General features: G+C 60.0%; 103 protein-coding genes, 1 pseudogene and 1 riboswitch. Of the genes and pseudogenes, 57 read left to right on the top strand and 47 right to left on the bottom strand.

What is annotated here, in order from left to right:
• The first annotated feature begins 276 nt into the window (after window positions 1-276).
• The 3 genes from N5D61_RS13360 (at window position 277) to N5D61_RS13350 (ending at window position 10352) form a co-directional block, all read left to right on the top strand.
• On the top strand, window positions 277-7815 hold the full coding sequence (locus N5D61_RS13360) for a Tc toxin subunit A (RefSeq protein ID WP_279893194.1): 7539 nt from the start codon (window positions 277-279) through the stop codon (window positions 7813-7815).
• 422 nt (window positions 7816-8237) lie between these two features.
• Entirely contained in the window at window positions 8238-9887 is a 1650-nt protein-coding gene (ligB, locus tag N5D61_RS13355; RefSeq protein ID WP_279893280.1) for an NAD-dependent DNA ligase LigB, read from the top strand.
• A 60-nt stretch (window positions 9888-9947) separates the two neighbouring features.
• Window positions 9948-10352, top strand: a complete 405-nt coding sequence (locus N5D61_RS13350; RefSeq protein WP_108237718.1) for a DUF1090 domain-containing protein — start codon at window positions 9948-9950, stop codon at window positions 10350-10352.
• 40 nt (window positions 10353-10392) lie between these two features.
• Here the strand turns inward: N5D61_RS13350 and N5D61_RS13345 are convergent, their stop codons facing one another.
• The 3 genes from N5D61_RS13345 to N5D61_RS13335 all read right to left on the bottom strand — a co-directional run bounded on the left by N5D61_RS13345 (window position 10393) and on the right by N5D61_RS13335 (window position 12196).
• Entirely contained in the window at window positions 10393-10815 is a 423-nt protein-coding gene (locus N5D61_RS13345) for a cytochrome c (RefSeq protein WP_108237807.1), read from the bottom strand.
• A 107-nt stretch (window positions 10816-10922) separates the two neighbouring features.
• Complete coding sequence (locus tag N5D61_RS13340) at window positions 10923-11321, bottom strand: MAPEG family protein (RefSeq protein ID WP_108237717.1); 399 nt, start codon at window positions 11319-11321, stop codon at window positions 10923-10925.
• Window positions 11322-11356: 35 nt separating this feature from the next.
• Window positions 11357-12196 (bottom strand): DMT family transporter, encoded by an 840-nt coding sequence (locus tag N5D61_RS13335; protein ID WP_279893192.1) that lies wholly within the window; start codon window positions 12194-12196, stop codon window positions 11357-11359.
• A gap of 233 nt (window positions 12197-12429) precedes the next feature.
• Between N5D61_RS13335 and N5D61_RS13330 the strand changes: the two genes are divergently transcribed.
• The gene (locus N5D61_RS13330; protein WP_279893189.1) at window positions 12430-13248 is read left to right on the top strand and encodes a DeoR/GlpR family DNA-binding transcription regulator; all 819 of its coding nucleotides are present in this window, start codon (window positions 12430-12432) and stop codon (window positions 13246-13248) included.
• Window positions 13249-13426: 178 nt separating this feature from the next.
• On the opposite strand, the gene N5D61_RS13325 is transcribed toward N5D61_RS13330, so the two are convergent.
• Window positions 13427-13951 (bottom strand): hypothetical protein, encoded by a 525-nt coding sequence (locus N5D61_RS13325; RefSeq protein ID WP_279893188.1) that lies wholly within the window; start codon window positions 13949-13951, stop codon window positions 13427-13429.
• 613 nt (window positions 13952-14564) lie between these two features.
• On the opposite strand from N5D61_RS13325, the gene ltnD reads away from it, so the two are divergent.
• The 5 genes from ltnD to otnI all read left to right on the top strand — a co-directional run bounded on the left by ltnD (window position 14565) and on the right by otnI (window position 19897).
• On the top strand, window positions 14565-15599 hold the full coding sequence (gene ltnD, locus N5D61_RS13320; protein WP_347881579.1) for an L-threonate dehydrogenase: 1035 nt from the start codon (window positions 14565-14567) through the stop codon (window positions 15597-15599).
• 10 nt (window positions 15600-15609) lie between these two features.
• Complete coding sequence (gene otnK, locus N5D61_RS13315; RefSeq protein WP_279893186.1) at window positions 15610-16902, top strand: 3-oxo-tetronate kinase; 1293 nt, start codon at window positions 15610-15612, stop codon at window positions 16900-16902.
• Entirely contained in the window at window positions 16899-17537 is a 639-nt protein-coding gene (locus N5D61_RS13310; protein ID WP_279893185.1) for an aldolase, read from the top strand. Before otnK ends, N5D61_RS13310 begins: the two co-directional genes overlap by 4 nt.
• Before the next feature lie 92 nt (window positions 17538-17629).
• Window positions 17630-19087 (top strand): SLC13 family permease, encoded by a 1458-nt coding sequence (locus N5D61_RS13305; protein ID WP_279893184.1) that lies wholly within the window; start codon window positions 17630-17632, stop codon window positions 19085-19087.
• A gap of 18 nt (window positions 19088-19105) precedes the next feature.
• Window positions 19106-19897, top strand: coding sequence for a 2-oxo-tetronate isomerase (otnI, locus tag N5D61_RS13300; protein WP_279893183.1), 792 nt, complete (start codon window positions 19106-19108; stop codon window positions 19895-19897).
• 159 nt (window positions 19898-20056) lie between these two features.
• Here the strand turns inward: otnI and N5D61_RS13295 are convergent, their stop codons facing one another.
• Entirely contained in the window at window positions 20057-20461 is a 405-nt protein-coding gene (locus N5D61_RS13295; protein ID WP_108237708.1) for a hotdog domain-containing protein, read from the bottom strand.
• Window positions 20462-20661: 200 nt separating this feature from the next.
• A riboswitch (S-adenosyl-L-homocysteine riboswitch) is annotated at window positions 20662-20763 on the top strand.
• A gap of 21 nt (window positions 20764-20784) precedes the next feature.
• Between N5D61_RS13295 and ahcY the strand changes: the two genes are divergently transcribed.
• The 5 genes from ahcY (at window position 20785) to N5D61_RS13270 (ending at window position 27419) form a co-directional block, all read left to right on the top strand.
• A complete protein-coding gene (gene ahcY / locus N5D61_RS13290) occupies window positions 20785-22194 on the top strand; it encodes an adenosylhomocysteinase (protein ID WP_279893181.1) in 1410 nt (469 codons plus the stop codon).
• A gap of 182 nt (window positions 22195-22376) precedes the next feature.
• Window positions 22377-23222, top strand: coding sequence for a methylenetetrahydrofolate reductase [NAD(P)H] (metF, locus tag N5D61_RS13285; RefSeq protein WP_108237706.1), 846 nt, complete (start codon window positions 22377-22379; stop codon window positions 23220-23222).
• Window positions 23223-23301: 79 nt separating this feature from the next.
• Window positions 23302-24417: a hypothetical protein gene (locus tag N5D61_RS13280; protein ID WP_279893180.1), complete on the top strand. Its 1116-nt coding sequence runs from the start codon at window positions 23302-23304 to the stop codon at window positions 24415-24417.
• A gap of 80 nt (window positions 24418-24497) precedes the next feature.
• Window positions 24498-25322 (top strand): transporter substrate-binding domain-containing protein, encoded by an 825-nt coding sequence (locus tag N5D61_RS13275; protein WP_279893277.1) that lies wholly within the window; start codon window positions 24498-24500, stop codon window positions 25320-25322.
• A 207-nt stretch (window positions 25323-25529) separates the two neighbouring features.
• Window positions 25530-27419: a DEAD/DEAH box helicase gene (locus tag N5D61_RS13270; protein WP_279893179.1), complete on the top strand. Its 1890-nt coding sequence runs from the start codon at window positions 25530-25532 to the stop codon at window positions 27417-27419.
• A gap of 57 nt (window positions 27420-27476) precedes the next feature.
• On the opposite strand, the gene N5D61_RS13265 is transcribed toward N5D61_RS13270, so the two are convergent.
• From N5D61_RS13265 to N5D61_RS13255, 3 genes are all read right to left on the bottom strand, one after another.
• On the bottom strand, window positions 27477-28073 hold the full coding sequence (locus N5D61_RS13265; protein ID WP_279893177.1) for a YceI family protein: 597 nt from the start codon (window positions 28071-28073) through the stop codon (window positions 27477-27479).
• 25 nt (window positions 28074-28098) lie between these two features.
• On the bottom strand, window positions 28099-28650 hold the full coding sequence (locus N5D61_RS13260) for a cytochrome b (protein WP_108237702.1): 552 nt from the start codon (window positions 28648-28650) through the stop codon (window positions 28099-28101).
• Window positions 28651-28970: 320 nt separating this feature from the next.
• Window positions 28971-30758 (bottom strand): flavin monoamine oxidase family protein, encoded by a 1788-nt coding sequence (locus N5D61_RS13255; protein ID WP_279893175.1) that lies wholly within the window; start codon window positions 30756-30758, stop codon window positions 28971-28973.
• Window positions 30759-30967: 209 nt separating this feature from the next.
• Here N5D61_RS13255 and N5D61_RS13250 point away from each other — a divergent pair, with 209 nt between their 5' ends.
• Both N5D61_RS13250 and N5D61_RS13245 read left to right on the top strand, forming a co-directional pair.
• A complete protein-coding gene (locus tag N5D61_RS13250; protein WP_279893173.1) occupies window positions 30968-32374 on the top strand; it encodes an adenosylmethionine--8-amino-7-oxononanoate transaminase in 1407 nt (468 codons plus the stop codon).
• A 157-nt stretch (window positions 32375-32531) separates the two neighbouring features.
• A complete protein-coding gene (locus tag N5D61_RS13245) occupies window positions 32532-33251 on the top strand; it encodes a 16S rRNA (uracil(1498)-N(3))-methyltransferase (RefSeq protein ID WP_279893171.1) in 720 nt (239 codons plus the stop codon).
• A 48-nt stretch (window positions 33252-33299) separates the two neighbouring features.
• On the opposite strand, the gene N5D61_RS13240 is transcribed toward N5D61_RS13245, so the two are convergent.
• Window positions 33300-33917 (bottom strand): hemolysin III family protein, encoded by a 618-nt coding sequence (locus tag N5D61_RS13240; RefSeq protein ID WP_279893169.1) that lies wholly within the window; start codon window positions 33915-33917, stop codon window positions 33300-33302.
• 167 nt (window positions 33918-34084) lie between these two features.
• Here N5D61_RS13240 and N5D61_RS13235 point away from each other — a divergent pair, with 167 nt between their 5' ends.
• Entirely contained in the window at window positions 34085-35005 is a 921-nt protein-coding gene (locus N5D61_RS13235) for a LysR substrate-binding domain-containing protein (protein WP_108237697.1), read from the top strand.
• Window positions 35006-35215: 210 nt separating this feature from the next.
• Here N5D61_RS13235 and madM read toward each other — a convergent pair whose 3' ends face one another.
• The 15 genes from madM to pilG form a co-directional block, all read right to left on the bottom strand.
• Window positions 35216-35980 (bottom strand): malonate transporter subunit MadM, encoded by a 765-nt coding sequence (gene madM / locus N5D61_RS13230; protein WP_108237696.1) that lies wholly within the window; start codon window positions 35978-35980, stop codon window positions 35216-35218.
• A 1-nt stretch (window position 35981) separates the two neighbouring features.
• Complete coding sequence (gene madL / locus N5D61_RS13225) at window positions 35982-36413, bottom strand: malonate transporter subunit MadL (RefSeq protein WP_108237695.1); 432 nt, start codon at window positions 36411-36413, stop codon at window positions 35982-35984.
• Window positions 36414-36473: 60 nt separating this feature from the next.
• The gene (mdcH, locus tag N5D61_RS13220; RefSeq protein ID WP_279893168.1) at window positions 36474-37421 is read right to left on the bottom strand and encodes a malonate decarboxylase subunit epsilon; all 948 of its coding nucleotides are present in this window, start codon (window positions 37419-37421) and stop codon (window positions 36474-36476) included.
• Entirely contained in the window at window positions 37418-38047 is a 630-nt protein-coding gene (locus N5D61_RS13215) for a malonate decarboxylase holo-ACP synthase (protein ID WP_279893167.1), read from the bottom strand. The genes mdcH and N5D61_RS13215 overlap by 4 nt, the downstream gene beginning before the upstream one ends.
• Window positions 38047-38847, bottom strand: a complete 801-nt coding sequence (mdcE, locus tag N5D61_RS13210; RefSeq protein WP_279893165.1) for a biotin-independent malonate decarboxylase subunit gamma — start codon at window positions 38845-38847, stop codon at window positions 38047-38049. The genes N5D61_RS13215 and mdcE overlap by 1 nt, the downstream gene beginning before the upstream one ends.
• Window positions 38844-39695: a biotin-independent malonate decarboxylase subunit beta gene (locus tag N5D61_RS13205; RefSeq protein WP_279893164.1), complete on the bottom strand. Its 852-nt coding sequence runs from the start codon at window positions 39693-39695 to the stop codon at window positions 38844-38846. The genes mdcE and N5D61_RS13205 overlap by 4 nt, the downstream gene beginning before the upstream one ends.
• Window positions 39688-39987, bottom strand: a complete 300-nt coding sequence (locus N5D61_RS13200) for a malonate decarboxylase subunit delta (RefSeq protein WP_279893162.1) — start codon at window positions 39985-39987, stop codon at window positions 39688-39690. Before N5D61_RS13200 ends, N5D61_RS13205 begins: the two co-directional genes overlap by 8 nt.
• Entirely contained in the window at window positions 39987-40874 is an 888-nt protein-coding gene (locus tag N5D61_RS13195; RefSeq protein WP_279893161.1) for a triphosphoribosyl-dephospho-CoA synthase, read from the bottom strand. The genes N5D61_RS13200 and N5D61_RS13195 overlap by 1 nt, the downstream gene beginning before the upstream one ends.
• Window positions 40874-42547, bottom strand: a complete 1674-nt coding sequence (mdcA, locus tag N5D61_RS13190; RefSeq protein WP_279893160.1) for a malonate decarboxylase subunit alpha — start codon at window positions 42545-42547, stop codon at window positions 40874-40876. Before mdcA ends, N5D61_RS13195 begins: the two co-directional genes overlap by 1 nt.
• A gap of 162 nt (window positions 42548-42709) precedes the next feature.
• A complete protein-coding gene (locus tag N5D61_RS13185) occupies window positions 42710-43201 on the bottom strand; it encodes a chemotaxis protein CheW (protein ID WP_279893159.1) in 492 nt (163 codons plus the stop codon).
• A complete protein-coding gene (locus tag N5D61_RS13180; RefSeq protein ID WP_279893158.1) occupies window positions 43194-49169 on the bottom strand; it encodes an Hpt domain-containing protein in 5976 nt (1991 codons plus the stop codon). Before N5D61_RS13180 ends, N5D61_RS13185 begins: the two co-directional genes overlap by 8 nt.
• 36 nt (window positions 49170-49205) lie before the next feature.
• Window positions 49206-51248 (bottom strand): methyl-accepting chemotaxis protein, encoded by a 2043-nt coding sequence (locus tag N5D61_RS13175; RefSeq protein ID WP_279893157.1) that lies wholly within the window; start codon window positions 51246-51248, stop codon window positions 49206-49208.
• Window positions 51249-51328: 80 nt separating this feature from the next.
• Window positions 51329-51868: a chemotaxis protein CheW gene (locus N5D61_RS13170; RefSeq protein ID WP_108237684.1), complete on the bottom strand. Its 540-nt coding sequence runs from the start codon at window positions 51866-51868 to the stop codon at window positions 51329-51331.
• 16 nt (window positions 51869-51884) lie between these two features.
• On the bottom strand, window positions 51885-52250 hold the full coding sequence (gene pilH / locus N5D61_RS13165; protein ID WP_108237805.1) for a twitching motility response regulator PilH: 366 nt from the start codon (window positions 52248-52250) through the stop codon (window positions 51885-51887).
• 44 nt (window positions 52251-52294) lie between these two features.
• Window positions 52295-52705: a twitching motility response regulator PilG gene (gene pilG / locus N5D61_RS13160; RefSeq protein WP_108237683.1), complete on the bottom strand. Its 411-nt coding sequence runs from the start codon at window positions 52703-52705 to the stop codon at window positions 52295-52297.
• 263 nt (window positions 52706-52968) lie between these two features.
• On the opposite strand from pilG, the gene gshB reads away from it, so the two are divergent.
• The 7 genes from gshB to N5D61_RS13125 all read left to right on the top strand — a co-directional run bounded on the left by gshB (window position 52969) and on the right by N5D61_RS13125 (window position 59235).
• Complete coding sequence (gshB, locus tag N5D61_RS13155; protein ID WP_108237682.1) at window positions 52969-53922, top strand: glutathione synthase; 954 nt, start codon at window positions 52969-52971, stop codon at window positions 53920-53922.
• Window positions 53923-54212: 290 nt separating this feature from the next.
• Window positions 54213-55115 (top strand): energy transducer TonB, encoded by a 903-nt coding sequence (locus N5D61_RS13150; RefSeq protein WP_108237681.1) that lies wholly within the window; start codon window positions 54213-54215, stop codon window positions 55113-55115.
• Between the two features lie 211 nt (window positions 55116-55326).
• Window positions 55327-55896, top strand: a complete 570-nt coding sequence (locus N5D61_RS13145; RefSeq protein WP_108237680.1) for a YqgE/AlgH family protein — start codon at window positions 55327-55329, stop codon at window positions 55894-55896.
• Complete coding sequence (ruvX, locus tag N5D61_RS13140; RefSeq protein ID WP_108237679.1) at window positions 55896-56336, top strand: Holliday junction resolvase RuvX; 441 nt, start codon at window positions 55896-55898, stop codon at window positions 56334-56336. The genes N5D61_RS13145 and ruvX overlap by 1 nt, the downstream gene beginning before the upstream one ends.
• Window positions 56337-56425: 89 nt before the next feature.
• Window positions 56426-56950, top strand: a complete 525-nt coding sequence (gene pyrR, locus N5D61_RS13135) for a bifunctional pyr operon transcriptional regulator/uracil phosphoribosyltransferase PyrR (RefSeq protein WP_108237678.1) — start codon at window positions 56426-56428, stop codon at window positions 56948-56950.
• Between the two features lie 12 nt (window positions 56951-56962).
• Window positions 56963-57967 (top strand): aspartate carbamoyltransferase catalytic subunit, encoded by a 1005-nt coding sequence (locus N5D61_RS13130; RefSeq protein WP_108237677.1) that lies wholly within the window; start codon window positions 56963-56965, stop codon window positions 57965-57967.
• Window positions 57964-59235 (top strand): dihydroorotase, encoded by a 1272-nt coding sequence (locus N5D61_RS13125; protein WP_108237676.1) that lies wholly within the window; start codon window positions 57964-57966, stop codon window positions 59233-59235. Before N5D61_RS13130 ends, N5D61_RS13125 begins: the two co-directional genes overlap by 4 nt.
• Before the next feature lie 176 nt (window positions 59236-59411).
• On the opposite strand, the gene N5D61_RS13120 is transcribed toward N5D61_RS13125, so the two are convergent.
• On the bottom strand, window positions 59412-59831 hold the full coding sequence (locus N5D61_RS13120; protein ID WP_108237675.1) for a TM2 domain-containing protein: 420 nt from the start codon (window positions 59829-59831) through the stop codon (window positions 59412-59414).
• Window positions 59832-60081: 250 nt separating this feature from the next.
• Here N5D61_RS13120 and N5D61_RS13115 point away from each other — a divergent pair, with 250 nt between their 5' ends.
• Entirely contained in the window at window positions 60082-60813 is a 732-nt protein-coding gene (locus N5D61_RS13115) for a C40 family peptidase (RefSeq protein ID WP_279893151.1), read from the top strand.
• 115 nt (window positions 60814-60928) lie between these two features.
• Here N5D61_RS13115 and N5D61_RS13110 read toward each other — a convergent pair whose 3' ends face one another.
• On the bottom strand, window positions 60929-61963 hold the full coding sequence (locus N5D61_RS13110; RefSeq protein ID WP_108237673.1) for a type IV pilus twitching motility protein PilT: 1035 nt from the start codon (window positions 61961-61963) through the stop codon (window positions 60929-60931).
• A 54-nt stretch (window positions 61964-62017) separates the two neighbouring features.
• Here N5D61_RS13110 and N5D61_RS13105 point away from each other — a divergent pair, with 54 nt between their 5' ends.
• The 9 genes from N5D61_RS13105 (at window position 62018) to N5D61_RS13065 (ending at window position 68782) form a co-directional block, all read left to right on the top strand.
• Window positions 62018-62704, top strand: a complete 687-nt coding sequence (locus N5D61_RS13105) for a YggS family pyridoxal phosphate-dependent enzyme (RefSeq protein ID WP_279893149.1) — start codon at window positions 62018-62020, stop codon at window positions 62702-62704.
• Window positions 62705-62728: 24 nt separating this feature from the next.
• Window positions 62729-63547 (top strand): pyrroline-5-carboxylate reductase, encoded by an 819-nt coding sequence (gene proC / locus N5D61_RS13100; RefSeq protein ID WP_279893148.1) that lies wholly within the window; start codon window positions 62729-62731, stop codon window positions 63545-63547.
• 10 nt (window positions 63548-63557) lie between these two features.
• Window positions 63558-64148, top strand: a complete 591-nt coding sequence (locus N5D61_RS13095; RefSeq protein WP_108237670.1) for a YggT family protein — start codon at window positions 63558-63560, stop codon at window positions 64146-64148.
• 220 nt (window positions 64149-64368) lie between these two features.
• Window positions 64369-65508 (top strand): homoserine O-acetyltransferase, encoded by a 1140-nt coding sequence (locus N5D61_RS13090; RefSeq protein ID WP_108237669.1) that lies wholly within the window; start codon window positions 64369-64371, stop codon window positions 65506-65508.
• A 7-nt stretch (window positions 65509-65515) separates the two neighbouring features.
• Window positions 65516-66136 (top strand): methionine biosynthesis protein MetW, encoded by a 621-nt coding sequence (gene metW, locus N5D61_RS13085; RefSeq protein ID WP_108237668.1) that lies wholly within the window; start codon window positions 65516-65518, stop codon window positions 66134-66136.
• A gap of 25 nt (window positions 66137-66161) precedes the next feature.
• Entirely contained in the window at window positions 66162-66620 is a 459-nt protein-coding gene (locus tag N5D61_RS13080; protein ID WP_256601246.1) for a DUF4426 domain-containing protein, read from the top strand.
• Entirely contained in the window at window positions 66617-67225 is a 609-nt protein-coding gene (gene rdgB / locus N5D61_RS13075; protein WP_108237667.1) for an RdgB/HAM1 family non-canonical purine NTP pyrophosphatase, read from the top strand. Before N5D61_RS13080 ends, rdgB begins: the two co-directional genes overlap by 4 nt.
• Window positions 67222-68436 (top strand): radical SAM family heme chaperone HemW, encoded by a 1215-nt coding sequence (gene hemW, locus N5D61_RS13070; RefSeq protein WP_279893147.1) that lies wholly within the window; start codon window positions 67222-67224, stop codon window positions 68434-68436. The genes rdgB and hemW overlap by 4 nt, the downstream gene beginning before the upstream one ends.
• 22 nt (window positions 68437-68458) lie before the next feature.
• Window positions 68459-68782: a DUF3392 domain-containing protein gene (locus N5D61_RS13065; RefSeq protein ID WP_108237665.1), complete on the top strand. Its 324-nt coding sequence runs from the start codon at window positions 68459-68461 to the stop codon at window positions 68780-68782.
• 66 nt (window positions 68783-68848) lie between these two features.
• Here N5D61_RS13065 and N5D61_RS13060 read toward each other — a convergent pair whose 3' ends face one another.
• From N5D61_RS13060 to N5D61_RS13040, 5 genes are all read right to left on the bottom strand, one after another.
• Entirely contained in the window at window positions 68849-69289 is a 441-nt protein-coding gene (locus N5D61_RS13060; RefSeq protein WP_108237664.1) for a hypothetical protein, read from the bottom strand.
• Window positions 69290-69576: 287 nt separating this feature from the next.
• Window positions 69577-70290: a tRNA (guanosine(46)-N7)-methyltransferase TrmB gene (trmB, locus tag N5D61_RS13055; protein WP_177411047.1), complete on the bottom strand. Its 714-nt coding sequence runs from the start codon at window positions 70288-70290 to the stop codon at window positions 69577-69579.
• 55 nt (window positions 70291-70345) lie between these two features.
• Window positions 70346-71140: a thiazole synthase gene (locus N5D61_RS13050; RefSeq protein ID WP_108237662.1), complete on the bottom strand. Its 795-nt coding sequence runs from the start codon at window positions 71138-71140 to the stop codon at window positions 70346-70348.
• 70 nt (window positions 71141-71210) lie between these two features.
• The gene (gene thiS, locus N5D61_RS13045) at window positions 71211-71411 is read right to left on the bottom strand and encodes a sulfur carrier protein ThiS (protein WP_108237661.1); all 201 of its coding nucleotides are present in this window, start codon (window positions 71409-71411) and stop codon (window positions 71211-71213) included.
• Between the two features lie 143 nt (window positions 71412-71554).
• Window positions 71555-71938, bottom strand: a complete 384-nt coding sequence (locus tag N5D61_RS13040) for a DUF423 domain-containing protein (RefSeq protein WP_279893145.1) — start codon at window positions 71936-71938, stop codon at window positions 71555-71557.
• A 71-nt stretch (window positions 71939-72009) separates the two neighbouring features.
• On the opposite strand from N5D61_RS13040, the gene mtgA reads away from it, so the two are divergent.
• A complete protein-coding gene (mtgA, locus tag N5D61_RS13035; protein WP_279893143.1) occupies window positions 72010-72720 on the top strand; it encodes a monofunctional biosynthetic peptidoglycan transglycosylase in 711 nt (236 codons plus the stop codon).
• Between the two features lie 73 nt (window positions 72721-72793).
• On the opposite strand, the gene rpoH is transcribed toward mtgA, so the two are convergent.
• The 4 genes from rpoH to ftsY form a co-directional block, all read right to left on the bottom strand.
• Window positions 72794-73648 carry an RNA polymerase sigma factor RpoH gene (rpoH, locus tag N5D61_RS13030; protein WP_108237659.1) on the bottom strand — a complete coding sequence of 285 codons (855 nt, stop codon included), beginning with the start codon at window positions 73646-73648 and terminating at the stop codon, window positions 72794-72796.
• 139 nt (window positions 73649-73787) lie between these two features.
• Entirely contained in the window at window positions 73788-74822 is a 1035-nt protein-coding gene (ftsX, locus tag N5D61_RS13025) for a permease-like cell division protein FtsX (RefSeq protein WP_279893142.1), read from the bottom strand.
• Complete coding sequence (gene ftsE, locus N5D61_RS13020) at window positions 74819-75490, bottom strand: cell division ATP-binding protein FtsE (protein WP_108237657.1); 672 nt, start codon at window positions 75488-75490, stop codon at window positions 74819-74821. Before ftsE ends, ftsX begins: the two co-directional genes overlap by 4 nt.
• Window positions 75487-77004 (bottom strand): signal recognition particle-docking protein FtsY, encoded by a 1518-nt coding sequence (ftsY, locus tag N5D61_RS13015; protein ID WP_279893141.1) that lies wholly within the window; start codon window positions 77002-77004, stop codon window positions 75487-75489. Before ftsY ends, ftsE begins: the two co-directional genes overlap by 4 nt.
• 513 nt (window positions 77005-77517) lie before the next feature.
• Here ftsY and N5D61_RS13010 point away from each other — a divergent pair.
• From N5D61_RS13010 to N5D61_RS12980, 7 genes are all read left to right on the top strand, one after another.
• Window positions 77518-78870 carry a pitrilysin family protein gene (locus N5D61_RS13010; RefSeq protein ID WP_279893140.1) on the top strand — a complete coding sequence of 451 codons (1353 nt, stop codon included), beginning with the start codon at window positions 77518-77520 and terminating at the stop codon, window positions 78868-78870.
• Window positions 78867-80360 carry a pitrilysin family protein gene (locus N5D61_RS13005; RefSeq protein ID WP_279893139.1) on the top strand — a complete coding sequence of 498 codons (1494 nt, stop codon included), beginning with the start codon at window positions 78867-78869 and terminating at the stop codon, window positions 80358-80360. The genes N5D61_RS13010 and N5D61_RS13005 overlap by 4 nt, the downstream gene beginning before the upstream one ends.
• Window positions 80360-80980, top strand: a complete 621-nt coding sequence (gene rsmD / locus N5D61_RS13000; RefSeq protein WP_108237653.1) for a 16S rRNA (guanine(966)-N(2))-methyltransferase RsmD — start codon at window positions 80360-80362, stop codon at window positions 80978-80980. The genes N5D61_RS13005 and rsmD overlap by 1 nt, the downstream gene beginning before the upstream one ends.
• Window positions 80964-81980: a hydrolase gene (locus N5D61_RS12995; protein WP_279893137.1), complete on the top strand. Its 1017-nt coding sequence runs from the start codon at window positions 80964-80966 to the stop codon at window positions 81978-81980. The genes rsmD and N5D61_RS12995 overlap by 17 nt, the downstream gene beginning before the upstream one ends.
• Window positions 81981-82064: 84 nt before the next feature.
• Entirely contained in the window at window positions 82065-82793 is a 729-nt protein-coding gene (locus tag N5D61_RS12990; protein ID WP_279893135.1) for an AzlC family ABC transporter permease, read from the top strand.
• On the top strand, window positions 82790-83113 hold the full coding sequence (locus tag N5D61_RS12985; RefSeq protein WP_279893133.1) for an AzlD domain-containing protein: 324 nt from the start codon (window positions 82790-82792) through the stop codon (window positions 83111-83113). The genes N5D61_RS12990 and N5D61_RS12985 overlap by 4 nt, the downstream gene beginning before the upstream one ends.
• Window positions 83114-83289: 176 nt before the next feature.
• Window positions 83290-83619 (top strand): MetQ/NlpA family ABC transporter substrate-binding protein, encoded by a 330-nt coding sequence (locus tag N5D61_RS12980; RefSeq protein WP_279893131.1) that lies wholly within the window; start codon window positions 83290-83292, stop codon window positions 83617-83619.
• A 52-nt stretch (window positions 83620-83671) separates the two neighbouring features.
• Here N5D61_RS12980 and N5D61_RS12975 read toward each other — a convergent pair whose 3' ends face one another.
• The 3 genes from N5D61_RS12975 to N5D61_RS12965 all read right to left on the bottom strand — a co-directional run bounded on the left by N5D61_RS12975 (window position 83672) and on the right by N5D61_RS12965 (window position 86551).
• On the bottom strand, window positions 83672-84526 hold the full coding sequence (locus N5D61_RS12975) for a sulfurtransferase (protein ID WP_279893129.1): 855 nt from the start codon (window positions 84524-84526) through the stop codon (window positions 83672-83674).
• A gap of 69 nt (window positions 84527-84595) precedes the next feature.
• Window positions 84596-85282 (bottom strand): TetR/AcrR family transcriptional regulator, encoded by a 687-nt coding sequence (locus tag N5D61_RS12970; RefSeq protein WP_279893126.1) that lies wholly within the window; start codon window positions 85280-85282, stop codon window positions 84596-84598.
• A 42-nt stretch (window positions 85283-85324) separates the two neighbouring features.
• Window positions 85325-86551 (bottom strand): MFS transporter, encoded by a 1227-nt coding sequence (locus tag N5D61_RS12965; protein ID WP_279893123.1) that lies wholly within the window; start codon window positions 86549-86551, stop codon window positions 85325-85327.
• Between the two features lie 159 nt (window positions 86552-86710).
• On the opposite strand from N5D61_RS12965, the gene coaD reads away from it, so the two are divergent.
• The 3 genes from coaD to ggt all read left to right on the top strand — a co-directional run bounded on the left by coaD (window position 86711) and on the right by ggt (window position 89363).
• Window positions 86711-87190, top strand: coding sequence for a pantetheine-phosphate adenylyltransferase (coaD, locus tag N5D61_RS12960; RefSeq protein WP_279893121.1), 480 nt, complete (start codon window positions 86711-86713; stop codon window positions 87188-87190).
• A gap of 99 nt (window positions 87191-87289) precedes the next feature.
• Entirely contained in the window at window positions 87290-87541 is a 252-nt protein-coding gene (locus N5D61_RS12955; RefSeq protein ID WP_108237645.1) for a YfhL family 4Fe-4S dicluster ferredoxin, read from the top strand.
• Window positions 87542-87620: 79 nt separating this feature from the next.
• Window positions 87621-89363: a gamma-glutamyltransferase gene (gene ggt / locus N5D61_RS12950; RefSeq protein ID WP_108237644.1), complete on the top strand. Its 1743-nt coding sequence runs from the start codon at window positions 87621-87623 to the stop codon at window positions 89361-89363.
• Here ggt and N5D61_RS12945 read toward each other — a convergent pair.
• From N5D61_RS12945 to N5D61_RS12935, 3 genes are all read right to left on the bottom strand, one after another.
• Window positions 89345-89683, bottom strand: a complete 339-nt coding sequence (locus N5D61_RS12945) for a multidrug transporter (RefSeq protein WP_108237643.1) — start codon at window positions 89681-89683, stop codon at window positions 89345-89347. The genes ggt and N5D61_RS12945 overlap by 19 nt on opposite strands.
• Window positions 89684-89878: 195 nt before the next feature.
• Window positions 89879-90691: a bifunctional DNA-formamidopyrimidine glycosylase/DNA-(apurinic or apyrimidinic site) lyase gene (gene mutM / locus N5D61_RS12940; RefSeq protein ID WP_108237642.1), complete on the bottom strand. Its 813-nt coding sequence runs from the start codon at window positions 90689-90691 to the stop codon at window positions 89879-89881.
• A gap of 33 nt (window positions 90692-90724) precedes the next feature.
• On the bottom strand, window positions 90725-91591 hold the full coding sequence (locus N5D61_RS12935; RefSeq protein WP_108237641.1) for an HDOD domain-containing protein: 867 nt from the start codon (window positions 91589-91591) through the stop codon (window positions 90725-90727).
• Window positions 91592-91759: 168 nt separating this feature from the next.
• Here N5D61_RS12935 and N5D61_RS12930 point away from each other — a divergent pair, with 168 nt between their 5' ends.
• Window positions 91760-92956 (top strand): class I SAM-dependent rRNA methyltransferase, encoded by a 1197-nt coding sequence (locus N5D61_RS12930; protein WP_108237640.1) that lies wholly within the window; start codon window positions 91760-91762, stop codon window positions 92954-92956.
• 292 nt (window positions 92957-93248) lie between these two features.
• Window positions 93249-95096 carry a dihydroxy-acid dehydratase gene (gene ilvD / locus N5D61_RS12925; RefSeq protein WP_108237639.1) on the top strand — a complete coding sequence of 616 codons (1848 nt, stop codon included), beginning with the start codon at window positions 93249-93251 and terminating at the stop codon, window positions 95094-95096.
• Window positions 95097-95196: 100 nt separating this feature from the next.
• On the opposite strand, the gene N5D61_RS12920 is transcribed toward ilvD, so the two are convergent.
• Together N5D61_RS12920 and N5D61_RS12915 are read right to left on the bottom strand one after the other, a co-directional pair.
• Complete coding sequence (locus tag N5D61_RS12920; protein WP_279893116.1) at window positions 95197-96252, bottom strand: haloacid dehalogenase-like hydrolase; 1056 nt, start codon at window positions 96250-96252, stop codon at window positions 95197-95199.
• Between the two features lie 250 nt (window positions 96253-96502).
• Window positions 96503-97015: a dihydrofolate reductase gene (locus N5D61_RS12915; protein WP_279893275.1), complete on the bottom strand. Its 513-nt coding sequence runs from the start codon at window positions 97013-97015 to the stop codon at window positions 96503-96505.
• A gap of 108 nt (window positions 97016-97123) precedes the next feature.
• Here N5D61_RS12915 and N5D61_RS12910 point away from each other — a divergent pair, with 108 nt between their 5' ends.
• From N5D61_RS12910 to N5D61_RS12900, 3 genes are all read left to right on the top strand, one after another.
• Window positions 97124-98503 (top strand): DUF2868 domain-containing protein, encoded by a 1380-nt coding sequence (locus N5D61_RS12910; RefSeq protein ID WP_279893114.1) that lies wholly within the window; start codon window positions 97124-97126, stop codon window positions 98501-98503.
• A complete protein-coding gene (locus N5D61_RS12905; RefSeq protein ID WP_279893112.1) occupies window positions 98496-99881 on the top strand; it encodes a GTPase/DUF3482 domain-containing protein in 1386 nt (461 codons plus the stop codon). Before N5D61_RS12910 ends, N5D61_RS12905 begins: the two co-directional genes overlap by 8 nt.
• A gap of 92 nt (window positions 99882-99973) precedes the next feature.
• Window positions 99974-100429: a YkgJ family cysteine cluster protein gene (locus tag N5D61_RS12900; protein WP_108237801.1), complete on the top strand. Its 456-nt coding sequence runs from the start codon at window positions 99974-99976 to the stop codon at window positions 100427-100429.
• 188 nt (window positions 100430-100617) lie between these two features.
• Here the strand turns inward: N5D61_RS12900 and typA are convergent, their stop codons facing one another.
• Both typA and thiI read right to left on the bottom strand, forming a co-directional pair.
• Window positions 100618-102438: a translational GTPase TypA gene (typA, locus tag N5D61_RS12895; RefSeq protein WP_108237634.1), complete on the bottom strand. Its 1821-nt coding sequence runs from the start codon at window positions 102436-102438 to the stop codon at window positions 100618-100620.
• A 140-nt stretch (window positions 102439-102578) separates the two neighbouring features.
• A complete protein-coding gene (gene thiI, locus N5D61_RS12890; RefSeq protein ID WP_279893109.1) occupies window positions 102579-104033 on the bottom strand; it encodes a tRNA uracil 4-sulfurtransferase ThiI in 1455 nt (484 codons plus the stop codon).
• Between the two features lie 330 nt (window positions 104034-104363).
• Between thiI and glnA the strand changes: the two genes are divergently transcribed.
• The 6 genes from glnA (at window position 104364) to ntrC (ending at window position 110625) form a co-directional block, all read left to right on the top strand.
• Window positions 104364-105770 carry a glutamate--ammonia ligase gene (glnA, locus tag N5D61_RS12885; RefSeq protein WP_108237632.1) on the top strand — a complete coding sequence of 469 codons (1407 nt, stop codon included), beginning with the start codon at window positions 104364-104366 and terminating at the stop codon, window positions 105768-105770.
• Between the two features lie 207 nt (window positions 105771-105977).
• Window positions 105978-106538 (top strand): chorismate mutase, encoded by a 561-nt coding sequence (locus N5D61_RS12880; protein WP_279893107.1) that lies wholly within the window; start codon window positions 105978-105980, stop codon window positions 106536-106538.
• 127 nt (window positions 106539-106665) lie between these two features.
• Window positions 106666-107187: a DUF4124 domain-containing protein gene (locus N5D61_RS12875; protein ID WP_279893105.1), complete on the top strand. Its 522-nt coding sequence runs from the start codon at window positions 106666-106668 to the stop codon at window positions 107185-107187.
• Window positions 107171-107815, top strand: a complete 645-nt coding sequence (locus N5D61_RS12870) for a DUF4124 domain-containing protein (RefSeq protein WP_279893103.1) — start codon at window positions 107171-107173, stop codon at window positions 107813-107815. The genes N5D61_RS12875 and N5D61_RS12870 overlap by 17 nt, the downstream gene beginning before the upstream one ends.
• A 291-nt stretch (window positions 107816-108106) precedes the next feature.
• Complete coding sequence (glnL, locus tag N5D61_RS12865) at window positions 108107-109192, top strand: nitrogen regulation protein NR(II) (protein ID WP_108237628.1); 1086 nt, start codon at window positions 108107-108109, stop codon at window positions 109190-109192.
• Window positions 109189-110625 carry a nitrogen regulation protein NR(I) gene (gene ntrC / locus N5D61_RS12860; RefSeq protein WP_108237627.1) on the top strand — a complete coding sequence of 479 codons (1437 nt, stop codon included), beginning with the start codon at window positions 109189-109191 and terminating at the stop codon, window positions 110623-110625. The genes glnL and ntrC overlap by 4 nt, the downstream gene beginning before the upstream one ends.
• Before the next feature lie 124 nt (window positions 110626-110749).
• Here the strand turns inward: ntrC and mgrA are convergent, their stop codons facing one another.
• A complete protein-coding gene (mgrA, locus tag N5D61_RS12855; RefSeq protein ID WP_108237626.1) occupies window positions 110750-111787 on the bottom strand; it encodes an L-glyceraldehyde 3-phosphate reductase in 1038 nt (345 codons plus the stop codon).
• A 133-nt stretch (window positions 111788-111920) separates the two neighbouring features.
• Here mgrA and N5D61_RS12850 point away from each other — a divergent pair.
• Window positions 111921-112836: pseudogene (locus N5D61_RS12850) on the top strand (LysR family transcriptional regulator).
• A 31-nt stretch (window positions 112837-112867) separates the two neighbouring features.
• Here N5D61_RS12850 and betT read toward each other — a convergent pair.
• The gene (betT, locus tag N5D61_RS12845; protein ID WP_279893099.1) at window positions 112868-114862 is read right to left on the bottom strand and encodes a choline transporter BetT; all 1995 of its coding nucleotides are present in this window, start codon (window positions 114860-114862) and stop codon (window positions 112868-112870) included.
• Between the last annotated feature and the right edge of the window lie 481 nt (window positions 114863-115343).

Here is a 115343-nt window from a genome sequence, read left to right as displayed (position 1 = left end):
GGGCTTTTTTGTGCGACATGAGATCCCCGCAGTAGCGTGGCTCACTGACGGAGGCGTGCGCACGATCGCTACCGCTGGCAAGCCGTGCTGCGCGGGGCCATGCAATATAGCGATTGGCGATCAACCCTATCGCGAACTCAACTAGCCGTAGCGCCCTAGTCCCGACCTTCCGCTGCTAGCCTTTTCTGACACGCAGCAAATCGCTTGCTAATCGAGCGTTACGCCTTGCCGTTCATGGATGACGCTTCCCGCCTCTACGCAAAGGACAGCGCAATCATGGCCGATACAAATACCTCCAGCGATACAACCCCTCAACCCGCCACGTACGCCAGCCTGTTTCCGGAGCAATTGGCCAACCGGTGCTCCCCGGATGCGCTGGAATCCAACAATGGTCCCATCGCTTACCTGTATGCCCTGTATCAACAGGCGCTGGAACTGGAAGCCACCTCCACATCAGATAAACGCTTCACGCTCGCCCAACGCCGCCCCGACATCGCAGAATTGGTGCTCAATCAAGAGAGCCTGAATACCAAGATCGCGCCTCTGACTCTGGCGATCAATGCGCTCACCCGCCAAGCCAAAAGCCACGCAGGCGCCGAGAAACCGTTGCCCGAAGTTATCAGCGAAGCCGTCTGCCGCGCCGGTCTGCCTTTTCATTACCCACTGGAGCAAATCCTGACGGTATTGAAGCAAAAGAAAATTCCGCTGTTCGATCTCTTACAGCAATCGGAATACAGCTTTCCCAACTTTTGCGACGGCAACTTGCGCACCGAAGAGCTCAGGCAAGTCATGCGCAACGCCACAGGCTTCAGCCCGGCACTGCAAGGGCTGCTGCTCAGCGATAGCAATGTCGACACGGATGGTTTGCTAACCCAATGCTATGGCGTGCCGGGAGATAACGCCGCCGTCGCCCTGAAACTCAGCCAAGTCGAATTTCTTTGCCAGAGAACCGGGCTCAAAACAGAAGACGTGTCAGACATGTTGGCCATCCGGGGCGTCGACGACAACGCGGAATCGGGTGTGACCAGCGTCAAACGATCAGCCGCCTACATGCCAGCTGATGCGACTGTAATTGATGGCAGCGTGTTCGGTGCGGCCTACATCAACAACGGCAACGCCCCGGCAGTGACACTGGCAGATACCTATGCCGAGGCCGGCATCAGGCTGGGCATCAAAGGGGCGACGGCTGCGCACTTCGTACGCATCCACCAGATCATCCACTTGCGTCATGCACTGAACCTGTCATTTTCTGATACCGACCTGCTGGTCATGTCCGCATTGAGAGCTGAAGGTCAAACGAAAGACTTCCACCTCACCGCAAACACGGTGCGGGCCATCGGTGTGTTCCGCTACTATAACGAGAAGTACGCGGTCACTGCAGAACAGTTCGCCGCACTGATTCACGAGGTAACACCGTATGCAGTAGGCGATCAAACGCCCTTTCTGGACCGCGTACTGGATGGTCCGAGCGCCGGAGATCTGGCAAAAATCGACTCCCCATTGAACCTTGATGGCAGCGAATTCGACCTGGACGAAGGCACCGACAGTGAAGGGGAAAATTCGTCACTGCTCATCAGTCGCATCGGCAAAGCCCTGGGTTCCAACGAACAGCAGACCCGCAAGTACCTCACGCAAGCCCTTCCGGGTCCGGACGTCAGAAAGCTCACATTATCCCTCCCGCTCATATCTTCGCTGTATCGCCTCAGTCGGTTGCCTCGCCTGATGGGCTTGAGCCTGTCTGAAGGCACCAACCTGATTGAGATTCTGGCGCTCGACAACGGCGAGGTGCAGAAGCTCATGGCGGGTAAAGCCCAGGTCAACGATGCGCCGGGCAAGGCAGACATTCTGGATGTGCTGATTGCGTTGGCCAATACCAAACAGTGGCTAGACCAAAACCGCCTGAAGCCTTCAGCCGTTTTAGCGCTGCTTAGCCCTCCTCAACAAACGCCCGAGATCCTGGCTGCCATCGAAAGTGCGCGGGCAAAATTCCTGGGCGACAATCCTCCGGACATTGCCTCGGCCTGCCTTACAGAGGACAAGATAAAAAAAGCGCTGAGCGGCAATCAAATCCTCAAGGCTGATACCGAAGCCTGGTTGAAGCTATTGAGTGCCTACGTCGACGACAAGGGATTAGTTAAAACCGGCCTTCCCGAAGAGCCCACCCTGAGAACCGAGTTGGAAACCTTGCTCGGGGGCAAACTGAAAAACGCCGCTCCCGATGAAGCAACCGCTGCCGGGGAAGTGGCTTCAGTACTCACCAACGCGCGGGTTGCACAGGAAGACCTTACCAAAGCCTTGTTCGGCAATGCATTCGGTGAGGCGCTGGGCAATCCAGGATCGGCATCAGCGTATGCGCTGCCACTCCTGAAGTGGATCAAGAAAGACTCCACTGATCTGCTTGGCGATTTACTCACGCCCACAGTGGCCAATGAGAAATCATTCGCACTATGGCGAGACATGGCCCGTTTCACGCTGACCGTTCGCCTGACCGGACTGACCGCCGCTGGACTTGAGGCATTGTTGGCACATCCCGCGCAATTTGATGTCGAGGCCTCAACGTATGGCCAATACACACCTATTATCAACCTCCAACTGCTCTATCAACTCACCGGCTACCGTCGTTGGATAGGTATCTGCAGCGAAAATGCGGTCGACGAACAAAATGCACTCAACTACCTGACTCGCTTGCGATCCAGTGATAAACCCGAAGACATACGCACAGCGGCTAAACAGCTAGGCGCGATGATCGGCTGGAGTGAGAGCGAGGCGTTATTGGCAGCGCCCTATACCAAGATCACAAGGCAAAGTGAGAAGCCGCTTGAGAAAGGATCCCTTGAGGAATTTGCAAGCTCACTTACCGGTGATGACTTAGGTTACTGGAACTATTGCAACAGAAAAGTGAGCGGCGGAGGACTGCGGGTTGTCCTTGACAAATATTCACAAGACGGTGGCAGCTACCCTCATGGCGACAGCCTTTACAGAAAATTTAAAAGTTTCATCAAGGAGTTTGCCACACCACTGAAAGTACAAACTAAGGACTTTTTGCCGGAGACCATCCCGAGCACGTGGAGCCTAATTTATCGAAAAGAACGAGGCAAAAAAATAAAGTTGGAAAAATACGTCCCATTCGAAGACGTAGCGCATGACCAGCAGCAAGCCTATTCGAATATAAGTGACATACACTTTGCATTGCGCCTACAAGATCTATGCAAACGCAGTGGTCTGTCCTGTCAATCGCTTCTTGATCTTTCTTGGCTGGGGGAAGAGTCCAGTTATGACGATTTCCTAACCACCGCCCAACTCTTGCAAGCCGCGTGCGGTGAAAAAGAGTTAGCCGCCATCGAGCCTCGCCTAAAAGAGCACTGGCGCGATGCGGTCGTTGATTACCTTCTTGGGTACTGGAGGCCCACAGACACCCATCGTCAGGCTGCGCTAGCGTCGGCCGACGACCTGTCGAGTTATTTCCTCACAGACGTCAGCGCAAGCCTCAAAGCCATGGAAACCACTTACGTCACACAGGCCATCGCCAGCCTGCAGCATTATCTCTTCCGTTTGTTCTCGCACCTCGAACCCGGATACGAAACAGCTGAGCTGCCGTCCACCGCCAATCAGCACTGGGAACGGTATCTGAATCAGTACGGCACCTGGAAAGTCTGGCGAGCGCAGACTAACCACCCGGAAAACCTGATCTATTACGCCAACCGCCCTAAAAAGACCAAAGCTTTTCAGGAGCTTGAAGTCGAGGTCAACCAAGGGAAGCTGGACACTGAGTTACTGGAAACTGCCGTTTGCAACTACCTCACCAAGTTCGAACGGCTCAGCAATTTGCAAATTGTCAGTGGCTACCTGGATGGTCGCGATCCACTCAACGATACGTATCACCTGATTGGCAAGACCAACGCCTCGCCCACTGGGTACTATTGGCGCTCAGTCGACATGGGGCTGCGCGACGATCAACAAAGGCTGAGTCCGCTGGCGTGGAGTGAGTGGAAGAAGATCGATCTGACAGTAACTGGCGTCATTGCGCAAAGCCAATATATTGAGCAGTTTGACAAGATGGATGCGGACGGGAAAGTACAGAAGGATGACAAAGGTAATGTTTTAAAGGATTCCAGTAAAAATGTAACGCATACCTGCGACGCCATCCGCCCCGTGATCATTGCGGGGCGTCCTTACGTGTTCTGGGTCGAGCGTGGTACCACTGGCTTGCCCAGCAACGACGGGAAGAGCCAGACACCTACCCAATTCAAGAAACTGTCGGTCCAGTATACGTATTTGCAAAGCGATGGTTTCTGGAGCACAGCTAACGAGCTGATCTGCCTGGATGGCACCGAGGACGGTCAGCGTCGGAGCAACAAAGAACATAATTTTTTGAAAGATGAATCGTATATCCCCGGTCTGATTGTTTTCGTCAATACGGAGAATGAACGTCGGCAAGATCCGTGGCTAACTGTCATCCTGCACGATTGCAGCAAACCTGCAGCAGGGCCAGGAAACATCAATCAAGACTACTTTGTTGAAATGAGAGACCTATTACTCATCAACAGAAAGCAATTACCCGTAGAATCACTTGAAAAACTGACCAACGTCACATTAAAAACCTATGAAGACATACGTTTCGTGCAACACATTTACGACGGCACATCAACCTCGCTCACCGCACTAAAACCACCCAAACACAAAAAATTAGATGACCTTATATACGGTGAATTATCCCATTTAACCTCAGAAATAGAACTCGCCCCAACGGTCATTTCCCCCCAGGAAAGAAAAGACTTCAAACTTTATTTTTCAGGCGCCGCAACAGCACTGACACCAACATTAAATAATAGCATTGCGGTGTCCGCCTATGTAAAAAACATGTCCGAAACCGTAAAGGAAAAATTGAAAACAGCCGCTGCGGCTTTTGATGATGCGGGAAAAGCCTATGAATATTCAGAAATCTATCATTCAGCAAAAGCATCTCATGCGATAACAAAATCAACTTTTGAAAAAGCTGAAAATTCATTATTAAAAGTTACCGAAGCTATTTTATACAGCATTGCTTCAAAGGCGATGACATTTAAAATAGAACTGCCATTCACCACGAAGAAAACATTAAAAATTGAAGCGCACTACCGATACGACGACGCTCCTCTTACACATGCTTTGAGCGCTTTTGGGATTAAAATAAAATCTCCCAGCGACCTAAATTTCGAGCCCCTCGCTGAGGGTCACCTTGCCCACATAACAACACTATACGACTACACAGAAGAAGGAACGTACGAATTCCAGGCATACATAATTTTAGATGAAATAAAAGTTTATGAGACCCACTACACGTATGAAATTTCAAGTAGCAAGACAGACGAGTCGTGGAATGTCGCCATACTCAACAACACCGAACAGGCTCAATACCTGGACCTTACGTCAGTAGACGACCGCTCAGTTGATATCCCAAAACGCATCCGCCTAAACACCCTGTTCGGCAAGCAACTCGTTGCACGGGCATCGCAGAGTGTCGAACGCGCCCTAGCGTGGGACACCCAAAAACTGAAAGAACCCACTATCGATGAAAACGTTCCCAACCCGTCGGTAGACTTCCACGGCGCCAACGGTATCTATTTCCGCGAACTGTTCCTGCACCTCCCTGCACTCATCGCCACCCGCCTCACCGAACAACAACAGTTCGAAGACGCAGAAAGCTGGTACCTGCGCAACCTGTTCGACCCTTATCGGGCGGTAGCTGACGATGACGGGCGCCCCGCGTACTGGAACACGCGACCATTGGCCGAGGTGGGCACACTCACGTCCGAGCTGAACAAGCCGGTCGATCCCACGGCGCGCGCATTCATTCTGTCTCGCTACTACCGGCAAGCGGTGTTTCTGGGGCTGGTCGAGAATTGGCAGCGCCAAGGCGATCACTATTACCGCCAGCTCACGCTTAGCAGCCTTAACCACGCCTGGCTTTGCTATCAACAGGCGTTGAAATTGGTCGGACCTCTTCCTGAGCGCACGGAGGTCTCCAGGTGGATCCCACTCAAACTCTCCGATATCGACGAATCGCTCTTCTTTACGCCTATCAATCAACGCGTGCTCGACGCACGCAAGACCCTTGAGCGCCGCCTATACCAACTGCGTCACGGCTTGACTATCGACGGTAAAGCTTTGCCTGACCTGGGCTGGAGGGACGAGGAAGTAGACCCATTCGCGTCCGCCAGAGGTGGCCTGAGCATCATTGCCACCACTTACAACAGCGGCCGCACGCCCATCCCGGCCTATCGCTTTCGCCAGATCCTGCCAACCACTCGCGCGGCGGTACAACAGCTACTCGACTTTGGCCGACATTACATGAAGCTGATGGAAGACGAGTTCAACACGACATTTTCGGTTTTGATGAAGTCTCAGGAAATCAGAATGTCCGATTTCGCGCTGCGGCTAGGCAAAGAGGCTATCAGTGCGGTGCTCGCGAACAAACAGACATTGCAACTGGGCCTTCGCGCCGCTGAGGCACGCAAAGCACGCTTTGAAGCGCTATTGGATGTTGGAAAGTCACCCATGGAAGAAGCGGCTACCGGTCTGTCCATCGTTGCCAAGGTGACACAAGCCGCTGCCGTCCCTTTTGAGATCACCGCAGGTATTGCTGCCGCCATGACGCCTACCATTTTTGGCATGGCCTTTGGCGGCAACAAACCCGAGCAGCCAATGGCAAGAACTGCGTCCACGCTGCTCACCACCAGTAACATTGCCGATTTTGCTGCGGGGCAGCTCATCGCGGAAGCGGGCTATGAACGCCGCGCCAGCGAGTGGCAATTCGAGATGGAGCAGGCGAATTGGGATATCAAAGCCCTCTCCCAACAAATCGAGCAAGTCGATATAGAACTGAACGCCGCGACCATCAGCCTTGAAGAAGCCAAGCAAGAACGTGCAAATCTCGACGAAGCGTACGTCGCCATGACCACAGGCTTCACCATCATCCCGATCTACAACTGGCTGGTAGCCCGGCAAGAACTGATCTATGGCAAAGCTTACGACGCGGTACTGTCGCTTTGCTTGGGCCTGGAGGCAGCGTGGCGTTACGAGATTGGCGATTACAAACGTAATGCCTTTATCAAAACCAGCGCTTGGAGCGATACCTACAAAGGCATGTTGGCAGGCGAGTCTCTGCTGGTCGATCTGCAGGAGATGGAAAACGCCTATCTGTCAGCCAATGAGCGGCGGTTGACCATCAAGAAAAGCTTCAGTCTCACCAAACTACTGACCAGTAAAGGCTTGACCAGTGGCCTCAACGGCCTGGCAACGAATAAACCTTTGCTGTTCGAGTTCAAAGCCACGGATTTCGACAAGAACTATCCCGGTCACTACCTGCGCCAGCTCAAGCACGTTTCGGTGTCATTCATCCTGAAAGAGGGCAGCAAGGTGGAAGAGATGTCAGCGATCCTGACCCAGATCGGCAACTCCACGTTGATCGAACCTCACGCGAAAGGTGCGGAGTATTACTACGGCGAAGGCAAAGAACCGCCTGCCAGCATTAAGCGCAACTTGCGTGCGCAACAGCAGATTGCACTGTCGTCGCTGGTGTCCGAAGACGGGTTGGGGTTTGCACCGGGAGAATGGGTCTACGAGCTGATGTTTCATGACGGCCGCTACTCGCCCTTCGAAGGGACCGGCGCCATTTCGCAATGGCAACTGGAAATCCCGGACATTGAATGTGCCGAGTCGTTGAAGTCGGCGGTGTCGGATATTCAGATCAATCTTGTCTACACCGCACTGGACGGGGGAAGCGAACTCGTCACGAAGGTCCGTGAGCTTTACAGAGAAGCGAAGAAAGCCTGACCCCATGTGGCAGCACAGCTTGTCGGCGGTGGCGCCGCATGATCGCTACCGTCGGCAAGCCGTGCTCCTCGCGCGAAGCCTTAACGTGAGGCGTTGCCGATCGCCAGAAGATTGTTGGGGCAGGGGTCATGTTCAGGGCCTAACAGGCTGGAATAAAACGGCAAGCGTCGTCAGCTCCATGGCAGGCGTCCTTTAATCGGCCTCTGTATGCCGTGGGTGAAATACCCGTTTGCACTCGCCTGAAATCCGCCTAAGGGCCAGTCAGGCTGCGATGCAGCACCTGGCTGTAATGGCGCTGGAAAAACCCGTTAACCGGATTGTGCAGGAAACAATGCGGCTGAAATCCTAGCCTTGGGGCCCTGCCCTCATTCAGCAAGGATGCGCCCATGCTGCTGTTTCACCGCACTGCCCTCTGCGCAGTAATGACCCTGTTGTCCGCCACCGTGTCTGCTCAGTCCTGCCCCGACTGGCCGTCCGGCAAAGCTCGGGATGAGATAGCGGCCTTGCAGGCGCAAGTCGCGGGCTGGGACGACAGCTATCACCGGCAAGGGGCTTCGCTAGTGGCGGACGAGCTGTATGACCAGTCCGTTCAGCGACTGGCCCAGTTGAAGGCGTGCTTCGCAGCTTCAGGCTTACCCGATGCGGATCCACTGAAAACAGCGACAGGCTTGCATGCTCACCCCGTGCCACATACCGGCGTGCACAAATTGCCGGACGAAGCCGCCGTGCAGGGCTGGCTCAAGGGCAAAACAGGTCTGTGGATTCAGCCGAAGGTCGATGGGGTGGCGGTCACGCTGATCTACCAAGGCGGGACGCTGGTCAAAGCCATCAGCCGAGGCGATGGCCTCAAGGGGCAGGACTGGAGTGCACATGCCTTTCATATCGGTGCGATTCCTCGCACGCTGCCCGTACAACAATCCGTGGTGCTACAGGGCGAGCTTTACTGGCGGCTGACCGACCACGTGCAAGCCCGGGCTGGCAGCCTCAATGCACGCAGCAAAGTGGCCGGATTGCTGGCACGAACGGCTATCACCGAAGCCGAGGGCGCGCAGATTGGGCTGTTTGTCTGGGACTGGCCACAAGGCCCTGCCGACATGCGTGAACGCTTGAGCAGCCTGCGCACCATGGGCTTTGACGACGCCGTGACACTGAGCGAGCCGTTCGAGCGTTTTGAACAGGCCAGAGCGTGGCGGACGCACTGGTACGAAAATCCGCTGCCGTTCGCCACGGATGGCGTGATTTTACGTCAGGGGCACCGTCCGCCTGCGGAGCGTTGGCAAGCCAAGGCGCCTTACTGGATCGCCGCTTGGAAGTACCCCTTCGCTCAGGTGCTGGGAGACGTGCGCAAGGTGCATTTCAACGTGGGGCGCAGTGGCAAGATCACACCCGAGCTGGAAATAGCGCCGGTTCAACTGGACGACCGAAAGGTCACACGGGTCAGCGTCAGTTCTCTCAAACGTTGGCAATCCATGGACATCCGTCCCGGTGATCAGGTGGCAATCAGCCTGGCGGGATTGACCATTCCAAGACTGGATGGCGTGGTCACTCGCAGTACCGAACGGGTGTCGATGATTGTCCCCCAAGCTGCGGACTACCACGCGCTGAGCTGCTGGCAACCCACTGAGGGCTGCGAGAGCCAATTCCGCGAACGGCTGAAGTGGCTCAGCGGCAAGAAAGGCCTGGCCATGAGCGGGGTTGGCCCTGGCACATGGGACAGGCTGATCAGCGCAGGCGCGATAGAAGGTTTGCTCGACTGGTTGCGCCTGGACAGTGCACAACTTGTGAACATTCCCGGCATCAGCGAGCAAAGCAGCGCTAAACTGTTGAACAGTTTTCAGGGCGCTCGCGAACAATCCTTCGAAGTTTGGCTCAAAGCCATCGGCCTGCCGCCCACAGCGGGCGCGAGCCTGGGTGATTCCTGGTCTGCGTTGTCGGCCCGCAGCGCCGATCAATGGCAGGCCGAACCTGGCATTGGCCCAGGTCGTGCGAAACAGCTCACGGCGTTTTTTCAGCATCCGCACGTGCAGGCATTGGCCACGCAGCTGCGGGAGCAGGGTATTCAGGGTTTTTAGTCTTTTTTTTGTCGGGGCGGTGTTCAATTTCCCGCCCAAGCAGTTATTCAAGGAGCAGTCATGAAAGTGTTTTCCTCTCTGATGGTGTTCGCCGCCTGTGGGATGTTGGCGGCCCCGTCGTTCGCCGCCGAGCCGCTGTGCGAGGCCAAGCGCGGCGAGATCCAGGCCGGCATCGAGCAAGCCAAGGCGGCCGGAAACAGCGAGCAACAGGCCGGACTCGAGAAGGCGCTTGCCGAGAACACCGACCACTGCACCGATGCGGGGCTGATCAAGGCACAGGAAAAGAAAGTGTTGGAGGCCAAACAGGAAGTCGGCAAGCGCCAGACGGACCTGGACAAAGCGATGAAGAAAGGCGATGCGGACAAGATCAACAAGCGCAAGGACAAACTGGCCGAATCGCGCAAGGCGCTGCAGGACGAACAGCAGAAGCTGGAAGAGATCCAGCCGGACGAGGATGACGAGTGAATTAACGGCCAGAGGGCAAACGCTCCTCGCTCGTGCCTGTTCAGTGGTCGCGAAACTCCTTGTGACACACATCGCAGGCATCTTCGACGTTATTCATCGGCGGGATCATGTTCGCCGGCGTCAGCGGAAGCGTTCGCGTGGCGATGACCAATTCTCCGGTCCGGGCCTCCAATGCCCGGGCCAACTCCTGAAAGCGCGCCTGCCGCTGCCAGACCGCATCTTTGGCGCTGGTATTTTCTGACTCTTTCACTGCGGGAAAATGCTTCCAGGGCTCGTGGGACAGCCCATCGAGCTTGACCGCACCTTCGGCGAATTTCGCACCGTCGAACGGCAGCCGCCCCCGCAACATGCCGCCCGTATCTTCGCTGGTTTTGAGCATCTGCTTGAAGATGGCCTTGCGCTGGCCCAGCGGGGAATTGGGGTCCACCGCGCCGCAGGCGCTCAGCGCAAACAGGGCGAGCATCACCAGCCCACGGGTTTTCAACGCGACGCTCTTTGACTTCATGGCGACTACTGGCGAAAAAAGGGTCGCCAGTATTGCCGTGTGCGCTCGAAAACCCAAGTGAATGATTAGGCAGGGGTGCCGACGGATACACCGAACAGAGCAATCACCAACCCCAGGCCGATGAACCACACCAGCGAGCGCAGCGCTGCGAGGTCGGCGAGGTAGAAAATGATGTAGAGCAGCCGGGTGGTCACGAACAGTACCGCCAGCACATCAATTGTCACCAACTGAGCGACACCGGCAATGTGGGCGATGATCACCCCGGCAGCGAAACCGGGGATGGCTTCGAAGCTGTTTTGCTGTGCGGCGTGGGCTCGACGAGGCAGGCCTTCGAGGCGCTCCAGAAAGTCTCTTGGGTTGTGGTTGTCCCGCAGGGCGAACTTGCCGCTGCCAAACTTGGCGATCGACGTACACGCGAGCGGCAGTAGAATCACGATCAACACGCACCAAAAGGCAACGGTCATTTGCGTCTTCCTTTTTAAAATATGAGTTTTTTTATTTAAAAGTTGAGCTTCATCAGAAGCATACCGAGCAATACCAGCCCACAGGCTAAGAGCCGGGGCCGACCGAAAGGTTCTTTCAGGTAACGCATCCCGAACAACACCACCAGCACGACGCTCACTTCACGCAGCGCCGCGGCCTGAGCCACTGACCCTATCTGCATCGCCCACAACACCAGCGCATAGCTGAACAACACGCAGAAACCTACGCTCAGCCCCAGTTTCCATTGCTCGCGCCAGAACAGCAGGAACACTGGACGCTTTCTGACCAGCGCCAGCAGAGGGAATGGCCAGGCGCTGATGAATGTGAGCCAGACCAGATAATCCAGGGGCTCGATCCCGCGCTTGAGTGCCTGCCCGTCGATGAAGGTGTAACAGCCGATGCACAAGCCGATCATGCCGACCACTGGGAGCATCGACCACGGTAGACGATGACCACCGCCGCCCTGCCACAGCAGGCAGATCATGCCGCAGGGAATCAGCAGAATGCCGAGAATCTGTTGAAGGGTCAGGTGTTCGCCAGCGAAGATCAAAGTCAGCGCCAGAACCACCAGCGGTGACAAGCCACGCATCAAGGGATACACCAGCCCCAAATCACCCACCCGGTACGCCCTGATCAGCAACACGCGATAGAGCAACTCGAAGAGCGCCGACGCCACCAGCCACGGCCAGATGGGCCAGGCAGGCGGGGATACGAATTCCAGCGCGAGCACCGCAAGGACAAAGGCCACGATGTCCATGCTGGCAATGACCAACAAGCGCTCGGCGCTGAATTTGATGAGCGTGTTCCAGGTGGCATGCAGCACAGCCGCGATCAAGACCAAGGTTGTCGCCAGCACACGCTCTCCTTATCCGCTCTGTCCCGCAACCGGGCAAATTTTTTGTTTTCCAGGGCAGCAGTGGCGACGCCCCGTGGTCCGTGACGCCTGAGGATAAAGGATTCGCAAGAGCGGAACACGCACTGCGTATGGGTGGGTATCGATGTGCTTCGCTGCTGCGGCAGCGCCGACGATTGGCTAAGATGCCAGCCATCGCGGTCGGACCGACTGCACCGCAATGCCCAGGAGCCTGAATGTCCAGCGAAGAAGACACCACCGTCAGTGGTGCAGCGCCCATGATTCCCGATCAGCGCCGTGAGCTGATGCTGCGTCAGCTACGCAAACACCAGGTGCTCAGCGTGCATCAGTTGATGGAGATGTTCGATTGCTCGCACATGACCATTCGTCGCGACATCGCCTTGCTCGAACAGAGCGGTCGCGCGTATTCCGTCACAGGCGGCGTGCGGATCGCCAGCCAGGTTCACAGTGAACCGAGTCACCAATCCAAGGCGGTGGTCGAACTGCCGCAAAAGCAGGCGATGGCTCGTTTGGCCGCCGGACTGCTCCATCCCGAAATGACGGTCTATCTCGATGCGGGCACCAGCACGCTGGAAATCGTCCCGCACATTGCCGCGCTGTCGGGCATGACCGTCGTGACCAACGATTTCGGCGTGGTCAACGCGCTGGCTGACGCCACCCACGTCGACGTCATCCACACAGGCGGCCTGCTGGACCACCCCAATCGCTCGTGCGTGGGAGGCCTCGCCGCCGCAACGTTACGTCACCTGGCGACCGACGTTGCATTCATGTCCACCAGCTCGTGGGACCTGCAACGCGGGACCACGACCCCCTCGGCGCTCAAGGTCGAGGTCAAACAAGCGGCCATGCAAGCGGCGTCGCGCAGTGTGCTGCTGACCACCAGCTCCAAATACGGCACGTTCGGCATGTACAAGGTCGCCAGCCTCGAGCAGTTCGACGCGATCATCACCGATGACGGGCTGGCTCAGGCTGCGGCTGACAGCATTCGGGCCCAGGGGGTGGAGTTGATGTTGGCGTCGGTGGACAAGCGCTGAGTGCTACTTACTGGCAGGGGCAGGCACGCTACCGAATTTGGCGTGCCTGCCATTTTTTCAAGATTGACGCACCGCCACTCAGTGTCAAGGACGAAATAACCGGAATACACCTACACCAACGTTCAGCTATCTTGATTCAGAACATCGCCTTGTTTCTACTCATCAACGTATCTCTCATTCAAGTATCGTATCGGGACAAATACTTTTCATACTCACTGATACCCTCAGCGTCCCCCTCCTTAAGCTCAGGTGGTAACCGTGTTTTTTTCTCGGGAATCGATTCTTCTTGACTATCAACCGGTGTAGATGCAGTACTGCTCGCTGACTCATCAGCAATGACGCCCAAATCACAAGTTAATTCAGGGCCCTCTTCAAACTGACCGCTGATTCCCTGATTCACAGCCACATAGAATTTCACCTTTTCATTGGCGGCCCTTTTCCCCAAGCCCTCGATCTTCAACGTTTTGTCTGACACTGGGTGTTTTCCCAGGTCGAGATCCAAATGCTCGTACTTCCCTGACACGCCACCGTGACCTATCCGTACAGTGTTGGAAAAGCCTGCATTCCCTCTGTTGAATGGGGCGCTGACTTTGAGTGTGCCGGAAAACTTATAGCCTGTACTTCCCACCGCCTCGACAGTGCCAGAAAAATAAGCTTGAGACCCAAAAGACGTTTTATCCAATTTGAATTCGATCACAGACATGGCGATGATCTCCATATGAATTAGCACTCCGACTACCGAAATATTCGGTCAGCCATACACTCACTATCAACCAAACCATGTAAACATCAAGCCAGCAGAGAGAGAAAATAAAAAACCCTGACGGACGGCGAACTAATGCACTAACAAATAAGCAACCGCAATAACCTCACACCCCCATATAGCGATTTATCTAAACCTGTCGAAATCAACAACACCACTGACATCGCCAACCAATATATAGACTACTCAACTTGCTTATATGATCGCCTAGGCTATCGAACAAAGATCGAAAAGATCTGTATGTGAATGGAGATGCTGGGCTGCGGCTGACAGCATTCGGGCGCAGGGGGTGGAGTTGATGTTGGCCTCCGTCGACAAGCGCTGAGCTCACAGACACCCCAATCCGTAGGAGCGCGCTTGCCTGCGATCACGGCGTCTCATCCATATTTCCTCATCTAACACACCGCGATCGCGGGCAAGCGCGCTCCTACAGCCAGCCGGTTTTGTACATAACAGCGCGACGTCCAGGGACAAAGATCTCCGTACAGCGTTTAACACGCTCCAAGCCCTGGCTCACAACCGGGGCTTTTTGTGCCTGGTCAAAAAATGAACAATGTTAACTTTTGTGAAAATGAAAAATTGCTTCACATTATCCGCTCACAGGTTCACTATCTTTAACAGATCAGAACAAACACCGTTCGAGTGCTGGCAAAACTTCGGCGCTCAACCCGAGGAGAGACACATGGATAACAAGAACGTTGGCGTGATCGGACTGGGTGCCATGGGCCTCGGCATCGCGCGCTCCCTGTTGCGCAGCGGATTCAATGTTCATGCCTGCGATGTCCGTGCAGCGGTCACCGAGCAATTCGCCAGCGAAGGGGGTGTTGCCTGTGCGACCCCCGCCGCTATGGCTGCAAGTTGCGACGTGATCATTACCGTCGTGGTCAACGCCGAGCAAACCGAAACCGTCCTGTTTGGCGAGCACGGCGCGGTTGCCGCGCTCAAGCCGGGCAGCCTGATCATCGGTTGTGCCACCGTCGCCCCAACCTTCGCCATCGAGCTGGGCCAGCGCCTGACTGAAAAGGGTCTGCTGTACCTGGATGCACCGATCTCCGGCGGTGCGGCCAAAGCCGCTGCCGGTCGGATGACCATGATGACCTCCGGCCCTGCCGAGGTGTACGCCAAAGCCGACGCCGTCCTCAATGGCATGGCAGGCAAGGTTTATCGCCTGGGCGACGTCCACGGCCTGGGTTCGAAAGTCAAAATCATCAACCAGCTGCTGGCGGGAGTGCACATCGCTGCAAGCGCCGAAGCCATGGCGCTGGGCCTGCGTGAAGGCGTCGACGCTGACGCACTGTACGAAGTGATCACCAACAGCGCTGGCAACTCATGGATGTTCGAAAACCGCGTGCCGCACATCCTCAAGGCTGACTACACACCGCTGTCGGCTGTGGACATCTTCGTCAAGGATTTGGGCCTGGTACTGGACACAGCCCGCGCGAGCAAATTCCCACTGCCGCTGTCGTCCACCGCGCACCAGATGTTCATGCAGGCGTCGACCGCAGGTTTCGGCCGCGAAGACGACTCCGCCGTGATCAAAATCTTCCCGGGCATCACCCTGCCGGGCGCCAAAGCCGCCAACGACTGAGGAAACGCAGATGAGCACCACGACTCCGCGCCCTCTGCTGGGCTGCATCGCCGACGACTTCACAGGCGCCACTGACCTGGCCAACATGCTGGTACGCGGCGGTATGCGCACTGTGCAAAGCATTGGCATTCCGAGCGCCGACAGCCTGTCGGAGCTGGACGCCGATGCCATCGTCATCGCCCTGAAATCCCGCACCACGCCGGCTGCCGAAGCGGTCGAGGAATCGCTGCAAGCCCTGCAATGGCTGCGTGATCGTGGCTGCGAGCAAATTTTCTTCAAGTACTGCTCGACCTTCGACTCGACCGCCAAAGGCAACATTGGTCAGGTCAGCGAAGCGCTGCTCGACGCACTGAGCAGCGACTTCACCCTTGCCTGCCCTGCGTTTCCAGAGAATGGCCGGACGATCTTCCGTGGCCACCTGTTTGTGCAGGACCAGTTGCTCAATGAGAGCGGTATGCAAAACCATCCGCTGACCCCGATGACAGACGCCAACCTAGTGCGCGTGCTGCAATCGCAGACCGAGAAAAAAGTCGGCCTGCTGCGCTACGACAGCATCGCCAAAGGCGTGGAAAGCGTGCGTGCGCGTATCGCGGAACTGCGCGCTGACGGCGTGACCATGGCCATCGCCGACGCCTTGTCTGACGCGGATTTGTACGTGCTGGGCGAAGCCTGCGCCGACCTGCCACTGCTGACCGGCGGTTCGGGCCTGGCGCTCGGCTTGCCGGGCAATTTCCGCAAGGCGGGCAAGCTGCGTGATATCGACGCTGCTCAGCTTGAGTCAGTCGACGGTGGTGAAGTGGTGCTGGCCGGGAGTGCCTCGGTGGCCACCAATGGTCAAGTCGCGGCGTGGCTTGAAGCCAAACGCCCTGCCCTGCGCATCGATCCTCTCGCGCTGGCCGATGGTCAGCCGGTGGTCGAACAGGCACTGGCCTTTGCTCGCGACGCAGGTCAGACCGTGCTGATTTACGCCACCAGCAGCCCGGATGAAGTCAAAGCCGTGCAGCAGCGGTTAGGTGTCGAGCGCGCAGGTGCGATGGTCGAGCAGGCCTTGGGCAAAATCGCCAAAGGCTTGCTGGAATCAGGCGTGAAGCGCTTCGTCGTCGCAGGCGGTGAAACCTCGGGGGCCGTCGTTCAAGCGCTGGGGGTGAGCCTGCTTAAGATCGGTGCGCAGATCGATCCAGGCGTTCCGGCGACCATCAGCAGCGGCGAGCAACCGCTGGCACTGGCGCTGAAATCCGGCAATTTCGGCGGCCGTGACTTCTTTGACAAGGCGCTCAAGCAGCTTGCAGGCGGTGCCAAATGAGTACCGAGAACAAACTGCGCGAAGAAATTTGCGACATCGGTCGTCTGTTGTTCGGGCGCGGCTACACCGTCGGCAGCGCAGGCAACATCAGCGCGCGGCTTGACGATGGCTGGCTGATCACTCCGACCGATGCGTGTCTGGGTCGCCTGGATCCAGCCGCGATCGCCAAGGTGAATCTGGCCGGGGAATGGGTATCGGGCGAGAAGCCATCCAAGACCCTGATGCTGCACCGCGAAGTCTACGACCGCAACCCAGCGGTCGGCGGCGTGGTACATACCCACTCGACTCACCTGGTTGCGTTGACCCTCGCGGGCGTCTGGCACCCGAACGACATTCTGCCGCCCATCACCCCTTATCAGGTCATGAAAGTCGGTCACATCCCACTGATCTCGTACGAACGCCCTGGCTCTCCGAAAGTGGCCGAACAGGTGGCGAAACTGGCAAACAGCGTGCGAGGCGTAATGCTTGAGCGGCTGGGGCCGGTGGTCTGGGAAAGCTCTGTGGCCAAGGCGGCCTACGCCCTGGAAGAGCTGGAAGAGACTGCGCGCCTGTGGCTGATGAGCAATCCCAAGCCCGAGCCGCTGGACGCAGCGGCACTGGAAGATCTGCGTCAGGCCTTCGGCGTGACCTGGTAACGGCCTTCAACAGCGTTTGACCGAGGGCCGTTTCGGCGGCCTTCGGCAACCCGGTTCGCCGGAAACAATAACAACAGGACATCCCACACGACATGACCCCACTACTTCTCATGACCATCGCTGGAGCCGGTATCGCGCTGTTGCTCCTGCTCGTACTCAAGTACAAATTTCAGCCGTTCGTGGCCCTGATGCTGGTGAGCATCATCGTCGCGCTGGTCGCCGGGGTTAAACCGGCCGACCTGGTGACCACCATCGAAGGCGGCATGGGCAAAACCCTCGGCCACATCGCGATCATCATCGCGTTGGGTGCCATGATCGGGCGCATCATTGAATTGTCCGGCGGTGCAGAAGCACTGGCCAAGACATTGATCGATCGCTTTGGCAACAAGCGCACGCCGCTGGCGTTGACCGTGGCCGGTTTCATGGTTGGCATCCCCGTGTTCTTCGAAGTGGGCGTGATCATCCTCATGCCACTGGCCTACGGCGTTGCCCGCGCAGCCCGTAAGCCGCTGCTGATCTTCGCCCTGCCAATGTGCGCGGCGCTGCTGTCGGTTCATGCCTTCCTGCCTCCGCACCCGGGCGCTGTCGCGGCCGCCGGTCAACTGGGCGCTGACCTGGGCCGCGTGCTGATGTTCGGTATCCCGATCGTCGCGGTGCTGTGCCTGATCGGCTATGTCATTGCCGGTCGTATGACCCGCAAGACCTTCCCGATGACCGACGACATCCGCAGCGAAGTCTACGGTCCGCACATCACCAACGACGACCTGGTGGCGTGGGCCAACAACGATTATTCCAACGCCAAGGAAGCCACCCACACCCAAGCACTGGGTCTGGAAGAAAGTGCCAGCAGCCTGGCCGCTCGCTTGCCAGCAGCGCCAGCACCGGGCGCGGGCCTCATCGTCGCGCTGATCTTGCTGCCGATTGTCCTGATTCTGCTGGGTACACTGGCAACGACCCTGTTGCCAGCCGATTCCGGCCTGCGCAGCGTACTTACGGTTCTCGGCGCACCGCTGGTCGCGCTGCTGATCGACACCCTGCTGTGCGCCTGGATTCTGGGGTCGCGTCGCGGCTGGAGCCGTAGCCAAGTGTCCGACGTGATCGGTTCGGCGCTGCCGGGCGTGGCGATGGTGATCCTGATTGCCGGTGCGGGTGGCGTGTTCGGTAAAGTGCTGGTCGATACAGGTATCGGGGCGGTCGTGTCCGACGCCCTGCGCAACACCGGGCTGCCGGTTCTGGCACTGGGCTTCATCCTGACGCTGCTCTTGCGCGCCGTCCAAGGCTCGACCACCGTGGCGCTGGTGACCACCGCCGGTATCCTCAGCCCATTGATCGCGACCCTGAACCTCAGCGCCAACCACATGGCCCTGCTGTGCCTGGCCATGGGCGGTGGCGGTCTGGCCATGTCCCACATCAACGACGCCGGTTACTGGATGTTCACCAAACTGGCAGGCCTGAATGTCGGTGACGGCCTGCGCAACTGGACGTTCCTGGTGACCGTTCTGGGTACACTGGGCTTCCTGTTCACCTTGCTGCTCTGGCCTTTCGTTTAAGCCTTTCTGGAGACCCACATGCCTCGTTTTGCAGCCAACCTCAGCATGCTGTATCCGCAACACGACTTTCTCGACCGTTTCGCTGCCGCGGCGGCAGACGGGTTCGAGGCAGTGGAGTACCTGTTTCCGTACGATTTCACGGCGGCCGAAATCAAGCAGCGCCTGGTGGACAACAAGCTGACTCAAGCGCTGTTCAACGCCCCGCCGGGGGACTGGGCCAAAGGCGAACGGGGAATCGCCTCGCTGCCGGATCGTGAGCAAGAGTTCCGGGCAGGCATTCAGAAAGCCCTGGAATACGCAGCAGTGCTGGGTAATGACCGCATTCATGTGATGGCAGGGCTGCTGCCGAGCGAAGATCTGCGCGAGAAACACCACGCGGTGTATATCGAGAACCTGCGCTACGCAGCGCAGGAAGCAGCCAAGGTGGGGATCACGGTGCTGATCGAACCGATCAATACCCGCGACATGCCAGGCTTCTTCCTGAATCGCCAGGATCAGGGTCAAGCGGTGTGCAAGGAAGTGGGTGCGGACAACCTGAAAGTGCAGTTCGACTTCTACCACTGCCAGATCGTTGAAGGCGACGTGATCAGCAAACTGCGTCGCGACTTCGCGGGCGTCGGCCACATCCAGATCGCGGGAGTACCGGATCGCCACGAGCCAAATCTGGGCGAAGTGAACTATCCGTGGATTTTCGAAGAAATCGACCGCCTGGGTTACACCGGCTGGATCGGTTGCGAGTATCGTCCGAAAGGCGATACCAGCGAAGGTTTGCAATGGTTGCGGGAGTGGAAGGCCGCTAACCCCACCTGACCCTGACTACGATGACTGATCGTTCCCATGCTCTGCGTGGGAACGCTTCACCGGACGCTCTGCGTTCACCCGGCCTGATGCGGAGCGGCAGAAGCTGCATTCCCACGCAGAGCGTGGGAACGATCTTCATCGCGGGCAAGCGCGCTCCTACAACGGTGGCTACTCCCCGATCACTTCTTCCTTGAACTGATCCTTGATGTACGTAATCTCGGTCTTGCCGTGCGGCGCTGGCAGACCGTCCTCCCCTAGGTTGACGAACACCATTTTGTCGACCGTCAGGATGCTCTTGCGGGTGATCTTGTTGCGCACTTCGCACATCAGGGTGATGGATGTGCGACCGAACTCAGTGGCCGTGATGCCCAGCTCGATGATGTCGCCCTGACGCGAGGCGCTGACGAAATTGATCTCGGAGATGTACTTGGTCACCACCCGCTGATTGCCCAGTTGCACGATCGCATAGATCGCCGCCTCCTCGTCGATCCAGCGCAGCAGGCTGCCACCGAACAGCGTGCCGTTGGGGTTGAGGTCTTCGGGCTTTACCCACTTGCGAGTGTGGAAATTCATGATTAGCTCCTGTCATCTGCCTCTAGATGACCAGCATAGTGCCAGCCCTGGGCATTAACCTCCATTGAGCATCGACTATGGTCTCGATTAGTCGCTCGTCATTTATCTGAACGCGCCTCTTGGGCTGAACCGGAGACGCCGCTATACTCTCCCCCGCTTCAAAAAACGGTCATCACCGCTTGATACCGTTTTCCCGCCACCTGTCCGAGGGGCGCTGCAGCAGGTCAGTCCTGTCAGGCTCGGATGGGGCGTTGTCTGCTCGCTTCGGGCAGGCCTTAAACGCACAACGGCGCCCATTCGCACACTACGAATGGAGACTCTTCATGAGCGCTGTACTGACGCCCAACGATTTCAACGACTACAAAGTCGCGGACATTTCCCTGGCTGCCTGGGGCCGTCGCGAAACCATCATCGCTGAATCCGAAATGCCTGCCCTGATGGGCCTGCGTCGCAAATATGCCAGTGAGCAACCGCTCAAGGGCGCAAAGATTCTCGGCTGTATCCACATGACCATTCAGACTGCCGTGCTGATCGAAACCCTGGTTGCCCTGGGTGCCGAAGTACGCTGGTCGTCCTGCAACATTTTCTCGACTCAGGATCAGGCCGCTGCCGCCATCGCCGCTGCCGGTATTCCGGTGTTCGCCTGGAAAGGTGAAACCGAGCAAGAGTACGAGTGGTGCATCGAGCAGACCATCCTGAAGGACGGTCAGCCCTGGGACGCCAACATGATCCTCGACGACGGCGGCGACCTGACCGAGATCCTCCACAAGAAATACCCGCAGATGCTGGAACGCATCCACGGCGTGACCGAAGAGACCACCACCGGCGTTCACCGCCTGCTGGACATGCTGGCCAAAGGCGAGCTGAAGATCCCCGCGATCAACGTCAACGACTCGGTCACCAAGAGCAAGAACGACAACAAATACGGTTGCCGTCACAGCCTGAACGACGCCATCAAGCGCGGCACCGACCACCTGCTGTCGGGCAAGCAAGCGCTGGTCATCGGCTACGGTGACGTGGGCAAGGGCTCGGCTCAGTCGCTGCGTCAGGAAGGCATGATCGTCAAAGTGACCGAAGTGGACCCGATCTGCGCGATGCAAGCCTGCATGGACGGTTTCGAAGTGGTTTCGCCTTTCATCAACGGCGAAAACGACGGCACCGAAGCCAGCATCGACAAGGCCCTGCTGGGCAAGGTCGACCTGATCGTGACCACCACCGGTAACGTCAACGTCTGCGACGCGAACATGCTCAAAGCGCTGAAAAAACGCGCTGTGGTCTGCAACATCGGTCACTTCGACAACGAAATCGACACCGCTTTCATGCGCAAGAACTGGGCATGGGAAGAAGTGAAGCCTCAGGTGCACAAGATTCACCGCACCGGCGCTGGCGAGTTCGACCCACAGAACGACGACTACCTGATCCTGCTGGCCGAAGGCCGTCTGGTGAACCTGGGCAACGCCACCGGTCACCCAAGCCGCATCATGGACGGTTCGTTCGCCAACCAGGTATTGGCTCAGATTTTCCTGTTCGGCCAGAAGTACGCTGACCTGAGCCCGGCCCAGAAAGCCGAGCGCCTGACGGTCGAAGTCCTGCCGAAGAAACTGGACGAAGAAGTCGCGCTGGAAATGGTGCGTGGCTTCGGCGGCGTCGTGACCAAACTGACCAAGACCCAGGCCGACTACATCGGCGTGACCGTCGAAGGCCCGTTCAAGCCGCACGCTTACCGGTACTAAAAGCAGCGACAAGCTACGAGCGGCAAGCAAGTGCGTTATCGGCGTTCTTGCTTGCTGCTCGCGGCGCCCAAATCGTCCAAGTATTTTTGCAGCACCAAGCGTTAAGCGAGAAGTCGCAGAGAGTGGGCGCTACACCCTCTTGCAGCTTGCAGCTTATAGCTTGCCGCTGGAGGTTCCCTCCGATGTCGCAAGACCGTCGCTACAGTTTCGAGTTCTTCCCGACGAAGACCGACGCGGGTCACGAAAAACTCATGGCCACTGCCCGCACCTTGGCCAGCTATAACCCCGACTTCTTCTCCTGCACCTATGGTGCGGGTGGGTCCACGCGTGACCGCACGATCAACACCGTGTTGCAGCTGGAGAAGGAAGTGAACATCCCCTCCGCCCCACACCTGTCGTGCGTGGGCGACGGCAAAGCCGATCTGCGCGGTCTGCTGAGCCAGTACCAAGACGCGGGTATCAAACGCATCGTTGCCCTGCGCGGCGACCTGCCGTCCGGCATGGGCATGGCCAGCGGTGAACTGCGCCACGCCAACGACCTGGTGAGCTTCATCCGTGAAGAAACCGGTGGCCATTTTCATATCGAAGTGGCGGCCTACCCGGAAATGCACCCACAAGCCCGCAGCTTCGAAGAAGATCTGAAGAACTTCGTGCGCAAGGCCAACGCCGGTGCGGACAGCGCGATCACCCAGTATTTCTTCAACGCCGACAGCTACTTCTACTTCGTCGAGCGCGTGCAGAAAATGGGCGTTTCGATCCCTATCGTGCCGGGCATCATGCCTATCACCAACTACAGCAAACTGGCGCGCTTTTCCGACGCCTGCGGTGCAGAAATCCCGCGCTGGATTCGCAAACAGTTGGAAGCCTACAACGATGACTCGGCGAGCATTCAGGCGTTCGGCGAGCAAGTCATTACCGAAATGTGTGAGCGGTTGTTACAGGGTGGCGCCCCTGGTCTGCACTTCTACACCCTGAATCAGGCCGAGCCCAGCCTTGCGCTGTGGAACAACCTGAAGCTGCCCCGCTGAATGGCGGGAATCCATCTCGGACACGCCGGTCACTATAGGGTAATGTTCGCGCGGCAGGCTGATCGCAGATAGCCTGCCAATGCCCTACCGAGACGGATTCAAGCAGTTGAGTGTTCATCAGAAAGCAAACCCACGCCCGCAACTGGTTTACCTGGTATTCGGCGCACAGACTTACCATCAGGAAGCGGTGTTCAGCATCGCAAGCGCCTTGGCGAAAGCGGGTGGCGCCTCAGAGCGCCCGTTCGACATCCAGGTGTTCAGCGACAACCCCGAGCCCTATCACCGCTTGCCGGTGAGGGTTCGCCCGATCGATGCCGCCATGCGTCACGCCTGGAGCGGCCCGCATCACTATCATTTCCGATGTAAGCACGTCGTTGCCCGCCAAGTGTTGGAAGAAGCGGAAAAAGCGATCCTCATCGACACCGACACATTCTTCCGGGCAAGCCCCATGGCGCTGTTCGACAGGGTTCGCCCAGACAGCCTGCTGTGCAATGCCTTGCACCTGCGCTATGACGAGTGCAAAGAAACCATCCTCTATACCGCGCTGGCCGATACGCTGGCTCAACGCGGGCTCGCCGACGATGCGATGCGCCTGGTGAATTCGGGGGTGATCGGGCTGACCCATGAAAATGCCTGGGTGCTGGACGCGTCCATCGACTTGATGGATGAGTTCTTCCCGATCACGCCAGGCGCCATCACGCTGGAGGAGTTCTGTCTTGGCGTCGCCGCCTACCGAACCTTACGGACCGAGCAGTGCCCCGATTTGATCCACCACTACTGGAGCCGCAAAGAGCTGTTCCGGGCCAAGGTTCGCGCTTGGCTGCACAAGCACCGCGATGACCCGGTCAGCCCCGAAGCGCTGGCCGACACCGCAAACGTGTCGATCCATCTGCCCCGCCCTCCCGCTTGGCAGCGTCTGTTGTACAAGAGCGCCACCTTGGCGGTGCCCAAGCCGCAACGTCAGTTCGTGCGAGAAGTGCTGTATGGCTGCTGCGCCCATGCGAACGAGTTCGACCGCGCCTGCTCTGCCGTCTGGTGGGAAAAGGCGTTCAATAACGCGCAGTCGCGTCTGGACCAGCCGATCGCCCCTGGCCAACTTCATCAATGGCTCGAACACTGGGCCGTTCGACGGCTGCTCGGTCGCCAGCGCGTGGAGATCTACCAGCATCTCGTCAGGGTCCGGAAAGCGTCGTAAATGCGCTGCCGGGCCGAGTCGGAAGGTTCCGCTTGGGCTTGCCTCTTCTCATCGCGCGGCGCGCGTCGTACTCTCGCCCGATGCCGCTGACCCTCCGACTCCTGCTCCCACTATTGCTCGCCTGCCTGAGCGCAAACGCTCTGGGCGAAAAGCTGCGCATCGTGACCGAACCCTGGGCACCCTACGCCATGGTGGACAATGGCCGTGCTTCGGGGCTGGACTATGAAACGACGGCGATTGTCTTTCAGCGGCTCGGCATCGAGGTGCAGTGGCAATTCCTGCCATGGAAGCGCTGCCTGATGATGCTGCAGCGAGGTGAAGCCGACGGTGCGCTGGACATTTTCAAAGCCACCGAACGCGATGACCTACTGCTGTATCCGAGCGAGGCGCTGTCCGAGGTGAACTGGGTGCTGTTCCAGGCCGATGCGCGGCCCCACGCATTCAATCGCCTGGAAGACCTCAAAGGCCTGACGATCGGGGTCTCGCCGGGTTATCTCTATAGGCCCGATTTCGACCATTCGACGGACTTCACACGAGAGCCGGCCCCCAGTCATGAAGCCAACTTCGGCAAGCTGATTCGCGGTCGCATCGACCTGCTGGTGACCGACCGTCGATTGGGCCAGCAGATGCTGGAACACCTGAGGCTGCGGGATCAGGTCAGTCAGCTTCCGACGGTTCTGAACACGCGTGAGCAATACCTCGCGCTGCGACGCAACGCTGGCATGGACCTGCTGGCGCAGAGGTTCGGGGCAGAGCTCAAGCGTTTCAAGCGCGAACCGGCCTACGCACAACTGGTGGCGCGCTACACGGGCGAGACGCTGCTGGCACCCGTTGACGCCCATCAGGTGTCACCTGCAAGCGACAACAACGACACCGTTGAGCAGCGCGAACGCAGCGCATTGTGATTGCTCTGTTATACTCCGGCGTTCCCGCCAGGCTTACGCCCGGATACTCGGTCTCCCAGAAGACTTCTCGATCACGTCAGCAGCGCATTTTCGTTCACGCGCCCTGCCACGAGTTGAACTTACAGACCCCGGGATCGCGCGCCGATTCGTGCAGCGCAGATCATTCCTATTCGGGCCCCTTGGCCCCAACTTAAGACAGGATTACTCATGTCCTTTGCTTCCCTCGGTCTCTCCGAGGCTTTAGTCAGCGCCATCGAGGCTGCTGGCTATACCCAGCCTACTCCGGTGCAACAGCGGGCCATTCCCGCCGTGTTGCAAGGCCGCGATCTGATGGTCGCCGCTCAGACAGGTACAGGTAAAACCGGCGGTTTCGCGCTTCCGATTCTGGAGCGTCTGTTCCCCGCCGGTCACCCGGACAAATCCCAGCGTCACGGCCCACGCCAGCCGCGCGTCCTGGTCCTGACCCCTACGCGTGAACTGGCCGCACAGGTTCACGACAGCTTCAAGATCTACGCCAAGAACCTCAAGTTCGTCAGCGCCTGCATCTTCGGTGGCGTTGGCATGAACCCGCAGGTCCAGGCAATGGCACGTGGCGTGGATGTACTGGTCGCCTGCCCGGGTCGGTTGCTCGATCTGGCCGGTCAAGGCAGCGTCGACCTGTCTCATGTCGAGATTCTGGTCCTCGACGAAGCCGACCGCATGCTGGACATGGGCTTCGTGCACGACGTGAAGAAAGTCCTCGCGCGTCTGCCCGCCAAACGTCAGAACCTGCTGTTCTCGGCCACGTTCTCCCCCGACATCACGGCCCTTGCCGGCAAGCTGCTGCACAATCCCGAGCGCATCGAAGTCACGCCGCCCAATACAACGGTCGAGCGCATCGAGCAGCGGGTGTTCCGTTTGCCGGCCAATCACAAGCGCTCACTGCTCGCCCACCTGATCACCCAGGGTGCGTGGGAGCAGGTGCTGGTGTTCACACGTACCAAGCACGGCGCCAACCGCCTGGCCGAGTACCTGGACAAGCACGGCCTGAGCGCTGTCGCGATCCACGGCAACAAGAGCCAGAACGCCCGCACCAAGGCCCTCGCGGACTTCAAGGCCGGCAGCGTGCGCATCATGGTCGCGACCGACATCGCAGCGCGCGGCCTGGACATCGATCAGTTGCCTCATGTGGTCAACTTCGAGCTGCCCAACGTCGACGAGGACTACGTGCATCGCATTGGCCGTACCGGTCGGGCAGGCCGTACGGGCGAGGCGATCTCGCTGGTGGCACCGGATGAAGAAAAGCTGCTCAAAAGCATCGAGCGCATGACCAAACAGAAGATCCCCGATGGCGATCTGATGGGCTTCGACATCAATGCTGTCGAGGCGGAAAAGCCTGAAGTGCGTGAGCGTCCCGACGTGCGCAACCCGCGCAATGGCCGCGCTCAGCGTGGCGAAAACGCCAATGGTGGCCGCAAGGACAAAGGGAAGGACAAGGGCAAGGAAAAACCAGCGACTGCCGCGGCTGCCGTAGGCGAACAACGCCCGGCACGCAACCAGCAGCGTCGGCAGAAGCCTCGTCAGGGCACGCCATCCGCTGAAGCGAGTTCGTCTCGTGCACCCGCCCCCCGCGCGGATCGTGACCCGGAAGAGTTCCTGGATGACGAGGTGGATAACTTCGGTAACCGTGCCGATTACGTCAGCCCCTATCAGAACAAGAACCCGTCTGGCCGCAATCGCCGTCCGGGCGCCCCTGCGGCAGGCCCGTCGCAAGCGCCTCGTGGACAGTCGCCGGGGCGTAACGGTTCGCGTAGCGGGTCAGGTAGTGGAGCGAGCAACGGTGCTGGCGCAGGTGGCCAGGGCAAGCGTAACGGCCAGCCGCGCAATGGTTCCGGCCGCCGCGAGGACGCGCCGCGCAACCGCCGTCCGTCCCGCGAAGATCAGTCGGCCCGTCAGGAGCCTGCAGTCTCCAACGCCCGTGACGGGCAACCAGGGCCAAAGATCGTGCACAAGGAATCCAAGGTCGATCGATTCCCATCTGCCGAGATGCTGGACCAATTGCCTAGCCGCCCACGCGGCGAGAAGCCGGCGCTGCTGACGCGTAATCGCGACAACTGAACCCCGCGGTAACGAAAACGCCGACCCTAGGGTCGGCGTTTTTGTTGGCAGCCCGTTTTACTTGGCTTTCACACCTTCGAACGAGATATCGAAGGTTACGGTGTCGGACTGCGGGCCCAAGTCCATCATCTTGCCGAAATCGGAGCGCTTGATGGTGGTCGTGCCGTTGAAGCCAGCGCGGTAGCCGCCCCATGGATCCTTGCCTTCGCCATTGAAGACAGCCTTGATGACGACCGGCTTGGTGACGCCGTGAAGGGTCAGGTCGCCAGTGACGTCAGCCGTATCTTTGCCATCAGCGTTTTTGCCGGTCGACTTGACGCTGGTGGAGACGAACTTGGCGTCAGGATAGGTCGCGACATCCAGGAAATCCTTGCTGCTGATGTGCTTGTCGCGTTCAGCATGGTTGGTGTCGATGCTGGCGGTTTTGATATCGATGCTGATCTTGCTGTCTTCAGGCTTGGCGGCGTCGAAACTGAAGGTACCGCTCCAGTCTTTGAACGTACCGGTGATGAAGCTGTAGCCCAAGTGGCTGATCTTGAAATCGATGAAAGCGTGCTGGCCTTGCTTGTCGATGGTGTAGTCAGCGGCCATTGCTTGACCGGCCGACAGCAGCGCAGAACCCAGAGCCAGTGCAGCAAGTGTCTTTTTCAACATGCGTCGTCTTCCTTTTGAGTTGAATTCAGGCCTTGCGGCCAAGCATACGAATGAATGTGGCATCACGGTCGATGAAGTGATGCTTCAAGGCGGCCAGCCCGTGGAGTACCGCAAAGATCACCAGCGTCCAGGCCAGATACAGGTGCACTTCACCGGCGACGTCTGCCTGGTTGGGCAGTCCGCTGATCAGCGCAGGCACTTCAAACAATCCGAAGACCGGAATTCCGACGCCGTCGGCGGTGGAAATCAGGTAACCGGCGAACATCACCAGGAACAGGTCCAGATACAGGAACGCGTGGCCCAGCTTGGCAGCGGTCCTGACGAACCGGCTGTGGCTTGCCGGTGCGGGCGGTGGCGGGCTGAACAAGCGCCAGACCACGCGAAACAGCATGACCAGAAACAGCGTGATGCCAATACTTTTGTGCAGATCCGGCCCCGCCTTGCGCCACGCATCGTAATACCCCAGACCCACCATCCACAGGCCTAGGGCAAACAATCCGAAAACCGTCAGGGCGACGCCCCAGTGCAAGACAATGCTGACCCAGCCGTAGCGTGAAGAAGAGTTGCGTAACTGCATGCTAGCGATCCTTGAAAACAGCCCGTTAAAGCTGTGAGAAAGACTATCGGTTTACCTATCGAAAGAAAGCGCAAATTTTTGCTTTGAAATATCGGGAAATACGATTGAAATTTCCCGTCACATTGTTCGGCGCGAGGGATTAACGGAACGTTATCTCCGTCCTCGGTCAACGCCGACACAGGGAACCAATCCCGTGGTCGCGCAAAGCCGCATAACCTGATTCAGGGTGGCCGACCCTTCATCACTCTAGACGCTGTCATGGGGCAGACAAAAAAAAAGCGCGGTTTGTGACCGCGCCTTTTCACTGCCCGAATGGGCGATCAGTTGTTGGTGTTCGCCGCCGGTGTGGCTGCCTTTTCCGTCGTCGCTTTGGCAGGTGCCTTCTTGGCAGCCTCGGTTTTGGCTGCAGGTTTGTGCGTCGTCGCGGGCTTGGTCGGCGCTTTCTTAACGGGCTCCTTGTGGGCCGGTTCTTTCTTGGCAGGTGCCTTTTTCGCAGGTTCGACAGCAGGCTTGGCGGGTTCGACCACCGGAGCAGGTGCAGTGACCGGCGCTGGAGCAGGCGCTGGGGCCGGAGCCGGAACGGGTGCTGGCTCGGGTGCTTTCTCGACCGGCTTCGGCTCGGACTTGGATCCGCCGAACAGGTTGGAGAAGAAGCCGCCGATGCCGCCGCTGCTTTCTTTCGTTGCCGGTTCGGGCGCTTTTGCAGGTTCGACTTTCACTGGCTCGAACGACTTGCCTGCTGCCAGGTCCTGCACCTGACTCGCGGCCCGCTGCCCTGTGCGCAATGCACCTTCCAATGTCCCTGGATAGAGGGTATCCGTGTGCTCGCCAGCGAAGGCAATGCGCTGCAGCGGCCTTTCCCACAGGCGCCAGTACTTGCTGATCTGCCCTGGTCCGAATGCCAGATACGCACCGCCCGTGGACGGATCGACGCTGGAGCGGCGGATCTCGTAACCGGTAAACGCACCGCGCGCCTGAGGATAGAACGCATGCAAGCGGATCAGGACCTGATCCACCATTTGCTTGTCACCGAAAGCCTGCATGATGCGCGCGTTGTCGCCAGAGAGGTTGATCACCGCGTTCGCGCCGCCTTTCAAGGCAGGCTCGATCCACAACATGCCCAGCCCAGTGTTGCTGTAAATTTCGCCAGACATACGGGCTTTGCTGTCCCAGACCGGCGTCTTGAACTTCAACATGATCTGGTCATGCCAGCCATAGTTGGTGCTTTTGATCGCGCCCTGATGCTGAGCATCCAGTGCCGGGGTCAGTTGAATCTTGCTCAGCGCGCGCAGTGGCACAGCCAGCACGACGTATTGCGCTTCGTAGCCGATGGAGCCGACCTTCACGGTCACGCCGTCCTTGTCTTGGCTGATGGCCGAGACCGGGGAGTTGGTCTTGATCACTTTCAACTGTTTGACGAACGCCTCGGCCAATACCGCGCTGCCACCCGGCAGGCGAGCGGCACGGCGATCACGGTCATCCACGTTGCGATTGACCCGTGACTGCTGTGCAAAATACAGCAACGACAGGCGCGAAGGCTCGTCATAGCGGGTACGGATCTGCTGGTTGATCAGTTGCCGGGCGGTGGGTGGCAGACTCAGGCGGTCCAGCCAGTTGGCCACGTTGATCTGGTCCAGTGCGAACAGAGTGCTGTTGGCCGCTGGATTTTCCGGATCGGTAATGGATCTGGCCAGGTCGTCCAGCGTCGCCTCGTAGCGCTTGATCGCTTCGGCGGTGGCTGGTTGTTTGGCCGCCAGATCGGCCGCCGAGAAGTACTCACCCTCGATGAGGTAACCCGGCGTGCGTACGAATTCGGGCGCGGGCACTGGCTTGAGGTTGAAGCGATCCAGGTACTGGTTCAGGACCGGTTGCGCCTTGGCGTTGCCGATCCATTCACTGCCCGCCAGGCCGGACCGGCCGCCGACCGCAGGCTTGGCTTCCAACAGCGTGACCTGCCAGCCCTTGTTTTGCAGCTCATAGGCAGCCGTCAGGCCCGCCAGACCGCCGCCGACGACAATCGCCGTGTGCGGCTTTTCCACAGCAAGCGCCGAAACGCTGACCAGCCCAACCACCATCAGCGCACAGGCGCGCAGCCAACCAGAAAGCATTCAGCGAACTCCGGAATGAACAAGGAAATAGCGGATTTTTCCAATCCGTCTTTTCAGGAGCGCGCAGGATACGCCAGCCGCTTGAGGCCCGCCAGCAATGTCCGTCGAGCCCTTTTCCGGCAGCAAAGGTTGTCCCGCTGGCGTGCATTGCATAGGCTTGCGCGATTGTTTCGCCCTCGCCCCGCGCGAGCCGTACCTGGAGATGAACGATGGGCCTCAATGACCAGTGGATGCAGCGTGACCTCAAGGTCCTTTGGCACCCCTGTACGCAGATGAAAGATCATGAACACCTGCCGCTGATTCCGATCAAGCGGGGTGAGGGGGTCTGGCTGGAGGACTTCGAAGGCAAGCGTTATCTGGACGCCGTCAGTTCCTGGTGGGTCAACGTGTTCGGCCACGCCAACCCGCGTATCAATCAGCGCATCAAGGATCAGGTCGATCAACTGGAGCATGTGATCCTCGCAGGGTTCAGCCATCAGCCGGTGATCGAACTGTCCGAGCGGCTGGTGGCCATGACGCCGGAAGGGCTGACCCGCTGCTTCTACGCCGATAACGGGTCGTCCTGCATCGAAGTCGCTCTGAAGATGAGCTTTCACTATTGGCTCAATCGGGGCAAACCGGCGAAAAAGCGTTACATCACCCTCACCAACAGCTACCACGGCGAAACGGTGGCGGCGATGTCGGTAGGTGACGTGCCACTGTTCACCGAGACGTACAAAGCGCTTTTGATGGACACCATCAAGGTCCCAAGCCCCGATTGTTACCACCGCCCGGAAGGCGTGAGCTGGGAAGACCATACCCGCACGATGTTCGCGGTGATGGAGCAGGCTCTCGCTGAGCATCATGAGACAGTGGCGGCGGTCATCATCGAGCCGTTGATCCAAGGCGCGGGCGGCATGCGCATGTACGATCCGATCTACCTCAAGCTGCTGCGAGAGGCTTGCGATCGTTACGGCGTGCACCTGATCCACGACGAGATCGCCGTGGGCTTCGGTCGTACCGGGACGATGTTCGCCTGCGAACAGGCCGGGATCCGTCCGGACTTCCTCTGCCTGTCCAAAGCGCTGACGGGCGGTTACCTGCCGCTGGCGGCGTGCCTCACCACCGATGACGTGTACGAGGCGTTTTACGATGACTACCCGACACTGCGGGCCTTCCTGCATTCCCACAGCTACACCGGCAACCCGCTGGCGTGTGCGGCGGCGTTGGCGACACTCGACATCTTCGAGCAGGACAACGTCATCGAGAACAACCATGCGCTCGCGGATCGCATGAAGCGTGCGACGGCGCATCTGGCGGACCACCCGAACGTAGCCGAGGTCCGCCAGACCGGCATGGCTCTGGCGATCGAAATGGTACAGGACAAGGCCACCAAAGCGGCCTACCCGTGGCAGGAACGACGCGGCCTGAAGGTGTTCGAACACGCCCTGACCCGCGGAGCGCTGCTGCGGCCGCTGGGCAGCGTGGTGTACTTCCTGCCGCCTTATGTGATCACGCCCGAGCAGATCGATTTTCTCGCCGAGGTGGCCAGCGAAGGCATCGACATCGCGACCCGCAGCAGCATCAACGTGGCCGTGCGCGAGAACTTCCATCCAGACTTCCGTGATCCCGGCTGATTGGAACTGAACGCTCCCCTGGTGATGGTTCCCACGCTCCGCGTGGGAGCCCGACACTGGACGCTCTGCGTCCGATGATGCGGCGCAGAGCGCCACGGGATGCATTCCCACGCGGAGCGTGGGAACGATCATTCAACCGTTTTACAGAGAAACAACCATGAGACTCTCCCGTTTTTTCATTGACGCGTCGCTGAGCATCGGCGAGCACGAGCTGCCTGAAGGACAAGCGCACTACATCGGGCGTGTGCTGCGCCTGGCCGAAGGCGATGCGGTGCAGTTGTTCGACGGCTCAGGCATGGAGTTTCGTGCCACGCTCGTCGAAGTCGGCAAGAAGCGCGTTCGTGTTCACGTCAATGAATGCTTCGCCGGAATGGTCGAGTCGCCGTTGCGCATCCACCTGGGGCAGGGGCTTTCCAGGGGCGAACGCATGGACTGGGCCATTCAGAAAGCCACCGAACTGGGTGTTGCACAGATCACACCGATTATCAGCGAACGCTGCGAAGTTCGACTGAAGGACGAGCGCGCGGAAAAGCGTCAGGCTCACTGGCAACAGATCGCCATCAGCGCCTGCGAACAGTGCGGACGGTCCGTGGTGCCGACGATCAATCCGCCGCTCGCACTGGCCGACTGGCTCAAACACACCCAAGCCGATCTGAAGCTGGTGCTGCATCCTGTCGCCGAACCGCTGGTCAGCCATGCAAAACCCGGCAGCCTGGCGTTTCTGATCGGGCCGGAAGGTGGTCTCAACGACACGGAGGTCGACCAGGCTCAGGACGCAGGCTTCCTCGCTGCCCGCCTTGGCCCGCGGGTGCTGCGCACGGAAACCGCGCCAGTGGTGGCGCTGAGCGTGGCGCAGCAGTTATGGGGGGATTTCTGAGCGCGCCCGCGATGACGCGTCCCCGCCTGGCGGAAAGCGCTTGAGCGGCTAAAGGACGTAGCGGGTAATCGCCACGAAATGCAGCAGGCTGCCCGCGATGACGAACAAGTGCCAGATCCCGTGCCAATGCCGGAAGCGCTTGTCGTAGGCAAAGAAAATGATTCCCACGGTGTAGAGCACGCCGCCCAGTGCCAGCCAAGTGAAACCGGCGGTCCCCAAGGCCCTGACCAATGGCTTGACCGCCACCAGCACGATCCAGCCCATGACGGCATAGATCACGATGGACATCACGCGCGCTTCGGAGCGTGGTTTGATTTCCTGCAGCATGCCGATCACGGCGAGCCCCCAGACGATCCCGAACAAGGTCCAGCCCCAAGGCCCGCGCAAGGTCACGAGGCAGAACGGGGTGTAGCTGCCCGCGATCAGCAGATAAATCGACAGGTGATCGACCTTTTGCATGATCACCTTCGCCCGGCCCCGTACGCTGTGGTACACGGTCGATGCGCTGTATAACAGCACCAGCGCAACGCCGTAGATGGCAACGCTGACAATCTTCCACACATCACCCGCCAGACTGGCGATAACCAACAGCCATATGGCGCCGACCGACGCCAGTACGGCACCCACAAGATGGGTCCAGGCGTTGAATTTCTCTCCGTAATACATCCGCAAATGACCTCGCTCAGTTGCACGACACCTGCCAAGGCTCCAACTTATGACTCAAAAGCGCAATGCATCGACCGAGGTTAATGCGCTTTTAATGCAGCCATTCAGCAATGGTTTGGGCACAATCGGACGCCTGAACAACAAGAATGTGCGGCGGAAGTGACACGATGCAGATCGATGAAGAACTGACCCTCAAAAAGCTGGAAATTTTCCTGGCCTTCATGCGCACCGGCAACCTGGCGCGTGCCGCGTCAGAGCTGCAGACCAGCACCGTCAGCGTTCATCGGGCGATTCACTCACTGGAAAACGCGCTACGTTGCCCCCTGTTCAAGCACGAGGGCCGCAACCTGACCCCCCTTGAAAGCGCCTACGTCCTAGAAGAGCGGGGGCAGAAGCTGGTGCAGGACGCACTGGGCATGGTCGAGCAGACGCGGGCGGCGGCAGGCTTCTCTGCCGCCCGGTTCAAGCTGGGCGCACTGTATTCACTGACGGTCAAAACCGTACCTCAATTGATCATGGGTCTGAAAATCCGCCGCAGCGAGCTGAATATCGACCTGATCCTGGGCTCGAACATCGATTTGTTCTACAAGCTGAAAAACATGGAAGTGGACGCCGTTCTGGTCTCCCTGAACGAGAGCGTCAGCGACCCGGATTGCGAGCACCTGCCCCTGTTCTCCGACGATATTTTTCTCGCCACACCCGCCGACTCCCCCTTCGCCCAGCAAAGCGAGGTGGATTTGAGCGATCTGCGGGAAATGACCTTCATCACCCTGACCCAGGGCTTCGCTACCCATCGCGACGGCACCCGGGTATTTCAGCAGGCGGGATTCGAGCCGAAGGTGGCGATGCAGGTCAACGACATCTTTACGCTGCTCAGCATGGTCAGCTCCGGGGTAGGTTACGCTTTGCTGCCCGGCCGGATCGCCGCCGTGTATGAGAACCGCGTACGCCTGATTCCGCTCCAGTCGCGCTACCGCATGCAGCAGCACATAGGGCTGGTGTTTCTCAAAGCCCGTGAACGCGACCCGAATCTACTGGCGTTGCTGGCCGAGTGCCGCATGTATTCGAACCGGCTGGCTGAGGGGTAGCTGCAGGGGTGCGCCCTGTAGGAGATTCCATGTTGATTGATCAACCCCTTTCGCCACCAAGGCGGCTCCCACAGAACCGGGGCCGATCCGTGTGGGAGCTGGCTTGCTGGCGAATGCGGCGTGTCACGCCACTCATTAGTTACTGACACACCTCTTCGCGGGCAAGCGCGCTCCTACGGCCTTCGGCCAGAATCAAGTGCAGATCCGGGCTTAACCCAAAATCCCGCGCACAATGAAATACAGCAGCGAAGGCCCGAGCAGGCAACCGAGCCCGGTGTGGAACGTTGCCGTCAGCGCACCGTAAGGCACCAGACGCCGGTCCGTGGCCGCCAGGCCTGCCGTCACCCCGCTGACCGTGCCCGCCAACCCGCCGAACACCATGGCCGAACGCGGGTTGTCCAGCGCCATCCAGCGCGCGGCCATTGGCGTGCCAACCATGACCAGAATGGCTTTGATCAAGCCGGTGGCAATGGATAGCGCCATGACATCCGAACTGGCGCCCAGCGCCGCACCGGTTACGGGGCCTACGATGTAAGTCACAGCGCCGGCGCCGATGGTCGTGATGCTGACCGCATCGCGGTAGCCAAACGCATAAGCCACGCAAGAACCGACAATGAAGGGCAACACCGTGCCGAGAAACAGCGAAAATGCGCCGATCAGCCCGGCCTTTCTGGCTTCCGTGGCCTGCACCTCGAAGGCCGTCGCCACGATGGCGAAGTCGCGCAACATCGCACCGCCCATCAACCCCACGCCGGAGAACAAGGCAAGGTCGGCAAGGCCTTTCTGGCCGCCAGTCATCACGCCTCCCACCCACGCCAGCACCAGGCCGATCACGATGGCGATCGCAGAGCCATGAATCCGCCCGAACGTCAGGTGTTTGGACAGCAGCACGGAGATCCACATCACCACGCCCACGACGGCGAACGCCGTGATCAGACCTTGGCTGATCAAGTCTTTCTGAATGAGATCCCACATATCAGCGACCTCCTGCCGGTGCTGCGGTCGGCGTGATCACTGGGGGCAGCGTTTCGGGCTCTTCCTTGGGCAGGGGCTCCCCTTTATTGATCCGGCTGATCAGCGCAATCGTGCCGCCGCAGATGATCACTGAGCCAATGGCGGCGATCACGGCGATCGGCCCACCTTTGAGGGCTGTGACGACGTTCTGCTGCGCGGCCATGGCCACGACCACCGGAATGTACATCGCGCCCCAGAAACCGACGCCCATTTCGCAGCCTTCGCTCATGCCACCGCGCTTTTGCATATAGAGACGGGCGCAGATCAACAGGATCATCGCGATCCCGACGCCGCCCACGTTGGATTTGACGCCCAGCAGCACACCGAGCAAATCACCGAGAATCACCCCCGCGAGGGTGCAAATGGCGAGTAACGCAACACCGTAGATAATCATTGTCTTGGCCTCAATCGTCGAATTTGTTGTTTTTGTGTTCCTTCGATAGCAGCAACCGGTTTAGGGGTGGCGACATCCCTCCTCTCGCGACAGCGCGCTCAGCGTATCCAGCCGGGCGCCCTGAAAGGCGACAGCCGATCCTTGTTCCAATCCATTTCCAAAGACACGCCGCGCCAGCCCCGTCAGGACGGCACCGGGCGGTAGCTCGATCTGCAGGCGCGCCCCTCGCTCATAAGCGGTTTGCACGGTGCTGCGCCAGTCGATGAGCCGACACATGTTGTACGCCAGGTCCTCGCGCAATTTGTCGGCAGTAAATAACGGGCGCGCGGTGCTGCCACTGAGGTATTTCAAGGTTGGCGCTTGGAGGGTCACCTGCGCGAAGGCCTGCGCCAATGCCTGCGCCGGTTCATTCAACAACTCACAGTGTGATGGCACGCTGACCGCCAACCGCTTGGCCATCGCCGCTCCCTCGCCCTTGGCCAGCGTGGCGACGTCAGCCATCGCCTGATCGCTGCCAGCGATGACGAACTGGTTGTCCGCGTTGATGTTGGCCAGATACACCGGGCTGTGCGGGCCGTGTACCTGGGCGACCAAACGTTCGACCACACCCTGATCCAGGCCCGTCAGCGCGGTCATTCCGTAGCCCTGTGGATAAGCCCTTTGCATCAGTTCGCCGCGTAAAGCGACCAGTCGCAGGGCGTCGGCGAAACTCAGCGCCCCAGCGATCACGGCAGCCGGATAAGCACCAATCGAGAGGCCGGCCACGTAATCCGGTGCGCTGCCCCGCGCCATCAGGACCCGAGCACAGGCCACACCCGCGATCAGCAGACACAACTGGACCTCACGCGTGGCTTGCAGGGCTTGAGGCGAGTCCAGTTCCAGCACGTCTTCGTCGAGGACTTCACTGGCCTGGCGCAGACACTCCCTGACCAACGGATCGTCCGGTAGCGCGTGCAACATGCCCGCTTGCTGCGCCCCTTGGCCGGGAAAAACCCAGAAGCTGCTCATGCGTACTCCTCGCAGAGCCAAGGATCGCTGACCAAGCGCGCGCCGTTGTCAGCCTTGAGCAATACCTGGCGTCCGCTGCCCGCCCACTCGCGCAATGCAACGGCCCCGGCTGGGGTTTGCAACTGCAGGTCGATGCGACACGCGGCGCCGTTCAGTGCTTCGAGCCATTGCGCAGCCTGTGGACGGCTCAGGAACGATTCGGTACGCAGGATCAGATCGAGGTCGCTGTCGCGATGCAGCACCTGAATGCCGGTCGCCAGTTCGAATCCGGCGCCCCCCGTGATCCCCCAGGGCAGGCCGATCGCGTCCAGCACCGGACGCACCTGGTTCAAGGCACGCCAGACAGGCCAATCGGTGCGAACCTCTTCCACCGCTTCGACCAACTGTTCGGGCCGAACCTGCCGGGTGACGTGATCCCGGTTCATCACGGTCGCATAGCGCTGATCCCGGGATTGCCCGCGCACGCCGACGGCCACAGAGCCCCGATCGACCCGTGCCCGACGGACCACCACCGGATGCCCCAGCGCAACCGACTCGAACACCCACCCAGGCGCATCGGCAGGCAAGGTCGCCACGGGCAGGCCCCACAACAGATCATGGGGCTGCACAGGCAAGCCAAACGTCATCACCACTGCGCCCGTAACAGCTCGCGTACCTTTGCAGAGGCGGCCCGGTTGGGCGCCCCCAGCCGCGAACTCAGGTCGGTGCCGTGGCCTTGCGTGTCCTTGATCGCAGCGAGGAGGCACTGTTGAACACTGCTGACGTCGTCGGAGGAGGGTTGCTCGATTTGACTGACCGAGAGCGTTTCCCACAGCAAGCCGAGCCCCGCGTAGCTGTCGATGTCATAGGCCATGGGCGGAATGCTCGCCGCCAGTTTCTCCAATTCCTCGACACTGCGCAGGGTCACTCGGGCCGCAGAAACCTTGCCCATCGCATGCACCATCACGCCTGGGTCACGCAGGGCGATCAAACGGTTGGCTTGGTAACCGTGGGCGAGAAATGCGCCGGACATTGCCTTGCCCACCAATAGCCCGATCACAGGATGGCCCGCCAGTCGTGCCCGGGCGTAGGCGTCCACCGCACCGGCGAGGGCCTGATGAATGCCCAGCGCCTCTTCACGGCGGCCATAGGCCTGACTCGGTACGTCGATGACGGCAATCAGGGCTCGCTTCTGTGGGCTTTGCCGATCCAGCTCGATGGCGGCATCCACTGCCTTGGCCAACCCCCAGCCTTCCAGCAGCCCCACTTCGCCATTCTGCGCGCGGGGGAAACGGTTGGACGGATCGGCAACCACCGCCAGGAAACGTGCGGGTTGGGCGTCCAACTCGCTGTCGGCAGCCAGTACCGACGCCGGCAGGCCGACGACGGGTGAGGCGCCACTCGTCAAAGCGTTGAACCAGTTCAACCCACGCATGGATGCAGTCATGGCTGTTCTCCTTGATACAAGGTGCGCACCGCAGCGGGGTCGATCTGGGAGGTGGTGTCCAGCCCGGACAGCCGTTGCAGGTACGACGCATACTGGCCGCTGCGCTCGTGTGCGGGTTTGCCCTGGCTCAGCAGGTGTTCGACTTGTTGCGCGATGGCCGTAATGTCGTCGGCGACGTAAGCGTCGACCAGACCGCTGGCAAAGCGCTGTTCGCCACCGGTAAGGCTCCAGATGAACGGACGATCACGGGAGTCATATTCTTCGATCCCCGCCTCCTGCTCGATCACTTGCGGGCCGTTCAGGCCAAGACGCGCTTCCTGGGTCACCACCAGGTAACTGCACAAACCGGCGGCAATCGACATACCGCCAAAGCAACCGACGCTGCCCGCCACGACACCGATCACCGGCTGATAGCGACGCAAGTCGACAATGGCTGCGTGAATCTCCGCAATGGCTGCCAGGCCGAGGTTGGCCTCCTGCAATCGCACGCCGCCGGTTTCCAACAGCAGCACTGCCGCGGTCGGGACACCGTTGCGGTTGTCTTCCGCAGCCAGTTCCAACGCACCGGCCATTTTCGCGCCGCCGACCTCGCCCATGCTGCCCCCCTGAAAAGCCCCTTCAATGGCACAGACCACAACGGGCCGACCACCGATCGAGCCTTTGGCGATCACCACGCCATCGTCGGCCTGGGGTACGACGCCCTGCCTGGCCAGCCACGGCGAAGTCACGCGGGCAAAAGGGTCGATCAGTTCACGAAAGGTGCCTTGGTCGAGCAAGGCACGGGCACGCTGCCGGGCGCCAAGTTCGACGAAACTGTGTTGTTTGAGCAAGCGGGCGGTGTCAGACATGGCCGATCTCCTCGAAACCTTGCTCCAACCGCAAGCGCACCACGCCGGGTGTCGCGCCAAAATCATGGATATCGATGCTCATCGCAGGAGGTGTCTGCCCCTCGAACATGCGCTGGAACAGATGCTCCCAGCGCGCGGAACTGCCGTTGACCGACGTCAGCACCTGAATGGTCAACTTGCCGGGCAGACCGGGCTCGAGCAGCACTTCAAGGTCGCCGGAGCCCACGCAACCGACCAGTGCACGCCCGGTGGGCGGTTGCCCTGCGGGAAATTCAAATGACAGGGTTTCCATCAAAGCGTCCTCGTTTGAGTGCCGAGCGCAGGCTCAAGGCTGTCGATGAACAGGCAGGCGGCGAGCAAGTCAGCCGCGCCTCCAGGGGATGCGTTAAGGCCCATCAATTGCTGATCGAGCTCATGCAAGGCGCGGCGACCGCCGAGCGTCGCACTGCCGCCCGCGTCCAGTACGCGACGGGCGCCGTGTTGCATGGCGTGCAGGCCCCGCTCACCTGCGCGGTAGAGCACGCAGGTGTCAGAAAGTGTGGTCATGATCGCCAGCAAGGTGTCGAGCCGGGCGTTCTGCTCGCAATGGCCCGCTGCGCGGCTGCGCTCAAGCTGTGGCAAACCGGTCTGGATGACTGCAGGGAAACCCATTTGCGCCTGTTCCCTGGCGCCCATCACACCGAAAGTCCGAGCGACGTGCGCCCCATGGCTGTTGACGGCAGGCCGCTGCCGATCCTCGATCAACGCCAGACAGCCTGCGCGCGCGCCCAAACCCGCGGGCGAGAGATCCAACGCATTGAGTGCCGCTGCCGTCACCAGCAGGCCCAGCGCCCAGATTGCGCCACGGTGAGTGTTCACGCCGCCCGTGGTGCGCATCATGGCTGCCTCGCCTTCGCGCCCGATCCGACCCACCGCTTCTCTCAAGGTCTGATTGACCTCACCGATCGCCAGCGCCGCCTCGGCCATCTCCTTGAAGGCTGGCCAGAGGGACAGCGCCGACGCGTGCATCAAGCCGAGGTGCAGATCCTGATGCGCGCCACTGCTGCGGCGGTCGACCAACGCAGGTTTTGGCGAGAGATCGGCCTCATCGATCAGCGCGTCCACCGCGAGATCTGCCAGGCGCTCCGCCCATGACAGCGAAGCTGGCGACGCATTGAATGCGACGTTGAATGCGTGCATCACCAGCTCCTGAATTTCGCAGGCGGGTTGTACAGGCCGCCGGACCATTCCACGAGCTCGGCAATGCTCTTGGCGGCCAGCAATTCACGGCTGGCGTCGGTGCGGCGGATGCCCAGGTCTTCAGGCAGCGCGATCAGTCCCTCACGACGCATGCGCTCGGTGTCTTTGGGGTTGTGACGCAACCCGATGGCCGTCACACCTGCCACGGCAGCGATCATCGCTTGGCGCTCTTCGAGGCTGCGCGCTTTGTAGAGGTAGGCGATGCCCTCCTCGGTGAGCAAGTGCGTGACGTCATCGCCGTACACCATGATGGGCGCCAGCGGCATGCCGCTCTTCTTGGCCACATCGATGGCGTCCAGTTGCTCGACAAACGTCGGTTTGCCCCCTTCCTGGAAGGTTTCAACCATCTGCACGACGAGTTTCTTGCCGCGCTCCAGATAGGCGTCGGTGCCAACATTCTGCTGGCGCATGTCCAGCCAGGCCGGGGTGCCGTGGCGGCGGCCACGCGGGTCATGTCCCATGTTCGGCGCGCCACCGAAACCGGCAAGCCGACCGCGCGTCACCGTCGAGGAATGGCCGTCGCCATCGACCTGCAGCGTGGCGCCGATGAACAGGTCCACCGCGTATTGGCCTGCCAACTGACACATCATGCGGTTCGAGCGCATCGAGCCGTCATGCCCAGTGAAAAATACGTCCGGCCGCGCCGCGATGTAATGTTCCATTCCCAGCTCGGTGCCGAAGCAATGCACGCTTTCGACCCAGCCGCTTTCGATCGCCGGGATCAAAGTGGGATGAGGATTGAGCGTCCAGTTGCGGCAGATCTTCCCTTTCAACCCCAGCGACTCGCCGTAGGTGGGCAGAATCAGTTCGATGGCGGCCGTATTGAAGCCGATACCGTGGTTCAGCGACTGGACGTTATGCTTTTCGTAGATCCCACGGATGGCCATCATGGCCATGAGGACGTGGACAGGCTTGATATGTCGTGGATCGCGAGTGAACAACGGTTCGATATAGAACGGTTTGTCGGCCACCACCACAAAATCGACCCACGACGCCGGAATGTCCACCCGAGGCAGATCGCTGACGTCTTCCACCAGCTGGTTCACTTGCACGATGACGATGCCATCGCTGAAGGCGGCCGGTTCGATCAGCGCGGGCGTGTCTTCGGTGCTGGCACCGGTGTAGATGTTACCCGCGCGGTCCGCCATGAACCCGGCAGACAACACCACGTTGGGAATCAGGTCGACCAACAAACGGGAGTAAAGCTCGATGTAGGTATGAATCGCGCCCACTTCCAGCAAGCCGTCTTCCAGTAGCTGACTGATGCGCAGACTTTGCGTGCCCGCGAAGGAGAAATCGAGTTTGCGGGCGATGCCGCGCTCGAAGAGGTCCAGATGCTCAGGGCGCCCAACGCTGGGCATGATCATGTGCAGATGATGAAGCTTGCCCGGATCGGCCTTGGCCAGCGAGCGAGAAAGAAAGTCCGCCTGCTTCTGGTTATTACCTTCAAGCACTACGCGGTCACCGGGCGTGATCAGCGCCTCCAGCGCAGCGACGATCTTGTCAGTGGGCAGAACCACGCCATCGGCGAGGGAACGCACTTGCTCGAGTCGCCGCTGCTTTTCGCTGCGGCGACGCGACCAGCGCGGGTCAAGTTTCGTTGTTGTCGTCATGCTGACTCCACGAGTTCGCTGTCGTGGATCACCTTAGGAGGACGCGGCGGGGGCATCAATCAAGCAACGCGCGGGATCGTTACGGTTGGAGTAATGAATGACGGCAATTTGCCCAATGATGGGGAGCGGATGGTGCGCCCCGGATTGGAATCCACACCACCTTCAGGTCTGCGGCCCGGACGCCTTCCCGAGCCCGGCATCCACCAACCGCTGTTCCAACGCCACGAGGTCGGGAATCCTGGCCACTGTTTCACCCACCTGCACAGCCGCCATTTCCAGTTCGGACAGCGGCACATCGACGTAGCTGAGCTGGCTGTCGAGCTTGCACGAGCGCGGTATCCCCTGGATCAGAACCGCGATGAATTTCAGATCGGGTCGCCCGCCCAATGCATTGAGCACGACGATCCGGGCACGTCCGCCCACGCGCGCGCGGCTCCCACACGCGGCTTCGAAGCTGAGCAACGGCAAGCTGCGATGACGCCAGTTGATCGGGCCCAGATACCACTGGGGTGCAGCAGGGTCAGCGATGCTGTCTTGATAGTCGATCAGCTCGGCCACCGCGACGTTCGGCAATAACAGATAGCGGTCGCTCAACGGGATGAGCAATCCGGTCAGGCTGGTCAGGCGGGCGGTCTGGCCGGTCGCGTCAGACATGAACATGACTCCAGTGAGCAATGCTCTCCAGCAAGGCCGCTTCCTGATAAGGCTTGCTCATGTAGTCGTTCACCCCCAGCGCCATGGCGCGATCGCGATGTTTCTGCCCCGAACGGGACGTGATCATGATAATCGGCAGGTGCTTGAGCGCCTCGGATTCGCGAACCTTGCTCACCACTTCGAAGCCGTCCATGCGCGGCATCTCGATATCCAGCAGCATCACATCCGGTACGTGCTCCTGCAGCAGCGCCATGGCATCGACGCCGTCCTTGGCGGTCAGCACGTTCATGCCATTGCGCTCCAGCAGTCGCCCGGTCACCTTGCGCACCGTGACCGAATCGTCGACCACCATCACCAACAAGGGCCGGGCCTGCTCGATTTCGACGGGTCGACTCGGCACATGCCCAGCCGCCTGCAAGGCGATCATCTGCGCGTGCAGGCGGCGGATATGGGCGAATAGGTCGAGAATCAGCACGACGCTGCCATCGCCGAGAATCGTTGCACCGGTAATGCCCGGTACGCCCGTGAACTGTGGCCCGAGATTCTTGACAACGATTTCCCGCGAGCCCGCCAATGCATCCACCTGCACCGCCACCCATTGATCATGGACGTGTACGAGCAACACCGGCAGCGGTTGCGTCTGGCCGATCAGCTTGGGGGGCAGCCCGTTGTGGAGCAGTTCGCCGAGATAGCGCAACTCATACGTGCGGTCGCCGTACTGATAGCGCGGCGGTGAGGCCTTATAACAACTCTCCAGCTCACTCGGCATGACCCGCACGATGCCTTCGACACTGTTCAGCGGCACGGCGTACTGTTCGTCCGCGCACTGCACCATCAAAGCCTGATTCATCGACACCGAAAACGGCAGGCGAATGCGGAACCGCGCGCCCTGACCGGACTTCGAGTCGATCACCATCGAGCCGCCAAGCTCCTTGACCTCGGCATGCACCACGTCCATTCCCACGCCGCGGCCGGATATCTGGGTGATGGTTTCCGCCGTCGAGAAGCCCGCCTGCAAAATGAACTGCAGGGTGTCGTGCTCGCTGAGCTCGGCGTCAGGCGCAATGAGCCCCCGTTTGATCGCCTTGCGTCGCACCGCTTCGAAATCGACCCCCGCGCCATCGTCGCTCATTTCAATGACAATATCGCCGCCCTCATGGGCCAGGCTCAACGTGATGTGTCCGATCTCGGATTTACCTTGGGCCAGGCGTTTTTCCGTGCTTTCCAGACCGTGATCCACCGCGTTACGCAGCATATGCTCCAAGGGAGCAACCATGCGCTCGAGCACATTGCGGTCCATCTCGCCCTCGGCGTTGATCACATCGAACTTCACTTTCTTGTTCAGTTCGCCGGACACCTGACGCACGATCCTGCGCAGGCGCGGCACCATGCGTTCGAATGGCACCATGCGCGTACGCATGAGGTTTTCCTGCAACTGGGTGTTGACCCGCGCCTGTTGTTGCAACAGGTTTTCGGCGTCGTGAGTACGCGTGTCGAGGGTTTCCTTGAGGTCCATCAAGTCGGAGGCTGATTCGAACAGGGCGCGAGACAACTGCTGCAATTGCGAATGACGATCCATCTCCAACGGATCGAATTCCTCGTAGCCCAGCCGTTCGGTTTGGTGATCGCGGCTCAAAATCCGCCCTTGGGTCTCGATGTCCAGACGTCGCAACTGATCACGCATGCGCTCAATGGTGATCTCCATCTCTGCCAACGTGGTCTGGGCATCGATGGCCTGTTGCTCGATCCGTCCGCGGACGATCGAGGCTTCCCCGGCCAGGTTCAACAACGCCTCCAATTGCTCAGCGGGCACCTTGACCATTTCCGGCCCGGCGCGCTCGGTGTCGGGCTCAGGCACTGCCGCCACAGGCTCGGTGGTCGGCGGCGGTGCAAGCACCGGGGCGTCCAACGGTGGAGAGCCGGCTTCGTGAATGGCGCCTGACGCGGTGTACTGAGCGATACTGTCGATCAGCAATGTCGGATTGGGTAGCGGCTCGTAGCCCCGTACCGCATCGACCATGTCGGCGAGCATGTCATGACCGCTTTGCAGCAAACCATTGAGCAATGCGCCATTTTTCAGCGCCCCCGAAGAAAGCCCTTCGTACAACGACTCCAGCTCATGGGCCAAGTCGCCAATGGGGGCGATTTCCACCATCCGCGCGCCACCCTTGAGGGTGTGCAGATCGCGCAACAGGTTCTCGACCTCCTGGGTGTTCTGGGGTTCGGCTTGCCAGCGCACGAGAGCGGCGCCGGCACTTTCAATGATGTCGTCGGCTTCTTCTAGAAAGATTTCCAGCAGCTCGGGGTCGCGCTCGTCCAGCGGCTGGATCATGGAACCGACATTGCGCGCTTCACTCCCCTGCACCGCGACCGGGCTGGATTGGCGGAAATCGCGAATTTCTTCGATCAGCGCGTCCGGCGTCGTCAGGGGTGAACGGTGGTGCAACAGATCCAGCAGGGTCGCCAATTGATCGTGGCAACGCAACAGCAACGCCGCGAGGGGTGACGAATACGTGCAGCGTCGGTCAACCAAGGCCTCGTACAAGGATTCGAGCTCATGGCTCAGGTCGCCGACGGGCCCGACCTCCGCCATCCGCGCGCCCCCCTTGAGGGTGTGCAGGTCCCGCTGCAGGGAGGACAGCGGAAGCGGGTTCTCCGGATCGTCCAGCCAGCGCTGCAACGCCTTGCCTGCGCCGTCGAGGATATCCACCGCTTCTTCCAGAAAGATGTCGACGATTTCCTGATCCAGATCGTCTCGCTGCACTGGCACCGTCTGACGTTGCAGCGCGTCGGTGGCCTGGTCCATGTCGACGACGCGGGCAGCGGGGCTCCCGTCCTGCTGGATGAGCCCCATCGCGTCTGGGGCCAGCGCTTGGTCGAGCAGTTCGCGCAGGGCCTGAATCCGTTCGGGGCAGGCACGCACTTCCTGACCGGCCGCGACCTGATCGAGCATATTGATCAACGCTTCGTGTGCGCTCTCGGCCTCCTGAAAGAAGCGCTCGTTGACGGCAAGGCTGCCCTCCCCGACCGCCCCGTACAGGTCCAGCAACGCTTCACATAATTCATCCACTGGCGACAGGTCCGCCATGTGTGCGCCCTGGCCAAGCATGGTCAATTCGTCCAGCAGCGCAGCGAGCTCCTGGCGCTCACCGGGGTGTTTGCGCCAGCGACTGAGCAGGGTTTCGGCGTCCAACAGGATGTCCATGCCTTCTGCAAGAAAGCTGGCGATCAACTGCGGATTACGACGGCGGCGGGCGCCATTACCATCGGCACTGAGCGCTTCGGTCAGTTGCTGATCGAGCAAAGTTCGGGCCGCTTCGATCAAGGGCGCAGCGCCCTCGATGGGCATCAGCGGATCAACGCTCAGTTGCGCGAGCCCAAGATGAAACAGCGGCTCGGCTGAACGCAATAACTCGACTTCTGGCTGGCCAACGGGAATCAGGTTGGTCTTGTATTCCCTGACCAGCAGATCCAGAGGCCCAGCCAACTCCGCCATCGGCAGCACACCCGCCATGTAGGCGCTGCCTTTGAGGGTGTGCAGCGCCCGCAACAATTCATCACTGAACGAGGGCGATTCAGCCTGTTGGACGTCGAGCAGGTAGCGATTCAGCGTGTCGAGGTGCGTCAGGGCTTCCTGACGGAAGATTTCCAGCAGTTGAGGATCGAAGCCCTCCTTTCCAGGTTCGGCCATGTCTGGCGTGGCAGCCGTGAGCGCTTCGAGCACTTCACCTTGTGCCAAGGCATGCGCCCGGGCAGCCAACAGGTCGACATCATCCCGTTGGCGCTGCACGTCTTCGGCAAAATCACGAATCACATCGGGCAGCAGCGCCTGCATGTCCTTGAGCAATTGCCGGACCCGTTCTCCAGGCTCGACGCTACCCTCCAGCACGCGGTTGAGCAGGTTTTCCACCGCCCATGCCAGTTCTCCCAGGACCAGCGCACGCACCATGCGTCCGCTGCCCTTGAGGGTGTGAAAGGCCCGGCGAATTTCACTCAATGCTGAAACATCCTGCGCATCGCTCAGCCAGCGCGGCAGGTATTCGTTCAGGGCTTCCAGGACTTCGTCGGCCTCTTCGAGAAAGACGTCACGCAAGTCATCGTCGACCGGCGGCTCGCCTTTTGGCGGCGGCAGCAGGCTGGCAGGGACATGCCGCGCCGGCGGGTTGACAGCGGAGACGGGGCTGGCGAGCACATCGGCAAGGCTCGGGTCATCCACAGCGGGCGCCGGTGCCGGAAGCACCTCCTGCTCTATGACCTGATCGAGCGTGGGCAGCTCTGGCTCATCGGTGACCGGCGCGTAACCCAGCCTGGCCAGGCTTTCCTGGGCCAGATCAAGCACGTGTTCGCCCGGGGCTTCCGGGGCCTCGGCCATACGCTCCAGGTAGTACTCGATACCGATGATCACATCGGCGAGGTGATCGAGTTGCGACCAACTCGGACGCTCATCGTCGCGCAAGAGATGTTCGATGATGTACTGATTGCAGGCGGCGAGCAGTCCAGAGGCACGGGGCAGCGGAATCATCGCCAAAGCGCCGCGCACCTGAACGAGCTGTGCAGACAGCGGCGCCAGGCGTTGGCGGTCCATTTCGCCTGCGATGTAATCATCGATGACGTCCTTGGCTTGCTGCAGCACCAGCCTGGCTTCCTTGATCACCAACTGGTGAATCTGACTCAGGTCGGTGGTGGGCAGGCGGCTTTCCTCACGACGACTCTGGTCCACGGCGCCGGCCATGCCCGCCAACGTCGCTTCAACGTAGAGCAGCGCGCCAGCCACGTCCATCAGCGTAGGGTCACTGGGCTCCCGCTGGCCTTGCGCCATTCCCTGAACCACAGTGAGCTGGTCGATGATGACTTTGCGGGGCTGGCCAAAGCCCAGCACCGCCAACGTGTCGGCGATCTGCCGCAGGGGCGGCAGCAGTGCATTGAGTTCGCTGACATGCTGGCGATCGCCCCGCACGAAGACGTCCAGCCGCTCCTTGGTGCGGACCAGTTCATCACACAAGGCGATGATCACCGAACGCATCGCGTCGCGATCGGGCGCCGACAGACGCGCGCGCTCTTCATCCACCAGTGCGCTTTCAGGCAACGCCTCGTCGAGGCCGTATTGATCCTTCAAATCCATCATTTGCTGAGCCTGACTGTCAGATTTGGCGATATAGAACAGCAGGGTCTTCAGCAGCTCATCCGGCGCCGGCTGATTGATCCCTTCGATGCCCTGCTCCAGAAGTCGCTTGAGCTCCTTGTCCGCATCCTTGAACAGGCTGCGCAGGGCCGGACTGTTGGTAAAGCTGCCATCGGCCATACCGTCCACCAGCGCGCCCGCGATCCGCCACAGCGGCTCCAGAGGCGCGCCCTTGCACAGGGCTTCAAGTCGTGCAAAGACCTTGGTCATGTAATCGAGTGAGGTCTGCACATCCTGTTCACGCATCAAACCGACCAGGGCGGTCTGCAGGGTCTGGCGCCACTTGCGCAACTTCGCTGTCAGCTCAGGGCCGTCTCGTTCGGCGAGGGTTTGCGGGTCCAGCGCCGGAAGTGAGGGCAATTGCGGCGAAAACAGACTGGTTTCCGACAGCAAATTCTCGCCTCGCGCACTGCGCAGGTCGTTGAGCAGTGGCAGCACCACCAACGGCAGGTCACGACGGGCCGAATGCACGCGCTCCAAGTACACCGGCAACTGGCTCATGGCCTGATGCAGCAACTGCACGGCTTCGGCCCGCTGACCGACGTGGCCGCGCTGCAGCGCCAGTGCCGTCTGTTCGATCTCTTCGGCGAACAGCGCGGCGCCGTAGAACTCGATCATTTGCAGGCTGCCGTGGACCTGATGAATCAAATCCAGGCAGACGTCCAGCGGCGAGGGATCATGGGGGCGCGAGACATGTGCATCCAGCGCCTGTCTGGCGTGTTTGAGGGTTTCGGCTATTTCGCCCTTGACCCACTCCAGGGCCACGTAGTCGCGACGGTCAGCCATGCTGGCTCCCCTTGCCCATGTATTGCGGCTCGACGATCAATGCATATCCCGTGAAGCCGGCAGCTTGAAACCGGACACCGAGCGGCGCATATCACTGGCCATTTTCGCCAGGTTGCCCATGCTTTGCGCTGTGGCTGCGGTTCCAGAGGTGGTTTGCGTGGTGGTCTGCTGGATCACCTGCATGGTCGCTGAAATCTGCTGCCCCAAAGCCGCCTGCTGTTGCGCTGCGTTGGTGATGCTCTCGACCAACGCCGCCAGCACTTTCGAAACGCCTTCGATTTCTTCCAGGGCCACCCCGGCATCCTGCGCCAACCGGGCACCGCGCACCACCTCTGAAGTCGTCTGCTCCATGGAGATCACCGCTTCGTTGGTGTCATTCTGAATCGCGCGCACCAATGTCTCGATCTGCTTGGTCGCTGAAGAGGAGCGCTCAGCCAGACGCTGGACTTCGTCCGCCACCACCGCGAAGCCACGCCCGGCATCCCCAGCCATCGAAGCCTGAATCGCAGCGTTGAGCGCGAGAATGTTGGTCTGGTCGGCGATATCGTCGATCAGACTGACGATGTCGCCAATCTCCTGCGAAGATTCTCCCAGACGCTTGATGCGCTTGGAGGTGTCCTGAATCTGCTCACGGATGTTGTCCATGCCATGAATGGTGTTGTGGACCACCTCGTTGCCTTTGTTGGCAATGGTGACGGAGCGCTCGGCCACCGCCACCGACTCCGAGGCGTTGGCCGACACCTGTTCGACAGAGCGCGACATGTCGTTGACGGCGTTAGAGGCGGCCGCGATCTGCAACGCCTGATGCTCCGAAGCCGCCGCCAGTTGCGTGGCCGTCGTCTGCGTTTCCTTGACGGCGCCAAACACTTGCTCGGCCGTCAGGTTGATCGTCGCCACCAGTTCGCGCAATTGGTCGATGGAATAATTGATGGAGTCGGCGATGGCCCCGGTGAAATCTTCGGTGACCGACGCGGCCACGGTCAGATCGCCGTCGGCCAGGTCCTCGATCTCATCGAGCAAACGCATGATCGCGGTCTGGTTCCGGTCGTTCTTTTCGGCCGTTTCGCGCAATTGGCAGTTGGTCTCGCGCACCATGACCAAGCCGATCAGAATGATCGACATCAACGCCAGCAGGCCCAGAATGTAGCCTCCGTAGCTGTTGGTTGCCCGTCCGCCGGCCATGTGCTCGAAGCTGTTCGCCAGCACGGAAGCCTCGTCGAGCAACGTTTGCGACAGGGTGAATATGCTGCTGGCCGCCTCCCGCACTTCAAGTAACTCGGGAGAGGTTTCAAGAATTTCGTCGACCGATCCCGACACGAACTGGAACAGCTCGGCGATTTCAGCCAGCCGAGCCCGGGCATCGCGGTCCTCGACCTGGGCGATCTTCAACGTCGCGTTGCCATTGAGCATGCCATTGAGGACACGACCGAACTGGCTGGCATCCCGGCCAAAACCATCGGCCGCTTGAACAGCGGACTCGTCTCCGGACAACACGGTATTTACAGCGCCGAGAATCCGCTCCGCCAGCAGAGATTGACGTTGCGCCAACGCCACCTGACTGGCAGGGGCTCGGTTCTGCAGCAGAATGTCCACGACCTTTTCCGACTCGTTCTGCAGCTGCGGGATGGTCTCGGCCAATGTAGCAGCGACCTGGTGCAAGGACAGCACGGTCTGTTCGCGCGAGAGGATGACATCCGTGCTTTTTCTCAGATTTTCCCAATCGTTCTGCACCGCTTTCAGCTCGTCGCCGACTTCGACAGGGGCGGCGGGCAGGCCGGTGTTTTTGTCGCCTTTTTTCAAATACTGCCAACGGGTATCGAAATCGTTGCGCGCATCGGCCAGCAACTTGAATGCGGCAGCCTTGCCCGCTGCGGCTTCGGTGGCGTTTTTGGCGATTCGCTGGGACAGGACTCGCAGCTCGCCCGCGTGGCCGATGTACTGCTTGTCGTAGTTGGACTGAGTGCTCAAGTAAGCAAAATTGACGAACAACAACATGATCAGAACGATCAGGCCGATAAACAATGCAACGATCTGCGAACGACTGCGCAGACCTTCCAAAGACTTGCCGGTTTTACTCATTGCTCAGGGCTCCGCCCGAAAATCGGTGTGCATTGCGGGTGAGTACGTCCCGACCTGCTGAGGTGCGGCGCCAAGCGGAATCACAAGGCGACATTCATGAAGTCCGCGGACTGCACGAGGCTTCTGGGACTGAACACCCGCCAGGCCTGCTCGCGCAGGAAGCGGCCCTGTATGAAGGGCGCGATGTCCGGCTCGCTTTCACCGGACGGCTCGGGCATCAAGCTGCGCTCGCTGAAATGCTGCATACCCAGGACTTCGTCCACCAGCAACCCGACGAAAACGTCCTGATCATCGATCACCAGCACTCGGCGCTGCTTGCGCAGAGGCGACAATTCATGCCCGAAGAAGGCGTAAACGTCCAGGATCGGCAACAGGCGCCCCCGCAGATTTGCGATACCCCTGACCCAGTGCCTGACGCCCGGCACAGCGGTGTAACGAGGCTCGTGGAGGATTTCATCGACCTCCCCCATCGGCGCCACGTAGTACCGTTCACCCATGCGGAAGCCAATGCCGCTCCAGCCCTGCTGCCGGGTTTCCTGCAACGGCAGGCCGGCCGCCAGCGAGCGACAGCGCTGGTCGATGTCGAGCAAGAGTTGGAAGGCGGTTTGCGACCGAGCCATGAATGCGGGCCAGGCTTCAGCCCGCCAGGACCGCGTTCAGGGTTTTCATGAGGGTTTCTTCGTCCACCGGTTTGGTCAGGTAATCCCGTGCGCCTTGGCGCTTGCCCCAGACCTTGTCCGTTTCCTGATCCTTGGTGGTGATCATGATCACCGGAATTGTGCTGGTGTCCGCATCCTTGGTGAGCTGGCGGGTCGCCTGAAAGCCGTTGAGGCCCGGCATGACGATGTCCATCAGAACGGCATCAGGCTTTTCCTGACGCGCCAGAGCAACGCCATCGGCACCGTTTTCGGCCTTGAGTACCTGATGGCCGTGTTTTTCCAGCATCCCGGTCAGCTTGTACATTTCAGTCGGCGAGTCATCGACGATCAGGATTCGAGCCATGGTGTTCCCCATAGAAACCGCCGTCCCCGCGCAAGGGCTCGGCATCAAGATAGTTGTTGTTCTGCTGCAACGAACTCAGGCACATGGGCCTTGATCGTACTGAGCAGCTCTTCCTTGCTGAACGGTTTGGTCAAAAACTGATCAGAACCGACGATACGCCCCTTGGCCTTATCGAACAGCCCATCCCTGGAGGACAACATGATCACCGGGGTGGCTTTGAAAGCCCGGTTGTTCTTGATCAATGCACATGTCTGATACCCGTCCAGCCTGGGCATCATGATGTCCACGAAAATGATGCTCGGATGATTGTCAGCGATCTTCGCCAGCGCATCGAAACCGTCCACAGCGGTGATCACTTCACAGCCGACGTTCTGCAACAGGGTCTCGGCGGTGCGACGAATCGTTCGGGAGTCGTCGATGACCATGACTTTCAATGGCACTGAATGCTGTTCCATATCTGCTCTACCATCGCCGCAGCGATTGAGATGGGTTTGCCTTCGGCCGTCTGGTCGGGTTCGGGATCGCGGAACCCCTCATCGAGAGAGGAGGCATGACAACTGGCGTCACACCCGATGCCGAGCCTTTTTAGCACACTCTAAAGACGCAATCCATAAAGCATACGTGCCGCGCTTGCCCCTTGACCGCGAGCCGGTGCGGCGCCACCCTGACGCCTGTTTTCAGGCCCGTCGAGGCCATTACCGAACAGAGGATATTACCCATGAGCGTTCGCGTTGGCATTGTCATGGACCCCATCGAGCGCATCTCCTATAAGAAGGACAGCTCGCTGGCCATGCTTCTGGCGGCGCAAGCGCGCGGCTGGTCGCTGTTTTATATGGAGCAGCAGGATCTGTATCAGGCGAAAGGCCAGGCCCGCGCCCGCATGAAACCGCTGAAAGTCTTCGCCAACCCGGAAAACTGGTTCGAGTTCGACGCCGAAATCGACAGCGGCCTGGACGACCTGGACGTGATCCTGATGCGCAAGGATCCGCCCTTCGACATGGATTTCATCTACACCACCTACCTGCTGGAGCAAGCCGAGCGTGCGGGTACGCTGATCGTGAACAAGCCGCAAAGCCTGCGTGATTGCAATGAAAAGCTGTTCGCCACCCTGTTTCCTCATTGCACACCGCCCACGCTGGTCAGCCGCCGCGCCGATATTCTGCGGGCGTTTGCCGCCGAACACGGCGATGTGATCTACAAGCCGCTGGATGGCATGGGCGGCACGTCGATCTTCCGCCACCGCCCTGAAGATCCGAACCTCTCCGTGATTCTCGAAACCCTGACGGTCAATGGGGCACATCAGATCATGGCGCAAGCCTACCTGCCCGCCATCAAGGACGGTGACAAACGCATTCTGATGATCGACGGCGAGCCAGTCCCTTACTGCCTGGCGCGCATCCCGGCGGCAGGTGAAACCCGTGGCAACCTGGCCGCCGGAGGCCGCGGCGAAGCTCGCCCGCTGACCGAGCGCGACCGCTGGATCGCCGCCGAGGTCGGCCCGACATTGCGCGAAAAAGGCTTGCTGTTCGTAGGTCTGGACGTCATCGGCGAAAACCTGACGGAAATCAACGTCACCAGCCCGACCTGCATCCGGGAAATCGACAATGCCTATGGCACGGATATCGGCGGCATGCTGATGGATGCGATCGAGAAAAAGCTCAAAAAGGTGTAAACGCTCCCTGTAGGAGCGTGGCTTGTCCCGCGATCGGCCGGGAACCGGTCGTAAAATATGGATCCCGTCCACTTCTTAGAAAGCGCACGTAACGGATTTGCTGCCGCTGCGCGCCAGATCGCGGGACAAGCCACGCTCCTACAGGCGTCATACATCGAACGGTCCATCCACACATCGGCCCACCCCACATCAACAATCAAGTCCTCACCCACATTGCGTTATCATGCGCAGCCTGAATGACGCCCTAGGTTGGTTTTCGCAATGCTGGTTCATGTGATGCCGGAGCGCCGATGAACGCTGCGGTCGACAATGATCTCCCCATGGCCCTGACCCGCAGCTCCGTGCGCCCGGCCGACCGCCTGGGCTTTACGCTGCTGATCGCAGCGCTCGTGCATCTGGCGTTGATACTTGGCGTGGGCTTCACCTACGTGAAACCGGAGAAGATCAGCCAGACGCTGGAGATCACCCTCGCCCCCTTCAAAAGCGATACCAAACCGAAAGATGCCGATTTCCTCGCTCAGGAAAACCAGCAAGGCAGCGGCACGCTCGACAAAAAAGCGGTGCCCAAGACCACCGAGGTCGCGCCCTATCAGGACACGCAGATCAATAAGGTGACGCCACCGCCGGCCGCCAAACCGGTGGTCAAGCAGGAAGCGCCCAAAACAGCAGTCGCCACCAAGGCACCGGCCAAGGAAAAGACCGTTGCCAAGCGCGACGAGGTCAAGCCGGACGAGCCCAAGAAAGCGGCACCCACGTTCGACAGCACCCAACTGAACAGCGAAATCGCCAGCCTGGAAGCTGAACTTGCCGAAGAACAGCAGGCGTATGCCAAGCGCCCCAGGATTCACCGCCTCAGTGCGGCGTCGACCATGCGCGACAAAGGGGCCTGGTACAAGGAAGACTGGCGCAAGAAGATCGAGCGCATCGGTAACCTCAACTACCCTGAAGAAGCTCGGCGCCAGCAGATCTACGGCAGCCTGAGGATGATGGTCTCGATCAACCGTGACGGGTCGTTGTACGAAGTGCTGGTGCTCGAATCTTCAGGCCAGCCGTTGCTGGATCAGGCTGCGCAGAAAATCGTGCGCCTGGCCGCGCCATTCGCCCCGTTCACGGGCGACCTGTCGGACATCGACCGGCTGGAAATCATCCGCACCTGGAAATTCGCCCGCGGCGACAAGCTGTCCAGTAATTAGCGCCGCCCCCTTTGTAGGAGCGCGCTTGCCCGCGATTACGGCCTTTCAACGAGATTGATGCGCGAGGTACCGCAATCGCGGTCAACCGCGCGCCTACAAGATCCGACGCTACTCGCGAACAGCATGAAACCTGAACCCGGTCGCGATTTATCCATCCCTGTGTCGGTTCTGACAGTTGTCACGACAGCCCCACGGCGCCACACTAGGCCACATGAAAAATGTCACTCCGTCGTACCTCAAGCATCAATTTCTGATCGCCATGCCCCACATGCACGATGAGAATTTTTCCCAGACCTTGACCTACATCGTCGAGCACAACGCCAATGGTGCCATGGGGCTGGTGATCAATCGCCCGCAAAGCCTGTCGCTGGCGGACATCCTCGAACAACTGCGACCGGAGATGACGCCGCCGGCACGCTGCCAGCACATTCCCATTCATGTGGGCGGGCCGGTTCAGACGGATCGCGGCTTCGTGCTGCATCCCCCCGGCCAGGTGTTTCAGGCCACGGTCAATCTGGGGGGCGTTGCCTTGTCGACGTCACAGGACGTGCTGTTTTCCATCGCCGATGGCTACGGGCCTGATCAAAATCTGATCACCCTGGGCTACGCAGGTTGGGACGCCGGTCAGTTGGAAGCCGAATTCGCCGCCAACGCCTGGCTCAACTGCGCGTTCGATCCGGCCATTCTCTTCGAACTGGACAGTGAACAACGCCTGAACGCCGCTGCGGCCAAGCTGGGCGTGAACCTCAGCCTGTTGACCAGCCAGGCGGGGCACGCCTGATGGCTGCGCTGCGCCTGTTGCTGGGATTCGACTATGGCACCAAACAGATCGGCGTTGCGGTCGGCCAGGTCATTACCGGCCAAGCCCGTGAACTGTGTACCTTGAAAGCCCAAAACGGTGTTCCCGACTGGGACAAGGTGCAAGCCCTCATTACCGAATGGAAACCGGATGCCATCGTGGTCGGTCTGCCGCTGAACATGGATGGCACACCGAGCGAAATGAGCGCGCGGGCCGAGAAGTTTTCGCGCCAGCTCAATGGCCGCTTCAATCTGCCCGTGTACACCCACGACGAGCGCCTGACGACTTTCGAAGCCAAGGGCGAGCGCCTATCCCGTGGGGGTCAGCGTGGCAGCTACCGCGACAATCCGGTGGATGCCATCGCTGCGGCGCTCTTGCTGCAAGGGTGGCTGGAAGCCAATAGCGCGCTGTTCGAAACCTGAGTAGAAACCGAGCGTTTTACGCGGCACCGAATCTGAGTTTTGGCCCGGCCTGACGCTCTGCGCACGACCGGGTCCTTGAAGGAGCGACCATGAGCAGCCTACCGAACCCCGCCGAATTGATCAGCCAGATGGCGATCGATCTCACCGCGCACCTGAACAAACGCAACATCGGGGAGCCGCGCTTCATCGGTATCCGCACGGGCGGCGTGTGGGTCGCCCAGGCTCTGCTCGAAGCCTTGGGCAGCCAGGCACCGCTGGGCACACTGGATGTTTCCTTTTACCGCGATGATTTCAGCCAGAATGGCCTGCATCCCCAAGTGCGGCCGTCGGAGCTTCCCTTTGAAATCGAGGGCCAGCACCTTGTGCTGATCGACGATGTGCTGATGAGCGGCCGCACGATCCGCGCAGCGCTCAACGAACTGTTCGATTACGGCCGCCCGGCCAGCGTGACGCTGGTTTCGCTGTTCGATCTGGACGCCGCCGAGCTGCCGATTCGCCCGAATGTGACCGGAGCGACGCTGGACCTGTCTCCCCACGAGCGCGTCAAACTGTCCGGCCCGACACCGCTGACGCTCGAATTGCAAGACCTTTCCACTGATTCCGCCGCCCTCTAAGAGTCCTTTGCGATGACGCCTCTCGACGCCAAGCGCCCGCTGCAACTGAACCATCAGGGTCAGTTGCAACATTTCCTCTCGCTAGACGGTTTGCCCCGCGAACTGCTCACCGAAATCCTGGACACGGCCGACTCGTTCCTTGAAGTCGGCGCAAGGGCTGTGAAAAAAGTCCCGCTGTTGCGCGGCAAGACCGTCTGCAACGTGTTCTTCGAAAACTCCACCCGCACCCGCACGACCTTCGAGCTGGCGGCGCAGCGGTTGTCGGCGGATGTCATCACCCTGAACGTTTCGACATCTTCCACCAGCAAGGGCGAGACGCTGTTCGACACCCTGCGCAACCTGGAGGCAATGGCCGCCGACATGTTCGTCGTCCGCCACGCAGACTCCGGCGCAGCGCACTTCATTGCCGAGCACGTGTGCCCACAGGTGGCAATCATCAATGGCGGCGACGGGCGCCATGCCCATCCGACACAAGGCATGCTGGACATGCTGACCATTCGCCGTCACAAGGGCGATTTCAGGAACCTGTCGGTGGCCATCGTCGGAGACATTCTTCACTCCCGCGTCGCACGCTCGAATATGATCGCACTCAAGGCGCTGGGCTGCCCCGACATCCGCGTCGTCGGGCCGAAGACTCTGTTGCCGGTCGGTGTCGAGCAATACGGCGTGAAGGTTTACACCGATTTGGCCGAAGGGCTGAAAGACGTCGACGTGGTGATCATGCTGCGCCTGCAGCGCGAACGCATGTCGGGCGGCCTGCTGCCCAGCGAGGGCGAGTTCTACCGCCTGTTCGGCCTGACCACCGCTCGCCTTGCCGGAGCCAAACCTGACGCCATCGTCATGCATCCCGGTCCGATCAACCGCGGCGTGGAAATCGAATCGGCCGTGGCCGATGGCGCGCACTCGGTGATTCTCAATCAGGTCACCTACGGCATTGCCGTGCGCATGGCCGTCTTGTCCATGGCCATGAGTGGCCAAACCGCCCAACGTCAGTACGAGCAGGAGAACGCCCAGTGAAGTTCAGCATCCTTGGCGCTCGCGTCATCGACCCTGTCAGCGGTCTGGATCAAGTCATCGATGTTCATCTGGAAGCCGGCAAGATTCTCGCCCTGGGCGCAGCGCCTGCCGACTTCACCCCAACCCAGACCATCGACGCAAAGGGTCTCGTGGCGGCGCCTGGCCTGGTGGATCTCAACGTGTCGTTGCGCGAGCCCGGCTACAGCCGCAAAGGCACGATTGCCAGCGAAACCCGCGCGGCGGCCGCAGGTGGGGTGACCAGCCTGTGCTGCCCCCCACGCACACGTCCTGTGCTCGATACCTCGGCCGTTGCCGAGCTGATTCTCGACCGCGCGCGCGAAGCGGGGCACAGCAAGGTGTTCCCGATCGGCGCACTGAGCAAAGGCCTGGAAGGCGAACAACTGGCCGAGCTGATCGCCCTGCGCGACGCTGGCTGCGTGGCATTCACCAACGGCTTGAGCAATTTCGGCAGTAACCGCACCCTGTGCCGCGCGCTGGAATACGCGGCAACGTTCGACCTGACGGTCATTTTCAATTCACAGGACCACGACCTGGCGGCCGGCGGCTTGGCCCATGACGGCCCGACTGCCGCTTTCCTCGGCTTGCCGGGCATTCCGGAAACCGCGGAAACCGTGGCACTGGCTCGCGATCTTCTCTTGGTGGAACAGAGCGGCGTGCGCGCGCACTTCAGCCAACTGACCAGCGCACGCGGCGTGGAACTGATCGCCCAAGCGCAGGCGCGCGGCTTGCCAGTGACGGCGGACGTCGCGCTCTACCAGTTGATTCTGACCGACGAAGCGCTCATCGACTTCTCCAGCCTCTACCACGTCCAACCGCCTCTGCGCACACGCGCAGATCGTGATGCATTGCGCGAAGCGGTCCGATCGGGCGTGGTACAGGCGATCGCCAGCCATCATCAACCTCACGAACGCGACGCCAAGCTGGCCCCATTCGGCGCTACGGAGCCAGGCATCAGCAGCGTAGAGCTGCTCCTGCCGCTGGCGATGACGTTGGTTGATGACGGCCTGCTGGATCTGCCAACGTTGCTTTCGCGCCTCAGCGCGGGGCCCGCAGCAGCCTTGCGACTGCCCGCGGGCCGCCTCGCGGCAGGTACAGCGGCAGATCTGGTGCTATTCGATCCCGCGGCCTCGACCGTAGCGGGCGAGCGATGGCTGTCGAAAGGTGAAAACTGCCCGTTCCTGGGGCACTGCCTGCCAAGCGCGGTGACGCACACCTTTGTCGACGGCCGGATCAGCTACAGCGCCTGACCCACCGCAGAGGCTGTTAGCCAGGCGACTCCTGGGACGTTCCCACCCTCGGCGTGGGAACGCCTGCGCCGATACCCCGTGATGCCGGACGCTGGGCGCTATGACTTCCGGAGGCGCCCCCCCATCCAGCAACTCGCCAACAGAGCTGGCCCGGTCTGGGCCGTTAACTCGCTTGCCTAGCGACGCTCTGCATTCCGGATCGAAATCTGGTCGTTCAGCGTCCAGAAGTCATACAAAACCCCCAGCAGGACGAAGCCGCCAGTCAGCAGATACAGCACGCCGGTGATCCATTTCCCTTGATACATCCGGTGCACGCCAAACACCCCCAGAAACGTCAGCAAAATCCAGGCGACGCTGTAGTCCGTAGGCCCTGCGTGAAAGCGCATATCCGCTTCGCGATCCATTGAAGGGATGAGAAACAGGTCGATCAACCAGCCGATCCCCAACAGCCCGAAGGTCAGGAACCAAATCGTTCCGGTTACCGGCTTGCCATAGTAGAAACGGTGGGAGCCGGTAAACCCGACGATCCACAGCACGTATCCCATGACGACGCTGTGGGTGTTCGGACGCTGCCCATCAGGGTAATAGGTGTTCATTGGGTACCTCTTATGCACCGATAGAAAAAAATAAGCGTAACGTTTGTGACTTTGTTGGCACCGTCCGACGTATGGTTTGAACGACTTCGCATTCGTGCAACCCCTTGTTCTACAAGGCGCCCAACACACTCATGTGACACTTTTACCGTTGATGCTGACCTGCAGGGCAGTAAATTGTTCGACAAATGGGATCAGTCCGCTCGAAAAAGCTGTTATAAAGTTGCGCGCTGACCAACATGAGCCCTGCCTAATGCGTCCATTTTTAAAGACATGGCTGACTATTTGTCTATTTATGCCACTGGCCGCCCACGCCACCAATCGTGAGCAACCTCTCCCTTCGAGCTTTACGGGCTTCACTGCAAAATCCGAGTCACCGGATACCGTAACGCGCAACATTGCCGCTCAACGCGCGGCGATGGCTGCACTGGAAGAGACCGCAACCCCGCTTGCATCGTCGAGCAAGAAAATCCGAGCGCCCAAGGGCAACAAGTCCCAGAGCTCTCGCAAGATTTCCAAGAACACGGTTGCGCTGGCCGCAGCCGGCCCTGCGGGCAGCAAACAAAGCAGCAACGTGGTCAACCGGGCGGTAAAAGCCATCGGCACCCCGTATCGCTGGGGCGGAACCAGCCCGACCAAAGGCTTCGATTGCAGCGGCCTGGTGAAATACGCGTTCAATGACGTGAGCGAAGTGGATTTGCCTCGCACCTCCAACGCCATGGCTGAAGGCCATGGGCAAAAGGTCGATCGCAAAGATCTGAAACCGGGCGACTTGCTGTTCTTCAATATCAAGAGCCGCAAAGTGAACCACGTCGCGATTTATCTCGGGGACGGCCAGTTCGTACATGCGCCACGTCGCGGAAAGGCGGTGACCATCGACACGCTGAACAAGCCCTATTGGGACAGTCATTACGTGATCGCCAAGCGTGTGCTGCCCAAACAGCCACCGAGTCACAAAGGCACCGTGCGAATCGCGCAGCGCTGATTCAAACGCCCTACCGACGTGTTGGGCGTGAGCTCGCCGCGATGGATGACGTCAGCCATTGACATAACCCTTCGCGCGCGAGCCCAGCCCTACAGCCGCACTCGGCGATCGATCGTCAGAAATTGTCCGGCGTTTTGGCTTTCTCGCGAGCACTGTCCCGTGTGATCACGCCTTTGCTGATCAAATCCTTCAAGCACATGTCCAGGGTCTGCATACCTAGCGATCCGCCCGTCTGGATCGCCGAGTACATCTGCGCGACCTTGTCCTCTCGGATCAGGTTACGGATCGCCGAGGTGCCGATCATGATCTCGTGCGCAGCCACTCGACCGCCGCCGACTTTCTTCAGTAGCGCCTGAGAAACGATGGCATGCAGTGACTCCGAGAGCATGGAGCGAATCATCGATTTCTCCTGTGCCGGAAAGACATCCACGATCCGGTCGATACTTTTCGCGGCCGACGTGGTGTGTAGCGTGCCGAACACCAAGTGGCCGGTCTCCGCTGCCGTCAACGCCAGACGGATGGTTTCCAGGTCGCGCAATTCACCCACCAGGATCACGTCCGGGTCTTCCCGCAGCGCCGAGCGCAGCGCTTCGGCAAAGCCATGAGTGTCGCGGTGAACTTCACGCTGGTTGATCAGACTCTTCTTGGACTCGTGGACGAATTCGATCGGGTCTTCGATGGTCAGGATGTGGTGATGCTTGTTGGCGTTCAAGTAGTCGACCATTGCTGCCAGGGTCGTCGACTTGCCTGAACCGGTAGGACCGGTGACCAGTACCAGCCCGCGAGGGACGTCGGCAATCTTCCGAAACACTTCTCCCATGCCCAAGTCTTCCATGCTCAGGACCTTCGAAGGAATGGTTCGGAAAACCGCACCCGCGCCGCGGTTCTGGTTGAAGGCGTTGACACGGAAACGGGCCACGCCGGGCACTTCGAATGAGAAGTCCGTTTCCAGGTCTTCTTCGAAATCCTTGCGTTGACGATCGTTCATGATGTCGTAGATCAGCGCCTGAACTTCTTTCTGGTCCAGCGCTGGCAGGTTGATCCGTCGCACATCGCCGTCCACACGGATCATCGGTGGCAGGCCAGCCGAGAGGTGTAAGTCCGACGCGCCTTGCTTGGCACTGAAGGCAAGCAGCTCGGTAATATCCATACAGCTCCTCATCACATAGAATGCCGCAGACTTTAGCCCTGCTGGCGCAAATCAATGTCCACGATAGCAGAGAACATTTCAACGCTCGCAGAGCGAATCCGCCTTGCCGCGCAGGCCGCGCAACGCGAGCCCGCGTCTGTCGGGCTGCTCGCCGTGAGCAAGACCAAACCGGCCAGTGACCTGCGCCAGGCCTATGCCGCCGGGTTGCGTGACTTTGGCGAAAACTACTTGCAGGAAGCCCTGGGCAAACAGGCCGACTTGAGCGACCTGCCCTTGACCTGGCATTTCATCGGCCCCATCCAGTCGAACAAGACTCGCGCCATCGCCGAGCATTTTGCCTGGGTACACTCCGTGGACCGCCTGAAAATCGCGCAACGCTTGTCCGAACAACGGCCTGCTCACCTGCCCGCGCTCAACATCTGCATTCAAGTGAACGTCAGCGGCGAAGCCAGCAAGTCCGGCTGTTCCCCTGAAGAGTTGCCCGCGTTGGCGCAAGCGATCAGCGTCCTGCCCAATTTGAGATTGCGCGGCTTGATGGCAATTCCCGAACCGACGGAAAACCGCGACGAACAGAACGCTGCCTTCGCAGCGGTACGCAACCTGCAGCAACAACTGAACCTGCCGCTGGACACCCTCTCCATGGGCATGAGCCACGACCTGGAAGCGGCCATCGCACAAGGCGCGACCTGGGTGCGGGTCGGCACGGCCCTCTTCGGTGCGCGCAACTATGCGCAACCCTAACTTTTGCCTCACAGGAAATCGTACATGAGCAAGACTCGTATCGCGTTCATCGGTGCAGGAAACATGGCCGCCAGCCTGATCGGCGGCATGCGCGCCCAGGGCGTCGACGCTGAATTGATCCGCGCCAGCGATCCCGGCGCAGAAACCCGCGAGCGGATCGCCCGGGAGCACGGCATCAGCGTCTTTGCCGACAACGCCGAAGCCATCGAAGGCGCCGACGTGATCCTGCTGGCCGTTAAACCGCAAATGATGAAAGCGGTTTGCGAAGCGCTCAAGCCAGCGCTCAAGCCTCATCAATTGATCGTGTCGATTGCCGCCGGTATTACCTGCGCCAGCATGGAAGCCTGGCTCGGCGAGCAACCACTGGTGCGCTGCATGCCCAATACGCCGGCGCTGTTGCGTCAGGGCGTGAGCGGGCTGTATGCCACGCAGAAAGTGACGCCTGCTCAGCGGCAACAGGCAGAAGCGCTGCTTTCTGCCGTGGGCACCGCGCTCTGGGTGGAGACCGAAGCGCAAATCGACGCCGTGACCGCGGTCTCCGGCAGCGGTCCTGCGTATTTCTTCCTGTTGATCGAGGCCATGACCGCCGCTGGCGTGAAGCTGGGCCTGTCGCCGGAGGTTGCCAAGCAACTGAGCCAGGAAACGGCGCTGGGTGCCGCACGCATGGCCACCACCAGCGATGTCGACGCCGCCGAATTGCGTCGTCGTGTCACCTCGCCTGCGGGCACTACGGAAGCGGCAATCAAATCGTTCCAGGCGGACGGTTTCGAAGCGATCGTCGAAAAGGCCCTCAGCGCCGCTGCGCATCGCTCTGCCGAACTCGCTGAATTGCTGGGCAAATAAGGAGCCATTCATGAATGCACTCACCGGCGCCACGATTTTCGTCATTCAGACGCTGATCAGCCTGTACCTGACCATCGTGTTGTTGCGCTTCGTGCTGCAACTGGTCAAAGCCAATTTCTACAACCCGCTCAGTCAGTTTGCCGTCCGGGCGACGCAACCGTTGCTCAAGCCCATCCGCCGCATCGTTCCAAGCGTTTTTGGGCTGGACACTTCCTCGCTGCTGTTGGCCATCGTGATTCAAGCATTGTTGATGGCCTTCGTCCTGATCATGACCTACGGCACCATCGGCGATGTACCTCATCTGCTGATGTGGGCAATCATCGGGATTACCTCGCTGCTCCTGAAAATCTTCTGGGTTGCGATGATCATCATGGTGATCGTGTCGTGGATCGCTCCGGGCACCCACAACCCTGCCGCCGAGCTGGCCTACCAGATCAGTGAGCCGATCCTGGCGCCGTTTCGCCGTATCGTGCCGAACCTGGGCGGCATGGACATCTCCCCGATCTTCGCCTTCCTGGCCATCCAGGTGGTGCAGTCCTACGTCATGCCGGAGCTGGCCGGTTATGCGGGTATGCCGCAAGAGCTGTGGCGGATGATTTAAGGGGCTGCGACACGTAACCCTGTAGGAGCGCGCTTGCCCGCGATAGCGTCAGATCTGCACCATCTTGACAGCTGACACACCGCAATCGCGGGCAAGCGCGCTCCTACGCCCTTCGGGCAGCGTCAAAAGCACGACCACCGGCGTGTTCAACTGTTTAGTTGGTTGCCGCTCCCCCCTTCGATCTTTAGACTTACGCCTCATTTCAGTGAGAGCAGGGTCGATGTCCACGGTCTTTCCCGAAGATTCTGTCGGTCTGGTCGCGCCGCAGACGGCGCACTTCAACGAGCCCCTGGCTCTGGCCTGCGGCCGCTCGCTGGCCGCCTATGACCTCATCTACGAAACCTATGGTCAACTCAACGCTGCCAGAAGCAACGCGGTGCTGATCTGTCACGCCCTATCCGGTCATCATCATGCGGCTGGCTACCACAGCAGCGAAGATCGCAAACCGGGTTGGTGGGACAGCTGCATCGGCCCGGGCAAACCCATCGACACCCGGAAATTCTTCGTTGTCAGCCTGAACAACCTCGGCGGCTGTAACGGCTCGACCGGGCCAAGCAGCACCAATCCGGAAACCGGCCGCCCCTTCGGCGCCGACTTCCCCGTGCTCACGGTCGAAGACTGGGTGCACAGTCAGGCCCGTCTGGCCGATAGCCTGGGCATCATGCAATGGGCCGCAGTCGTTGGTGGTAGCCTGGGCGGGATGCAGGCGCTGCAATGGACGATCAGCTACCCGGACCGCGTGCGCCATTGCCTGGCCATCGCGTCGGCACCCAAACTGTCCGCTCAGAACATTGCGTTCAACGAAGTCGCCCGCCAGGCCATCCTGACCGACCCCGAGTTCCACGGCGGTTCGTTCCAGGAACAGGGCGTCATCCCCAAGCGCGGCCTGATGCTGGCGCGCATGGTCGGGCATATCACCTACCTGTCCGATGACTCGATGGGCGAGAAATTCGGCCGTGGCCTCAAGAGTGAAAAGCTCAACTACGACTTTCACAGCGTGGAGTTCCAGGTCGAAAGCTACCTGCGGTACCAGGGGGAAGAGTTTTCCGGGCGTTTCGATGCCAACACCTACCTGTTGATGACCAAGGCGCTGGACTATTTCGATCCGGCAGCGAGCTTCAACGACAACCTGGCCGCAACCTTCGCCAATGCCACCGCGAAATTCTGCGTGATGTCCTTCACCACCGACTGGCGCTTCTCCCCTGCCCGCTCCCGCGAGCTGGTGGACGCCCTGATGGCGGCCAAAAAGGATGTCTGCTACCTCGAGATCGATGCCCCGCAAGGCCATGATGCCTTCCTGATGCCGATCCCCCGCTATTTGCAAGCCTTCTCCAGCTACATGAACCGTATTGCACTCTGAGGACACCATGAGAGCCGACCTGGAAATCATCCAAGACTGGATACCGGCAGGCAGCCGCGTGCTCGACCTCGGCTGTGGCGACGGCGAGCTGCTGGCCTGGCTGAGGGACAACAAACACGTCACTGGCTACGGCCTGGAAAACGATGCCGACAATATCGCCCGCTGCGTAGCACGGGGCGTGAACGTCATCGAGCAAGACCTGGACAAGGGCCTGGGCAACTTTGCCAGTGACAGCTTCGACATCGTGGTGATGACTCAGGCCCTGCAAGCCGTGCACTACCCCGACAAGATCCTCGACGAAATGCTGCGTGTCGGCCGCCAGTGCATCATCACCTTCCCGAACTTCGGTCACTGGCGATGCCGCTGGTACCTGGCCAGCAAGGGCCGCATGCCGGTGTCCGAGTTTCTGCCTTATACCTGGTACAACACGCCCAACATTCACTTCTGCACGTTTGCCGACTTCGAAGAGCTGTGTCGCGAGCGCTCGGCGAAGGTCATTGATCGGTTGGCTGTCGATCAGCAGCATCGCCATGGCTGGGCCAGCAAGCTTTGGCCTAATCTGTTGGGTGAGATCGGCATCTATCGGGTCAGCAGCCCCGCTCTGCAGGATCACCGGATCGCCGTGTAAAACCCGACTGCGAAGGAGTCTGATCATGGCGCGTCCGATCCCCCTGCTGGGCCTGTTGATGACGCTGGTCAGTCTGACAAACACACAGGCGGTGGCCGCCGACAGCGCCAGCCCGAACCGCCAGCAAGTGTTCGGCGACCTCACCATCCACTACAACGCCTTCGCCTCAGGGCTCTTGCAACCGGCGATCGCGACTGAGTACGACCTGACTCGCAGCAAGGGTCAGGGCGTCATCAACATCACGGCGGTCAAGGGTGGCAAGACGGTCCCTGCCCGCATCGATGGCACGGTGGCGGATTTGACAGGACGGCAGAAGGTCCTTGATTTCAGGCCGATCGCCGAAAACGGTTCGGTGAACTACCTCGCTCAGTTCGCCGTCGAGCCCGATACGTCAGCGACCTACGTTTTCACGATCAATGTCAACGCGAAGGGTGAACAACCCCATACGCTCAGCTTCACTCAACAGATTTTCTCGGACGAATGATGAATTTTTCGCAGCTCGTACTCGCCAGCCATAACGCCGGCAAACTCAAAGAACTCCAGGCGATGCTCGGAGGCAGCGTGCAACTGCGCTCCATCGGTGAATTCAGCAGCGTCGAACCCGACGAAACAGGGCTGTCGTTCGTGGAGAACGCCATCCTGAAAGCCCGGAATGCCGCGCGCATCTCCGGGTTGCCCGCCCTGGCCGACGACTCGGGCCTGGCGGTCGATTACCTCGGCGGCGCGCCTGGGATCTACTCGGCTCGCTACGCGGACGGCCAAGGCGATGCGGCAAACAATGCCAAGCTGCTCAACGCCCTCGAAGGCGTGCCGGAAGACCAACGGGGTGCGCAGTTCGTATGCGTACTGGCACTGGTTCGCCATGCCGACGATCCACTGCCCATCCTGTGTGAAGGCCTTTGGCACGGTCGAATTCTCACCGCCGCCAGCGGCGAGCACGGTTTTGGCTACGATCCCCTGTTCTGGGTGCCCGAACGCAACCTGTCCAGTGCCGAACTGCCCCCTGCGGACAAAAACCGGATCAGCCACCGCGCCCGCGCCATGGCCATCTTGCGGCAGCGGTTGCAGTTGGATGCGGTAGAGAGATGACCGACGATCCGACTACCCGGCCGCTGATCCTGGGCGCTTCCGGGTTCAGTTCCCAGCCTGCGGGGCATCCTCTGGCCGAGCTGCCGCCGCTTTCGCTGTATATCCACATCCCTTGGTGTGTGCGCAAATGCCCCTATTGTGATTTCAACTCCCACGCCGCCAGTGCCGTGCTGCCTGAAGAGGAATATGTCGACGCGCTGCTGGCGGATCTGGACCTGGAGCTGCCTCACGTTTACGGGCGTGAACTGAGTACGATCTTTTTTGGCGGGGGCACGCCAAGCCTTTTCAGCGCCAATGCCTTGGGGCGCTTGTTGAACGGCGTGGAGCAACGCATTCGTTTCGCTCATGACATCGAAATCACGCTGGAAGCCAACCCTGGAACCTTCGAGCAGGGCAAATTCAGCGCCTATCGCGGCCTGGGCATCAATCGCCTTTCGATTGGTATTCAGAGCTTTCAGGAAGCCAAACTCAAGGCGCTTGGCCGTATTCACAACGGCGACGAGGCTGTGCGCGCAGCAGACATGGCGCGCAAGGCGGGCTTCGATAACTTCAACCTGGATCTGATGCACGGCCTTCCAGACCAGTCCGAGCAGGATGCATTGGGCGACCTGCGCCAGGCCATCGCGCTCGCCCCCACGCATCTCTCTTGGTACCAATTGACGCTGGAGCCCAACACGGTGTTCTGGAATCAGCCGCCCACCCTGCCGGAAGACGACATCCTCTGGGATATTCAGGAGGCCGGCCAGACGTTGTTGCGGGAAAACGGCTACGCGCAGTACGAGGTGTCAGCCTATGCCCAGACCGGACGCGCCGCGCGTCATAACCTAAATTACTGGAGTTTCGGTGATTTCATCGGCATTGGTGCGGGCGCCCACGGCAAGCTCAGCCATCCCGACGGACGCATTTCCCGGACTTGGAAAACCCGACTGCCCAAGGATTATCTCAATCCCGCCAAGCCGTTCCAGGCCGGCGAAAAACGCCTGATGCCGGAAGAAATGCCGTTTGAATTCATGATGAATGCCCTACGCCTGACAAGGGGCGTCGACGCTGCATTATTTCAGCGTCGCACCGGTCTAAGCCTCGATTCGCTCGCCACTGCGCGCCAGCAGGCGGAAGAACGCGGCCTGCTGGAAGCCGATCCAACGCGCCTGGTGGCGACTGCTCGAGGTCAGCTATTCCTCAATGACCTGCTGCAGTACTTTCTTCTTTAAGGCTTAACGTAAAGGAAACTGAATGGACCTCGTACTTGACCTGCTGGCCACCGTCTCACGCTGGAGTCGCAGCAACCTTTCGGAAATCGCTCTGGCGTTGGTGGGGTGCCTGCTGATTTTGTTCGGTGCCGACATTAAAGGCTGGATCGAAGGCCGTTTGAGTAGCTTTGCCGGCGCCTTGCGCGTACCGGTCATGGCCTTGCTTTGCACCCTCGGCAGTGGTGCGGCGCTGATCTATGCCACCCCCTGGGTAGTGCGCGGGCTCAGCCAGTTCAACAACTACAGCCTCGCACCGGTGTTGTTGGTCGTGTTGGTGTTGATCGGGGTGGTTGCCGACCGGAAATAACCTGCGCCGGCCCGTCGAGTTCATGCAGCAGTCGCACCCGCTGTTCCGGCGGGCGCGACTCATCCGTCAGCGGATGCTCTGGATGCTGCCTTTGTTGCCGGTGACCTTCACGTTCACTTTTTTGAAGATGAAGTAATCGTTGACGGTCACTTCATAGCGCGGTGCGACGATCAGATCGGAGCCCGACGACTTCACTGCTTTGTAGGCGGCCGCGGCTTTTGCCCTGGACACCGGATCGGGCAGTGGCAAGCCCAGGCCGCCGCCCGACGCAGCGCCATAGGTCACGCCATCGGCGAATTGATTGTCACCACCCAGGTTCAACCAGCCGAACAGGATGTTGCTGGACGATTCGCCCTGAATGGTTTCACCCACTTTCACATCCGCTTTGAGATCGGTCTTGACCTCGCCAGACAGCGAAGCAGTTGGTTGGCTCATGTTGTAGCTAACGCAGCCGCTCGTCGTTGCGATCAGCGTCGCGACTGCAGCCATTTGCCAGATTGTTCTCATCATCTTTCCCCGTTATCAGCAATAGAATGTGCAACGGCGGGACGATAACGATCCATTGAGGGAAGCGAAGCCAGATGCGGCCGACAAAGCCGTAGTCCAAGATTGAAGAGTCTGAAGGATAAGTCCTACAAGCCCCCAGTGAGCAAGGCCCAGAACGACCGTGGGAGCGGAGCCCATCGCAAGCTGACGGCGCGGCCGACGGAGCTGTCTCGGCTGCACGCTTCGCTCGCGAGAGACTTCGCTCCCACAGGTTGACCGGGCCCCCTCAGGGGAAAGGGGCTGGTCGATCAGGCGATCTTCTCGAACTTCAAATCCCAGACGCCGTGCCCCAAACGCTCGCCACGGCGTTCGAACTTGGTGATCGGGCGCTCCGCAGGGCGCGGTACGCATTTGCCGTCTTCCGCCAGGTTGCGATAGCCCGGTGCGACATTCATCACTTCCAGCATGTATTCGGCATAAGGTTCCCAGTCGGTCGCCATGTGCAGAATACCGCCCGGCTTGAGCTTGCTGCGCACCAGCGCGGCGAACTCGGCTTGCACAATACGGCGCTTGTGATGGCGAGCCTTGTGCCAGGGATCGGGGAAAAACAGCATCAGGCGATCAAGACTGTCGTCGCCAACGCAGCGCTTGAGCACTTCGATGGCATCGCAGTCGTAGACCCGGACGTTCGTCAGGCCTTGAGTCAGCACGCCGTTAAGCAGCGCACCGACGCCAGGGCGATGCACCTCGACGCCGATGAAGTCCTGTTCGGGCGCGGCAGCCGCCATCTCGAGCAGCGAATGCCCCATGCCGAACCCGATCTCCAGCGTGCGGGGTGCAGAGCGCCCGAAGACCTGATCGAAGTCGACCGGGGCGTCGGCCAATGGCAGCACGAACAGCGGCCTGCCCTGATCGAGCCCGCGTTGCTGGCCCTCGGTCATCCGCCCCGCTCGCATCACGAAACTCTTGATGCGCCGATGATGGCTGTCAGCACCCTGTGCTTTGCCGTGTGGGTCATTCATCACTTCCTCGTCCGGAAGTGGGTCAGGCGTTTGCGAATCAATCATCAACAGGCTCTTACTTGATCAGACCATCCAGCGGCGAGGAAGCGCTGGCATAGAGTTTTTTCTGCATACGACCCGCCAGGTAGGCCATGCGGCCCGCGAGGATGGCGTGTTTCATGGCCTCGGCCATCAGGATCGGTTGCTGTGCGTGGGCGATGGCCGAGTTCATCAACACCGCTTCGCAGCCCAATTCCATGGCGATGGTGGCGTCGGAGGCGGTGCCGACACCGGCGTCGACCAATACCGGGACTTTCGACTCTTCAAGAATGATCTGCAGGTTGTAGGGGTTGCAGATACCCAGGCCAGTGCCGATCAGTCCAGCCAATGGCATGACCGCACAGCAGCCGATTTCAGCCAGTTGGCGAGCGATGATCGGATCGTCACTGGTGTAGACCATGACATCGAAGCCGTCCTTGACCAGCGTCTCGGCGGCCTTGAGGGTTTCGATCACGTTAGGGAACAGGGTTTTCTGGTCGGCCAGCACTTCGAGCTTGACCAGATTGTGGCCATCGAGCAGTTCGCGGGCCAGACGGCAGGTGCGTACCGCTTCGATGGCGTCATAGCAGCCAGCAGTGTTCGGCAGGATGGTATAGCGATCCGGCGGCAGCACGTCGAGCAGGTTCGGCTCACCGGGATTCTGGCCCAGATTGGTCCGACGCACCGCTACGGTGACGATCTCGGCACCCGACGCCTCGATCGCCAGACGGGTTTCTTCCATGTCCTTGTACTTGCCAGTGCCGACCAACAGGCGCGACTGAAAAGTCCGACCGGCCACGGTAAACGGCTTGTCGCTACGAACATTGCTCATCGGAAATCCTCTTTAGGGTTGAGGTTCTTGCAGTTCTTCTGGGCCAGGGGAGACCGCAGGGCGTGAAGGCCTAGCCGCCACCAATGGCATGCACCACTTCGACGTGATCGCCTTCGCTGAGCGTCGTGGATGCATGCTGGCTGCGCGGTACGATATCCAGATTCAGCTCGACCGCGATTCGACGCCCGACCAGGTCCAGGCGGCTCAGCAATGCCGCCACGGTCTCGCCGTCGGGCAGTTCGTAGGATTCACCGTTCAACTGAATGCGCATGCGAAGGCAGCCATCATTTTAGGGGGCGTGCATTCTAGCCCGATCGGTCGGGATGACCAAGGCACAGCACGGCCATTCGTCTCGGCGGGCTGCTGAATGTGCCGTCGGTGCACACGCTCAACCGGCGTTGCACACCTGCCTTGTCACAATGTATCTACACCCAGCCGCCAAGCCGTCCAACCCAGAATGAACCAGCCAATGAGGAAACACAGGCCACCGATTGGCGTGATGATGCCCAGCTTGCTCACGCCGGTCAGCGTCATGAGGTACAGGCTGCCGGAGAACAGGAGGATGCCCAGGGTAAAGGCAATACCTGCATAACTGACCAGCCGACCTTGAATCTGCATGGCGAGGAGCGCTACGCCAAAGATCGCCAAGGCATGGATCAACTGATACAGCACCCCGGTCTGGAAAATAGCCAGGTATTCCGGCGTAAGACGGTTTTTCAGGCCATGAGCGGCGAAAGCGCCAAGCCCCACACCGGTGAATCCAAAGAAAGCCGCCAACATCAGAAAGGTTCGAAGCATGTGTAACTCCAGGTTCAATGGCGCGTGATCTGTATAATGGCTCGCTCAACGGGTTCGGCCAAGCCATCTCTATGCTGCGTTTTCTTCTTCGTCGTATCGCCAAAGGCCTGCTCTGGTTCGCAGCGGCCAGTGTCGTGCTGGTTCTGATATTTCGCTGGGTGCCACCGCCCTTCACCGCGCTGATGGTCGAACGCAAGATCGAATCCTGGTTCGACGGTCAGTCCATTGACCTGCAGCGCGACTGGGAACCTTGGGAGAGAATCTCCGATGACCTGAAAGTCGCGGTCATCGCTGGCGAAGACCAGAAATTCGCCGAGCACTGGGGGTTCGATATCGACGCCATCCAGGCCGCGCTGGTTCACAACGAACGGGGTGGCTCGATTCGCGGGGCCAGTACGCTGAGCCAGCAAGTCGCTAAAAACCTGTTTCTATGGTCAGGCCGCAGTTATTTCCGTAAGGGGCTGGAAGCCTGGTTCACGGCGCTTATCGAGCTGTTCTGGTCCAAACAGCGAATTTTGGAGGTTTATGTCAACAGCGTAGAGTGGGATGACGGGGTCTTCGGCGCCCAGGCTGCTGCCGAGCACCACTTTCACATCAATGCCAGCCAACTCTCGCTACAGCAGGCCAGCTACTTGGCTGCCGTGCTACCCAACCCTAGAGAGTGGAGCGCAAGCAATCCCAGCAGCTACGTGTCCCGCCGTGCCGGGTGGATCCGTCAACAGATGCGCCAGTTGGGTGGGGACGAGTATCTGCTGGGGCTGAATCACCGTCGCCAATGGTGAGCCAGCCCCTGTACCCGCCCTTGAAACGAAAACGCCCCGATCATCTCGGGGCGTTTTGCAGAGCGGCTTACGATTATGCAGCAATCGACGATTTGAGCTTGTTCATGGCGCTCTTCTCGAGCTGACGAATACGCTCGGCGGACACGTTGTACTTCTCTGCCAAATCGTGCAGCGTCGCCTTCTCTTCAGCCAACCAGCGCTGGTAGAGAATGTCTCGGCTGCGCTCATCGAGCACACTAAGCGCCTCATGAAGATTGGCCGTCGAACTGTCGGACCAGTCGGCATCTTCCAATTGACGCGCCGGGTCGTAGCGATGGTCTTCAAGGTAGTTGGCTGGCGACTGAAACGCGCTGTCGTCGTCCGCTTCCGCAGCGGGGTCAAAGGCCATGTCCTGGCCCGTCAGGCGACTTTCCATTTCGCGCACCTCACGGGGCTCTACGCCTAGGCTTTCTGCCACGCGATGCACTTCATCGTTGTTCAACCAGGCCAGACGTTTCTTCTGGCTGCGCAGGTTGAAGAACAGCTTGCGCTGAGCCTTTGTGGTCGCGACTTTCACGATACGCCAGTTGCGCAGAATGAACTCGTGAATCTCAGCCTTGATCCAGTGCACTGCGAACGACACCAGACGCACCCCCATTTCGGGGTTGAAGCGCTTGACGGCCTTCATCAGGCCGACGTTACCTTCCTGGATCAGGTCTGCCTGAGCCAAGCCATAACCGGAATAGCTGCGTGCGATGTGCACGACAAAACGCAGGTGGGCGAGCACCATCTGCCGAGCCGCCCCTAGATCCTGCTCATAATAGAGACTCTCGGCCAGTTCACGCTCCTGCTCGGGTGTCAGCAGTGGAATGCTGTTCACCGTATGCACATAGGCTTCCAGGTTCGCACCCGGGACCAAGGCATAAGCAGGTTGCAAAGAAGTGGTCATACGAAAAAACCTCCTACACATGACTCGTGCAGTTCAGCACTGCGAAATTGACCGGGAACCGCGAAACAAGTTCCCATAAGCTGAAAAGTCAATAGGTGAAACAAAATTTACTATGGACACCTTACCTCAACATTAAAACTCATCGCGGAGCCAGCTCTCTCAAGTGACGCGCGACGGCGATCCACGCACCGATATACCCCAACAACACCGCCCCTAGCAAGAGCGAAAACCCGTCGGCGACCGGCACACCGGCGAGGGAGAAATTACTGCCGTAGAGCCCAGCCAACCGAATGACCGCATCGTTGAGCCAATCCAGGCCGAAGGCCAGTATGCCCCACGAGAAAATCCCCGCGCCGAACCCGTACAACGCGCCCATATAAAGGAAGGGGCGCCGTACATAACTGTCCGTACCGCCTACTAGTTTAATGACTTCTATCTCGGTGCGGCGGTTCTCGATATGAAGACGAATGGTATTGCCTATCACCAGAAGCAATGCAACGACGAGCAAAACCGTCAGGCCGAACACAAAGCGGTCGCCCAGCTTCAGAATTGCCGCAAGCCGCTCCACCCAGACCAGGTCCAGCTGCGCCTGCTGCACCTTCGGCAATTCGGCGAGTTGGGTACGTAACGCCTCTAGCGCGGCCTTGTCCACTTCAAGCGGAGTCACCAACACCACACCGGGCAGCGGGTTTTCCGGCAACTCCTTGAGGGCCTCGCCAAGGCCCGACTGCTGCTGGAATTCGCTCAGCGCCTGATCGCGAGAGATGTACTCCGCATCGGCAACGCCGTTCATCTGCTTGATCCTGCTGACCAGACTTTGCCCCTCGGTAGGCGACGCATCCAGTTGCATATAAAGCGATATTTGCGCTGCACGCTGCCAGGATCCGCCAAGGCGTTCGACATTGCTCAGCAGTAACGAGAGGCCCATCGGCAGGCTCAACGCAACGGCCATCACCAGGCAGGTGAAAAAACTGCCGATCGGCTGCTTGCCCAACCGGCGAAGGCTGTCGGCCAGACTCGAACGATGAGCCTCGATCCAGGCGCTGAACAACTCGCCGAAGCTGGGTCCGTCATCATCGTCGTGCCGCTTCTTTTTTTTCTGCTTCTGCGGGCCCGGCTCCGTGGCCTTGGGCGCCACACGCTCGGAAACCTTGGGGCTGCGAGTAGCGCTCATACACCCGCCTCCCCGTCGCCGATCAATCGACCGCGTTGCAGGGTGAGCATCCGATGGCGCATGCGGGCAATCAGGGCGAGGTCGTGACTGGCGATCAGCACGCTCGTCCCCAACCGGTTGATGTCTTCGAATACGCCCATGATTTCAGCCGCCAGACGTGGGTCAAGGTTACCGGTGGGCTCATCCGCCAACAGCAGGGCTGGGCGGTGAACGATGGCGCGCGCAATGCCGACGCGCTGCTGCTGACCGGTGGACAGGTCCCCTGGGTACAGCTCGGCCTTGTCGGAGAGTGCGACCCGTTCAAGCGCCGAATCCACACGTTTGGTGACTTCAGCCTTGGACAGGCCGAGGATCTGCAGCGGCAGTGCAACGTTGTTGAACACCGTGCGATCGAACAGCAACTGGTGGTTCTGAAACACCACGCCGATCTGCCGGCGCAGGAAAGGGATCTGCGCATTGCTGATTTGCCCCAGATCTTGCCCGGCCAACAACAACTTGCCCGACGTGGGGCGCTCCATGGCCAATAGCAGGCGAAGCAGGGTGCTTTTGCCAGCGCCCGAATGACCGGTGACAAACAGGAACTCGCCCCTACGCACTCGAAAGCTCAGCTCATGCAAGCCGACGTGCCCGTTCGGATAGCGCTTGCCGACCTGTTCGAAACGAATCATGTGCGCTCCCGCTCGGCAAAAAGTGCCTGAACAAAGGGTTCGGCTTCGAAGGTCCGCAAATCGTCGATGCCCTCGCCTACCCCGATATAACGGATCGGCAGCCCGAATTGCTTGGCCAGCGCGAAGATCACCCCGCCCTTGGCAGTCCCATCGAGCTTTGTCAGCGCCAGCCCTGTGAGGTTGACGGTCTGGTTGAACTGCTTGGCCTGGTTGATGGCGTTCTGACCGGTCCCCGCGTCCAGCACCAACAGCACTTCATGGGGGGCCGCTTCATCCAGCTTGCCGATTACGCGGCGTACCTTCTTCAGCTCTTCCATCAAGTTGTCTTTGGTATGGAGACGGCCTGCGGTATCGGCGATCAACACGTCGATGCCGCGGGCCTTGGCCGCCTGAACCGCATCGAAAATGACCGACGCCGAATCGGCCCCTGTGTGCTGGGCAATGACCGGGATCTTGTTGCGCTCGCCCCAGACCTGCAACTGCTCCACCGCTGCGGCACGGAAGGTATCGCCCGCCGCAAGCATGACCTTCTTGCCCTCAAGCTGCAGCTTCTTGGCGAGCTTGCCAATGGTCGTGGTCTTGCCCGCGCCATTGACACCGACGACCAGGATCACGAACGGCTTGTGGTCAGCGGCGATCACCAGCGGAGCCTCCACCGGCTTGAGCATTTCGGTCAGCTCGCTTTGCAGGGATTTGTAGAGCGCGTCGCTGTCGGTGAGTTGTTTACGCGCCACTTTCTGCGTCAAGTTCCGCACGATCAGCGACGTTGCCTCGACACCTACATCCGCGGTGAGCAGGCGGGTTTCCAACTCGTCCAGCATGTCGTCGTCGATGGCTTTCTTGCCAAGGAAGAGACTGGCCATACCTTCGCCGAGACTGGCGCTGGTCTTGGACAACCCTTGCTTGAGGCGGGCGAAGAAGCCCGGCTGCCTGGGCTCGACAGCCTGGGCTGGCGAAGGGCCCGATGGCTCGGCGACGACCGGGGCCTGCGGCGCCTCGACACGCGGTGCTGGAACGGGCGCGGGCGGCGTCAGCCCTGGCAGGTCATTGCCAGCGACAGGATCGGGCAGCGCAACAGGCACTGGCTCGATGGACGGCGGTACGGCTTCAACCGAAGGTGACACAGGGGGCGCGACAGGTGTCGGCACGTGCGACGCAGTGTGCGTCGGAATCTCAGGCGTCACATGGGGTTCATTTTCATCGGTCAGCGCAACAGGCTCTTCAGCGACGGGCAACTTCAGCCAGGGCTCGGCAGCGGGCGGTGTGTCGACAGCATGCTCAGGCGCAGGGGCGATGAAGGTTGGCGCAGCGGAGCTGGCGGGCGGGATGGCCGGAGGGGTGTGCGGATCCGCAGCGGGCGAGGTCGGTTCGATGGCGGTCTCGGGCGCTGAAACGGGTAAATCTTTCGGCTGATCGGCCACGGGTTCCTGCGGCTTCTTGCGCAGCCATCCGAACAGGCCTTTTTTCTCGCCAGCCGGGGCTGGCGTCTTCTTGTCGTCGTTGGAACCAAACATGGAGGACGCTTATCTCAAGGTCGCGACGCGCCAGACCGGCGCCTCTGAAAATTCTGTATGCGAAACAGACTGTAATAGAGCCCGCTTGTTCAGCAAGGGCTCTGCCGTTTACGCCATTTAAGCATCGCCTTCCTGCTTAAGACGAAGAGTCCTACGTCACAGCCATGGTCGTCGAGCAAACTGGCCGCTATCCTAGGGCGTGTCATCACATATTTCCACCGCCGCGTGGGTGCCTCAAAGCGCACCAGACCGGGCCCTTGCCTCAGGGAATGTGCGTTTCCTCGCCAGGAACCGAGACGAAGCTTAGCGAGTTTCCAGGCATTAACCCGGCAGGCCGGGGCCGGAAATTCACAGGGCTGCGTCGCTCGTCTGGATGCTCAAATCTCCCCGCACGCGTTGCCTTGGGACATTTCGGCCTCCGGCTCGGCGGTGGAAGTATGTGATGATACGCCCTAACTCCCGCGCCCGCCGACGCCAAGTTCATGCAGGCCGCCTCGAAGGTTCAATTGACGAATGAATGCCCTTGCCCGCCGTGCCGCAGGCTTTTTGCTCGGTACCTTGTGTCTGCCCCTTGTCGCTGTAGCCGCCGATCCTCAATCCACCACTGAATTCACGCTGGAAAACGGCCTTAAATTGGTCGTGCGCGAAGACCATCGTGCGCCGGTCGTCGTATCGCAGGTCTGGTACAAGGTCGGCTCCAGCTACGAGACGCCCGGCCAGACCGGCCTTTCCCACGCGCTTGAACACATGATGTTCAAAGGCAGCGCCAAGGCAGGCCCGGGCGAAGCCTCACTGATCCTGCGCGACCTGGGCGCTGAAGAGAACGCGTTCACCAGCGATGACTACACCGCCTACTACCAGGTTCTGGCCCGCGATCGACTGAGCGTGGCCTTCGAGCTGGAGGCGGATCGAATGGCCAGCCTGCGCCTGCCGCCCGAAGAGTTCGCGCGAGAGATCGAGGTCATCAAGGAAGAGCGCCGCCTGCGCACCGATGACAAGCCCAACGCCAAGGCTTACGAGCGCTTCAAGGCCATCGCCTACCCTGCCAGCGGTTATCACACGCCGACCATTGGCTGGATGGCGGACCTGGACCGCATGAAAGTCGAAGAGCTGCGTCACTGGTACGAGTCCTGGTACGTGCCGAACAACGCCACCCTGGTGGTGGTCGGAGACGTCCAACCGAGCGAAGTCAAAGCGCTGGCCGAACGCTTCTTCGGGCCCATCCCCCGACGCGACGTGCCGCCCTCCAAGAAGCCTCTCGAGCTACCGGAGCCCGGCCTTCGTCAGATCACCGTACATGTCGCCACGCAGATGCCGAGCCTGATGTACGGTTTTAACGTGCCGAGCCTGGCCACGGCCACCGATCCACAGTCGGTGAACGCGCTACGGCTGATCTCTGCGCTGCTGGATGGTGGTTACAGTGCCCGCATTCCGTCGAAACTCGAACGTGGCGAGGAACTGGTGACCGGCGCTTCCTCGAACTATGACGCCTATACCCGAGGCGACAGCCTGTTTACCCTCAGCGCTACTCCGAACATGCAAAAGAAGAAAACCCTGGCGGATGTCGAAGCCGGTATCTGGCGATTGCTCGACGAATTGAAGACCAAGCCGCCGACCCAGGCCGAACTGGAGCGGGTTCGTGCCCAGGTGATCGCGGGGCTCGTCTACGAACGTGATTCCATCACCAGCCAGGCCAGCACCATCGGCGAACTGGAAACAGTCGGCCTCTCCTGGCGGCTGATGGATGGTGAGCTGGCGGCGTTGCAAAGCGTCACGCCCGAAGACATCCAGAAGGCCGCACGCACCTATTTCACTCGCGAACGCCTTGCCGTTGCGCATGTATTGCCTGAGGAGAAAGCGCAATGATCCGGCGCATCGAGAAACGTTCTGTGCGTACGCGGGCTGTTGCGCTGCTATTGACGTCCGTTGGCCTGTTCGGCCCGATGTCTGCGACGGCGGAGACCTCCACTGAAGCGCCCAAAGCCATCGACAAGGCCGCCAATACGCTGGAATCCCTGAAGGAGCTCGACGGCAAGGCGCCCGCACGACGCTCGCTGGATATTCAATCGTGGACAACCGCCGAGGGCGCGCGAGTGCTCTTCGTCGAAGCGCATGAGCTGCCGATGTTCGACATGCGCGTGCTGTTCGCCGCAGGCAGCAGCCAGGACGGCGCGACGCCAGGCATCGCAATGATCACCAATGCCATGCTCAACGAAGGCGTCAAGGGCAAGGATGTCAGCGCCATTGCCGCCGGCTTCGAAGACCTTGGCGCAGACTTCGGCAACGGATCCTACCGCGACATGGCCCTTGCCTCGTTACGCAGCCTGAGCGCACCGGACAAACGCGAACCAGCGCTCAAACTCTTTTCTGAAGTAGTCGGCAAACCGACGTTTCCTTCCGACTCACTGGCCCGCATCAAAAACCAGTTGCTGGCCAGTTTCGAATACCAGAAGCAAAACCCGGGCAAACTGGCGGGCGATGAGCTCTTCAAGCGCCTCTATGGTGAACACCCCTACGCGCACCCGAGCATGGGCACTGCCAAAACCGTCACCCCCATTACCCTCGCTCAGTTGAAAGCCTTCCATGCCAAAGCATACGCCGCCGGGAACGCGGTGATTGCGCTGGTCGGAGACCTCTCTCGTCCTGAGGCCGAAGCGGTGGCGGCCCAGGTGTCATCGGCACTGCCGAAAGGCCCTGCGCTTCCGAAAACCGTTGCACCGACGCCACCGAAACCGGGTCAAACCCATATCGAATTCCCATCCAAGCAGACGCACCTGATGCTGGCCGAACTGGGTATCGATCGCGCTGACCCCGATTACGCTGCGCTGTCCTTGGGTAACTCGATTCTCGGCGGTGGTGGATTCGGCAGCCGGTTGATGACCGAAGTGCGGGAGAAGCGAGGCCTGACCTACGGCGTCTCATCGGGCTTCACACCGATGCAGGCAAAAGGTCCGTTCATGATCGGCCTGCAAACCCGTGCCGAGCTGAGCGAAAATACGCTCAATCTGGTCAAGGATGTCACTCGCGACTTCCTCGCCAATGGCCCGACCCAGAAAGAGCTCGACGATGCCAAGCGTGAGCTGGCAGGCAGTTTCCCGCTGTCGACCGCGAGCAACTCGGCAATTGTTGGCCAATTGGGAGCCATTGGCTTCTATAATCTGCCGCTGACATATCTCGAAGATTTCATGACGCAATCCCAAAGCGTCACCGTCGAGCAAATAAAGGCGGTGATGAACAAGCATCTGAATGTGGACAACCTGGTGATCGTGACCGCCGGTCCTACCGTCCTTCAGAAGCCTCTGCCGCCCCCGACCGAAAGACCCGCCGAGCAACCCGTCGGCGTTCCGGAGCACTGATGACCTCGACTTCCAAGCCTCTGCGCGCTCACAAAGGCCCTAAAGTTCATACGGGCCTTGGCCAGTTGCGAATCATTGGCGGTGAATGGCGCAGCCGACGTCTGAGCTTTCCAGACGCCCCCGGCCTTCGCCCTACACCCGACAGGGTGCGAGAAACCCTGTTCAACTGGCTGGCGCCTTATATCGAAGGCGCACGGGTGCTCGATCCCTTTGCGGGAAGCGGCGCGCTGTTCCTCGAAGCCTTGTCGCGGGGCGCGAGCATGGGGTTGGCGTTGGATGCCAATCCCGTGGCCATCTCCAGCCTGCGCGAGCACCTGGGCACCTTGCGCTGCAGCGTTGGCAGGACTCAAGCCGGTGACGCGCTGCGCTACCTGGAAGCCCAACCGGCCGAGGCATTCGACGTGGTATTCCTCGATCCGCCCTTCCATCAGCAACTGCTGGTTCCGGCCTGTACGCTGCTTGAAGAACGCGGCTGGCTGGCGAACGATGCCTGGGTCTACACCGAGAGCGAAACGCCGCCATCGACACTAGGCCTGCCGGGCAATTGGCGGCTGCATCGAGAGAAAAAGACGGGGCAGGTGCACTACGCCTTGTGGGAACGCAGTGGCCACGCCAACTGAAAGCGGCGTGTTCGCGCCGGCATTCGGACTCGGCAACCCTCATTTGCAAACCATGTGGGGGCCGATCTGGCGCAAAATGCCCGCCCTGGAACGGCGTCGCGAACGTATTTGGCTCGACGACGGTGACTTCCTCGATCTGGACTGGCACGGTCCACACGACGCCAAGGTGCCTGTGGTGCTGGTGCTGCATGGTTTGACGGGATCATCCAACTCGCACTATGTCGTCGGGCTTCAGCACGCCATGGAAAAGCATGGGTGGACCAGTGTCGCGTTGAACTGGAGAGGCTGCTCGGGCGAGCCCAATCTGCTGCCTCGCAGCTATCACTCGGGCGTCAGCGATGACCTGGCAGCCGTTATCGCTCACCTGCGCAGGGCCCGCCCGCTGGCGCCGCTGTATGCGGTGGGGTACTCAATGGGCGGCAATATCCTGCTCAAGCATCTGGGTGAGTCAGGGTTCGAGAGCCAACTGCAGGGCGCCGCGGCAGTGTCGGTACCTTTCCGGTTGGATGAGTGCGCGGACCGCATCGGCCTGGGTTTTTCCAAGGTCTATCAACGCCATTTCATGCGTGAAATGGTGGGGTACATCAAGGACAAGCAGCGTCGGTTCCAGCATGAAGGCATGAACGACGGGTTGTCAGCCCTCGCCGCACTGGGCTCGCTGGATAACCTGCGGACGTTTTGGGAGTTCGACGGCAGGGTAACCGCCCCACTGAATGGATTTGACGACGCGCAGGATTACTACCGCAAAGCCTCCAGCCGCTATTATCTCGGGGCCATCCGCACCCCGACATTGCTGGTGCAATCCGCAGATGACCCTTTCGTGTTCCAGCACAGCCTTCCCGCACTCGACGAACTGTCACCGAGCACCCGTTTCGATCTTCAGCATCGAGGCGGCCATGTAGGCTTCGTCGGGGGAACGCTCAGAAAGCCGGTTTATTACCTGGAGCAGTGCATTCCTCAGTGGCTGGTGGATGTGCATGGCTCCGCCGGGGCAGCTTGAAGCTTCAGCGCCTTGCCCGTTGCAAGATCGTTCAAGACAGGAGGCCTGCACAGGCTGATGATTCGAGGCACAAGGAGAAACATCATGTCTCGCAATCAACTCTTCGCCCGCGGTCTTCGCGATAGCGTGCCGATGCTGGTCGGCATTGCGCCGTTCGGCATCATATTCGGAACGCTGGCTGGCATCGGCGGCCTCTCACTGTGGCAGGCGGTCAGCATGTCGATGTTCGTCTACGCAGGGTCTGCGCAATTCATCGTCGTCAGCCTGATGGGCGCTGGGGCGAGTGCAGTGGTGATCCTGCTGACCACCTTCATCGTCAACCTGCGTCATGTGCTCTACAGCGCCACGCTGCAACCCCAGGTGCAAAACCTGCCGCAGCGCTGGCGACTGCTACTGGCATTCTGGCTGACCGACGAAACCTTCGCCGTCGTGCAACGCTATTACCTTGTGCACGGCCGCTCACCTCTGGCGCACTGGTATTGGCTTGGCGTTACCAGCGCCCTCTATACCTGCTGGGTGAGCAGTTCGCTGGTGGGCGTGCTGTTCGGGCAGGCGGTACCGGACATGGCCAGTTGGGGCCTGGAGTTTGCGATGCTGGCTACGTTCATCGGCATTGTCGTGCCGTTGCTTCGTAACCAGCCGCAAATCGCAGCAGCGCTTGCGGCGGGCGCCGTTGCCTTGATGACCTGGTCATGGCCCTACAAGCTGGGCTTGATGGCTGCCGCGTTCAGCGGCATTGCCGTCGGGGTTCTGCTGGAAAGACGTCAATCCGAAGGCCCCCGCAATGCCCAGGTCGACGAGGTGCACTCATGAGTTACGGGTGGTTGATCCTGGGAATGACCGTGATCACATTTACGATGCGCTACAGCTTGTTCGCCTGGCCCGATCTGCGCTTTCCCCCAGTGGTCAGACAGGGGCTGCATTACGTGCCCACCGCCGTGCTCACGGCCATTGTTGTGCCTGGCATGTTGCTGCCTGACGGCCAACACTGGCAGCTTTCACTGGATAATGCCTACCTGCTGGCGGGCGTTGCGGCGATCGCCATCGCAGCGCTCAGCCGCAATCTGCTGGCCACCATTGGCGGGGGGCTGTTGGTGTTTTTTCTGCTGCGCTGGTTGATGGGGCAAATATGACCACAGCTCCTTTTGCAGAAAACAGGCGATTATAAGCAAAGAATTAAAAATTCTTTTCCGTTATAACTCAAAGCAATGATTATGCGGCGACCGAATGTTGGGTGTATCGCCTGAGATCGCCGCTTCGCGGCGTCCTGGCGGTTCTGCTCAGACAGACATCACCAAGGACCGCTGCAGTGAGTGACCCGATTTTCAAACTGACCCACGTCAGCAAGACGTTCGACCACGATAATGCAGCCGTCAAGGCCAAGGCGCTACCGGATGCCGATGCCAGCTTCATCAACGGTGACGTCGCCCTCTCGAACGGGGTGGACCCCTCGCAGGCATTGGTGCGAGAGCACACCGCAGACAACCCCTACGCCAACCTGATCTATGCACGAAACGACATGCTGGATGATCCAAGGCTGACACTGTTGGCGAAATACTTGACCGGGCCGGAGGTCAAGCAATTCATCGAAGCCAATTACAGAGGCTTTGTAGTGCCGGATCAGCAGCTCGTCCGTTGATCAAACTCCGCAGGTTTGCACGGCATGCGGTGATTCACGTCACCGCGATGCCTTATTCGCCCTTGGCCACTGGCCGCTGCGGATCGTTGATCCACTCGCTCCATGACCCAGCGTACAACCGGCCCAAGGGATAGCCAGCCAGGCATAGGGCGAACAAGTTTTGGCAGGCCGTGACGCCCGAGCCGCAGTATGCGACGAGCTTTTCAGGCGCACGCCCTTTCAGGATTTCGGCAAATCGCTCCCTGAGCTGCGCGGCGGGCAGGAAGCGCCCGTCCGGGCCCAGATTGTCCGTGAAGGCTGCACATTGCGCGCCGGGGATATGACCAGCGACTGGATCGATCGGCTCGACCTCGCCGCGAAATCGTGCAGGCGCGCGCGCATCGATCAACGTGACATCGGGCCTGTCCAGTTTCTTCTGCACCTCTTGCGCAGTGAGCACCAGCGTCTCATCCGGCTTGCCCTTGAACGTGCCTTCGCGATGCGCCGGCGGATCCAGACTCAACGGCAGTCCAGCTGCATGCCACGCCTTCAATCCGCCATCGAGAAGGTATACGCCGTCACGCTTGCCCAGCCACGCAAGCAGCCACCATGCGCGTGCAGCATAAGCGCCGGGGCCGTCGTCGTAGAGCACGATTTCGCTGTCGTTATCCACTCCCCAGAACCGCAGGCGATCGATCAAGGCCTGCGGATCCGGCAAGGGATGCCGTCCCGTTACTCCTTTGATGATGGGTCCGCTCAGGTCGTTGAGCTGATCGGCGTAGGACGCACCCTCGATATGCCCTTGCGCGTAGCTGCGCTGACCGTAATCCAGGTCATCAAGGGAAGAACGGCAATCTAGGATCACTCGCCCCGGTGATTGTGGGCGTTCGGCCAGTTGTTGCGGGCTGATCAGTTGCGCAATAGACATGACGGGCTCCTGCAGACAGTAAAAATGGCTAGAAACGATGGGGGTATTCCATGCAATCGAAGCATTGGCTCAATCCGCATCCTCCAGCGCTGTGATCAAAGGCACATGAAATTCGTCGCATAGCGCATGCACCGCTGCACGCGCGCCAGGCGTAACGTAAGCCAGCTCAAGCATCAAGACCTGATAAACCCCTCGCCGGATGGCCTCTTCGTTCAAACGGCCTGGGGTTTTCCGGGTGGTACAAAGGAACCTCACCCATGACGTCAGGATGATCCAGGCGTTGAGCGTGAGTGATTCGATCTGCACGCTGTTCATGTCCAGAATGCCCGCGTCGACGAAGCCACCATAGATGGCCATCCCTTTGATCAGACAGTGCTGGGAAAAGCGCCGATAACGCTGGGCCAGCTCAGGGTCGGCGTCCAGTAGATACTCGAGGTCGCGATGCAGGAAACGGTAGCGCCACATACCGTCGAGGATCGCGAGCAAGTAATGGCGCTTATCCTCGACCGCCGGCAAACGCCCTTTGGGTGGGTGCAGAAAGCTGTCGATCAACGCTTCGTACTGCGTGAACAGCTCGGCGATGATCGCCTGCTTGTTAGGGAAGTGGTAATAGAGGTTCCCCGGCGAAATCTCCAGGTGTGCCGCGACATGGTTGGTACTCACGCTGCGCTCGCCTTGCAGATTGAACAGTTCCAGGCTGCTCTGCACGATGCGTTCTCGCGTCTTGACGCGTAAGGGTTTGATGCGCGGTGCCATGTTTAGCTCGGACGCCTGGATGTCACGGGAATAGGCTTGATCTTAACGCATGCGCTCCGGTTCGGTGCAGCCTTCATTGCTCGGCGGCACCGCAGCGCTCGCCCGGTATGCGACCGCAATGAGGGCCCCCAAGAGACCGGCCACCAGTACCATCACCAGAATGACACCTCGCAAGCCCAATGAAGCGGTGAGCAGCCCCACCATCAATCCCGCAAAGGGCTGCGACAGGTTGTTGAGCAGGGTAATGACCCCCACCGTCTTACCGAAATCACCCACCGGGATGAGACGCTGCCGAAGGGTACGCATGTAGATGTTGAACATCTTGTCGAAGCCGACAATCAGCAGAAACCCTATCAAATAAACGCCAGGAATCGCCCCGGTAGCCGTAATCAATGCCCCCACCACAATCGCGCAATAGGACGCGGCACCCAGCAATTTGAGAGGCAGCTCGATGCGCGCCAGCACGAACAAAATGGCGATAGTCACTGCGGCGCCCGCTGCCTGTACGACGGCATAGTAGTCCTTGCTCTCTCCAAACGAGCCGATCACCATCGCCGCCGATGTGGCAAGGGTAACTCCCACGATCAGGTTTACCCCCACGGCAAGCCCGATGAGCTTCTGCAGGCTCGGGACGCTGGCAATGTGGCCAAGCGCGATGCGCAAAGGCTCATGCCATACCCGCGCTTGCCGCTGCGGACGTGCCATTTGGAAACCGCTCACGCGCTGCCAGACACGCATGGCCAGGTCGGCGAGCCCGAACAACAGTGCCGCGCCCACTACAACGCCCGGCCACGGACAGATTTCCAGTGCCAGTGCCGCCAGCACCGGCCCCAGCACCAGCCCGGTCTGATCAGCGATTTGCGAGTACGACAGCGTTTTTCCGTAACGGTAATCGGGGAATGCATGAGGCATCACCACCTCTCGCGCCATGATGCCCTGCGTGGTCAGCACACCGCAGACCGCCGAAAGCAGAACCAGCCAGTAGAGCCCACCGAATACGCCATACAGCGCCATCGCCACCGCGCAGATCCCGGCGCGGTATACCTGGCTGATGTGCAGCAGACGGACCGGTGAGTGCCGGTCGCACAACGCACCGCAGACCGGGAATGCCAAATAGCGCGGCAATGCCTCCATGAAGAACGCCAATCCGGCCCATGAGGCACTGTCAGTGGTCTGGAAAACAATCAGCGGAACGAGAAACAGCAGGATCTGATCGCCGAGGCGAGAAAGAAACAGTGAAACGAAGAACGCCAGATAATCCGTACGCATCACGACTCCTGTCAGGCAAGGGAAGGCCGTCAGGACGGCCTGCCCAGTCTGGGCGCGGGTGCGGCAACTCGCAAGGCGCAGAGAGCGCAGGCAACTTGGCCGCTACACCTGGCCTGCGCTACCATCCGAGTCCCAACGAACTCCGACCAGGACGACGCGATGAACCGAGTGTTGTACCCAGGCACCTTCGACCCCATCACCAAGGGCCATGGCGATCTGGTCGAACGCGCTTCGCGCATGTTCGATCAAGTGGTCATTGCCGTCGCCGCCAGCCCCAAGAAAAATCCGTTGTTCCCCCTCGAGCAACGGGTCGCGCTGGCCCAGGAAGCTACCAAACACCTGGCGAACGTTGAAGTGGTAGGTTTCTCGACCCTCCTGGCGCATTTTGCGCAAGAGCAGAACGCCAACATCTTGCTGCGCGGGCTGCGGGCGGTGTCGGACTTCGAATATGAATTTCAGCTCGCCAACATGAACAAGCAGCTCGCCCCGGACGTCGAAAGCCTTTTTCTCACGCCGTCCGAACGCTATTCATTTATTTCATCTACGCTGGTCAGAGAAATCGCGGCGTTAGGCGGAGACATCACGAAATTCGTACATCCGGCGGTCGCCCAAGCGCTCAAGGAAAGATTCAAAGCCTAGTTCCGGCGCTATGTTGAGGTGCATACCGAGCGTTAATGCGGCACAATTCGCCGCATTAGATCTTGATATGCCCCGGTGTCGACCGCGGCAGGAGTGTCCATGTCCCTGATCATCACCGACGATTGCATCAACTGCGACGTCTGCGAACCCGAGTGCCCGAACGAAGCGATTTCCCAAGGGGAAGAGATCTACGTGATCAATCCGAACCTGTGCACCGAATGCGTAGGTCACTACGATGAACCGCAGTGCCAGCAGGTCTGCCCCGTGGACTGCATCCCGTTGGATGAAAACAACGTCGAAACGAAAGACCAACTGATGGCCAAGTACCACCTTATTACCAGCAAGGCTTAAACGAAGGCATATCCTGTCGGCATCCGCGCTTTCGCCGAAGACATGGGCTGTATTGCCTGTAGAACTGAGCGAGATACGCATGACCTCAAAGCTTACGCGGATACCCTCCTCGTTTGGCGCAGTGCTTGTTCTGTGCGCCCTCTCGGCTCAAGGCAGTCCTGGCCATCCCGATCAGGCCGCCATTGCAAGCCCCCACCCCGTTGCGACAGCCGCCGGTCGGGAAATTCTGGTCGATGGCGGGAATGCGTTCGACGCCGCGGTTGCCATCAGCGCCACCCTTGCCGTAGTTGAACCTTACGGTTCCGGGCTGGGTGGCGGCGGTTTTTTCCTGTTGCGCCAGGCGGGAGAGCCGGTGCAGTACCCCTTTCTCGATGCCCGCGAGAAAGCGCCCCTTAAAGCCAAGCCGCGAATGTTCCATCGCAATGGTGTCGCGCAACCCGATTTATCTCTGAACGGCCCCCTGGCCGCAGCCATCCCCGGCCTGCCCGCCGCATTGGTCGAATTGGCCGACCGCTATGGACGCCTCCCGCTGAGCATCTCCCTGGCCCCTGCCATTCGCGTGGCTTACCGCGGGTTCAAGGTCGACGAGGTGTACCGCGAGCGTGCCAGCTGGCGACTGTTCGCTTTGCGCGCCAATAAGGAAAGCGCCCGGCTGTTCCTGCGCAATAACGATGTGCCTGACCTGGGGGCGATCATTCAACAGCCAGAGCTTGCACAAACCCTGGAGCGTCTCGCCGACAAAGGTCGCGCTGGCTTCTACAGCGGGTTGACGGCACAGTCGATGGTCAGCGGCGTACGCGCAGGAGGCGGCATCTGGAACTACCACGATCTCGAAGAATACGACGTGGTCACCCGAACGCCGTTACGCTTTCAATTGGCCGACCAGCGCGAACTCATCAGCGCGCCACCTCCTTCGGCAGGGGGAGTCGCTCTGGCGCAGAGCCTGTTCATGCTGCAGCAGTTGCCTTGGCGGGAATCGGAAAAGGCCCAGCGAGCGCACTACGTGGCAGAGGTGCTGAGACGTGCCTATCGAGACCGGATGTTTTTCGGGGATCCGGATTTCGTGCCTAATCCGATTGCGCAGGTCTTGGCGCCGGATTATTTATTGCAACTGTCGACCAGCATCGACCCTCACCGCGCCACGCCCAATAATGCGCTCCCTCCTGCGCCGCGCTGGAGGGAGGGGGACAACACCAGCCATTTCTCCGTCCTCGACGAGGATGGCAACGCCGTTGCAGCGACCCTGTCGCTCAACCTGCCATTTGGTTCGGCCTTTACCGTTCCCGGCACGGGCGTGATCCTCAACGACGAGATGGACGATTTCGCGGTCGACCCCAAAGGCAGTAATACCTACGGGTTGCCCGGCAGCCCCGCAAACGTCATCGAACCGGGCAAACGTCCGCTGTCGAGCATGAGCCCAAGTTTCATCGAAAGCCCCGACGCGTTTACGGCGTTCGGCTCATCCGGCGGCAGCCGCATTCCGAGTGTGGTGCTGCTGGCGATGTTGGCGTATCTCGATGATCAGCCTATCGCCCGCTGGACCTCTGCGTCGCGCTATCACCATCAGTACTTGCCCGATCAACTGGAATACGAGCCAGGCGCGTTTACTGAGCAAGAGTTGGCCGATTTGAGTGAGCGAGGGTATCGCCTAAAAGAAACACGACGCGACTTCGGCAATCAGCAGGTGTTGATGTGGCACAAGAACAGCGCACGGGTCGAAGCCGCGAGCGACCCTCGCGGGGTGGGCGTTTCAACGACATTCCGCCCGAATGCGCAGTTGGACCGGGTGCGAGTCTGCGCGGATCAGTCCTGCCTGCCGTAACCGCTGGTGGTGCAACCCAGGCAGCGGACAAACGCGGCCTTGCCAGGCTCGACCACCAGCGCGTTGCCGGTTGCACGCAAATTGCCACCGGCTGCCGCGAACGGAGACGCAATCACGAAAAGGCCTGCGCCGATCACCGTTGCCACGATCAGAAGCGGACGAGCCACCAGCAAGTCACCCATCATCGCGTAGGCAGGCGGGTTTTGAATCTCGTACATCGGATCGCCGCTGCCCGACGCTTCAACTTGCGCCATGGCAGGCGTCATCTGCAGGCCGAAGAACAGGGCCAGGGTGGCAGCGAGAATACGAAACGGGCTCATGGCATGATCCTTCAGGCACTGCTGGAAAAGGGGTGCTCCTCACTATAAACAGCGATGGGGGTTACGCAAGTCTCGCCCTGCATCCGGGAGAATCCGCTCAGAAGAAGCGCCCTTCGGATTCCCGTTCCATGACCACCGCCCGACCGTGACGGAGCGCAAACGCACTCGATGAGGCCCCCCCCACGCAGGCGGTCGCTACTTCTGGCATTTAGGGCAATAAACACTCGCACGCTGCCCCAGCTTGACCTCACGCATGAGCGTGCCGCAGACCTTGCAGGGTTCAGCGCCCCGACCATAGGCAAACAGCTCCTGCTGAAAGTAACCAGGCTGGCCGTCGCCGCCGATGAAATCGCGCAGCGTAGTGCCGCCCCGCTCGATGGCGGCCGCCAGCACCCGCTTGATCTCTGCGGCCAGCTTTATATAGCGCGCCTTGGAAATGGTCTTCGCCTCACGCCGAGGATCGATACCCGCAGCGAACAGCGCTTCGGTCGCATAAATGTTGCCAACACCCACCACCACGGCGTTGTCCATGATGAACGGCTTCACCGCCATCGACCGTCCACGAGACAGTTCATACAGACGCAGACCATCGAACACATCCGTCAACGGCTCAGGTCCAAGCCGGATCAGAAGCTCGTGGTTATGGGGGTCGTGGCTCCAGAGCATCGCGCCAAAACGGCGAGGGTCGGTGTATCTCAAGGCCAGGCCGGACTCCAGCTCGATGTCCACATGCTCATGCTTGAGCGCCGGCAGCCCGGCCTCGACCAGCCGCAAATTGCCCGACATGCCCAAATGACTGATCAAGGTCCCGATTTCGGCCTGAATCAACAGGTATTTGGCTCGCCGCTCCACCCCCGTGATCTTCTGGCCTGAGAGCCGCACGTCCAGATCTTCCGGGATGGGCCAGCGCAGGCGGCGGTCGCGCACGATGACTCGGCTGACCCGCTGACCTTCCAGATGGGGCGCGATACCCCGACGGGTGGTTTCGACTTCAGGCAATTCAGGCATGGGGCACTCGATGGCGAGGTGAGGATAAGCGCGTCAGTGCGCGCTCAGTTCACGGATACTTTCTTTGAGGTTTTCGAAGTCGTAGTCGGACAGCCCGACGTAATCCAGCACCATGTGCCCGATGCTGTTCCACTCGTGGTCAATCGCTTGGTTGCCCAGCACGCGGTGAGAAGAACAGACGTGTTCCGCCATCTTGAGAATGGCCAAAAGATTCTTCAGCGGCGCGTTACGCCCCGATTCATCCTGGAAAATCGCCAGCGCGTTATGGTGATTGGCAATCGCATTGCTGACATGTTCCGGCAATCGCCAGGACTTGGCAGTGAAATAGCCGACAACAGCATGGTTGGTATTGAGGATGCGATTCTCGGTATCGACCACTCGGCACTCAGGCCCGGCCTTCGCATAGGCTTCTTCCAGCACGCTCATGTATTCGGGAAAGCGCTTGAGCATGAGCGGCACGCCACAATCGTGGAACAGACCCAGCGCGTAGGATTCATCTACGGTTTGCGAGCCGATGCGCTTGGCCAACGTGAGGCTGGTCATCGCCACGTCCTGCGCGGTGTCCCAGAAGCGGTTGAGCACCACGATCGTCTCATCGCTCATTTCGCCCTTGATCGACTGGGCGTTGATGAGATTGATGATCGAACGGCTGCCGAGCAGGTTCACCGCGCGCTGAATGGATGCGATTTTATTGGCCAGACCGTAATGAGCAGAGTTGACGATTTTCAGCAGCGCCCCGGACAGCCCAGGATCCTGCGCTATCAACCGCGCGATGACACCCAGATCAGGGTCGGGCATGTACTGCTCCATCTGCAAATCCACCATGATTTGCGGCTGGGGCGGAACACTGATGCCCTGCAACGCCTGCTGAATCTGCTCGGAAGTAAGCTCTTGGGACATAAGTTAACACTCAAGGTCAGGCAACGATTCTACCCCCTATCGCCCATGCTCCGACAACCGTTGAAACATCTCGAGGGTTCCGACCGGATACCACCTGGTTAATTCATGTGGGCCGCCCGCAGGCCAGTTGACGCGCTATAATCCCGCTCTTTTTTTCGGAGCGACGTCATGTCCCTGCCCAGCTTGCGCCTCAAGCCCAATGCCGACCGTCGCCTGCGCGCCGGCCATCTGTGGATCTACAGCAACGAAATCGACGTGGCTGCCACCCCACTCAACGGTTTTGTCCCTGGCGCCCAGGCAGTTCTCGAAGCGGCAGGCGGCAAGCCACTGGGCATCGTCGCAATGAGCCCCAATAACCTGATCTGCGCTCGCCTGCTGTCGCGCGATAGCAAGCTGTCGCTGGATAAATCGCTGCTGGTGCATCGGTTGAACGTTTGCTTGTCGCTGCGTGAACGCCTCTTCGATAAACCGTTCTACCGTCTGGTCTACGGCGACTCGGACCTGCTCCCGGGCCTGGTGGTCGATCGCTTCGGCGACATTCTGGTGGTGCAACTGGCGTCTGCGACCATGGAGCAGCACAGGGACGATGTGCTGGCGGCATTGATTCAGGTCCTCAAGCCCAGCGGCATCCTGCTCAAGAACGACTCGGCTGCCCGGGATGCCGAAGGGTTGAACCGCTACGTGGAAACGGCCTTCGGCGTGGTGCCGGAATGGGTCGCGCTGGAAGAGAACGGCGTGAAGTTCGAAGCACCGGTGATGGAAGGTCAGAAAACCGGATGGTTCTACGACCACCGCATGAATCGCGCGCGCCTGGCCCCCTACGTCAAGGGCAAACGCGTGCTGGACCTGTTCAGTTACATCGGCGGGTGGGGCGTGCAAGCGGGCGCGTTCGGGGCGAGCGAAGTTTTCTGCGTCGACGCTTCTGGCTTCGCCCTCGATGGCGTCGAGCGCAATGCGGCGCTGAATGGTTTTGCCGAAAAGGTGACGTGCGTCGAAGGTGATGTTTTCGAAGCCCTGAAAGAACTGAAAGCGGCCGAAGAGCGCTTCGACGTGATCGTGGCCGACCCGCCCGCTTTCATCAAGCGCAAGAAAGACCTGAAAAACGGCGAAGGCGCCTATCGCCGCCTCAATGAACAGGCCATGCGCTTGCTCACCAAGGACGGGATTCTGGTCAGCGCCTCCTGCTCCATGCACCTTCCGGAAGACGATCTGCAGAACATCCTTCTGACCAGCGCTCGCCACCTGGACCGCAATATCCAGTTGCTCGAACGCGGTGGCCAGGGCCCGGATCACCCTGTACACCCGGCCATCCCGGAAACGCGCTACATCAAGAGCATCACCTGCCGACTGTTACCCAATAGCTAAACGCGTCGCGGGCAAGCGCGCTCCTACGGTTGATCCTGTTGACCCGTAGGAGCGCGCTTGCCCGCGACGCTTACTGACCTTCCACCATTCCCTCCTGCCCTCACAGGTGTAGAATCAGCGCTATTCATCGCCAATCATCCCCCGGCGGGTTTATGAGCTCCGGTCGAGCGTGCAGCGATCCTGCAATGTCACCGACCTCATCCTCCGTAACGGCAGCTACCTGACGTCGTTGCACTGGACCACGAGAAGCTCACTCCCTTACTGAACCTGATTAGCCGCCCGGAGTGCTCCAATGCCTGATTACCGCTCGAAAACGTCCACCCACGGCCGCAACATGGCCGGCGCGCGCGCCTTGTGGCGTGCAACGGGCATGAAAGACGAAGATTTCAAGAAGCCCATCATCGCTATTGCCAACTCGTTCACCCAGTTCGTGCCTGGCCACGTTCACCTCAAGGACCTGGGCCAACTAGTCGCTCGCGAGATCGAAAAAGCCGGCGGTGTCGCGAAAGAATTCAATACCATCGCCGTCGATGACGGGATCGCGATGGGCCACGATGGCATGCTGTATTCCCTGCCGAGCCGCGAAATCATCGCCGACTCCGTTGAGTACATGGTCAACGCGCACTGCGCAGACGCCATCGTCTGCATTTCCAACTGCGACAAGATCACCCCCGGCATGCTGATGGCCGCCCTCCGCCTGAACATTCCCGTGATCTTCGTCTCCGGCGGCCCGATGGAGGCCGGCAAGACGAAATTGGCGAGTCATGGCCTGGACCTGGTCGACGCCATGGTCATTGCGGCCGATTCTTCGGCGTCCGACGAAAAAGTCGCCGAATACGAGCGCAGCGCGTGTCCGACGTGCGGTTCGTGTTCCGGGATGTTCACCGCCAACTCGATGAACTGCCTCACCGAAGCCCTGGGCCTCGCGCTGCCGGGCAACGGCTCGACACTGGCGACCCACGCCGACCGCGAGCAGTTGTTCCTGCGCGCCGGTCGTCGCATCGTCGAACTGTGCCAGACCTATTATCGCGACGGCGACGATTCGGTACTGCCGCGCAATATCGCCAACTTCAAAGCGTTCGAAAACGCGATGACACTGGACATCGCCATGGGCGGCTCGACCAACACCATCCTGCACTTGCTGGCGGCCGCTCAGGAGGCCGAAGTGGCCTTCGACCTGCGCGACATCGATCGCCTGTCGCGCAAAGTGCCGCAGTTGTGCAAGGTTGCGCCGAACATCCAGAAGTACCACATGGAAGACGTGCACCGCGCCGGGGGCATTTTCAGCATTCTCGGCGAACTGGCGCGCGGCGGGCTGCTGCACACCGACCTGCCAACCGTCCACGCGCGCTCGATGGAAGAGGCAATCGCCCAGTGGGACATCACCCAGACTGACGACGAAACGGTGCACACCTTCTTCAAGGCGGGCCCGGCTGGCATTCCGACCCAAGTTGCGTTCAGCCAGTCCACCCGTTGGGAAAGCCTGGATGATGACCGCGAAAATGGCTGTATCCGCAGCGTCGAGCATGCCTATTCGAAAGAAGGCGGCCTTGCCGTGCTGTACGGCAACATCGCGCTGGACGGCTGCGTAGTGAAAACCGCCGGCGTCGACGAGTCGATTCATGTCTTCGAAGGTAACGCGAAGATTTTCGAGAGCCAGGACAGCGCCGTGCGCGGCATTCTCGCCGACGAGGTCAAGGCCGGCGACATCGTGATCATTCGCTACGAAGGCCCGAAAGGCGGTCCGGGCATGCAGGAAATGCTCTACCCGACGTCGTACCTGAAATCCAAAGGCCTGGGCAAGGCCTGTGCCTTGCTGACCGACGGACGCTTCTCGGGCGGGACCTCCGGCCTGTCCATCGGCCACGCCTCGCCGGAAGCCGCCGCCGGTGGCGCAATCGGCCTGGTAAGGGATGGTGACAAAGTGCTGATTGATATCCCGAACCGCTCGATCAATCTGCTGGTCTCCGACGAGGAACTGGCTACCCGTCGTGCCGAGCAGGACAAAAAAGGCTGGCGTCCTGCCGAAACACGGCCACGCAAAGTGACCACTGCCCTCAAAGCCTACGCCCTGCTCGCGACCAGCGCTGACAAAGGCGCGGTGCGTGACAAAGCGATGCTGGATAAGCTGGTGCCATAACTGGCTTTACGCAACGAACAAAAAGCCCGGCAGCGATGCCGGGCTTTTGTATTCAGGTTTGTGCCCTGAAACGCGCGGCCTCGAAAGCCGCAAGCGCGTCTTACTGAATGTCATCCGGCTTGACGATCACCCAATTCTTGTCCGCGGTCACCGGCAGCCCTTCTTTGGCCTGCGCTTCTGCGTTGGACTTCATCATGCCGTTGAGTTGGGTCATGTATTTGTCCTTGCGGTTGATCCACAGATGAATGCCACCTTTGCTCACATCGACACCGTGGAACAGCATGTAGCCGTCGCTGCTCGGGGTATCGCCACCCACCAGTACCGGTTTTTTCCACTGGTCGATGTAGGTCAGGATCGCTGCCTGTTTGCCTGCCATCCAGGTCGCAGGGGTCCACAGGTAAGGCGTCAGTTCGAGGCCAAGGTTGGCCTTCTCATCGTATTTGCCTGCGCTGATCTGCTTGCGCGCGGTCGTCAGCTCGCCGGTTTCCCGGTTCTTCAGTAGGGTGGTCACACCGATCACGTTCTGCGGCTTGACGTTGTAACCGTATTTGGGATCGGAGGCGACCATGCGCACCAGCTCCTCGGAGGCGGCAGTCATCACGTAGACCTCAATGCCATTTTCCATCAGCTTGTTGTAAAGCTCGGCCTGGCCGGTGAAGACCTTCGGTGGCTGGACATCAATGGTTTTGACCACGTCCCCGTCGTAGTACGTACTGGGCACCGGCTTGCCGGACGCCATCAGTTCGTCGACATAACCTTTGAGCTCTTTGAGGGTAAACCCTGAAAAGACCTGTGCGACCCATGGATAGCAGACCATGTCGTCGATTTCGCAAAGTCGGTAGTAATAACTGAACAGGCTTTCCTTGTGCTCAGCGGTGTCTTTGAACGGGATCAGCTTGAGGGAGGGATCGAGCTTTTCACGGGTGATCAGCCCTTTGTTCTCCATGAACGGCAACAGCGACTCTTCCAGATCGTAGCGATAGCTGGTGTTGTCCATGTCGAAAACGGCGAAATTCCCTTTGTTGGCGTTCGCCGCGATCATGGCATCGAGTTGCTTGGCGGCAGGTTCCGGCCAATGCTTGAGCTCGGTGGAAAATGCCTGCCCGGCAAGGCCCAGGCAGAGGGCAGCGGCCAACAGTTTTGGAGCGAATTTCATAACGGTGTCCTCCCCTTTTCAAATGCGAGGCTGGACCGTAACAAAAAGCCATGACTGTTTTAATGCGTCAGCGACCGTGCGTGTTCTGATGGCGCCACATGAAGTGCCATTCACGACAAATGACGTAAAAACGACATATTTGTGACAGCCTGAGTCAGGGTAGAGCTCGCTGTACCGCCGTCGCGGGCAAGCGCGCTTCTACGGTTGGTTGCATCTCAATGGAGGAGCGCGCTTGCCTGCGATGCCAGCGTCACAGGCGCTCCCACACCTCAAAGTTGTACGCTGGCTTGTCATCCACCGCCGGGTTCTCGACGTTTGACACCTGCTTCCACTGCGCCTCATCAAAAGCAGGAAACCACGCATCCCCCTCAGGATTCAGCGCCACGCGAGTCAGGTACAGTCGGTCCGCATGTTCCAATCCTTGGGCATAAAGCTGGGCGCCGCCAATTAACATGACCTCGCTGACGCCTTGCGCTGAGGCCCAATCCTCGGCGCGCTCAACGGCGGCGTCCAGCGAAGTGAAGACTTCGGCACCTTCCAGCTTGAGGTCTGGCTGACGGGTGACCACAATGTTCAATCGCCCCGGCAGCGGGCGGCCCAATGAATCCCACGTCTTGCGACCCATGATGATCGGCTTGCCCAGCGTCGTGGCCTTGAAGTATTTGAAATCCCCCGGCAGGTGCCAGGGCATGGAGTTGTCGATGCCGATCACGCGGTTTTCCGCGAGCGCGGCGATCAGGCTGAGGGGAAGATGTTTTTTCATGGCGGCGAGGATAGCAGTACACATGCCTACACGCATGCAATGCACGGAAGCTCGCGATAGCGGTCACAACGGTTATGCTCCCTCTTGAACTTACCAACGAGACACCGCGTGACTGCACTGACCCCACTCGATGAACTCTGGCTGACCGAAGCGGTGCGCCTGCGCGAGCAACACGCAGGCGCCCTGGAGGACGAAGAAGCCAGCCGCCGCGCCCGCACCACGGCCGGCGACCTGCTGACCCGCATCAAGAACCGCGCCCTGTGGCTGGCCGAGCGCGACGGTATGGTGACCGCCTTGCGGCACTGGAAGCAGGGCGCTCGCCTGTCGCTGATCCTGTTAGGGATCTTTGCCGTGGTCAGCGGGGCCGGGCTGGCTTTCGCCGCACTCGGTGACGGGCAAACACCGGTCAACGTATTCTGGGCCTTGGGCAGTTTGTTGGGGCTGAACCTGATTCTGCTGATCAGTTGGGCGCTGGGCTTTCTGTTTGCCGGCGATAGCGCTGCCAGCCTTGGCCGATTCTGGCTGTGGCTCAGCGAAAAACTCGCCCGCGATGCTCGGGCCGCGCAACTGGCCCCGGCGCTGATTCTGCTGCTCCAGCGCAAGCGTCTGAATCGCTGGCTGCTCGGGGCGTGCGTCAACGGGCTGTGGCTGTTGGCCCTGTCCAGCGCGCTGGTCTTGCTGCTCTTGCTCATGGCGACCCGGCGCTACGGGTTCGTCTGGGAAACCACCATTCTGGGCAGCGACACATTCGTCAGCCTGACCCAGACCCTCGGCAGCCTGCCTTCACTCCTGGGCTTCAACGTGCCCAACGAGGCAATGATCCGCGCCAGCGGCGACAGCGCCCTGATCATCGAAAACGCCCGGCAAGCTTGGGCGGCATGGCTGGTCGGCGTGCTGTTGGTGTATGGCATCTTTCCGCGTCTGCTGCTGACGATCTTGTGCTACGGGCGCTGGCGCGCGGGCCGTAGACATCTCGTGCTGGATGTGAGCGAGCCGGGTTATGCCGAGCTGCGCGAGCGGTTGATGCCCAGTAGCGAGCGGCTCGGCGTCAGCGACGCTGCGCCCGCCCGGCTGCATCAGGTGCAAACCGGCCACTCTGCCGAAAACAGCCAAGGCGCCTTGCTGGTGGCCATCGAGCTGGACAATCAACGCCCTTGGCCGCCAGAGCTCCCTGATACCATTGCTGACGCTGGCATCCTCGACAGCCGTGAATCCCGCCGTACCCTGCTTGACCAATTGACCCGCTATCCGCCTGCACGTCTGGCTATCGCGTGCGACCCCCGCCGTTCGCCGGACCGGGGCAGCCTCGCGCTGATCGCCGAACTCGCCCGTTGCGCCACGGCGACACGCATCTGGCTCTTGCCCGCACCCGTCGGTGAGGCGCTGGACGCAGATCGGCTGGGAGACTGGCACGTCGCCCTGCAGCAATTGGAGTTGCAATGGGTAGACAGTGCGCCGCTCACGTGGCTGGAGACTGGACATGACTGACAAGCACGCTCATCGCCCACTGAAACTGGCTGTTGTCGGGCACACCAACGTCGGCAAGACATCGCTGCTACGCACCCTGACCCGCGATGTGGGATTCGGCGAGGTCTCCCATCGCCCCAGCACCACCCGACACGTCGAGGGTGCGCGGCTGTCGGTCGACGGAGAGCCCCTGCTGGAGCTGTACGACACGCCGGGCCTGGAAGACGCCATCGCGCTGCTCGACTACCTGGAGCGCCTTGATCGCCCCGGCGAACGCCTTGATGGCCCGGCACGGCTGGCACGGTTTCTCGACGGCAGCGAAGCCCGGCAACGTTTCGAACAGGAAGCCAAAGTCTTGCGTCAGTTGCTGGCATCGGATGCAGGGCTATACGTCATCGATGCCCGTGAACCGGTGCTTGCCAAGTACCGCGATGAGCTGGCCGTGCTCGCCAGCTGTGGCAAGCCGCTGCTGCCAGTCCTGAACTTTGTCAGCAGCGCGCACCCTCGCGAGCCGGACTGGCGCGAAGCGCTGGCGCGGCTCGGCCTGCACGCACTGGTGAGATTCGACAGCGTTGCTCCACCAGAGGACAGCGAACGACGGCTTTATGAAAGCCTTGCGCTGCTGCTGGAATCGTCTCGCGATCAGTTGGAGCGGCTGGTACTCGATCAGCAGGCCCAGCGCGAAGTCCGTCGTCACAGTGCAGCGCGCTTGATCGCCGAATTGCTAGTCGATTGCGCGGCCTGTCGACGCAGTGTGGCGACCGAAGCCAGCCAAGTGAATGCCGCGATTGAAGACCTGCGCAAATCGGTGCGCCAGCGCGAACAGCGTTGCGTCGAAGCCTTGCTCAAGCTGTATGCCTTTCGCCGTGAGGACGCGTCAGCCAGTGACCTGCCCCTGCTCGACGGGCGCTGGGGCGACGACCTGTTCAACCCGGAAACCCTGAAACTGTTGGGCGTGCGCGTCGGCAGCGGCATTGCCGCGGGTGCAGCGGCGGGTGCGGGTGTGGACCTGCTGGTCGGCGGCATTACCCTCGGCGCTGCGGCGTTGGTCGGGGCAATTGCCGGTGGTGCGTTGCAGACCGCGCGCAGCTATGGAAGCCGCTTGCTCGGCAAACTCAAAGGCCAGCGGGAATTGACCGTCGATGATGCCGTGCTGCGATTGCTGGCCTTGCGCCAACGGCAACTGCTGCTGGCGCTGGAGGCGCGGGGCCATGCGGCGATGGACAGCATCAAGCTGGAAACACCCCAAGACAAATCCTGGCGCGAGGGCAAACTGCCCGACGCGCTGCACAAGGCCCGGGCGCATCCGCAGTGGTCGTCGCTGAACCCGCATGCGAAGCTCAATCAGGCCGAGCGCCAGGAGCAAATCGAAGCGTTGGCGACAACGATTGCTCGATGACACTGCCGACAGTCGTATCGATCATTTTGCGATAGGGGAAATGCGCGCCGCCCGGTATGATCGCGCGCCCGATACACCCTGAGTTCACCGTGATGAAACCGACCCTGATCGCCGCTGCAGAAATCGACCGTCTGGAAACCTGGCAGAAGTATTCCAGCCACATGTGCGGAGGCTGCGTATCCAGTTGCTGCACGCTGCCGGTCGAGGCAAAGATCAAGGATCTGATCCGCATCGGCGTGGTCGACGAGTTCGAAATGGGCGACAACCCGAAGAACATCGCCAAGCGCTTGCAGAAGGAAGGCATTATCGAGCGCTTCAACCAGAAGTCGGGGATTTTCACGTTGCAGCGCATGAGCAACGACGATTGCCTCTATTTGGATCGCAAGAGCCGCTTGTGCACCATCTACGACAAACGCCCCGACACCTGTCGCAACCACCCGAAAATCGGACCCCGTCCGGGGTACTGCGCCTACAAGCCCAAAGCGCCTGAGCGCCAAGACAGCGGCACATTGCGTACGAACTCTGCGCGCACGCCCCTCAAGTTTTGAAGAGGAGCTTGTAGGAGCGCGCTTGCCCGCGATTGCGGTCTTTCCGGCAGGCATCGGGTATCGGGTGGTTGACACACCGCAATCGCGGCCAAGCGCGCTCCTACAGCGCTGAAAAGCCCTAAACCCTGCACAAACAAAAACGCCCCCGGGCTTTCGACCGGGGGCGTTTTCATTCAGCCTGGGCTAGATCAAGCCTTGGCTTTCTTGGCAGCGCGGGTACGCTCGCCTTCGTCCAGGATCTTCTTGCGCAGACGAATCGACTTCGGCGTCACTTCGCACAGCTCGTCGTCCTGGATGAATTCCAGCGCTTGTTCCAGCGTGTGGCGAACTGGCGGAACCAGAGCGATCACCTCGTCCTTGCCCGAAGCGCGCATGTTGTCGAGCTTCTTGCCTTTGGTCGGGTTAACGCCCAGGTCATTGTCACGGCTGTTCAGACCAATGATCTGACCGTTGTAGATGTCCTGACCGTGCTCGATGAACAGCTTGCCGCGAGCCTGCAGGGTTTCCAGAGAGTAAGTCAGCGCCTTGCCGGTCTCGACCGAAACCAGAACACCGTTCTGACGGCCCGAGACGTCGCCCGACTTCATGGTGTCGTAACGATCGAAGATCGAGGTCAGGATGCCCGCACCGGAAGTCAGGGTCAGGAACTGGTTACGGAAACCGATCAGACCACGGGCTGGAATGTTGTACTCCAGACGTACACGGCCCTTGCCATCCGGCGCCATGTTGGTCAGGTCGCCTTTACGCAGACCCATTTCTTCCATGACCTTGCCCTGAGCTTCTTCAGGGATGTCGATGGTGACGTTTTCGAAAGGCTCCTGCTTCACGCCATCCTTGACGCGGATGATCACTTCCGGACGGCCAACGGCCATTTCGAAGCCTTCGCGACGCATGGTTTCGATCAGAACCGACAGGTGCAGCTCACCACGGCCAGAAACCTTGAACTTGTCAGCCGAGTCGCCTTCTTCAACGCGCAGCGCAACGTTGTACAGCAGCTCTTTGTCCAGACGCTCCTTGATGTTACGGGAGGTCACGAACTTGCCTTCTTTACCGCAGAACGGCGAGTCGTTGACCTGGAAGGTCATGGAAACGGTCGGCTCATCAACGGTCAGAGGCTTCATCGCCTCGATGGTGTTCGGGTCGCAGAGGGTGTCGGAGATGAACAGTTCTTCGAAGCCGCTGATGCAGACGATGTCGCCCGCGGTGGCTTCTTCGACGTCCACGCGGTGCAGACCGTGGTGGCCCATCAGTTTCAGGATACGGCCGTTGCGCTTCTTGCCATCGACGTCGATAGCGACAACCGGAGTGTTTGGCTTGACGCGACCGCGAGCGATACGGCCAACACCGATGACGCCCAGGAAGCTGTTGTAGTCCAGCGCAGAGATCTGCATCTGGAAAGGACCGTCGACGTCAACGGTCGGAGCCGGGACGTTATCGACGATCGACTGGTACAGCGGGGTCATGTCTTCGGCCATGTCGGTGTGGTCCAGACCGGCGATGCCGTTCAGGGCCGAGGCGTAGACGACTTTGAAGTCCAACTGTTCGTCGGTGGCACCCAGGTTGTCGAACAGGTCGAAGATCTGGTCCAGAACCCAGTCAGGACGCGCGCCCGGACGGTCAACCTTGTTGATGACGACGATTGGCTTCAGACCGGCTTCGAATGCCTTCTTGGTCACGAAACGGGTTTGCGGCATCGGGCCGTCTTGAGCGTCGACCAGCAGCAGTACGGAGTCGACCATCGACATCACACGCTCAACTTCGCCACCGAAGTCGGCGTGGCCTGGGGTGTCGACGATGTTGATGCGGTAGTCGTTCCAGCGAATCGCGGTGTTCTTCGCCAGAATGGTAATGCCGCGCTCTTTTTCCTGGTCGTTGGAGTCCATCACGCGCTCGTCGTTGAGCTCGTTACGCTCAAGAGTGCCGGACTGACGCAGGAGCTTGTCGACGAGGGTAGTTTTACCGTGGTCAACGTGAGCAATGATGGCGATGTTACGTAGATTTTCGATCACTTGTGTATCTCGATCAGAGGATTCGGTGAGCTGACTGATTGTAGTCAGCTATGAAGACAGAAACCGGCGCAAGCCGTTACGGCTGACGACTGGTGTCGGGGGGCCGGTGACGCAGGCCACAGGCAAACAGCCCCGGGCACTTAGCTCGGTCGATAAACGCGCACATTGGCATGCCCCTCACTGAGCAGATGATGAGCATGCAGGCGACTCATGACGCCTTTGTCGCAATACAGCAGGTACTGGCGCGTAGGGTCCAGTTCCTTGAAGCGGCTGTTCACTGCGAAGAACGGCAGTGCCTGCACTTCGATGCCCGACAGTTCCAGCGGGCTGTCCTCGGCTTCGTCGGGATGACGAATGTCGATGATCACTTGCCCCGCCAGCGCCTGGCTGACTTCCTCGACCTGTACGTCCTGGCCAAGCTCTTCGATCACTCGATCGATAGGCATCAGGCGCGCATTCTCGATCGCGCGATCCAGTACGGCCATGTCGAACGCTTTTTCTTCATGCTCGACGCGATAGCGCTTGGCTGCGGTTTTCGGATTGACCGAAATCACGCCGCAGTACTCAGGCATGTGCCGGGCAAAATCCCCGGAACCGATCGCGTCGGCTTCGTCGATGATGTCCTGCTTGTGGCTGGCGATGAGCGGACGCAAGACCAGCTTTTCCGTGACGCAGTCGATGACCGAAAGGTTCGGCAGCGTCTGGCTCGACACCTGGGAAATCGCCTCGCCGGTGACCAGCGCATCGATCTCGAGGCGGTCGGCCATTCGGCTCGCTGCGCGCAACATCATACGCTTCAATACGACACCCATATGACTGTCGTCGACTTTCCCGAGAATTTCTCCCAGCACTTCCTCGAACGGCACACTGATGAACAGCACACGCTGAGAGCTGGCGTACTTTTTCCAGAGGAAATGGGCCACTTCCATCACGCCCAATTCATGCGCACGACCACCCAGGTTGAAGAAGCAGAAATGGCTCATCATCCCGCGCCGGATGATGTGGTAGGCAGCCACGGTCGAGTCGAAGCCGCCGGACATCAGCACCAACGTCTGTTCCAGCGAACCCAGTGGATAACCGCCGATGCTGTCATGTTGGCTGTGAATGACGAACAGGCGCTGATCGCGAATCTCGATCCGCACCTCGACTTCGGGCGCCTTCAGCGAAATGCCCGCTGCACCGCACTCGCGGCGCAGTTTGCTACCCACGTAGCGCTCGACATCCATCGAGCTGAAATCATGGTGGCCGCCACGCTTGCAGCGCACCGAGAAAATCTTGCCGGGCAACGCATGGCCGAAGTGCAGTTTGCACTTTTCGTAAATGTCGTCCATGTCGCCCAGCGGGTATTCGTCGATCTGCAGAAAATGTGTGATCCCCGGCATGCAACTGAGGCGCTGGGTCATCTCGTGCAGCACTTTCGTATCCTCGACCTTCGTTTCGACCTCCAGGTTGTCCCACACGCCATCGACCACCAGTGCCGGGTCCAGATCGCGGAGCACGGTACGGATGTTCTTGGCCAGCTGTTTGATGAAGCGCTTGCGCACAGGCCGGCTTTTGATGGTGATTTCTGGAAAAACTTTGACGATTAGTTTCATGAAAACAGCGCGCGAGGTGCCGGTCGAAAAAGGGGGGCGCGGATTATAGCGGAAATTGCTCAAGGTTTAACCAGTTATCGTACGCCCGATCATCAGCGCACCAAAAATGCACTGTATACAATTATCAAGCACCATAAAGGTGCGCCCATTTTCAGAAATGCGACGTTTTGCGCCGCAAAAACGGGTGTTTCGAGCGAGAAACCCAACACGGGGCACTGGCATGCAAATTGCTCCCTTGTGAGGCAGGTTGCCTTGGCCGACTATCGCGCCCGGCATCACCCAAATTGAAGGGCCAACAACTACCCAGCCCTATTCCACCCGGAGGACAGCATGTCGAAGTCGGTTCAACTCATCAAAGATCATGACGTTAAGTGGATTGATCTGCGCTTCACGGACACCAAAGGCAAGCAGCAGCACGTCACCATGCCAGCGCGCGATGCACTGGACGACGACTTCTTCGAAGTCGGCAAGATGTTCGACGGTTCGTCCATCTCCGGCTGGAAAGGCATCGAAGCCTCCGACATGATCCTGCTGCCGGACGACGAAACCGCCGTTCTGGACCCGTTCACCGAAGAGCCGACCCTGATTTTGGTGTGCGACATCATCGAACCTTCGACCATGCAAGGTTACGACCGCGACCCACGCGCCATCGCTCACCGCGCTGAGGAATACCTGAAGTCCACCGGGATCGGTGACACCGTATTCGTCGGCCCTGAGCCAGAATTCTTCATTTTCGATTCGGTACAGTTCAAATCCGACATCTCCGGTTCCATGTTCAAGATCTTCTCCGAACAGGGTTCGTGGATGACTGACCAGGAAGTCGAAGGCGGCAACAAAGGTCACCGTCCAGGCGTCAAAGGCGGTTACTTCCCGGTTCCACCGGTCGACCACGACCACGAAATCCGTACTGCCATGTGCAACGCACTGGAAGAAATGGGCCTGACCGTCGAAGTTCACCACCACGAAGTGGCGACTGCCGGCCAGAACGAAATCGGCGTCAAGTTCAACACCCTGGTGAAGAAAGCCGACGAAACCCAGACCCTGAAGTACGTGGTGCACAACGTCGCCGACGCCTACGGCCGTACCGCCACCTTCATGCCTAAGCCTCTGTACGGCGATAACGGTTCGGGCATGCACGTTCACATGTCCATCTCCAAGGATGGCAAGAACACCTTCGCAGGCGAAGGCTATGCCGGCCTGTCCGATACCGCTCTGTACTTCATCGGCGGCATCATCAAGCACGGTAAGGCGCTGAACGGCTTCACCAACCCGTCGACCAACTCCTACAAGCGTCTGGTCCCAGGTTTCGAAGCACCGGTGATGCTGGCCTACTCGGCGCGCAACCGTTCCGCCTCTATCCGCATTCCGTACGTCTCCAGCCCTAAAGGCCGTCGTATCGAAGCACGCTTCCCAGACCCGGCTGCCAACCCATACCTGGCTTTCTCGGCGCTGCTGATGGCTGGCCTGGACGGTATCCAGAACAAGATCCACCCAGGCGATGCCGCTGACAAGAACCTGTACGACCTGCCGCCAGAAGAAGCAGCAGAGATCCCACAAGTTTGCGGCAGCCTGAAAGAAGCCCTGGAAGAGCTGGACAAGGGCCGTGCCTTCCTGACCAAAGGCGGCGTATTCAGCGACGATTTCATCGACGCTTACATCGCTCTGAAGTCGGAAGAAGAAATCAAGGTCCGCACCTTCGTTCACCCACTGGAATACGACCTGTACTACAGCGTCTGATTCTGCGGCGGTTCGATAAGAGGCCTCCTTCGGGAGGCCTTTTTTGTGCCCGTCATTTAAGGCGCGTCTTGACGGCGGGTATAGCATGAGCGTGTCGAACTCATAGGTGAGTGGTACATGTTTATCGTTTTTTCCGACCGTATTTCGTGAATACTGTCCCACCTTCTTTCCTGCCTGGATGCCGTTATGACTGGCCCACTCTCAAGAATGCCAGCCTCCCCCTGGCTGATGCTTTTCGCCGCAGCCCTGACCACCGGTTGCGCCACCCCATCGGCGGCCTCCGCCCCTCCCGCACTTCGCCCGCTGATCGAGGCGATGAATCAGCGCCTCGACATCGCGACCGATGTCGCGCGAAGCAAGTTCTACAGCGGCAAGCCGGTGCAGGACACCGAGCGCGAGCAACAGGTGATCGCCAATGCGCAGGGGCAGGCGACCCGTTATGGGCTGGAAAAAGATGACGTGCGTCGTTTCATGACGGCCCAGATCGACGCCAACAAGATGGTCCAATACGCACGGCTGGAACACTGGCATACCACTCAACCCCCCGAGACTCCAGGTGAAAGCCTGACCGCGGGCATTCGCACGCGGCTCGACGCGCTGCAGCCGGTCATGATGCAGAAATACGCAGCGTTCCAGACGTTCCGCCATGACAAGGCATGCCGAGACTGGGTGCAGGTCGAGATCCAGCGCCAGACGACCGATCCGATCGCGGTCACCGCGCTGCAGCGGGCGTCCGACAGCCTATGCCTGCCGGCGGATGACCGCTGATCCCGAGAACTGCCCGAGCACACCAACCGTGATGTTGGTTTTGCTCTATGCTGGCCCCAATGTCTGACGCTATGGAAATAGCGCAGGTCTTGCTGGACGTTTTTCCGATCGTGGTCATGGAGTGTTCATGCGTCAAAGCCTCGCCTTAGTGCTGCTGTTGCTTGCGCTTCCCGCTGTCGCGCAGATTTACAAATATACCGACGCCAACGGCAACACCGCCTATAGCAATCAACCACCCGATGGCACCAAGGCTGAAGCGGTCAACCTGCCACCGCTCAACAGCGTCGATACCGTTGCGCCAGCACCTCCCCCACCAGGTCCAGCACCTGCTCAGAACCAGCAAGCGGCCGCGACATACCAGGTGCTTGAATTGACAGACCTGCCTGACGGAGAAGCCTTGCGCGCCAACAACGGCTCATTCACCGTTGGCGTCGCCATACAGCCGCGCCTACAGCCCGGTCACATGTTGCAATTGATGATTGACGGCAGACCTTATGGGCCGCCCAGCAATATCCCGCGCTTCCAGGTTCTGGAGCAGGACCGGGGCGAGCACAGTCTTTCGGTGCAGGTGTTACAGGGCTCCGAGATCGTCCAGCAGAGCCAGACCGTCAACCTGACCGTGCAGCGCGTTCATGTCGGCAAGCCTTGAAGTGAGCTGGGCACGCGTCGCGCTGCTATGTCTGTTGATAACGCTGACTCAAACGGCCGTTGCCGACGTCTACACCTACATCGATGCCGAAGGAAACCGGGTATTCACCGATCAGCCGCACAAGAACGCGAAGAAGGTGCCGATCGCCCCAAGTAACGAAATCCGGTCGACGCCGAAGAAGCCGTCGCAGACGTCCAGCACCCGGCCAAAGCCTGGTCCGCTCTTCCATTACCAGTTGGTCCGTATCCTGGCGCCGGAGCCGGACAGTACCCTTCGGGATATGCAGGGCAATCTGATCGTGACCGTCACCAACGACCCGGCGCTGCAACCCGGCCATACCTACCGCCTGCTGCTGGATAACCAGGTCTATGCAGAAGGTGGTCGCAGTCCGGTGTTTCCAATGACCAACATCGACCGGGGGACCCATCAACTGTCGATTGAAATCGTCGACGAATTCGGTCGTGTAGCCGAGCGCACCCCCAACCAACCCTTTCACCTGATGCGTATCTCCCTGGCGCAAAAGCGCCTCGCCCAACCCTGCAAAGTCGACGATTACGGCGTACGTCCCGAATGCCCCCTCAAAGACAAACCTCCTGAAGAAAGCAGCATCCTGCCTTTCTTCAGATAATCGGCGCCATTTCAACTAAGCTCCAAAACAGTGCACAACCTGAACGAGCCGAGCGTTCGAAAGCCCATTTTGGTTCACGACCAAGGACGCGCTGCGCCCTTATTGCGCTGACGGTGCAAAAAAAGTCCGAAATGCGTCATCGGGCGCTTCTTTTCGGAGCCTTGGTTTGGTTTTTGCAATCTCATGAGCCAAGCACCGTATCAGCGGCTATCCACGCTGGCGAAGACCAAACAGAGCCTGCACGTTTGGGCCCCTTCCCGTGCAATGTGCCAAAAGAGGTCAACGAAATTCATGACGATCAGCGATACGTTGCACCGATTGCTACTCGACAACCTGACCACTGCCACGATTCTGCTCAACGCGGACCTTCGCCTGGAATACATGAATCCAGCGGCTGAGATGCTGCTGGCAATCAGCGGTCAGCGCAGCCATGGACAATTCATCAGTGAATTGTTCACCGAATCCGCCGAAGCCCTCAGCTCGCTTCGTCAGGCGGTCGAACAGGCGCATCCGTTCACCAAGCGTGAGGCGATGCTGACCGCGTTGACCGGCCAGACGTTGACGGTCGATTATGCCGTCACGCCTATCCTGGCACCGGGGCAGACCATGCTGCTGCTGGAAGTCCACCCGCGTGACCGTCTGCTGCGCATCACCAAGGAAGAGGCCCAACTCTCCAAGCAGGAAACCACCAAAATGCTGGTGCGTGGCCTGGCGCACGAAATAAAGAACCCGCTGGGCGGCATTCGTGGCGCCGCGCAGCTGCTTGCCAGAGAGTTGCCGGAAGAAAGCCTCAAGGATTACACCAACGTCATCATTGAAGAGGCCGACCGCCTGCGCAATCTGGTGGACCGCATGCTCGGCTCCAACAAGCTGCCGTCACTGGCGATGACCAACGTTCACGAAGTGCTGGAGCGCGTCTGCAGTCTGGTAGAGGCGGAAAGCCAGGGCTGCATCACCTTGGTGCGCGACTACGACCCGAGTATCCCGGACGTATTGATCGACCGCGACCAGATGGTCCAGGCAGTACTTAACATTGTGCGCAACGCCATGCAGGCGATCAGCGGCCAAAATGAACTGCGCCTGGGGCGCATCAGTCTGCGTACCCGTGCCATGCGCCAATTCACGATTGGTCATGTGCGCCACCGATTGGTGAGCAAGATCGAAATCATCGACAACGGTCCCGGCATACCGCCGGAGCTTCAGGAAACCATTTTTTACCCCATGGTCAGCGGCCGCCCGGATGGCACCGGGCTGGGCCTTGCCATCACCCAGAACATCATCAGTCAGCACCAGGGGCTGATCGAGTGTGAAAGCCATCCCGGCCACACCACCTTCTCGATCTTCCTGCCGCTGGAACAAGGAGCAGCTTCGACATGAGCCGTAGTGAAACTGTCTGGATCGTCGACGACGACCGTTCCATCCGCTGGGTATTGGAAAAGGCCTTGCAACAAGAAGGCATGACCACTCAGAGCTTCGACAGCGCTGACGGTGTGATGAGCCGCTTGGCGCGTCAGCAGCCAGACGTGATCATTTCCGATATTCGCATGCCCGGCGCCAGCGGCCTGGACCTGTTGGCGCGAATCCGCGAGCTGCATCCGCGGCTGCCGGTCATCATCATGACGGCCCATTCCGATCTGGACAGTGCCGTGGCGTCCTATCAAGGCGGTGCCTTCGAGTATCTGCCCAAGCCGTTCGACGTCGATGAAGCGGTTTCGCTGGTCAAACGAGCCAATCAACATGCTCAGGAACAGCAAGGGATGGACGTTGCGCCAGCCCTGACCCGCACGCCCGAGATCATCGGTGAAGCGCCAGCGATGCAGGAAGTGTTTCGCGCCATCGGGCGTTTGAGTCACTCCAACATCACCGTGTTGATCAACGGCGAGTCAGGCACGGGTAAAGAACTGGTGGCCCATGCTCTGCATCGTCACAGCCCACGCTCAGCCTCGCCGTTCATTGCGCTGAACATGGCGGCAATCCCCAAGGACTTGATGGAGTCCGAGCTGTTCGGTCATGAAAAAGGGGCGTTCACGGGCGCCGCCAACTTGCGCCGAGGCCGTTTCGAACAGGCTGACGGCGGAACGCTGTTCCTTGACGAAATCGGCGACATGCCGGCCGATACGCAGACACGCCTGCTGCGCGTGCTGGCCGATGGCGAATTTTATCGCGTGGGCGGCCATGTGCCGGTCAAGGTGGACGTTCGAATCATCGCCGCCACCCACCAGAATCTGGAAACCCTGGTCCAGGCGGGCAAGTTCCGTGAAGACTTGTTCCATCGCCTGAACGTCATCCGTATCCACATTCCACGCCTGTCGGACCGCCGCGAAGACATCCCGACCCTGGCCAAGCATTTCCTCAGTCGCGCCGCGCAGGAACTGGCGGTCGAGCCGAAGTTGCTCAAAGCCGAGACCGAGGAATACCTCAAACACTTGCCTTGGCCGGGCAACGTACGTCAGTTGGAAAACACCTGCCGCTGGATCACCGTCATGGCGTCCGGTCGCGAAGTGCACATCAGCGACCTCCCGCCAGAGTTGCTGAGCCTGCCGCAGGACGCTGCACCGGTGACCAATTGGGAGCAGGCACTGCGTCAGTGGGCCGACCAGGCACTGGCCCGTGGTCAGTCCAGCCTGCTCGACAGCGCCGTACCGACGTTCGAACGCATCATGATCGAAACCGCCCTGAAGCACACCGCAGGCCGCCGTCGCGACGCCGCCGTGCTGCTGGGGTGGGGCCGCAACACCTTGACCCGCAAGATCAAGGAGTTGGGCATGAAGATCGATGGTGGGGAGGATGATGAGGGGGATGAGGGTTAATTCCCCTGGCAGGCGCGTCGCTCTGTAGGAGCGCGCTTGCCCGCGACCGAGGTGTGTCAGACACCTACATACTGCCTGATACACCGCAGTCGCGGGCAAGCGCGCTCCTACAAAAGTAATCGCATCACTCAGCCGACGACGGCTTTTCCCACAGGTTAATCCCGCCTTCCACCGCAAACCGGTCGATCTCGACCAGCTCCTCCTGGCTGAACGCGAGATTGTCCAGCGCAGCGACGTTTTCGATAATCTGCTCAGGACGGCTGGCCCCGATCAGCGCCGACGTCACCCGCGGATCTCGCAGCGTCCAAGCCAAGGCCATTTGCGCCAGGCTCTGACCGCGACGTTTGGCTATCTCGTTCAGCGCCCTGACGTGCTCGATGTTCTTTTCTGAAAGGTGCGAGGCTTGCAGCGAGCCACCTCCAGGGCGATTGACCCGCGCGTCTTTCGGAATGCCGTTGAGGTATTTGTCGGAAAGCAGGCCCTGAGCAAGCGCCGTGAAGGCAATCACGCCCGCGCCCAACTCATCGGTGGTCTCTAGCAGATCCTTCTCCACCCAACGGTTGAGCAGGTTGTACGCGGGCTGATGAATCAGCAGTGGCACTTTCCATTCTTTGAGCAAGCCGGCGATCTCTCGGGTCTTGGCGCCGGAATAGGACGAAATGCCGATATACAGCGCCTTGCCCTGCTGCACCGCAGTGGCGAGCGCGCCTGCCGTCTCTTCCAGAGGCGTGTCCGGGTCGAAGCGATGGGAATAGAAGATGTCGACGTAATCCAGTCCCATTCGCTGCAGACTCTGATCGAGACTGGCCAGCACATATTTGCGTGAACCGCCGCCTTGACCATAAGGACCGGGCCACATGTCCCAGCCGGCCTTGGTGGAAATGATCAGTTCGTCGCGGTATTGCCTGAAGTCCTCTCGCAGCAGGCGGCCGAAGTTGACCTCGGCGCTGCCGTAAGGCGGCCCGTAGTTATTGGCGAGGTCGAAGTGGTTGATCCCCAGGTCGAACGCGGTTCGGAGCATCGCACGCTGGGTGTCCATCGGGGTGCTGTCACCGAAGTTGTGCCACAGCCCCATCGACAGTGCAGGCAGCACCAGGCCGCTGCGGCCTACCCGGCGATAAGGGACGCGTTCGTAGCGATTTTCGGCAGCGATGTAGGTCATTCAATCCTCTCTTCTTTCGGAAGTGGCAGGTGAGCGATAAGGCGAGCCAATGGATAAGCGATAAAACGAGTATATTCAGCCCTTACAACCGCCGAAAAATGCTTTATTCCTCTCGCTGGTATCGGGTTCTGATATGGATATGCGTCAGCTCAATGCGTTCATCGCCGTGTTCGAGGAACGCAACATCACCTCCGCCGCACAGCGCCTGTACCAGCCAGCCAACCCTGTCGGTAACGATCCGCCAGTTGGAGGAGGCACTCGGCACGACGCTGTTCGAGCGCTTGCCCCGAGGCGTTGAAGTCACGGACGATGCCCGCACACTTTATCCACAAGCGCGCCGATTGCTGGCGGAAGCTCAGGCATTGACGCATCAGTTCCGTCAACGCAATGACCGATTGGCGCTGGAAATTGGCGTGGAAAACGAAATCGCTGCCCGTCATCTGGAAGCCTTTCTCGTCATGGCCTACAGAGCGGTCCCGAATCTGCTGTTGACGCTGCAGGAGGGTTGCAGCGGCGATGCACGTCTGTCAGTGGAGGAAGACTGCTGCGAAGACGAACTGTTTTTGCCATTGTGGGAAGAGCCATTCGTACTGGCGCTTCCAGTGACTCATCCGCTGGCCGATCACCCTCATCTGGACGAGGCGCAATTGAGCAACGTGCCGTGGATCACCTGCCCATCGCACCCCTCTCATCAACGCTTGATGGAGGTGTACAACCGCAACTCGGGCTCGGTGGCGGCCACCGCTGGGTCCCTGACGCTGGCATTGCGGTTGGTCGCCGCCGGTGCAGGGTTGGCAATGCTGCCAGAGTCGATGGTCAGCCACCAACCCGGCGTGATCACACGAACGGCCCGCGCGCCCAGCCTCATACGCCGGGTGGGTTTGTGCTACGCGGCACAGGCGCTCGATACGCCTGCGCTGCGGCTGCTGCACACCCATCTGCAAGCGCCCCATGCCTTGGATGCGCCGGCATTGCAAGGACAGCAGGCCGCGTTCGCCAAAGCAAGCTCAATCACAAAGGCTGACGCCCAGGCGCAGACGTTGCGCTGACTGCCTGATCCATTTCGTGAGAGCCGGCCGGTCAACGCACCAGATGCAAGAACTGCATGTGCCGCTCGTATTGGTCGAGGATGTCGTTGATCACTTGCTCCTTGGTGTAGCCCACCAGGTCGTAATCCTGGCTGCCCTCGCTCAAATGCACCTCTGCTCGGTAATACCGGCGATTGTTGAGTTGCTTGGAGCCCATTCCGGCACGCGCGAACGACGGCGTGAAGTAACCGCGCATCGCAACCTGATAGATGAACGGCCGCTCTTCACCGTGGCCGATTTCCAACCCTACCGTGTGGCTCGCCGGATCAGGCTGGGTAACGACGCTCAGGCCCTTCTCCTGAAAAACCGCCGTGACGTCTTCGATGGCTGGTCGCACCGTTTGATCGAGAAAACGATAGACCTCGTCACGGGAGGGGAAATGCACCGCCTGGCTGAGGCGTTGACGCCAGCCTCCACGCCGGGCACCGGAGACTGGCGCCAAGGAATAAAGCTGAGCGATTTGCCGCTGCGACTCCATGTAAAACGCCTTGTGCAGCCCCCACATCATCGTCAGCAAAATCAGCGAGAACGGCAGCGAAGTGAGTACGACCGCTGACTTCAAGGCATCGATACTGCCCGAAAACAGCAAGCCGCTGGTAATGAGTGCCGTCATCACGCCCCAGAAAACACGCAACCACTTGGGCCCATCTTCATCAGCGCTACCGCCTTTGGCTGAGAGGGTTGAAAGTACGACGGTGCCCGAGTCTGCCGAGGTGACAAAGAAAACGAAGCTGATGAACACCGTGACGGCAATGACGGTTTTGCTCCACGGGTAATTCTGCAGCATCAGGTAGAGGGTCGTGGAAGGGTCCTCGATGGCAGACACCCCAAGTGCCGCCATGCCATGGTTGAGCACCAGATCAAGCGCGCTGTTACCGAAAATCGACATCCAGGCCAAGGTGAAGCCCAGCGGGATCAGCAAGACACCGAAAACGAACTCGCGGATGGTTCGGCCACGGGAAATGCGGGCGATGAACAGCCCGACGAACGGCGACCACGCGATCCACCAGGCCCAATAAAACACGGTCCACCCACCCAGCCAGTCACTTGGGCCGTTGTAGGCGTACACGTCAAAGCTCTTGACCGGCAATGCGCCGAGGTAATCGCCGACGTTCTGCACCAAGGTATTGAGCAGGTATTGAGTCGGCCCTGCAAACAAGACGAACAGCAGCAGCGCGCAAGCGAGCAGCATGTTGATGTCCGACATGACCCGCACGCCCTTATCGACCCCAGCCACCGCAACGATTATCGCGGCGCCCATCATCAGCGTGATCAGCCCGACCTGAACCCAATGGGTGTGGGCCACGCCGAACAGGTAATCCAAGCCGGAATTGAGGTGCAGTACGCCGAAACCCATGTCGGCACCCAGGCCGAAAACGGTGGCGATGATGCCGAATCCGTCAACGGCATAGCCGATGGGCCCGTTGATCCGCTTGCCGATCAGCGGGTAGAGGGCCGAACGCAGCGCCAGCGGCAGGTTGTGACGATAAGCGAAATAGGCGAGCGCCATGCCAACGAAGGCGAAAACGCCCCAGCCGTGCAGGCCCCAGTGCAGAAACAGCAGCTGCATCGCTTGCCGCGCCGACTCGGTCGTGCCTCCTTCGCCCTGCGGAGGTTGCAGCATGTGGGTCAGGGGTTCGGAGACGCAGAAGAAGAACAGCGTGATGCTGATACCCGCCGCGAACAGCATCCCGGCCCAGGACAGGTAACTGAACTCGGGTTGGTCGTGATCGGCACCGAGCTTGATCTTCCCGTAGCCGGACAGCGCGGTGACCACCACGAACAGCAAGTAAAGCGTCATCGCCAGCATGTAGTACCAGCCAACGGTGTTGGCGGCCCAGTTCTGCGCGGCAAGGAGCCACTGGCCTGCTGCGTCCGGATAACGGATGACGATCAGTCCGAACAGCAGGATGAAACTGGCAGCGAAGTAGAAAACAGGCCCATTCATGCGGACCGACGCGCTGGTTTGCGCGCTCGACGCACTCATGAATCTGTCCTCAGCGTAACGAGTGAAACGTTCATGCAGAGCAAATACGGCAAGGGTAGGCCTCCTGGTCTGAAGGGCAGCGAACCACCGGTTTAACTTGATTGAACGTTCAATTAAAACATGAAAAGGGAGCTGAGGACCAATTTGGGAGACCGAACGGGCCCACACCGAAGGCTGGACTGTAGGAGCGCGCTTGCCCGCGACAGCGTTGTGTCAGGCAACAGATTTATCGTAGATACACCTCAATCGCGGGCAAGCGCGCTCCTACGGGGTGCAATGGCGGGGTTATTTTTGCGCCGTCACCCTGTTGCAGATGGGCTTGGTTCACAAGGGAGCTGAGGACCCATTGGGGAGGCCGAACGGGCCCACACCGAAGGCTGGACTGTAGGAGCGCGCTTGCCCGCGACAGCGTTGTGTCAGGCAACAGATACCGCAGATACACCGCAATCGCGGGCAAGCGCGCTCCTACAGGGTGCAACGG

This window comes from Pseudomonas sp. GD03842, from assembly GCF_029841165.1.
Classification (GTDB): Bacteria; Pseudomonadota; Gammaproteobacteria; order Pseudomonadales; family Pseudomonadaceae; genus Aquipseudomonas.
Note: the sequence above shows the minus strand (reverse complement) of the source record. Positions and strands in the feature narration are given on the sequence as shown.

Excerpts from the sequence above, each read along its gene's own strand:
- N5D61_RS13245 (WP_279893171.1), top strand. The coding sequence starts at position 32,532 with ATGAGACTCTCCCGTTTTTTCATTGACGCGTCGCTGAGCATCGGCGAG.
- N5D61_RS13050 (WP_108237662.1), bottom strand. The coding sequence starts at position 71,140 with ATGAGCAATGTTCGTAGCGACAAGCCGTTTACCGTGGCCGGTCGGACT.
- N5D61_RS12930 (WP_108237640.1), top strand. The coding sequence starts at position 91,760 with ATGTCCCTGCCCAGCTTGCGCCTCAAGCCCAATGCCGACCGTCGCCTG.
- N5D61_RS12990 (WP_279893135.1), top strand. The coding sequence starts at position 82,065 with ATGTCTCGCAATCAACTCTTCGCCCGCGGTCTTCGCGATAGCGTGCCG.
- rsmD (WP_108237653.1), top strand. The coding sequence starts at position 80,360 with ATGACCTCGACTTCCAAGCCTCTGCGCGCTCACAAAGGCCCTAAAGTT.
- thiI (WP_279893109.1), bottom strand. The coding sequence starts at position 104,033 with ATGAAACTAATCGTCAAAGTTTTTCCAGAAATCACCATCAAAAGCCGG.
- N5D61_RS13200 (WP_279893162.1), bottom strand. The coding sequence starts at position 39,987 with ATGGAAACCCTGTCATTTGAATTTCCCGCAGGGCAACCGCCCACCGGG.
- N5D61_RS13090 (WP_108237669.1), top strand. The coding sequence starts at position 64,369 with ATGTCCACGGTCTTTCCCGAAGATTCTGTCGGTCTGGTCGCGCCGCAG.
- N5D61_RS13360 (WP_279893194.1), top strand. The coding sequence starts at position 277 with ATGGCCGATACAAATACCTCCAGCGATACAACCCCTCAACCCGCCACG.
- N5D61_RS13265 (WP_279893177.1), bottom strand. The coding sequence starts at position 28,073 with ATGTTGAAAAAGACACTTGCTGCACTGGCTCTGGGTTCTGCGCTGCTG.
- hemW (WP_279893147.1), top strand. The coding sequence starts at position 67,222 with ATGACCGACGATCCGACTACCCGGCCGCTGATCCTGGGCGCTTCCGGG.
- proC (WP_279893148.1), top strand. The coding sequence starts at position 62,729 with ATGAGCAAGACTCGTATCGCGTTCATCGGTGCAGGAAACATGGCCGCC.
- N5D61_RS13095 (WP_108237670.1), top strand. The coding sequence starts at position 63,558 with ATGAATGCACTCACCGGCGCCACGATTTTCGTCATTCAGACGCTGATC.
- madL (WP_108237695.1), bottom strand. The coding sequence starts at position 36,413 with ATGATTATCTACGGTGTTGCGTTACTCGCCATTTGCACCCTCGCGGGG.
- trmB (WP_177411047.1), bottom strand. The coding sequence starts at position 70,290 with ATGAATGACCCACACGGCAAAGCACAGGGTGCTGACAGCCATCATCGG.
- N5D61_RS13275 (WP_279893277.1), top strand. The coding sequence starts at position 24,498 with ATGCCGCTGACCCTCCGACTCCTGCTCCCACTATTGCTCGCCTGCCTG.
- pyrR (WP_108237678.1), top strand. The coding sequence starts at position 56,426 with ATGAGCAGCCTACCGAACCCCGCCGAATTGATCAGCCAGATGGCGATC.
- N5D61_RS12880 (WP_279893107.1), top strand. The coding sequence starts at position 105,978 with ATGCCAGCCTCCCCCTGGCTGATGCTTTTCGCCGCAGCCCTGACCACC.
- mdcH (WP_279893168.1), bottom strand. The coding sequence starts at position 37,421 with ATGAGCAGCTTCTGGGTTTTTCCCGGCCAAGGGGCGCAGCAAGCGGGC.
- N5D61_RS13110 (WP_108237673.1), bottom strand. The coding sequence starts at position 61,963 with ATGGATATTACCGAGCTGCTTGCCTTCAGTGCCAAGCAAGGCGCGTCG.
- ftsY (WP_279893141.1), bottom strand. The coding sequence starts at position 77,004 with ATGTTTGGTTCCAACGACGACAAGAAGACGCCAGCCCCGGCTGGCGAG.
- pilH (WP_108237805.1), bottom strand. The coding sequence starts at position 52,250 with ATGGCTCGAATCCTGATCGTCGATGACTCGCCGACTGAAATGTACAAG.
- N5D61_RS12900 (WP_108237801.1), top strand. The coding sequence starts at position 99,974 with ATGAAACCGACCCTGATCGCCGCTGCAGAAATCGACCGTCTGGAAACC.
- N5D61_RS13080 (WP_256601246.1), top strand. The coding sequence starts at position 66,162 with ATGGCGCGTCCGATCCCCCTGCTGGGCCTGTTGATGACGCTGGTCAGT.
- coaD (WP_279893121.1), top strand. The coding sequence starts at position 86,711 with ATGAACCGAGTGTTGTACCCAGGCACCTTCGACCCCATCACCAAGGGC.
- N5D61_RS13330 (WP_279893189.1), top strand. The coding sequence starts at position 12,430 with ATGTCCAGCGAAGAAGACACCACCGTCAGTGGTGCAGCGCCCATGATT.
- N5D61_RS12985 (WP_279893133.1), top strand. The coding sequence starts at position 82,790 with ATGAGTTACGGGTGGTTGATCCTGGGAATGACCGTGATCACATTTACG.
- N5D61_RS13175 (WP_279893157.1), bottom strand. The coding sequence starts at position 51,248 with ATGAGTAAAACCGGCAAGTCTTTGGAAGGTCTGCGCAGTCGTTCGCAG.
- N5D61_RS12905 (WP_279893112.1), top strand. The coding sequence starts at position 98,496 with ATGACTGACAAGCACGCTCATCGCCCACTGAAACTGGCTGTTGTCGGG.
- N5D61_RS13145 (WP_108237680.1), top strand. The coding sequence starts at position 55,327 with ATGAAAAATGTCACTCCGTCGTACCTCAAGCATCAATTTCTGATCGCC.
- ggt (WP_108237644.1), top strand. The coding sequence starts at position 87,621 with ATGACCTCAAAGCTTACGCGGATACCCTCCTCGTTTGGCGCAGTGCTT.
- N5D61_RS13345 (WP_108237807.1), bottom strand. The coding sequence starts at position 10,815 with ATGCTCGCCCTGTTTGCGCTGAGCGCCTGCGGCGCGGTGGACCCCAAT.
- N5D61_RS13340 (WP_108237717.1), bottom strand. The coding sequence starts at position 11,321 with ATGACCGTTGCCTTTTGGTGCGTGTTGATCGTGATTCTACTGCCGCTC.
- N5D61_RS12945 (WP_108237643.1), bottom strand. The coding sequence starts at position 89,683 with ATGAGCCCGTTTCGTATTCTCGCTGCCACCCTGGCCCTGTTCTTCGGC.
- ftsE (WP_108237657.1), bottom strand. The coding sequence starts at position 75,490 with ATGATTCGTTTCGAACAGGTCGGCAAGCGCTATCCGAACGGGCACGTC.
- N5D61_RS13040 (WP_279893145.1), bottom strand. The coding sequence starts at position 71,938 with ATGCTTCGAACCTTTCTGATGTTGGCGGCTTTCTTTGGATTCACCGGT.
- ntrC (WP_108237627.1), top strand. The coding sequence starts at position 109,189 with ATGAGCCGTAGTGAAACTGTCTGGATCGTCGACGACGACCGTTCCATC.
- N5D61_RS13350 (WP_108237718.1), top strand. The coding sequence starts at position 9,948 with ATGAAAGTGTTTTCCTCTCTGATGGTGTTCGCCGCCTGTGGGATGTTG.
- N5D61_RS12965 (WP_279893123.1), bottom strand. The coding sequence starts at position 86,551 with ATGCGTACGGATTATCTGGCGTTCTTCGTTTCACTGTTTCTTTCTCGC.
- gshB (WP_108237682.1), top strand. The coding sequence starts at position 52,969 with ATGAGCGTTCGCGTTGGCATTGTCATGGACCCCATCGAGCGCATCTCC.
- mdcA (WP_279893160.1), bottom strand. The coding sequence starts at position 42,547 with ATGACGACAACAACGAAACTTGACCCGCGCTGGTCGCGTCGCCGCAGC.
- glnL (WP_108237628.1), top strand. The coding sequence starts at position 108,107 with ATGACGATCAGCGATACGTTGCACCGATTGCTACTCGACAACCTGACC.
- N5D61_RS13150 (WP_108237681.1), top strand. The coding sequence starts at position 54,213 with ATGAACGCTGCGGTCGACAATGATCTCCCCATGGCCCTGACCCGCAGC.
- N5D61_RS13170 (WP_108237684.1), bottom strand. The coding sequence starts at position 51,868 with ATGGCTCGGTCGCAAACCGCCTTCCAACTCTTGCTCGACATCGACCAG.
- metF (WP_108237706.1), top strand. The coding sequence starts at position 22,377 with ATGTCGCAAGACCGTCGCTACAGTTTCGAGTTCTTCCCGACGAAGACC.
- glnA (WP_108237632.1), top strand. The coding sequence starts at position 104,364 with ATGTCGAAGTCGGTTCAACTCATCAAAGATCATGACGTTAAGTGGATT.
- N5D61_RS13325 (WP_279893188.1), bottom strand. The coding sequence starts at position 13,951 with ATGTCTGTGATCGAATTCAAATTGGATAAAACGTCTTTTGGGTCTCAA.
- N5D61_RS13065 (WP_108237665.1), top strand. The coding sequence starts at position 68,459 with ATGGACCTCGTACTTGACCTGCTGGCCACCGTCTCACGCTGGAGTCGC.
- N5D61_RS13120 (WP_108237675.1), bottom strand. The coding sequence starts at position 59,831 with ATGAACACCTATTACCCTGATGGGCAGCGTCCGAACACCCACAGCGTC.
- pilG (WP_108237683.1), bottom strand. The coding sequence starts at position 52,705 with ATGGAACAGCATTCAGTGCCATTGAAAGTCATGGTCATCGACGACTCC.
- madM (WP_108237696.1), bottom strand. The coding sequence starts at position 35,980 with ATGTGGGATCTCATTCAGAAAGACTTGATCAGCCAAGGTCTGATCACG.
- N5D61_RS13185 (WP_279893159.1), bottom strand. The coding sequence starts at position 43,201 with ATGTCTGACGCGACCGGCCAGACCGCCCGCCTGACCAGCCTGACCGGA.
- N5D61_RS13130 (WP_108237677.1), top strand. The coding sequence starts at position 56,963 with ATGACGCCTCTCGACGCCAAGCGCCCGCTGCAACTGAACCATCAGGGT.
- rpoH (WP_108237659.1), bottom strand. The coding sequence starts at position 73,648 with ATGACCACTTCTTTGCAACCTGCTTATGCCTTGGTCCCGGGTGCGAAC.
- ltnD (WP_347881579.1), top strand. The coding sequence starts at position 14,565 with ATGTTAACTTTTGTGAAAATGAAAAATTGCTTCACATTATCCGCTCAC.
- ruvX (WP_108237679.1), top strand. The coding sequence starts at position 55,896 with ATGGCTGCGCTGCGCCTGTTGCTGGGATTCGACTATGGCACCAAACAG.
- N5D61_RS13115 (WP_279893151.1), top strand. The coding sequence starts at position 60,082 with ATGCGTCCATTTTTAAAGACATGGCTGACTATTTGTCTATTTATGCCA.
- N5D61_RS13260 (WP_108237702.1), bottom strand. The coding sequence starts at position 28,650 with ATGCAGTTACGCAACTCTTCTTCACGCTACGGCTGGGTCAGCATTGTC.
- N5D61_RS13180 (WP_279893158.1), bottom strand. The coding sequence starts at position 49,169 with ATGGCTGACCGTCGCGACTACGTGGCCCTGGAGTGGGTCAAGGGCGAA.
- rdgB (WP_108237667.1), top strand. The coding sequence starts at position 66,617 with ATGATGAATTTTTCGCAGCTCGTACTCGCCAGCCATAACGCCGGCAAA.
- N5D61_RS13215 (WP_279893167.1), bottom strand. The coding sequence starts at position 38,047 with ATGACGTTTGGCTTGCCTGTGCAGCCCCATGATCTGTTGTGGGGCCTG.
- N5D61_RS13195 (WP_279893161.1), bottom strand. The coding sequence starts at position 40,874 with ATGCACGCATTCAACGTCGCATTCAATGCGTCGCCAGCTTCGCTGTCA.
- N5D61_RS13105 (WP_279893149.1), top strand. The coding sequence starts at position 62,018 with ATGTCCACGATAGCAGAGAACATTTCAACGCTCGCAGAGCGAATCCGC.
- betT (WP_279893099.1), bottom strand. The coding sequence starts at position 114,862 with ATGAGTGCGTCGAGCGCGCAAACCAGCGCGTCGGTCCGCATGAATGGG.
- N5D61_RS13295 (WP_108237708.1), bottom strand. The coding sequence starts at position 20,461 with ATGAATTTCCACACTCGCAAGTGGGTAAAGCCCGAAGACCTCAACCCC.
- N5D61_RS13010 (WP_279893140.1), top strand. The coding sequence starts at position 77,518 with ATGAATGCCCTTGCCCGCCGTGCCGCAGGCTTTTTGCTCGGTACCTTG.
- N5D61_RS13205 (WP_279893164.1), bottom strand. The coding sequence starts at position 39,695 with ATGTCTGACACCGCCCGCTTGCTCAAACAACACAGTTTCGTCGAACTT.
- N5D61_RS12970 (WP_279893126.1), bottom strand. The coding sequence starts at position 85,282 with ATGGCACCGCGCATCAAACCCTTACGCGTCAAGACGCGAGAACGCATC.
- N5D61_RS13270 (WP_279893179.1), top strand. The coding sequence starts at position 25,530 with ATGTCCTTTGCTTCCCTCGGTCTCTCCGAGGCTTTAGTCAGCGCCATC.
- otnK (WP_279893186.1), top strand. The coding sequence starts at position 15,610 with ATGAGCACCACGACTCCGCGCCCTCTGCTGGGCTGCATCGCCGACGAC.
- otnI (WP_279893183.1), top strand. The coding sequence starts at position 19,106 with ATGCCTCGTTTTGCAGCCAACCTCAGCATGCTGTATCCGCAACACGAC.
- mgrA (WP_108237626.1), bottom strand. The coding sequence starts at position 111,787 with ATGACCTACATCGCTGCCGAAAATCGCTACGAACGCGTCCCTTATCGC.
- N5D61_RS13305 (WP_279893184.1), top strand. The coding sequence starts at position 17,630 with ATGACCCCACTACTTCTCATGACCATCGCTGGAGCCGGTATCGCGCTG.
- N5D61_RS12955 (WP_108237645.1), top strand. The coding sequence starts at position 87,290 with ATGTCCCTGATCATCACCGACGATTGCATCAACTGCGACGTCTGCGAA.
- ftsX (WP_279893142.1), bottom strand. The coding sequence starts at position 74,822 with ATGAGCGCTACTCGCAGCCCCAAGGTTTCCGAGCGTGTGGCGCCCAAG.
- N5D61_RS12870 (WP_279893103.1), top strand. The coding sequence starts at position 107,171 with ATGTCGGCAAGCCTTGAAGTGAGCTGGGCACGCGTCGCGCTGCTATGT.
- N5D61_RS13235 (WP_108237697.1), top strand. The coding sequence starts at position 34,085 with ATGCAGATCGATGAAGAACTGACCCTCAAAAAGCTGGAAATTTTCCTG.
- metW (WP_108237668.1), top strand. The coding sequence starts at position 65,516 with ATGAGAGCCGACCTGGAAATCATCCAAGACTGGATACCGGCAGGCAGC.
- ahcY (WP_279893181.1), top strand. The coding sequence starts at position 20,785 with ATGAGCGCTGTACTGACGCCCAACGATTTCAACGACTACAAAGTCGCG.
- mtgA (WP_279893143.1), top strand. The coding sequence starts at position 72,010 with ATGCTGCGTTTTCTTCTTCGTCGTATCGCCAAAGGCCTGCTCTGGTTC.
- N5D61_RS12875 (WP_279893105.1), top strand. The coding sequence starts at position 106,666 with ATGCGTCAAAGCCTCGCCTTAGTGCTGCTGTTGCTTGCGCTTCCCGCT.
- N5D61_RS12935 (WP_108237641.1), bottom strand. The coding sequence starts at position 91,591 with ATGTCCCAAGAGCTTACTTCCGAGCAGATTCAGCAGGCGTTGCAGGGC.
- N5D61_RS12920 (WP_279893116.1), bottom strand. The coding sequence starts at position 96,252 with ATGAAATTCGCTCCAAAACTGTTGGCCGCTGCCCTCTGCCTGGGCCTT.
- N5D61_RS13310 (WP_279893185.1), top strand. The coding sequence starts at position 16,899 with ATGAGTACCGAGAACAAACTGCGCGAAGAAATTTGCGACATCGGTCGT.
- N5D61_RS13005 (WP_279893139.1), top strand. The coding sequence starts at position 78,867 with ATGATCCGGCGCATCGAGAAACGTTCTGTGCGTACGCGGGCTGTTGCG.
- N5D61_RS12975 (WP_279893129.1), bottom strand. The coding sequence starts at position 84,526 with ATGTCTATTGCGCAACTGATCAGCCCGCAACAACTGGCCGAACGCCCA.
- ligB (WP_279893280.1), top strand. The coding sequence starts at position 8,238 with ATGACCCTGTTGTCCGCCACCGTGTCTGCTCAGTCCTGCCCCGACTGG.
- thiS (WP_108237661.1), bottom strand. The coding sequence starts at position 71,411 with ATGCGCATTCAGTTGAACGGTGAATCCTACGAACTGCCCGACGGCGAG.
- ilvD (WP_108237639.1), top strand. The coding sequence starts at position 93,249 with ATGCCTGATTACCGCTCGAAAACGTCCACCCACGGCCGCAACATGGCC.
- N5D61_RS13255 (WP_279893175.1), bottom strand. The coding sequence starts at position 30,758 with ATGCTTTCTGGTTGGCTGCGCGCCTGTGCGCTGATGGTGGTTGGGCTG.
- mutM (WP_108237642.1), bottom strand. The coding sequence starts at position 90,691 with ATGCCTGAATTGCCTGAAGTCGAAACCACCCGTCGGGGTATCGCGCCC.
- N5D61_RS13250 (WP_279893173.1), top strand. The coding sequence starts at position 30,968 with ATGGGCCTCAATGACCAGTGGATGCAGCGTGACCTCAAGGTCCTTTGG.
- mdcE (WP_279893165.1), bottom strand. The coding sequence starts at position 38,847 with ATGACTGCATCCATGCGTGGGTTGAACTGGTTCAACGCTTTGACGAGT.
- N5D61_RS13060 (WP_108237664.1), bottom strand. The coding sequence starts at position 69,289 with ATGAGAACAATCTGGCAAATGGCTGCAGTCGCGACGCTGATCGCAACG.
- N5D61_RS12915 (WP_279893275.1), bottom strand. The coding sequence starts at position 97,015 with ATGAAAAAACATCTTCCCCTCAGCCTGATCGCCGCGCTCGCGGAAAAC.
- N5D61_RS13280 (WP_279893180.1), top strand. The coding sequence starts at position 23,302 with ATGCCCTACCGAGACGGATTCAAGCAGTTGAGTGTTCATCAGAAAGCA.
- N5D61_RS13240 (WP_279893169.1), bottom strand. The coding sequence starts at position 33,917 with ATGTATTACGGAGAGAAATTCAACGCCTGGACCCATCTTGTGGGTGCC.